This window comes from Tepidiphilus olei, assembly GCF_006980705.1.
GTDB classification, from domain to species: domain Bacteria; phylum Pseudomonadota; class Gammaproteobacteria; order Burkholderiales; family Rhodocyclaceae; genus Tepidiphilus; species Tepidiphilus olei.
Map to the genome: position 1 here is coordinate 1 of NZ_SBHO01000005.1, position 111699 is coordinate 111699.

The following is a 111699-nucleotide window of genomic DNA, read 5'->3' on the forward strand; positions in this document are numbered from 1 at the left end:
CGCGCCGGCACCACGCCTTCCCATCCCGAACAGGACCGTGAAACGGCGCCGCGCCGATGATACTGGAGCTCCGCCTCCGGGAACGTAGGTCAGCGTCAGACATCCCCTACCCCGCACACCAAAACCCCCTGCCAAAACGGTAGGGGTTTTTGCGTCGACCCGGCGAGCACACAAAAAAACCCGCTGCAAGCGGGTTTTTTTGGTTCGTTGCTCTGGGGTCCGAAAAAGGAGCAGCCGCGCGTTCCCTTTATTCCCTGTCCGTTTCTGCGCTCTTGCTATGGTGAGTGCTTTCGGGGTTTGCGCTAAACACCGGGCAAATCGAAGCGTGCGCTAGAGGATGGATTCCCCGTTTCATCCCAGGTAATTTCCTCGACCTCTGTGTGCCCGTCGCGGTGCTGCAATACGAAGGTGCTGCATCGGGTACCGTATCCCGGCGCCTGCACGAAGATGGCGGACAAAGCTCGTTCCCAGTCGGCAGGGATACCGGTATCGGGCAGAAGATCATCTGGGGCGTGCGAACGGTCAGTGAGGAGCGTGATCAGCCCTTCCTGCGTCGGTCGGGGAAAAATCGCTTTCTCCAGCAGGGTTCGGGCGCGTTCTGCTTTGGGCCAGGGGGTGTTGAGCAAAGCGTTCGAGAGGACGTGCAGGCCGGGAGAAATCGGCCCGATACGACCGGTACGCGATTCCAGGATCGCTGCTTCGTCACGGTCGATCACGATCAGGTTGAACGGTGGGTAATCGTTCTTATGCTCCGCGATACGTTCGAGCACGTCCACGGGGGGGTCGTCGGCCATTGCCGCGGCCACGACGAGCTGCCCGCGGCTGGGAGCTCCGGCCCGGTGTTGCGTCGGGTCCCGGTAGTTGGTCAGCGCAGCCAACCGGCCGGTACGGCTGAGCGCGAGCCAAGTTCCTCCACCCGTGAGGTCTCGACCGGCAAGGAGCGGTAGGTCCGGCCACCAGTGCATGGGTTCGGCCGGGCGATCGAAGTATTCGTCGCGGTTGGCGGCAAGGATGAGGGAATACTCCGGATGTACTTGCCAGGCGAAGGCGATGAGGCACATGGTTCAATCCAGTGAATAGGGGAGCGACAGGATTTCAGCCTGTGCGCCTTCGGGTGATCCGAGATGCACTTCACCCGATTCAGCCGCCTCGCGTTGGAGTACGGCGAGCAGCTCGAACCCCCCTTCGGGGCGGAGCGCCGAAAGCACGACGCGTCCAGCCCCTTGTCGCCCAAAGACTGGAGAAAAGCACTCGTCTCCCGCCTGCGGGGGCGAGCCTTCGGCAGCACCGAGTCGGTACATCCGCTTCTTGACGCGCCCGAGATAGTGTGTGCGCGTCACGATTTCTTGTCCGGGATAGCAGCCTTTGGTGAAGCTCACTGCGCCGAGGCGATCCAAGTTGATCCATTGTGGCAGAAATTCTTCCTGGTTGACGGGAAGCAACCACGGCAGGCCGTGGCGTATGAGTGCAAGGCGCCAGTGAACGGTGCCGCCGGGAGCGTGCCGTTCGGTGAGTCGGGTGGTGAAATGCTCCGGGGCTTCCTGTGCGGGGAGGAAATCGAGTACGAAGTCGGGCCCCAGATGGAGAAAACGGCGCTCACCGACCGTTTCGAGCACGGGCGGCAGGAATGGCGCCTGCGGAGTGCAGGAGGGGAGTCTGGCGATGGTGACCAACCCGTCTTCGTATGTGAAGTCGACTTTGCTGCGCAATCGGTAACGAAGGAGCGTGGTGCGCAATGGTTCGGCGAGCGATGCCTCGAGTATCAAAAAGAAGCGTTCCGCCGCGTCTCGCCATAGGAGCACGAGGGCTAGGGTTCGTCCTTTGGGGGTGAGCAGCGCTGCCCAGCGCGCTTCGCCGCCGATGGAGAGGGATTTTATGTCTTGGGTCAGGAGGTTGTGCAGTAGGCTGGCGGCATCTGGACCTTCTGCGCGCAGTACGGCCAGGTTGGGTAACGGCACGATGTACGGAGGTTGCGCCGCTGCATTCGGTGGGATCGACTCGTCCGCTTCGATTCGGTAACCCAGATCGATGAGGTGTGTGAAGAACGTGCTGGGGATGGGCATGGGGAACGGCGTGTATGTGGGTTTGTCGTGTGTACATTATAGGGCGCTCCGAATAACCTACTGCGCGGCCGTATGCCGGGGTGGCGTGGTGCTTGCTTGCTCACCTATCGAGGAGGTATGTCCGGCATCCTGCGTTCCGGGCACCTTGCCCTGCATTCGCTCGCTACGGTTTTTCGTGGTGCCCCTATAAAATCGTGATTGTTACTTTGTGCCGGGCGCACGGCGTGGCTTTGGAGTCGGGAACATGACTGTGGAAAAAGGTGGCAGAAGGCGTTGGCTCTGGGGTGGGCTCCTTGCCTTTGCCGTGCTTTTTGCCGTGGTGGCGGCGACTGCATGGTGGGTGTACGTGCGACCTTTGCCGCTGGCTGCCTCCTCGCTGGAAGTGGAGGTGCCGCGCGGCGCATCCGCTTTGGAGGCAGGGCGTCATCTGGCGCGCCAGGGAGTCGGTGTGGAGCCGTATGCCTTCTATCTTCTGGCGCGCTTTTCTGGGGGAGGGCCGATCATTGCGGGCTATTATCGAGTGGAGCATGGGCTGACGATGTCGGCCTTGCTCGACTTGCTGCGCCGAGGTGAGCGTATCCTGGAGACCATCACCATCGTCGAGGGCTGGACTTTGGCCCAGATGCGTAGTGCGATCGATCGTCATCCCTGGGTGGAAAAAACCTTGGTCGGCGTGGACGAGCAGACTTTACTTTCCGCGATTGGTGCGGAAGAAGCCTTGCCCGAAGGGCTCTTCTTCCCCGATACCTATGTGTTCGATCGCAAGACTACGGATTTGGTGCTCTACCGAATGGCATATCGTAAGATGCAAGAGGAGCTGTTGGCGGCGTGGCAGGCGCGTGATCCGGAGTTGCCGCTGGCTTCGCCCTATGAGCTGCTCATCCTGGCGTCCATCATCGAAAAAGAGACGGGGAGGTCGGACGAGCGGGGCAAGGTGGCTTCGGTCTTCGTCAACCGCTTGCGCCGCAACATGCCGCTGCAGACCGATCCGACCGTGATCTACGGTATGGGCGATTCATTCGAAGGGAAATTGTTGCGACGCCATCTGCGGGAGGATCATTCCTACAATACCTATACTCGCGGTGGTTTGCCTCCTTCGCCAATTTGTCTCCCGGGGCGAGAGTCACTGTGGGCGGCGGCAAGGCCGGAAAAGACCGATTTCTTTTATTTCGTGGCGCGCGGCGATGGGTCGAGCGAGTTTTCGCGTACGCTCGAAGAACACAACCGCGCGGTGGCCCGCTGGCGGAGAGGACGGAGCGCACCATGAGGGAATCCGTGGCGCGCGTACCTTTCATCACGTTTGAGGGAATCGACGGGGCGGGGAAGTCCACCCAGATCGAGGCCTTGTGCCTATTTTTGCAGCAGCGAGGTACGTCTTTCGAGCGCACGCGTGAGCCGGGTGGCACGCCGCTCGGTGAGCGTTTGCGCGAGGTGGTTCTGTCGGAATCGATGACCCCGGAGACCGAGCTCCTAGTAATGTTCGCTGCTCGTCACGAGCATCTCCATGCGCGGATTTTTCCGGCGCTCTCGGCTGGACGTTGGGTGGTCTGTGATCGCTTCGCCGACGCTTCTTATGCCTATCAGGTGGGGGGGCGAGGCGTAGACGCGGGGCGGTTTGCCCTCATCGAGCGCTGGGTGCTGGGGGGAGTACGCCCGGATCTGACTTTTCTCTTCGATCTCGACCCGGCCGTGGCAGCTAGGCGGCTCGCTCAGACCGGGGCGCGAGGTCGTGACCGTTTCGAACGGCTCGACGAGGCGTTTTTTGCCCGGGTGCGTGCTGCTTATCTCGAACGGGCGGGACGCGAGCCTCAACGTTTCGTCGTGCTCGATGCGACCGATTCGCCCGAGGTGTTGTCGCGACGAGTGATTGCGGAGGTGCAACATCGATGGCCGAGTTGATGCCTTGGCTCGAACCGTTCTACCGTCGTTTCGTGGCGGCGATGCGGGGCGGTCAAGCGCCTCAGGCGCTCATTCTCGGCGGACCGGCCGGGGTGGGCAAGCAGCGCCTAGCGGAAGTGCTTGGCGCTCGCTGGTTGTGTGAGCGGCAGCCCGAGTCGGGGGATGCGCCCTGTGGTCAGTGCCGCGCTTGTCGCCTGCTGCTGGCCGGCGGGCACCCACGGTCCTGGCGGCTCGTGCCTGCTGCTGAAGAGGGGAACGAAGGCAGGCAGATCACGATCGAACGGATCCGGGAGGTGCAAGAAGGTTTGAGCTTGGCCGAAACCGGGCGCCGGGTGGTGACGATCATGCCGGCGGAGGCAATGAACCGGTTCACCGCCAATGCCTTACTCAAGGTCTTGGAGGAGCCCCCGGCAGAGGTATTATTTTTATTGGTGACGGATGTCCCGCAAGCCTTGCTGCCGACGGTGCGGAGTCGCTGCCAGCTTTGGTGGATCGTGCCGCCATCGCGGGAGGTAGCGCTGCTCTGGCTCCAGACCCAAAAGGACGGAGATCAGGCCGTGAGTCTGCTCGATCTTGCCGGTGGGGCGCCACTGGCCGCCTTGCGTTGGGCACGCGCAGGCTGGGGAGAGTGGTTCGAACGGTTTCTCGGCGAGGTCGGGGGAGCGGCGCCGCAGGCACCTCTGGTCTGGGCGGCGGGGCTGGAGTCCTGGCTCAAGTCGAAGGAGACTCGGGACAGCGGCTTCGATCTGGATGCGTGGATGGATTGGTGGTTGCGCTGGTTGCACGATTTGGCTCGAATCGCGGCTGGCGCCAAGGCATGTTATTTTCCTCGCTCCGAGGCGCGGTTGCGCGCTCTCGCGCGACACGCTTCTTTGCGTGCATGGATCGCATTGGAAACCAGGGTCAGGGCGCGTGCGCAATGGGTGCGACATCCGCTCAACTTACGCCTCTATCTCGAGGAAGTTTTGACGGCTTACGCCGAAACGCTTGGAGCGAAACGATGATGCAGGAGAATGGACCGCGTACCGATGGACCGAATACCGAGGTCAGACCCACGGTCTTGTCGCTGAACGTGGCCAACGTCAGTGCCTTGTACGCGGCTTTCATGCCTTTTTTGCGGCGTGGTGGCGTGTTCGTGCCGACGACCAAGCACTACGATCTGGGAGACGAGGTATTTCTTTTGCTGCAATTGCCCGACGAGACCGAGCGTTTTTCGGTGTCTGGCTCGGTGGTGTGGATCACTCCCTCGGGGGTTCCCGGCAACCGGGTGCAAGGAATCGGCGTGCATTTCGCCGAATCGGAGTCCTCTGAGCAGTTGCGCGTGCGTATCGAGCGCAAGCTGGGTGCTTTGCTCGGCTCTGGCCGTACCACACATACTTTGTAAAGGGAAGCGATGTCCTTTCTGGTCGATTCGCATTGTCATCTCGATTTTCCTGGGCTGGCCGAACGTCTGCCGGAAGTGCTGGCGAACATGGATGCGCTCGGTGTGGGCTGGGCCTTGTGCATTGGTGTGACCCTGGAGGATTTTCCCAAGGTCTTGACGGTCGCGCGCAGCGACGATCGGCTGTGGGCGAGCGTCGGCGTGCATCCCGATCACGAAGGGGGTGAGGAGCCGACGCTGGAGCGACTCGTCGAGCTCGCGGCCGATTCCAAGGTCATCGGCATCGGGGAGACGGGGCTAGACTATTATCGGCTCACCGATCGTCCCGAGTGGCAGCGCGAGCGCTTTCGTACCCATCTGCGGGCGGCGCGTGCCTGCGGCAAGCCGGTCATCGTACACACACGCGCCGCGGCCGAAGATACCCTGATGATCCTGCGCGAGGAAGGGGTCGAGGCCGTCGGCGGAGTGATGCACTGCTTCACCGAATCGCTCGAGGTGGCACGCGCGGCGCTCGATTTGGGGATGTATATTTCCTTTTCCGGCATTCTCACTTTCAAGAACGCCGCGGCGCTGCGCGAAGTGGCCGCGTACGTTCCCGAGGATCGCATCCTCGTGGAGACCGATGCACCGTATCTCGCGCCGGTGCCGCATCGAGGCAAGACGAACGAGCCGGCTTACGTGCGTTTCGTGGCCGAGTGCCTCGCCCAGGTGCGCGGCGTGTCGTTCGAGCGCATCGCTGAGCGCACCACCGAGAATTTTTTCCGCCTCTTTTTCGGGACAAGGAACTCTGCCCAATGAGCGATACTTCGAGAAAATATTTCATGGCCATGACGAGCCCGAGGATGATGGTTCTGGCCTTTGTTTTGAGCTGGGGCATCACCGCGGCTCGGGCGTCCGACCTCGTCGAGGACACCGAGTTCGCCGTACAAAACGGCGACACGGCCACGATGCAGAAACTCCTCGCCAAAGGGATCGATCCGAACACCACCGATGCACAGGGGAATCCGCTCTTGAGCCTTGCTGCTGCCAATGGCGACGAAGCGATGGTGGAGCTGCTGCTGCGAGCGGGCGCTTCTCCCAATCGGCGCAACCTCCTCGGGGAGACGCCTGCGATGAGGGCAGCCCTCAAAGGAAACGCCAAAGTGTTGCAGCGTTTGATCGACGCCGGCGCCATCATCGACCACGCGGGCTGGACGCCTTTGCATTATGCGGCGCTCGGGGGGAATGTGGAGTGTGTCGAAGTTCTGCTGCGTGCCAAGGCCGACGTGAATGCCCCCGCGCCCAACGGGAGCACGGCCTTGATGTTGGCGGCACGCAATGGTCACGTGGACGTGGTCAAGCGTTTGCTCGCTGCTGGAGCGGACACCGAGAGACGCAACGAGGATGGGCGCACGGCAGTGATCTGGGCGCTCGAGAAACGGCAGACCGAAGCGGCCGAGCTCATCGAGAATGCTCGACGTGCCAAGGGCTTGCCGCCAACCAAGGTGCAGCTCGTGATCGAGTGAAGGGGTTCTCGAGGCTGGGAGGGGGCGATGGAGGCAAGACGATGGTTGGTGCGGGCGCAGTCCCGCGAACGGGTGTGGCGTGAATGGCGGCACGAGTTGCACGCACATCCGGAGCTGGCTTACGAGGAACGGCGTACCGCTGCTTTCGTCGCCGAACGTTTGCGCTCCTTCGGGCTCGATCCGGTCGAAGGTTTGGCGGAGACGGGGGTGGTCGCGGTGCTCGAGGGGCGAAGGGGCGAGGGGCCGATGATCGCACTGCGTGCCGACATGGATGCACTGCCCATCCCCGAGGCCAATACCTTTGCGCATGCTTCGCGCGAGCCGGGCAAAATGCATGCATGCGGCCATGACGGTCATACGGCCATGCTCCTTGCCGCTGCGGAATTGCTCGCTGCTGATCCGGCGTTTGCAGGGACCGTGGTTTTCGTTTTCCAGCCCGCAGAAGAGGGGGGAGGAGGGGCGAAGCGCATGGTCGAAGAGGGATTCTTCGAGCGCTATCCCGTGCGCGAGATCTATGGCATGCACAACTGGCCAGGATTGCCGGTGGGTCAATTCGCAGTGCACTCCGGTCCGGTGATGGCCGGTACCGAGCGTTTTCGCATCGTCTTGCGCGGACGCGGAACGCATGCAGCCATGCCGCATTTGGGTGATGACGTCATCGCCGCAGGGGCGGCGCTCGTGCAGTCCTTGCAGACGGTGGTGAGCCGTCGGGTGGATCCGCTGCAGGCGGCGGTGTTGTCGGTGACGCAATTCCATGCCGGGCATGCCTTCAACGTGATCCCCGCGGAGGCGGAGCTCGCCGGGACCGTGCGCGCCTTCTCTCCGGAGCTTTTCTCCCGCATCCGCGAGGCGATCGAGCGCATCGGGCAGGGGGTGGCATCGGCTTACGGCCTTTCTTTGGACGTCGAGTGGGACGAAGGTTATCCACCCACGATCAATACTGCTTCTGCGGCGGCCCGCTGCGCCGAGGCCGCAGTGGCGCTCGTCGGGGCGCAGAACGTGTGCCGTGAAGCGCCGCCGTCGATGGGCGCGGAGGATTTCGCTTTCTTTTTGCAACACCGCCCCGGGGCCTATGTCTGGATCGGCAACGGTCCGGGCGAGGGAGGGTGCCTCTTGCATAGTCCTCATTACGACTTCAACGACGAACTCTTGTCTTTGGGAGCGGCCTATTGGGCCACGCTCGTCACCCATGTGCTCTCGGCATGAGTAGGCGAGTCACACTACACCTGCTGCGGCGGGATCTGCGTACGCCGGCGTTTGCCGCTATCATTGCGGCGCTGGCTCTCGCCGTGGCTGCCGTGGGCAGCGTTCTGTGGCTCAACGATCGCCTGGGACGTGCGTTGCTGCAGGAAGCGGGAGCTTGGCTCGGCGCCGATGCCATGATCACCGCCAATCGCCCCTTGCGAGCCGAGCTTCTTGCTTGGCTCGAGGAATATCCTGAGATCGAGCAGGCCCAGAGCGTGGCCATGGCATCGATCCTGCGCGTGGGCGAGCGCTGGCAATTGTCTTCTCTGCGGGCCATTCCTCCTCGTTATCCCCTGCGTGGGCAGTTCGTGCTGAGGCGTAGCGCCGAGGGGGGACGGGAAGAAACTTTACAAGGGGGTCCGGCACCAGGAGAGGTGTGGGTCGATGAGTCGCTCGCCGGGCTACTCGGCGTCGGTCCCGGCGACGAGGTCCGGGTGGGGCGCCTCTCCTTGCGCGTCTCTGCCATCGTGCGCCTCAATCCGGAACATGGGGGAAATTTTCTCGATCTGTTGCCCGAATCCTGGATCAGCCTCGCCGACTTGCCGGCTAGTGGTCTCCTCGGGCCTGGCGTGCGGGCTCAGTGGCGTGTTCATTTGAGTGGCCCCGAGTCGGTGCTACGTCGCGTGGCACGAGAGGCAACGGCGCGTTTGACCAAGGGTGAGGAGTTCGTCTCGCTCGAAGACGCTCAGCCGGCAGTGAAGACTTTACTCGAGCAGACGCAGCGTTTCCTACGTCTGGCGGTGTTGGCGGCGACGGCTCTCGCCGCCGTCGCCGTGGGACTGGCAACTCGCCGCTTCGTGCGCGATCGGCTCGATACCGCCGCCTTGCTGCGTTGTTTGGGGGCGAGCCGTTACCGGGTGGCGGCGATCGTGCTCGGAGAGTTCGCCGCAGCGATCGTGCTCGCTCTCCTGCTCGGGGCAGTGCTGGGATTACTCGCGCAGCAGGGGTTCGCTTCGCTCGCTGCACGGGTGATGGAGACTTCCAGTCTTCCCGCGCTGCGGTGGTGGGCTGCGTGGCCGGCGGCTCTGCTCGCCCTCCTGCTCGCCTTCGGATTTGCCGTGCCTCAGCTCGTGGCGCTCGCGCAGGTGACACCGCTAGCCGTACTGCGGCGCAACCTGGGGGGCTGGCGTGGTGGAGTGCTCGCTACGGCCGCGTGTGGGGCGTTCGCACTTTTTGCGCTCACGGTCTTGCTCGCGGGTGAGGTGCGATTGGCTGTCGGTGTCTTTGGTGGATTGATTCTGGGCTTCGTCCTGCTGCTGGGCGTGGGATCGGCCGGGTTTGCGGCCTTCAGACGTTTTTCTGAGGGGGCGGTGGTTCCGCTGCGGCTCGCCTGGCGAGCGCTCGGCAACCAGAAAGGGCTTGCCGCCCTGCAGGCCAGTGCGCTTGCTTTGGGCTTGGCAGCGTTGTGGCTGTTGGCCATCGTGCGTGGCGACCTGTTGGAATCCTGGCGTTTCAGAATTCCTCCGGATGCCTCCAATCGTTTTCTCCTCAACGTGCAGGCCGATCAGGTGGAAGGGGTGCGTGCCTCGTTTGTCGAGGCGGGGTTCGACGAGCCGCGTTTCTGGCCCATGGTGGGGGGCGCCCGCTTGGTTGCGATCGATGCAGTGCCGGTGAGCGACGAGTCTTTCACGGACGCGCGCGCGCAGCGGTTGATGCGGCGAGAATTCAACTTGAGCCATGGGCTGACCTTGCCCGAAGACAACCGCGTGGTGGCCGGGCGCTGGCACGGTGAGCCCGGCGCGCCGGAGAACGCGCTTTCGGTCGAGGAGAGTCTGGCTCAGACCTTCGGCCTGCAGTTGGGGAGCCGCTTGCGTTTCGTCATCGACCTGCAGGAGGTCGAGGGCGTCGTAACCAGCATCCGGCGACTGCGTTGGGAGTCGATGAACGTCAATTTCTTCATCATTACCCATCCGTCTCTGCTTGAATCATTCCCTGCCTCTTGGCTGACGAGCTACCGCTTGCCGCCAGGCCGGGAAGCGTTCGAGCGGACTTTGCTCGAGCGTTTTCCCAACGTCACCGTGATCGATGTCGGTCGCATCCGCGAGCAGTTCGAACGCATGAGCGACCAGGTGGCTGCGCTGTTGCAGGCGGTATTTTCTTTCACCTTGGGGACGGGCGCGCTGGTGTTGGCGGTAGGCTGGATGCTGGGACAGGAGGAGCGGCTCCAGCGTGTGGCCATCCTGCGGGCGTTGGGGGCGCGGCGCCGACAGATCCTCGCCACGCTCGCGCTCGAGTTCGCCACGCTCGGTGCTGTGGGGGCGCTGGTTTCGGTCGTTTTGAGCGCGGGGGTAGGTCTGTGGCTCGCGGCTTCGGTCTTCCGCCTGGAAGTGGCGCTCAGCTGGGGGGTGCTCGCCGCAGCGGGGGGGCTTGCCGTACTTGGGGTGGTCGCCGTAGGAATGGCCACCGTGCAGCCACTGCTGCGTCGCCCGCCCCTCGAGGCTCTGCGCGCGAGCGTCGTATAATCGCGGCTATCGTTCGATCTCGAGGTGGCCGTGGAGTACTTGTCGACGCGTGGGCAGGCGCCCGTACTGAAGTTTTCCGAAATTTTGCTGGAAGGGCTCGCCGCCGACGGCGGGCTCTACGTGCCGGCGCAGTATCCCCACATTGCTTCCGCGGAGCTCGCGCGCCTGTCGCGCCTGCCTTATGGGGAACTCGCCTGGGAGCTGCTGCGTCGTTACATCGACGATATCGCCGAGGACGAGCTCGCCCGGTTGGTGGTGCGCACCTACACCGCAACGCGCTACCCCTTCGCCCGTCATCCGGCGCGCGCCGCGCGCATCACGCCGCTCACCTGGTTGGAAGAGAGGCGTTTCGGGATCCTCGAGCTCTCCAATGGCCCCACGCTCGCCTTCAAGGACATGGCCCTGCAGCTGCTGGGCGAGCTTTTCGAGCATGTGCTCGAGCGCCGCGATGAGCGCTTGAACATCCTTGGCGCTACCTCGGGCGATACCGGCTCGGCCGCCGAATACGCCATGCGTGGGCGCGAGCGCGTGCAGGTCTTCATGCTCTCGCCGGCCGGGCGCATGAGCCCGTTCCAGCGCGCGCAGATGTATTCGCTGCAGGAACCGAACATCCACAACCTCGCCGTCGAGGGGACCTTCGACGATGCCCAGGACATCGTCAAGGCGGTGAGCCAGGATGCCGAGTTCAAGCGCCGTCACCGCATCGGCGCGGTCAATTCGATCAACTGGGCGCGCATCGCCGCGCAGGTGGTCTATTACTTCGCCGGTTACTTCCAGGCGGTCGATCGCGTGGGCGAGCCGGTGGCTTTCGCTGTGCCCAGCGGCAACTTCGGCAACATCCTCGCCGGGCACATTGCCCGCCAGATGGGGCTACCCATCGGGCGCCTGATTTTGGCCACCAACGAGAACGACGTGCTCGACGAGTTCTTCCGCACCGGCGTCTATCGCCCGCGCGCATCGAGCGAGACGTTTGCCACGTCCAGCCCGTCGATGGACATCTCCAAGGCCTCGAACTTCGAGCGCTTCGTTTTCGATCTGGTTGGGCGCGATCCAGAGGCGCTGCGCCGGCTGTGGCGGGCTCTGGAGACCCAGGGGCACTTCGATCTCGAGGGCACGCCGTATTGGGCGCGCTTGCCGGAATTCGGCTTCGTCTCCGGGCGCAGCACGCACGCCGACCGGATCGCGACCATCCGCGACGTCTGGACGCGCCACCGGGTGCTCATCGATCCGCACACGGCCGATGCGGTGACGGTGGCGCGGCGTGCCGGTATCGAGGACATGCCAGTGGTCGTGCTCGAGACGGCACAGGCGGCGAAGTTTGCCGAGACGCTGCGCGAGGCGGTGGGATTCGAGCCGCCGCGCCCGGCCGAGCTCGCCGATCTGGAGCAGCGGCCGCAGCGCGTGACGCGCTTGCCGGCCGATGTGCAACAGGTGAAGGACTATATCGCGGCGCATGCCTGAGGACGCGTGATTCGATCTGCCGCGCTTGGCGATCGTGGAGGGGCTTGGGCTGACAGCCCTCCTTGAGGGTTCAGGTCCGCACTCAGGCTTCGAGCAGGCGCAGCGACAGATCCACGGCCCGCACGTCCTTGGTGAGCTTGCCCACCGAGATGCGGTCGACGCCCGTCTCGGCGATCGCCCGCACCCGGTCGAGGTCGACGCCGCCGGAGACTTCGAGTTCGGCGCGACCGGCGTTGATCCACACGGCCTCCTTCATCTGCTCGAGCGTCATGTTGTCGAGCAGGATCATCTGCGCCCCGGCTTCCAGCGCCTCGGCGAGTTCGTCGAGCGTCTCCACCTCCACCTGGATGAAGGCATGCGCCGCCCCCAGCGCCTGGGCCCGCGCGAGTGCCTGGCGGATGCCGCCGGCGGCGATGATGTGGTTCTCCTTGATGAGGATGCCGTCGTAGAGCCCCAGCCGGTGGTTAGTGCCGCCGCCCACGTGCACGGCGTATTTCTGCGCCAGACGCAAGCTCGGCACCGTCTTGCGCGTGTCGACGATGCGGGCCCGCGTGCCTTCGACCGCGCGTACGTAGGCGCGCGTGGTGGTGGCCGTACCGGAGAGCAGTTGCAGGAAGTTGAGCGCCGTACGCTCGGCGGTGAGCAGCGCCCGGGCGTTCGCCTCCACTTCACACAGTGTTTGGTCGGGCGCGACTTCCGCTCCTTCGGCAGCGTGCCAAGTGACCCTCGCCGAAGGGTCGAGTACACGCAGCGTCGCCTCGAACCAGGGTTGGCCGCATAGGACTGCCGCTTCCCGGCTGATGACGCGGGCGCGCACACGCGTTTCGGCTTCGATCAGGCGAGCGGTGAGATCGCCCGTACCGACGTCCTCGGCGAGCGCCTGGGCGACGTTGCGCTGGACTTCGATGCGCAGGGCTTCGGTGAAGAGCATGATGACGACCTCGTAGGGTGGCGTGGACTGGGGCTATGGTAGCATCGCTGACCATGAAAGCCGAAACCGGATTCCTGGAGGTCGACGGGGAAGTCGTGGAGGTGCGGCGCAAGCCCATCCGCCACTGGCATCTTCGCGTCGTGCCGCCCGACGGACGTTTGCGCGTGTCCATCCCCTTGCATGCCGACGGGGAGGCGGTATCGGCCTGGATACGGGGAAAATCGGCTTGGGTGCAAAAACAGCGATCGCACTTGCGCCGAGCGTCGGCAGACCGGGCTTGGCTCTTCGGCGTGCCCTATCCCCTGAGGATCGTTTCGGGCGGATCCGATGATGCGTCGGTTCTTTTCAGCGAACGGGAGGGTTTCCTGGTGCGGGGCGTCGGGAACCGGGAGAGCGCATGGAAGCTTTTGCGTGCCTGGCAAGGGGAACGGCTCGCAAGGTTTCTGGAATCGTTGGTGCCTCAGTGGCAAGAGCGGATGCAGGCTCCTTCCATTCGGTGGCGCATCCGTCCCTGTAAAACCATCTGGGGAAGTTGTACTCGGGCCACGAGGCGTTTGACGTTCAACCTCTATCTGGCCGAGCGCTCGTCCGAGCTCATCGAATACGTGGTCGTCCATGAGCTCGCCCATCTGTTCCATGCGCACCACGGCCCGGCGTTCTGGACCCTGGTGGCGCGCTACCTGCCGGATTGGCAACAGCGGCGTAGCGCGCTCAGACGGCCCCTGGGCTGAATCTTCGGCCGGTCAGCCTCGACCCTGCTGATCCACGATGGGTACGAGCAAAATCTCCACACGGCGGTTCTTGGCCCGACCCTCGGGGGTGCGGTTGTCGGCGATGGGTCGGGTAGCGCCGAATCCCACGGTCTGGATGCGATTGGTCGGCACGCCGCGCTGGATGAGGTAGCTCGCCACTGCCTGGGCGCGGTTCTCCGACAGCGTCTGGTTGAAGGCCGCCGAGCCGGTGGAGTCGGTGTGCCCTTCGATGCGCACGATGGTGTTCGGATACTGCTGCAGGCTCTGGGCGAGCTGGTCGAGCACGCCCATGAACTGCGGCTGCAGGGTGGCGCTACCCGTTTGGAACGTGATGGCCTCGGGGGCTTGCAGGCGGATCGTATCGCCCTGACGCTGGATTTCGACGCCAGTGCTGGCCATTTGGCGGCGCAGCTCCGCTTCCTGCTGGTCCATTTGTCGGCCGATGAGGCCGCCTACGGTGGCGCCCACCGCGGCGCCGATGAGCGTGCCACCGGTTTTGGCATTGTCGCTGGCAACGGCCCTGCCGACTACGCCGCCTGCTACGGCGCCGATGGTGGCGCCGGTGGCGGTCTTCGCATGCTCGCCGCGGTAGGGGTTCTCGGCACAAGCCGTGAGCAGCACCGTGGCGCCGAGCAGGAGGAGGGGAAATCTCGTCTCGTTCATGGCAGTTCGTTCCATCATGATTTTTTGCCATTTTACATCATGGGATCTCGACGGCGGTTCGGGGTAACGAAGGCTTTCGCCGTTTCGGTGGGTAGAGATTGCAGAAACGTAACTCCTCGCCGTAGGGGAAGAAATCCTCCACCAACCCGGCGCGGATGCGTCGTTGTACTTCCTGCCAGAATTGGGGCGTGAGCAGGTCACGGTGGTATTTGAGGAAGGCTTTGCGGATGCGCGGATCGCCCAGGAGGAAGGTGGCGAACTCTTCGGGAAAGACGTCGAGCGGCCCGGCGCTGTACCAGGCTTCGCTCGAGAACTCCATCTCGGGATGAGGCGCCGGCGGGATGGCGCGGAAATTGACGTCGGTCATGTACTCGATCTCGTCGTAGTCGTAGAACACGACGCGACCATAGCGGGTGATGCCGAAGTTCTTCCATAGCATGTCGCCGGGGAAGATGTTGGCGATGGCCATCTCGCGGATTGCATTGCCGTATTCGCGCACCGCATGTTCGAGCGTCTCCTCGTCGGCATTTTCTAGATGCAGATTGAGCGGTGTCATGCGCCGTTCGATGTAGAGATGTTTGATCACGATCTGGTCGCCCTCGATCTCGAAGGAGGAGGAGGCCACCGTACGCAGCTCTTCGAGCAGCTCCGGCGAGAAACGGGCCAACGGCAGGGCCACCTGGGAGAATTCCAGGGTGTCGGCCATGCGACCGACCCGATCGACGCGTTTGACCATGAGATATTTCTGCCGCACCGTCTCGCGGTCGATGTTCTTGCTGCTGCCGAAGACGTCCTTGATGATCTTGAAGACGTAAGGGAAAGAGGGTAGGGTGAAGACGAGCATCACCATCCCCTTGATGCCGGGGGCGATGATGAAGTGGTCGTTCGAGTGGCGCAGATGGGCGATGAGATCGCGGAAGAACATCGTCTTACCCTGCTTGCCCAGCCCCAGCATGGTGTAGAGCTCGGAGCGCGGTTTGTTGGGCATGATGGAACGCAGGAAATTGACATAGCCCGAAGGCACTTCCATGTCGACGAGGAAGTAGGCGCGCGACAGCGAAAAGAGCACCGAGATGCGCCAGGCTTCGAGCAGGATGGCGTCGACCACCAGCATGCCCGATTTGCCGTGGCGCACGGCCACCGCGAAGGGGTATTCCTGGTGCCCATTGATCGCCTTGCCGATGACGTAGGCGGTCTTGTTGCGGTAGAAGGCGGAGTAGAGCACCTGGATTTGCGCGTTGACTTCCGGTGCCGGCCAGCGTCCGCCCAGATGGCGTTTGACGGTGCGCAGGATATGGACGACGTCGCGGTCCAGATGCTCGAAAGGCCGTTGCCAGTCGAAATCTTCGAGGATGCGCCGGATGGTGCGTCGCAGCCCCTCTTCCTTGGGATAGTAACTGGTATAGACGGGCGGGTAGGATTCGATGTATTCAGTGGAGATCGCCGGGCGGGCGAAAATGTATTGATTGTTGAAGTAGCTGCGATGCAGGATTTTCGTCGTCACCGAATTGAAGAAGGTCTCGGCGAGTTCCGGTTGCTTGTGTTCGAGCAAATGGCCGATGTAGTGCAGCTTCACTTGCTGCCAGATCGCATCGTCGAGGTTGGCGATGTCGAACGCGCGGCGCAGGCGCTCGACGGTCTCCTCGACGCGCCGGTCGTAGAATTCCACGCGCTCTCGTACCGCTTCGAGCAACTTGGACCAGTCTCCGGCTTCGAACAGTTCTTTTGCTCGTCCCGAGGTGGCGCGGAAGATTCGATAATGACGATCAAACCCCTCGATCATCATCTGGGCCATGGTCTCGGCGATACGTTCGGGCGGTAGAGGGTACTGCATCGCGTCTACTCCTCGTCTTGGAAGGACGACAACGGGATGTCTCGAAAAATCGCCGCGAGCCTTCATGGGGCAGGGCAGCGTGAATGCGTGGGATGCGATCCCGGTCGAATCGACGCACGGGCACCCGGCCATCACACCCTGCCATGCAGCTGCGCGGGTCGTTGTTCGAAGTGTTCGATGATACCTTGCGGCTGAGGGAGCTGGGGCGGCGTTCTTTCGGATCGTGGAATTTTATTGGATAATACGAAACGGTGGCGCCCTGGGGCGCTGGAAGATGCGGGGCGGAGGCTGCGGGTGAGCTGCGGCCGTCGCATGCCCGCGATGATGACATCAGGGAGAATGACCGTGAGCGAGTCCAAGATCGAGGTACCTGCGGGTGGCCAGAAAATCGTATTGGGGCAGCCCATCCCCGACAATCCCATCGTGCCTTACATCGAAGGCGATGGCATCGGGATCGACATTACGCCGGTGATGATGAAGGTCATCGACGCGGCCGTCGAAAAGGCTTACGGCGGCAAGCGCAAGATCCACTGGATGGAAGTCTACGCCGGCGAGAAAGCCACGCGCGTCTATGGGCCCGACCAGTGGTTGCCGGAAGAAACGCTCGCGGCGCTCAAGGAATTCGCCGTTTCCATCAAGGGGCCGATGACCACGCCAGTGGGCGGCGGCATCCGCTCGCTCAACGTGGCGCTGCGCCAGGAGATGGATCTCTATCAATGCATCCGTCCGGTGCGCTACTTCAACGGCGTGCCTTCGCCGGTCAAGCGTCCCGAGCTCGTCGACATGGTGATCTTCCGTGAGAATACGGAGGACATCTACGCCGGCATCGAATGGCCGGCCCAGTCCGACGGTGCGCGCAAGGTGATCGACTTCCTGCAGAACGAAATGGGCGTGAAGAAAATCCGTTTCCCCGAAACCTCGGGAATCGGGATCAAGCCCGTGTCGATCGAGGGCACCACACGCCTGGTGCGTGCGGCGATCCAGTACGCCATCGACAACGACCGCAAGTCGGTGACCCTCGTGCACAAGGGCAACATCATGAAGTTCACCGAAGGGCTCTTCCGTGACGTGGGCTACCGCGTGGCTCAGGAGCAGTTCGGCGCCCAGCCGATCGACGGCGGCCCATGGTGCAAGTTCACCAACCCGAAAACGGGGCGCGAGATCGTGGTCAAGGACGCGATCGCCGATGCCTTCCTGCAGCAGATCCTGCTGCGTCCGGCCGAATACGACGTGATCGCCACGCTCAATCTCAACGGCGACTACATTTCGGACGCGCTGGCGGCGCAGGTGGGCGGCATCGGCATCGCCCCGGGGGCGAACGTCGGCGACCTGTACGCCGTGTTCGAAGCCACGCACGGCACGGCGCCGAAGTACGCCGGCCTCGACAAGGTGAACCCCGGCTCGCTCATCCTCTCGGCCGAAATGATGCTGCGCTTCTTCGACTGGAAAGAAGCGGCGGATCTGGTCATCAAGGCGATGGAGCGTACCATCCAAGACAAGATCGTTACGTACGACTTCGCCCGGCTCATGGAAGGAGCCACCGAAGTGAGCTGTTCCGGCTTCGGCGAGGCGATGATCGCCCGCATGTGATCCTGGCTTCGTGTGCAGCACAGAAGAAAACCCGCCGCAAGGCGGGTTTTTTTCTGTAAGTTCTATGTAAGCGGATATTTATACGATTGATGGTGTCGGGGTGGCATTGATGCCCGGGCTCGACACTCTTTTGCTACCGAAGAGGATGAAGGAGATGGAAAATGAATAAATCGCCGCAAGCTTACTGGTCGGCGACCCTGCGATTGATCTCGATCGTCCTGGTCGTCTGGTTCATCGTGTCTTACCTCGCGGGAATCATCCTGGCGCCCGCGCTCAACTCGATCCATCTCGGCGGCTATCCGCTCGGGTTCTGGTTCGCCCATCAAGGATCGATGTACGTCTTCGTCGCATTGATCTTCTACTACGCCTACGCGATGGACAAGATCGATCGCGAATTCGACGTGCACGAAGAATAAGGAGCGACGATCATGTCCGTGCAAGCTTGGATTTACTTGATGGTGGGACTGTCGTTCTCGCTGTACATCGGCATTGCGATCTGGAGCCGGGCGGGATCGACGGCCGAGTACTATGTCGCCGGAGGCCAGGTCAATCCCGTGATGAACGGCATGGCCACTGCCGCCGACTGGATGAGCGCCGCTTCGTTCATCTCCATGGCCGGCATCATTTCGACCATGGGCTATGGTGGAGCCTTGTTCCTCATGGGCTGGACCGGGGGCTACGTGTTGCTGGCGATGCTGCTCGCTCCCTACCTGCGCAAGTTCGGCAAATTCACGGTGCCGCAGTTCATTGGCGACCGGTTTTATTCGAAGAGCGCAGCGGTGGTGGCGGTGATCTGCCTGTTGGTGGCCTCGATCACCTATATCATCGGCCAGATGACCGGCGTCGGCGTGGCTTTTTCGCGCTTCCTCAACGTATCGAACGAAGTCGGTATCTACGTCGGGATGGCGATCGTCTTCATGTACGCCGTGTTCGGCGGCATGAAAGGGATCACCTACACCCAGGTGGCCCAGTATGTCGTGCTGATCATCGCCTACACGGTTCCGGCGATCTTCATCTCGCTGATGCTCACCGGCAATCCGATCCCGCAGCTCGGCCTTGGCTCCAAGCTCGCTGGCAGTGATCTGTATCTGCTCGAGCGGCTCGACCAGATCGTCACCGACCTGGGCTTTGGCAAGTACACCACGTCGGTGCCGGGCAGCTATCTCAACATGTTCATGTACACCCTGTCGTTGATGATCGGGACGGCGGGTTTGCCGCACGTGATCATGCGATTCTTCACGGTGCCGAAAGTGCGTGACGCGCGCATGTCTGCGGGTTGGGCGCTGGTGTTCATCGCCATTCTCTACACTACTGCTCCGGCGGTGGCGGCGATGGCGCGCTACAACCTCTTGGCCACCGTCTACCCGGCCGCGCTGGAGAACAAGCCGCTAGTGGCTCCGGATCAGGGCATTCGCTACGACGAGCGCCCAGACTGGTTCAAGCGCTGGGAGCAGACGGGTCTGCTGAAATTCTCGGACAAGAACGGGGACGGGCGTATCCAGCACTACAACGACAAGAACGCCGCGCTTCAGGCGAAAGCCGAGCAGGTGGGCTGGAAAGGCAACGAGCTGGACGTCAATGCCGACATCATCGTCATGGCCAACCCGGAGATCGCCATGCTGCCTGGCTGGGTGATTGGTCTGGTGGCGGCAGGGGCGCTCGCAGCGGCCCTCTCGACGGCGGCGGGCTTGCTACTGGCGATCTCTTCGGCGATCTCGCACGATCTGGTCAAGGGGGTGTTCAAACCGGATCTCGACGAGAAAGGTGAACTGCTCGCCGGACGGATCGCGATGGTGGTGGCCATCCTCGTGGCGGGGTATCTCGGGCTCAATCCTCCAGGCTTTGCGGCCGGGACCGTGGCCCTTGCCTTCGGGATTGCGGCATCCTCGCTCTTCCCCGCGATCATGATGGGTATTTTCTCCAAGAAGATGAACAAGGAAGGGGCGATCGCCGGCATGCTCGTCGGTCTGTTCGTCACCCTCTTCTACGTGTTCGCGCACAAAGGCATCTTCTTCATCAAGGGGACCGAATACCTCGGGTTGATCGGTGGGGCGAACAGCTTCTTCGGGATTACGCCGGAAGCCTTTGGTTCGGTCGGAGCCATCGTGAACTTCATCGTCGCTTTCATCGTCGATAAATTCACCAAAGAGCCTCCGGCGCATATCCAGGAGCTGGTCGAGAACGTCCGCGTCCCTCGCGGGTCCCAAGTGATCAAGGGCGCCCACTGAGTACGAGCGGGTCTTGACCCCAAAATCCGCCGGCCCAATCGAGGGCCGGCGGTCTTGCTTGAAGGAGGATCCCATGGCGGACGTCCACGTCGTCGTGAGTTTGGTGCTGAATTGGATATTGTTTTTGTCGCTGTTTCCGCTTTCTTTCATTTGGTTGAGGCGGGCGTTTCGTATCCTGTTTCTCAAGGATTTTTCCGAAGTCGCCTTACGGCGAGGTGAGCCTCCGCCCAATCCGGAGAAGTATGCGCCTTATACGGCCGTGATCAACCTCGTGGCCGGAGGCATTCTGGTTTATGTCATCTTCGGGGTCATCGCCGTGGGCATGCCTTTCGGCACCTGGACCGCGATCGCGGGTACCACCCTCTGGATGAAACTCTTCTTCGATTTTGCCTTGGCGCGACAGGCGCACTGGCAGGTCAAACCGCGTAAGGGTGGGCAGGAGCGCAACCCCTCACAGACGGTATAGTCTCTGCACGCTTTTGGTATCAGCCGTCATTCCGTTCGCCCCAGTGGCGAACTTGCCGTTCCCATCGGTTGGTGAGTAGTGCATAGACGGTGGCGATCGCGGTGAACAGTATCAAGGATACCGTCGAGAGCAGGAGAAAGCCGAGCGGGACCCCGCCGATGAGAAGCGTGTTGAGCTCCTCGGCATACCACACTACGCCGAGATTGAAGGCGAACCACAGGGCGAGTAGCGCCAGCGTGAGCCGACGGGTACGCTGCCAGTACCATCGAGCCGCATTTTGGCGGTCGTCGTGCTCGGATGCGTTCATTGGGCTTGCAGCCGCACACTACGACGGACGTGATACACGGTGGCCAAGGGCGCGATCAGGCCAATGGCGATCACGGCCGTGAGCAGCATTCCCAGTTGGGAATAATCGGCCGGCACGAGGATGGTGCCGTCGGGGGCGCGTACTTCCCGCGTGACCACGAAAAGGGTGTTGAGATACTTCGTTCCGAGTTCGGACGCCGAGAGCGCCAGATTGGTGAACGAGGCCATCACGGCGAAGAAGGTCGCCTTGAGATGCTGGGGGGCCGAGTGCGCGATCCAGGCGAGCATGGGAACCATCGATACCTGCCCCAAGGGAGATTCCACGGCGGTGTTGACGATGGCGATGAAACGGGCATCGACCACGCCGTTCGTCATCTGGCTCGTCCATTCGTGCAGGCCGTGGTACATCCCCAGATAGGGCAAGGAAAGCAGGGCGCCGATCACCGAAAGGATCACCACGATGTCGAGAATGGAGTGCTCGGCCATGAAGCGGCGGAAAATGAACAGTCCAGCCAGGGTGAGCACCGAACCGATCAAGGAGAGCTTGGCGAGGAAGGACTGATCGAAGCCGAGCTCGTCGATCATCCACCAGGTGAGTCCGGGGCCGGCGGTGGGCGTAGCGCGAAAGACGAAGATTACGAGCGCAGTGCCGGCGAGCGTTCGCCGTGCGTTGGGGCTGAGTTCGCCCATGAGGCGGCGCATGAGGAAGAGGATCACGGCCAACGAGCCGACGAAAATCACTTCCTGATTGCCGGGAAAATCGAGTAACCCCATCGAGAGGGTGAATACGACGAAGATGAGGCTGCCCCACAAGAGCGGCCAGTTGGGTGCAGGGGCTTCCGTACCGAACTCCGGCCATAAGACCGGATCAAGCCCGAGTCGTGCATGACGACGCCGCTCGAGCCGGCGCAGCAGTGAAGCCAGCATGACGCCGGAAACGGACACGAGGGGGATCAGGAGCGCCAACTCATAGATACGTGCATACAGGGGGGCTTTTTCCTCGATCGACAGGGCTTCACTGCCGGAGAAGACGAGGACGTTGGCAATCGACACCAACACGCCGCCACCGAGGATGGCGATGCGCCCCAGCGTCTGCAGCGTGGTGTGCATGAGCTTGATTTGCGCCTCGGGTAACGGTTCGCCGTTCTCGTCGCGCGTGGGGACGGCTTCGACCGTCATGGCGTCGGCCACCACGTCTTGCAGGACGTAGCCGAGCGGGGCGAGCAACACCGAGAGAACGTACCAGTAGGAGACGGGCCACAGCGCTGCCATCGCATCGCGTTGGCTCGTGAGGCCAATCATGATGAGCATGCTTGCGGCGATCAGGGCGGCACCCAACCAGACGAAGAACGCCTTGCGGTGCCAGAAGAGATCGACGAGGTGTCCCAGGGGCATCTTCAGCGCCCACGGAATACCCGCCCAAAAACCGAGCGCGGCAAGGAAAGCCGCGGAGAGGTCGAGGTATTCCTTGACGAAAAACGTACCGGCAATGCCGGTGAGCCCCGAGATGCCCGCCGCGAGGTAGACCATCAGCGGCGGGAGAAAACTCCAGCGCCATTCGCGGGCGAGCTCGATGACGTCGTCTTGCCACCAGCGGCGCAGGGCTAGGAGCAAGCGCAAGGGCAGCACGGGACGGGTCGTCATGCCGAATCATCCTTTGGCGCAAGGAAGCGCGCCGCCCCGCGGGCAGCGGGGCGGTCCAAGTCCGTACGATCCTTCCCGGGGAAGAAACACACCGTGGGAAGGATCAGGGCAGCTCTTCGTAGAGGGGCAGCGTGAGGAATTCCGGGAATTCCTCGGTGAGCGCCATCTTCTCGAAGATCTTCGCCGCCTTGTCGTAGTTGGCGGTGTCTTCCCCTTGTGCCGTGACTTCCGCCTTGACTTTGGCGAGCTCTTCGGGGATGAGCGAGCGCACCAGATCCACCGTGACCTTGCGCCCGTCTTCCAGCACGCCTTTGGGGCTGTAGATCCACTGCCAGACCTGGGCGCGGGCGATCTCGGCGGTGGCGGCGTCTTCCATCAGGTTGTGGATCGCCACGGCGCCGTTGCCGCCCAGCCAGGAGCCAAGATAATGGATGGCCACGTTGATGTTGTTGCGCAGCCCCCCCTCGGTGATGGGTTTCTCCGGCTGGAAATTGAGGAAGTCGCGCGCGGTGAAGGTCTCGTCGCGCTGCTTGTCCCACTGGTTGGGATGATCGCCCAGCACCGCCTTGAATTCTTCCATGGCCACGTCGACCAGGCCGGGGTGGGCCACCCAGCCGCCGTCGAATCCGTCGTTGGCATCGCGCCGCTTGTCGTGGCGCACGCCGGCCAGCGCCCGCTCGTTCGCTTCCGGATCGTTCTTGATCGGGATGAGCGCGCTCATGCCGCCGATGGCCGGCGCGCCGCGTTTGTGGCAAGCCTTGACGAGCGCGAGCGCATAGGAGCGCATGAAGGGGACTTCCATGGTGATGCGGGCGCGGTCGGCCAGGCAGAAGTCCTTGTCCTTGCGGAACTTCTTGATGCAGGAAAAGATGTAATCCCAGCGCCCGGCGTTGAGCCCGGCGGAGTGGTCGCGCAGCTCATAGAGGATCTCTTCCATCTCGAACGTGGCGAGGATCGTCTCGATGAGCACCGTGGCCTTGATGGTGCCGCGCGGCAGACCCAGTTCGTCCTGGGCGAAGCAGAAGACGTCGTTCCACAGGCGCGCTTCCAGGTGACTTTCGAGCTTGGGCAGATAGTAGAAGGGGCCTTGGCCGCGCGCGAGCTGCTCCTTGGCATTGTGGTAGAAGGCGAGGCCGAAGTCGAAGAGCGAGCCGGAGAGGCGCTGTCCGTCGACGGTGACGTGTTTTTCATCGAGATGCCAGCCGCGCGGACGGATCTGCAGCACGGCGATCTTGTCGGCGAGCTTGTATTCCTTGCCGTTTTCGGCCACGAAGTCGATTTTGCGGCGGATGGCGTCGTAGACGTTGATCTGCCCCTGCACCTGATTGAACCAGTTGGGGCTGTTGGAATCCTCGAAGTCGGTCATGTAGCTGTCCGCCCCCGAGTTGAAGGCGTTGATGACCATCTTGCGGTCGGCGGCCGGGCCGGTGATTTCGACACGACGGCATTCGAGCGCCTTGGGCAGCGGCGCGATTTTCCACTCGCCCTCGCGCACGGCGCGCGTCTCGGGCAGGAAGTCGGGTTTCTCGCCGGCGTCGATACGTGCCTGGCGTTCATTGCGCGCGCGCAGCAGCTCCTGGCGGCGGGGTTCGAAACGGCGGTGGAGCTTGGCGACGAACTCGAGCGCCTCGGGCGTGAGGATCTCGTCGAAACGGGGATGGAGCGGTGCGTGCAGTTGCACGCCTTGGGGCAAGGCGATGGTCATGGGGTTTCCCTCTCTTCTCGATCAAAAAAGGAAATAATAAAGCGTGAGTGCCGTTCCTACCAAGAGGATGAAGCGGCGCAGCCAGATCGCCGGCAGCCGGCGGGCGATGCGCCCTGCGAGATAGCCGCCCGCGGCGGCGGCCAGGAGCACCACCAGCGTGTGCGGCCAGCTCACGGCGCCGCCCAGGGTGAAAGTGAGGGCGGCCACGCTGTAGATCACCGCCGAGAGCCAGTTCTTCAGCGCGTTGATCTCGTTGATGTCCTCGATGCCCTGCATGGCGATGGCGGCGATCATCACGATGCCCATGCCGGCGCCGAAGAATCCGCCATAGACCGACACGAGGAGCTGGAAGATCGTCCCGCCCCAGCCCAACGTTTGCCGCGGGCCAGCGCGGCGACGCGCCTCCAGCCAGCGGTTGATGCGCGGCGCGAGCGCGAAGAGGAGCGTGGCCGTGAGCAGCAGCCAGGGGACGAGGCGAGCGAAGAGGGCATTGCTCGTCACCAGCAGCAAGCCACCGCCCAGCGCACCGCCGAGAAACGCGGCCAAGGTCAGACGCGGTAGGTGCTGGCGGTAGCGGGCGAGCTCGCGGCGATAGGCCCAGGCGCTCGCCAGGCTCGCCGGCCACAAGGCCACCGAGTTGCTTGCGTTGGCGGTGACCGGTGGCAGGCCGATCGCGAGCAGCGCGGGAAAGGAGAGGAAGGTGCCGCCGCCAGCGATCGCGTTCATCGCACCGGCGCCGAACCCGCCCAGCGCGAGCAGGATCCAGTGGCTTGCCGTCATCGTCCCCTCCTTGGTGTTTCGTTCCCGGAATCGGGATTTTAGCCGGACGCGGTCGTCGAGGGCTCTTTTTGCGGAGGGCAGGAAGGGGGCGAGGCCGGGTTCCAGTCACGGGGAAACCGTTCTAACCACGGACGTAATTGGAGGTCTTCCCTGATGATGTGATCGATCAGCCAGGATCGCAGCAGATCGAGGAGCGCACGGCGGGTGTTGTCATCGAGCGCATCGAGCGTGGTTCGCTCGACCGGCTGGGCGAGGATGCGGGCGGTGATGTCGGTCAGCTGCCGCTCGAGTTTCTCGTGCGAGCGGCGATGTTCGTCGAGGTCGGGGTAACCCGCTGCCTGCTGGATCAACTCTTCGCGCGTAAAGTGCTCTTCGGTGTAGCGGGCGAGTTCGTCGAGCGCGATGGTGAGCCGGGCGAGCGAGGCGCGCTTGAGGATCAGCGACTGGATGCGGTCGACGAGTTCGATCAGCCAGCGGTGGTCCCGATCGATGGCATCATTGTGCACCGATAGTTCGTCGCGCCACTGGAGATGAAAGCTGGAGAAGGGGAAGGAATGGTCGGACATCGTTTTCCAGGATCGGAAGGAAAGCGTTGCGATGCGAACAAAATTTCAGCGATCCGTTCCGTGTTGCGCCGTTGCCGGCGTCCAGTCGGAGGGGAATCGTTCGATCCAGGGTTTGTATCGTAAATCTTGTTGAATGATATGGGTGATGAGCCATTCGCGAAACAGATCCAGAATGCGTTGCCGCAGTTCGGGTGCGAGCGCATGTACCGTGTTGCCGCCATGAGCCAGGGAGAGAATCTCGGTGGTGATCGTATGCAACTGATGGGTGAGGTCTCGATGCTGCATCGCGTGAGACCGGGCTTCGGGGTAACCGATGGCCTGTTGGATCGCTTCTTCGCGGCGAAAATGCGTGGCGGTATAGTCGGCGAGTTCGTCCAGTGCCTGGGTGAGTTCGCCGACCGAACTGTCGTGCGCCAGCATGCCTTGTACCCGGTTGATGAGCCCGATGAGACGGCGATGGTCGCGATCGATGGCATCATTCTTCACCGAAAGCGCCTCGCGCCATTGGAGCTGGAAAGCGGAGTCGGATGGCGTATTCATGGCATCGATTGCGTCGAGCAGATGCAGGGATTATATTGTCGAAATCCCTCTCATGAGGACCAAATGATGCCGATTCGATCAAATCATCCCGATAGTTGCCCTCTATGCCTTGGGAGTGAGGAAGAGGTGCTGTGGCGCGATGGCCGCTGTCGCGTCATCGACGTCCGCCATGCCGATTATCCGGGCTATCTGCGCGTGATCTGGAACGAGCACGTCGCCGAGATGACGGATCTCGACCCGGACGATTGCATGCACCTGTGGCGGGTGGTGCTTGGCACGGAACGCGTGCTGCGCCGCCTCATGAGCCCGGACAAGATCAATCTCGTCAGCCTGGGCAACATGGTGCCGCACCTGCACTGGCACGTGATTCCCCGCTACCGCGACGACACCCACTTCCCCGACGCCATCTGGGCTCCACCGCGCCGCCGCGGCCCTTCGCCGCATGCCGTGGTGCATCCCTCGGCGACGCTTGCCGCTGCCCTGCGGGTGGAGCTGGGTGGCAGCGGGGCGACGGCATTCGCTTGAATGTGCGGTAAAATCGCCCTCGCCGGCGCGCAAGGTGCCGGCGGCCGGAGGCGTGGCCGAGCGGTTGAAGGCAGCGGTCTTGAAAACCGCCAGGGGTTTGCGCCCCTCGTGAGTTCGAATCTCACCGCCTCCGCCAAATTTCCTTTGTTTTCAATGAATCGTTAGAGGGCAAGCGTTTTCCACGGCTTGCCCAATTGGGTCGACAATGGCGTCTGCTTGCGCCGGTACCTGCCTCGAGCGTGCCACGCCAGAAATGGATGCCACGGAAAGCAGATACTCGAAAAGTACTGCGTCCTTATGCGGGAGACATGCAAAAGCTTGGGGTTGGGTGAAGGGCACAGAAAAAGATGACTGCTTGATTTTCAGCAGATAGTGCGATTCATCGGGACGCAAAAAACGCCTGAACGGTGTCTGTGGTGCCAGGGAGGGGATTCGAACCCCCAAGCCTCACGGCGGCGGATTTTAAGTCCGCTGTGTTTACCGATTTCACCACCCTGGCGCACGTGCCGCCGATTGTACTGGGAAAATGAAGGGCGGTGTAGAATCGCCCCACATGCTCCAAGTGATTATGCCATGATCGATGAACGGGAAATCGAGGCGCTACGCCGCCGTCTGGAACGCATACGCATACGGACGGATTCCGCTTGGTTGGCCGAAGAGGGCAGGCCTTTGCTGGCCTCGATCGATGAGCTGCTTCAGCATTCGGTGGCCTTGACTTTTCCTCTGCCCGCCAGCGACGTGCTCGCTCTGCATCGGTTCATGACGACGGCGGTGGATCGTCTCGAAGAGTGGCTTCCCGATGCCAGGCGCAACGAGTTGGCGGGCAAATTCTTTGCCGGGTTCGCGTTGCGTCTCTATCTGTTGTCGACCATGACCCGGATCGTCTTGCCACCGGGATTCTGGCGCCTCCTCACGCAGCTGGGCCATGCTTATGCGGACAAGGAGCCCGTACGCGGAGAGCTGGCGTGGTTATTCGCGCTGGCCGCGGCCGATCCTCGATTCATGGACGGAAAAGAGCTTTTATGGGCGCTACGTTGGATTCAGAGCGCATCGCCCGTCATTGCCCTGTACGGCTCGGGCCAGAGTCAGGAAGATGGTTTCGTGATGTCTTTGTCGCTCGACGAGCCGCCGGAACCGAGAGCGTGGTTCTTTGGGCGTGAGAACGCTCCTCGGGCCACCTTGTTTTTTTCGCTCGAAGAGCTCGCCAAACGGGCAGAAGAGGAGATCCACCTGCTCGAAGGGGGGGGGTGGGCAACGCGTCGGCATCAGGAGGGTGGCTTGAGTGCGGACGGACGGGCGGCCTTGTTGCGTGAATTGCTCGATCGTTGGCGTTACGGCTGGCAGCGTCGCCTGCCGCGCAAGCCTTTCGATGCCATGGCCGAGTTACTCGTCGGCTGGGAGGCTGTGTTGTCCCATCGTCTCGGCTTGCCAGCTACCATCCATCCGGTTCGCGTCACCGATGTGAGCATCAGCGGCTATGAGTTGCGCTGGACGGACAATGAGGGACCGATTTTTTTTCCGGGACAGATCGTCGCGATCCGTGTAGTGGGGGATGTGCGCTGGGTGCTGGCGTTGGTACGCTGGTTGAGGCAGCATCCCAACGGTTTGCAGATGGGTATCCAGGCGTTGGGATTCGATCCCGAACCGGTCGCGCTGGGGCAGGAGAAACCCTTGCCGGCGGGTACTTCGGCGCAAATGGCTTTGTCGGTGCGCAAAGCGCCTCCCTTGCGTCTGCAATCGGCGCTCGTCTGTACGAAGGGGACCGTTTGCGGTCCGAAATTGGTCGAGGCCAGCGAGTCGGCCGTGGGGAAGTGGCTGTTGCGGCAGGTGCATTTCATCCGGTTCGAGGCGCAGACACGCGACGTCGAAGTGTTTCAGTTCGAGGTCGATCCCTTCATGGAGGATTGATTTCCTGCTTCGTCGGTCTGCGCGGAGGCCGAATCGGGTTCGAGTGTATCGGGCCGCAAGCGTGAGGACGAGAGCGCACCGAGTGTGGCGGCCAAGGCTGCCCCGAGAAGGATGATCGTCCAGAGCAGATAAATCCAGACGAGAAAGATCGGCAAGGCGGCGAACGCGCCATAGACCAGGTCGTATGTGGCGAAACGGGCGATGAATATGGCAAATCCTCGTTGGAGGAACAGAAAGGCTCCTGTGGTGATGAACGCAGCGAGGAGTGCATCGCGAGATCGTACCGGGCGATGCGGGACGAGTTGATAGAGCGCCCAAAAAAAGCCCCAGATCAGGAAGAAGGAGACGAGGGGCGTGGCCAGCCCGACGTGCCCCGTGAGCTTGAGCGATTCCTTGGCCAGCTGTGTGGTCAGGTAGACGCCAATGCCGAATAGCAGGGGCCCCGCGGTCAGGACGAACCAGTAGGTGACCAGGCGTGCGCCGAGGGTACGTGCGCGACGTACGCGCCAGATGCGGTTGAAGGCCGATTCGATGGTCGACAAGAGTATCAGTGCCGTGACGATGAGCATCACGGTGCCGATCATCGAGAGTTTGGTCGAATTGGCGATGAATTCGCGGCTGTAGAGTGTGACGAGACGCGAGACGGCTTCGGGCAAAAGGTTGGCGCTGAGAAACTCCTCTAGCGATTCGCCGACTTTCTCGAAGGCCGGAAAATTGTGAAAGACGAGCACGGTGATCGTCAGGAGAGGGACCAGCGCGAGCAACGTGGTATACGTCAGGGCTGCGGCTACCATGAGGCAGTCGGCACGGTACACGGTGTGCAGGAAGCGCCGAGCAAAGAGGCGTAGCCATCGAATCGGGTACATCGTGCGGGAAATGAACATGAGGGCCTTCTGCTCGAGCGACGAAGCGCCATGGTCTTATCAATGGGGATTGTATGGGAAAACGTGACGAGTGGGCGCTGGCGGCTTTCGTACTGGCGCTCGTACTGGCGCTTTGGTGCGTGCTGTGGGAGGGTTGGTTTGCCCCTCTGCGTCCCGGAGGGTCTTGGCTCACCTTGAAAGCTTTACCGATCGCTGCTGCGCTGCCCGGATTGTGGCGCGGCCGCCGCTACACGGCGCAGTGGGCTAGCCTCGTGAGCGTTTTCTATGTCGCCGAAGGGGTGATGCGCTGGAGTGATGGCGGGGGAGCGGGTTTTTTCGCCAAGATAGAGGCGCTCCTTGCATTCGCCCTCTTCGTGGCATTGCTCGCTTTCGCCCGGCGCTCGGGGCAGCGCGGGAAGGCATAGGCTGCCTCGAAACGACATCACGGCCGTTTGCGCGGGACATGGCGAACGGGGTGCGGGAGGCGGCCCCCGTCATGCAGATGGCCGAGCGCACACGGGCTCCCAACGCCGTTTCGCGGTCGGGCAACTTTTCTGGGCTGTGAACGGCGGCTACCGAAGGTGGCAGCCGCCTGGCCTCACAGCTGTGGGTTGATGCGTACGGCGTCGTGCTGCAACTTGTTGAGGGCGTTGATGTAGGCCTTGATCGAGGCGACGATGATGTCGGTGTCGGCTCCCAAGCCATTGACGATGCGTCCGCCTTTGCTCAGTCGCACCGTGACTTCACCCTGGGCGTCGGTTCCTTGGGTGATGGCATTCACTGAATAGAGCACCAGCTCGGCGCCGCTATGTACCAAGGATTCGATTGCCTTGAAGGCGGCATCCACTGGTCCCGAGCCGTCGGCTTCGGTGGAATATTCTTTGCCGTCGATCGCGAGCGTGAGTTTGGCGTGTGGGGGTTCCCCCGTCTCGGAATGGATCATGGTCGAGACGAGCCGGATGCGTTCCTGTTCGCTGGGGGCGGGTTCTTCGGCCATGAGGGCGAAGAGGTCTTCGTCGAAGATCTCGTGTTTCTTGTCGGCGAGCTCTTTGAAGCGGGCAAAGGCTTGGTTGAGCTGCTCTTCCGAGCCGATCTCGATGCCGAGCTCTTCGAGCCGGGCGCGGAAGGCACGGCGGCCGGAGTGTTTGCCGAGCACGATCTTGTTGGCCGTCCAGCCCACGTCTTCGGCGCGCATGATCTCGTAGGTCTCGCGGTGCTTGAGCACGCCGTCCTGGTGGATGCCCGATTCGTGGGCAAAGGCGTTCGCGCCGACGATGGCCTTGTTCGGTTGCACCGGGAAGCCCGTGATGGTGGACACGAGCTTGGAGGTGGGTACGATCTGCGTGGCGTCGATGCGCGTGTCGCAGGGGAAGACATCGTGGCGGGTGCGCACCGCCATCACGATTTCTTCGAGGGATGCGTTGCCGGCCCGTTCGCCAAGGCCGTTGATCGTGCATTCCACCTGGCGTGCGCCTCCTTCGAGCACGGCGGCGAGCGAGTTGGCTACCGCCAAGCCGAGGTCATTGTGGCAGTGTACCGACCAGATTGCCTTGTCGGAGTTGGGGACGCGTTCGCGGAGTGTCTTGATGAGATTGGCGTATTCTTCGGGAACGGCGTAGCCGACGGTATCGGGGATGTTCACGGTGGTGGCGCCCGCATCGATGACCGCTTCCAGGATGCGGCAGAGGAAGTCTATTTCAGAGCGGCTGCCGTCTTCGGTGGAAAACTCGACATCGTCGCAATAGCGGCGCGCCAGGCGTACGGAGCGCACGGCTTGCTCGAGCACTTCATCCGGCCGCATGCCGAGTTTTTTTTCCATGTGTAAAGGGCTGGTGGCAATGAAGGTGTGGATGCGCTGGCGCTTGGCCGGACGAATGGCCTCGGCGGCACGTTCGATGTCGGCGTCGTTGGCGCGGGCAAGAGCACAGACGGTGGATTCCTTGATCGTCTCGGCCACGGCCCGTACTGCGTCGAAGTCGCCGGGAGAGGCTGCAGGGAAACCGGCCTCGATCACGTCGACCCGCATGCGCTCGAGCTGGCGCGCAATGCGCAGTTTTTCTTCCTTGGTCATGGAGGCGCCGGGACTTTGCTCGCCGTCGCGCATGGTGGTGTCGAAAATGATCAAATGCTCTTTCATCGTTTTGCTCCTGAAAAAACGACACGGGATCGCCGCCACAACGAGCGGATCGCGGCAGACGGAAGGGATGACAGGAGGGGAAGGGGGAGTGTATTTAGCGCGCGAGGCGCAGCAGCGGACCCAGCAGTAGGCCAGCCGTGAGAAGGAATGAGCGAGGCAAGACGCTGTGCGTATTCATGTGAAAAAATTTACACGGAAATCCGTATCGAAGCAAGCTTTTTTGCCATTGAAAAAAACTATGATTGCTGCGATGTTCGGGTACTGGGGCGATAGGTGCCCCGTACGTGGTCGTGGAGCGAAGCCGACGAGGCGCAGGATGAGCGCGCCGCGCAATGCCGGCGCAGTGGCCACCCGGAAAGTCATTCGATGGGTTCATCGGGTTTGCGTTTGTGGCGCCAGCGCCAGAGGGCGAGCACGTAGCCGGAAAGCGCATAGCCGAGAAAGAGAAGGAAGAGGAGCCCCGGATAGATCGACACGAGGGCGAAGGCGAGCACCACGCTCGCGGCGGCCACGAAGGGAAAGGATCGACGCAGATCGATGCTCTTGCCGCTCCAGTAGAGAATGTTGGTGACCATGGTGATGCCGGCAAAGGCGGTGAGGATGGCGGCGAGCCAGCGTAGCTCGGTTCCGCTCCATTCCAGGTCGTGGGCCACCCAGACGAATCCGGCCACCAGCGCGGCGGCGGCCGGGCTGGGCAACCCCTGAAAGTAGCGTTTGTCGAACGCTCCGATGTTGGTGTTGAATCGAGCCAGGCGTAGTGCGGCGCCAGCGCAGTAGAGGAAAGCGACGATCCAGCCGATCTTGCCCAGGGAGTGCAGTGCCCAAGTGTAGCTCAGCACGGCGGGGGCGACGCCGAAGGAGACCATGTCGGAGAGGGAATCGTATTGGGCGCCGAATTCGCTCTGGGTGTGGGTGAGGCGCGCGATGCGCCCATCGAGTCCATCGAGCACGATGGCGGCGAAGATCGCGACCGCTGCGGTTTGAAACCGTCCGTCGAGTGCTTGCACCACGGCGAAAAAACCTGCAAAGAGTGCCGCCGTGGTGAAGAGGTTGGGAAGGAGGTAGATGCCGCGGCGCTTGGGCGGCGTGGCACATTCGTGTTCTTCGGTCATGGGGTGGCCTCGTGTTCTGCCGCAGGGAATTCGGCGAGAATCGTGCTCGTTGCCTTGACCTTCTCACCGAAGACGACCCGTGGGCGGCTCTCCGGTGGTAAGTAGAGGTCGACGCGCGAGCCGAAGCGAATGAATCCGTAACGCTGGCCGCGCGCGAGTCGATCACCCGGTTCGACGTAGCACAGGATACGGCGCGCCACCAGACCGGCGACCTGGACGCAGGTGAGTTCGTGTCCGGTGTCGCTGCGCAGGTGCAGGGCGTTGCGTTCGTTTTCACTGGATGCTTTGTCGAGCGCCGCATTGAGGAACTTGCCGGGGTGATACCAGCGGGCGACGACGGTGCCGTCGATCGGGCTGCGGTTCGAATGCACGTTGAACACGTTCATGAAGACGCTGATTTTGAGCGCGTCGCAGTCGCGCCAGGGGTCACGTGCCGGCTCGATGGCTACGATGCGCCCGTCGGCCGGGGAAAGTACGGCCAGGGGCTCGGCGGGGACGGGGCGGGGCGGATCGCGGAAAAACTGGATCACGAAGAGCGCCAATAGCCACAGGGGCCATGCCCAGCAAAAGCCTCCGGTGAACTGTACGATCAGGGCAAGGAAGATGGCGGCGGCGATGAAAGGCCAGCCTTCACGGGCGATGAGGGGATGAGGGTAGTTGGAGGATGTCATCGTAGGGTCTCTCGTTTGGCTGATGTTATTCTACCGGATGGGCGCTCTGGCTTGGTGGATACTGCATTACCGATCGGGATCGGCGATAATCTCGCGTCGGGGTGTCGGCATCCCCGATGTGTGAGCCGATTCGATCAGGGAGAATGTCATCATGCTGGGTCTACGGGCATCAGGGAAGTGGCGCTGGTGGTGGGGGGTCGTACCGTTGATGGTGGTCGTGCCCGCTCTGGGGCAGGAAGACACCGCTGCGTCCGACGTCCCGGCCACGGTTCGAGCGCAGGCCGGCGTCCATGAGTCCCTGGTCGAAGGGGTGGAGCGCGTGGGTGAGCCGGAGTCGGTTCGCCCGCAGTCGGGGCCCGAAGAGAAAACCGAGGTCAAGCCCAAGGAGCTTTCCGTCGAACCCAAACCCGTTCGCTCTGCTCGCCCCTCTTCGCCTCGCTGGGATTACTCCGGGGAGAGGGGGCCGGAACGGTGGGCGAAGCTGTCGCGGCAATATTTCTGGTGTGGGTTGGGAAAGAATCAATCGCCCATCGACATCCGACTCGAAGAGGTGCTCACCACCGACCTGCGGGCGATCGAATTTCATTACCTTGCGCTCGACACCTGGCTGCGGGTGGAGAACTCCCTCGTTACGGCAAGGCCCCTGGTGCCCAAGGCCACGATACAAGTCGAGCAGCGCCGCTTTACGCTCGAGACCGTGCAGTTCCATACGCCCAGCGAACATACCGATGGAGGCAATCATTATCCGTTGGAAGCACAGCTGATCCATCGGGACAAGGAGGGGAATCCGGCCGTGGTGGCCATTTGGTTCCGCCCTGGACAGGCCCATCCCTTGCTCGACGAGATTCTCGCGGCGGCGAAGCAAAAAAATGGTTCCAAACGGCCGATCGATTGGAGCAAGATTCTGCCGCCTTCGGCCGACTACTATCGGTATAACGGTTCGCTCACGACGCCTCCCTGCAGTGAAGGGGTGCGTTGGTACGTGATGTCGGAAGCGGTCGAGGCGAGTGAGGATCAGCTACGGTCCTTCCGCGCCCTTACGGGCAAAAACAACCGCCCGGTTCAACCCCTGAACGCCCGTCGCGTGCTCGAGTAGAAAGAAGGCCTCCTGGCTGGCGCCGGGAAAGCGTTTCAGGGCGCCTCGAATGACCTGCCGCGCGGCCATCTGGCGGCGTTCTCCGGTGCCCGGGTGCCCGCTGCCTACCGTTCGCAGCGAGTCTTGCACTTGGCACTCCGGGTACCGACCCTGCAGCCGCTCGCGACGGTTTTTCGAGGCAGCCGTTACATGCCGACGTAGATCGGTCCTTCGCCACCTTGCGGCGGCACCCAGTCGATGTTCTGCGTCGGGTCTTTGATGTCGCAAGTCTTGCAGTGCACGCAGTTCTGTGCGTTGATCTGCAGGCGTGGCGTGCCGTCCTCACGCACGATCTCATAGACTCCGGCCGGGCAGTAGCGCTGCTCGGGGGCATCGTAGATCTTGAGATTGACGTCGATCGCCACTTTGGGATCGCGCAGCACGAGGTGGCAGGGTTGGTCTTCGTCGTGGTTGGTGTTGGAGAGGAAGACCGAGGAGAGCCGATCGAAGGTGAGTACGCCGTCGGGCTTGGGATAGGCGATGGGCGTGCATTCGGCGGCGGGCTTGAGCATGGCGTGATCGGGCGTGTCGCGGTGCAGCGTCCAGGGCGCCTTGCCGCGGAAGACCATCTGGTCGATGCCAAAGAGCAGCGACCCGGCCCATAGGCCCTTCTTCATGAGCGGTTTGAAGTTGCGGGCGCGGTAGAGCTCTTCGTGCAGCCAGCTGCGCTCGAATGCTTCGGGGTACTCGGTGAGCTCATCGTGGGCCCGGCCGGCAGCGAGCGCAGTGAAGGCGGCCTCCGCCGCCAGCATGCCGGATTTGATCGCCGCGTGGATTCCCTTGATGCGCGAGGCGTTGAGATAGCCCGCGTCGTCGCCGATGAGCGCGCCGCCGGGGAAGACCGTCTTGGGCAGCGCCTGCAGGCCCCCGGCCACGAGGGCGCGCGCGCCGTAGGCGACGCGTTTGCCGCCTTCGAGCATGGAGCGGATGGCGGGGTGGGTTTTGAGCCGCTGAAATTCTTCGAAGGGCGAGAGATAGGGATTGCGGTAGTCGAGGCCGACGACGAAACCGATCGCCACCAGGGGGCCGTCGTCGAGGTGGTAGCAGAAGGAGCCGCCGTAGGTGTCGGGATCGAGCGGCCAGCCGGCGGTGTGCATCACCAGACCCGGTTCGTGCTTGGCCGGGTCGATTTCCCACAGCTCTTTGATGCCGATGCCGTAGGCTTGTGGATCGCGCCCTTCGCGCAGCTTGAAGCGCTGCTCGAGCCGTTTGCCCAGATGCCCGCGGCAGCCTTCGGCAAAGAGCGTGTAGCGCGCGCGCAGCTCCATGCCCGGTTGGTAGTTGGGCCCCGGGGTGCCGTCTTTTTGCAGGCCCATATCGCCGGTGATCACACCGAGTACGCGACCGGCATCGTCGTAGAGCACGTCGGCGGCGGCAAAGCCGGGATAGACGTCGATGCCCATGGCTTCGGCCTGCTCGCCCAGCCACTTGACGAGGAATCCGGCGCGGATGATGTAGTTGCCATGGTTCTGGAAGCATTGTGGCAGCAGGGCGTTGGGGACTTTCATCGCCCCGCTTTCCTTGAGGAAGAGGAAGCGATCTTCGCGTACCGCGGTTTTTACCGGCGCGCCGCGTTCCTTCCAGTCGGGGATGAGCTCGGTGAGCGAACGCGGATCGAGCACGGCGCCCGACATCGTGTGCGCGCCCAATTCGGAGCCTTTCTCGATCACGCACACCGAGAAATCCTGCCCTTTCTCGGCGCAGAGCTGCTTGAGACGGATCGCTGCCGCGAGCCCCGCCGGGCCGCCACCGACGATCACCACGTCGAATTCCATCGCTTCTCGTTCCATCCGCTCGTCTCCTGGCGCTACCGAAGTACAATGAATCCAAAGTCGTCCATACCATACTTTAGCGTATGTTGGCAGAAAACGGGCGTTTGATCAATTGAGCGAGGGAAGAGAGGAGCCAGAATGACACAGCGACCGAGCGAGGCGATCCACGTGGCGACGAGCATCATTCCGGTGCGATGGGCCGACCTCGACGTGATGAACCACGTCAACAATACGGTGTATTTTCGTTATTTCGAACAAGCGCGCATCGATTGGGTGACCGCCTTGGGATTGCCGCTTGCGTTCGATGCGCCTGCGGGAATGGTCATCGTGCATGCGGATTGCACGTTTCTCCGTCCTGTGACCTATCCCGCCGTTTGCGAGGTACGTGTTTTCATTGGAAAACCCGGCCGTTCGAGCATCATGCACTGGTACGAGCTGCGTTGCAGCGGCGATGAGGCACTCCATGCCACGGGTTCGGCGAAGCTGGTTTGGATAGATAAAGCCTCAGGGCGCTCGATTCCCTTGCCCGAGGCCGTGCGACGCGCGTGTTCAAGCTGATCGATATAAAGAAGAGGGAGGCGACATGGAAGAGACGAACCCCATCTGGGTACCTTCGGCCGAACGGGTGGCGAGCGCCACGATCACGGCGTTTACCCGCCACGTCGAAGCGCGCTGGAACCGGAGTTTTCCCGACTACGCGGCCTTGCATCGCTGGAGCATCGAGCATCCCGAGGAATTCTGGGTCTCGGTGTGGGAAGAGTGTGGCGTGATCGGCGAGCGCGGCGAGGTGGTGCTCGTCGATGGTCACAAGATGCCTGGGGCGCGCTGGTTCCCACAAGCGCGGCTCAATTTCGCCGAAAATCTGTTGCGCCGACGCGATACGCGCGAGGCGATGGTCTTCTGGGGTGAAGACCGGGTCAAGCAGCGCTGGAGTTGGGAAGAGCTGTACCTCGAAGTGGCGCGTGTGGCCCGGGCGTTGGCCGAAGCGGGGGTGACGCGCGGCGATCGGGTCGCGGCCTACATGCCCAACATGCCGCACACGATCATCGCCATGCTCGCCACGGCGAGTCTGGGGGCGATCTTCACCTCCGCTTCCCCCGATTTCGGCGTGCAAGGGGTGCTCGATCGCTTCGGCCAGACCGAGCCGAAGGTGCTCTTCACCGTCGATGGCTACTGGTACAACGGCAAGGCGGTCGATATCCGCGGCAAGGTGGCCGAGGTGGTACCTGGTCTACCTTCGGTGCGCCGGGTGGTGGTCACGCCCTACCTCGAGGCGCTGCCCGATCTCTCGATGATCGACCGCGCGCAGAGCTGGGCCGAGTTCACCGCGCCGCACCGTGAGGCGACCGAGATCGACTTCGTGCGCCTGCCGTTCGATCATCCGCTCTACATCCTGTATTCCTCCGGCACCACGGGGCTGCCCAAGTGCATCGTGCATTGTGCCGGCGGGGTGCTGCTGCAGCACCTCAAAGAGCACAAGCTGCACGGCGACGTCAAACCCGACGACCGGCTCTTCTACTTCACCACCTGCGGCTGGATGATGTGGAACTGGCTTGCTTCGGGGCTGGCCTCGGAGGCGACGCTGCTGCTCTACGACGGTTCGCCCTTCGTCAAGGACGGCGCCATCCTCTTCGACTACGCCGACGCCGAGCGCATGACGCATTTCGGCACATCGGCCAAATTCCTCGACGCGGCGGCGAAAAAGGGGCTCGCGCCGATCGAGACGCACCGGCTCGACACGGTGCGCGCGATGTTCAGCACCGGCAGCCCCCTCATGCCCGAGGGCTTCGATTACGTCTATACCCGCATCAAGCGCGACCTGTGCCTGTCGTCGATCTCCGGCGGTACTGACATCGTCTCCTGTTTCGTGCTGGGCAACCCGACGCTGCCCGTGTGGCGCGGCGAGATCCAGTGCAAGGGGCTGGGGATGGCGGTGCAGGTGTTCGACGAGAACGGCAATCCCGTCGTCGGGCAGAAGGGCGAGCTCGTGTGCACCCGTCCTTTCCCCGTGATGCCTCTGGGATTCTGGAACGACCCGGACGGCAGCAAGTACCGCGCCGCCTACTTCGAGCGCTTCCCCGGCGTGTGGTGCCACGGTGATTACTGCGAGGAAACGATCCACGGCGGATTCATCATCTACGGTCGCTCGGACGCCACGCTCAACCCCGGCGGGGTGCGCATCGGCACGGCCGAGATCTACCGTCAGGTGGAGAAACTGCCCGAGGTGGAGGAATCCATCGTCATCGGTCAGGATTGGCAGGGCGACGTGCGCGTCGTGCTCTTCGTGCGCCTGCGCGAAGGCTTGGTGCTCGACGAGGTCTTGCAGGAAAAAATCCGCCGCGTGATCCGCGACAACACCACCCCGCGCCACGTTCCGGCCAAGATCGTGCAGGTACCGGACATTCCGCGCACCAAGAGCGGCAAGATCGTCGAACTCGCGGTGCGCCAGGTGGTGCACGGCCAGCCGGTGAAAAACGTCGAGGCGCTCGCCAATCCGGAGGCGCTCGAATACTTCCGCGATCGTGCCGAGTTGAAGGAGTGACAAAGGAGAACCCCATGAAAATGTGCACGGCAGAGGCGACGTTGCTCGTCGTAGATATTCAAACGGGGCTTTTGCCGGCCATCGCCGACGGGCAGCGGGTGTGTGAGGCCGCCGCCTGGCTGTTGCGGCTCGCCGGTATGCTCGACGTGCCGGTGGTCGTGAGCGAGCATTTTCCCGACAAGATCGGCGAAACGGCGCCGGAGTTGCTCGAACTGCTGCCTCCTTCGACCGAGCGGGTACGCAAGACCGCTTTCTCGGCAGTGCGCGACGGCGTGCTCGCGCATACCGCGGTGGGGCGTTCCGGTCAGGTGGTCGTGGCCGGTACCGAGACCCACGTGTGCGTCTTGCAGACGGTGCTCGATCTGCTCGAAACGGGAAAGCAGGTTTTCGTGGTGGCCGAGGCGGTCGGCTCGCGCCGCGCCGAGGATCGTCTGCTCGCGCTCGAGCGGATGCGTCAGGCCGGGGCGGTGGTGGTCTGTCGCGAGATGGTGGCCTTCGAATGGCTCGAGCGCGGTGGCACGGACGTCTTCCGCGACGTGCTGCGTACCCTGATCCGTTGAAGAGCGGAGCGTTCGCGAAGCGGCCGGGATCGGCTATCATTCGCTTTTCCAGCCAATCCACGTTCCCATGACCAAGTACGTGTTCGTGACCGGCGGCGTGGTCTCCTCGCTCGGCAAGGGGATCGCCGCCGCCTCGCTCGGGGCCATCCTCGAATCGCGCGGCATCCGCATCACCCACATCAAGCTCGATCCTTACATCAACGTCGATCCGGGCACCATGAGCCCGTTCCAACACGGTGAAGTCTTCGTCACCGAAGACGGCGCCGAGACCGACCTCGACCTCGGCCACTACGAGCGTTTCACCCGCGCCAAGATGAGCCGGCGCAACAACTTCACCACCGGCCAGATCTACGAATCCGTCATCCGCAAGGAGCGCCGCGGCGAATACCTCGGCAAGACCGTGCAGGTGATCCCGCACATCACCGACGAGATCAAGCGCTTCATCGAGCGCGGCGCCGAAGGGGCGGACGTGGCCATCGTCGAGGTGGGTGGCACGGTGGGCGACATCGAGTCGCTGCCCTTCCTCGAAGCCATCCGCCAGATGGGCATCGAGCTGGGGCCGCAGGGCGTGTGCTACATCCACCTCACGCTCCTGCCCTACATCGCCGCCGCGGGCGAACTCAAGACCAAGCCCACGCAGCACTCGGTGAAGGAGCTGCGCGAGATCGGCATCCAGCCCGACATCCTGCTCTGCCGCGCCGACCGGGCCATTCCCGAAGAAGAACGGCGCAAGATCGCGCTCTTCTGCAACGTGCGCCCGCAGGCGGTGATCGAGTCGCGCGATGCCGACACCATCTACCGCATCCCCCTGCTGCTGCACGAGCAGATGCTCGACGAGATCGTCTGCCACAAGCTCGACCTCCTCGCCCGCCCGGCGGATCTCTCCGTGTGGCAGCGCATCGTCGATGCCTGGGAACACCCGCGCGCCGAGGTCGACATCGCCTTCGTCGGCAAGTACGTCGATCTCACCGAATCGTACAAGTCGCTGGTCGAAGCGCTCACCCACGCCGGGCTGCACACCCGCTGCCGGGTGAACATCCACTACATCGATTCCGAAGCACTGGAAGACGAAGGCTGCGCGGTGCTCGCAGACATGGACGCCATCCTCGTGCCCGGCGGCTTCGGGCGGCGCGGCACCGAGGGCAAGATCCTCGCCATCCAATACGCGCGCGAGCATCGCATCCCCTACCTGGGCATCTGCCTCGGCATGCAGCTCGCGGTGGTCGAATTCGCTCGCCACGTCGCCGGGCTCGAAGGGGCGCACTCCACCGAGTTCGACCCCGAAACGCCGTATCCCGTGGTCGGCCTCATCACCGAATGGCAGGATCGCAGCGGCAAGATCGAGCGGCGCACCGAGGAATCCGACCTGGGCGGGACCATGCGTTTGGGCGGCCAGGTCTGTCTCCTCGCCGAAGACACGCTCGCCCGTCGCATCTACGGCGCGCCGCAGGTCGTCGAGCGCCACCGCCACCGCTACGAGGTGAACAACCGCCTGCTGCCGCTGCTGCAGGAGAAAGGGCTCGTGGTCTCGGGCCGCGCGCCCGGTACCGATCTGTGCGAGATGATCGAGCTGCCGCAGGACGTGCACCCCTGGTTCGTCGGCTGCCAGTTTCACCCCGAATTTACGTCCAATCCGCGTGAAGGGCATCCCCTCTTCATCGCCTATGTCCAGGCGGCGCTGGACGCGCGTCGGCGCTCCGGACGCCCGGCGGCAATCGCATCGTTCAAGGAGGCTGCAGTATGAACCTGTGCGGATTCGAGGTTGGGCTCGATCGGCCGTTCTTCCTCATCGCCGGCCCCTGTGTGATCGAATCGCGTACCCTCGCGCTCGAATCGGCGCAGGCGCTCAAAGAGATCACCGCCGCGCTCGGCGTGCCCTTCATCTACAAGTCGAGCTACGACAAGGCCAACCGCACCTCCAGCAAATCCTTCCGCGGCTTGGGCATGGCCAAGGGGCTGGAGATCCTCGCCGAGGTGCGCGAGCGCGTGGGCGTGCCGGTGCTCACCGACGTGCATAACGAAGCCGAAGTGGCGCCGGTGGCCGAAGTGGTCGACGTGCTGCAAACGCCGGCCTTCCTCTGTCGCCAGACCGACTTCATCCAGGCCGTGGCCGCGAGCGGCAAGCCGGTCAACATCAAGAAGGGGCAATTCCTCGCCCCCGAAGACATGGCGAACGTGGTGGCCAAGGCCAAGGAAGCCAACGGCGGAGCCGACACCATTCTCGTGTGCGAGCGCGGCGTGAGCTTCGGCTACCACAACCTCGTCGTCGACATGCGGGGGCTCGCCATCATGCGGTCCACCGGCTGCCCGGTGGTGTTCGATGCCACCCATTCGGTGCAACTTCCTGGTGGGCGAGGGCAAGCTTCGGGTGGTCAGCGCGAATTCGTGCCCGTGCTCGCCCGGGCGGCGGTGGCCGCGGGCATCGCCGGGCTTTTCATGGAATCGCACCCCGATCCCGATCAGGCCCTCTCCGATGGCCCGAACGCCTGGCCCATTCCGCGCATGGCCGAACTGCTCGAAACGCTCGTTGTGCTCGACCGAGTGGTGAAACAAAGAGGATTCATCGAACAGGAGATGATGTGATGGAGGCGAAAGCCTATGTGATCGTCGTCGCCCGTCGTGCCGACCATGATGCGCTGGCGCGCTACCGGGAACTCTCTGCCCCGGCGGTGGCCGAGCACGGCGGACGTTACCTCGCTCGTGGTGGTCGCTTCACCGTGCTCGAAGGGCAGTGGCAGCCGCAGCGCGTGGTCATCGTCGAATTCCCCTCGTTCGCGGCGGCGCAGGCGTTTTATGACTCGGAATCCTACCGCGCGGCCCGGGCGGCGCGCGAAGGATTGGCCGAGTTCGACATGTTGGTGGTCGAAGGACTGCCGTCAGCGTGAACGATTTTCCCTTTCGTTTTTGGAGCATGAAATGAGTGCGATCGTCGATATCGTCGCGCGGGAGATTCTCGATTCCCGCGGCAATCCCACCGTCGAAGCGGACGTGTTGCTCGAATCCGGCGTGATGGGACGCGCCGCCGTCCCTTCCGGCGCTTCCACCGGCTCGCGCGAGGCCATCGAACTGCGCGACGGCGACTCCGCCCGCTACCTCGGTAAGGGCGTGCTGCGCGCCGTGGAGAACGTCAACACCGAGATCTGCGAAGCGCTCCTGGGGCTCGATGCCGAGGAGCAGACCTTCATCGACCAGACCCTCATCGAGCTCGACGGCACCGAGAACAAATCCCGCCTCGGGGCGAACGCGATGCTCGCCGTGTCGATGGCGGTGGCCAAGGCCGCGGCCGAGGAGGCGGGGCTGCCGCTCTACCGTTACTTCGGCGGCTCCGGGCCCAAGCAGATGCCGGTGCCGATGATGAACGTCATCAACGGCGGGGCGCACGCCAACAACAGCCTCGACATCCAGGAATGCATGATCATGCCGGTGGGCATGGGCACGTTCCGTGAAGCGCTTCGCTGTGGCGCCGAGGTATTTCAGCACCTGAAAAAGCTCGTCGACCGCAAGGGGCATCCCACCACCGTGGGTGACGAGGGTGGTTTCGCGCCGAACGTGAAGAACACCGAAGAGGCGCTCTCGCTCATCCTGGAAGCCGTCTCCGCCGCGGGCTACGAACCGGGGCGCGACGTGCTGCTCGCGCTCGACTGCGCCAGCTCCGAGTTCTACAAAAACGGCGAATACGTGCTCGCCGGCGAAGGGCTCACCCTCTCGTCCGAAGGCTTCGCCGACTATCTCGCGGCGCTGGTCGACAAATTCCCCATCGTCTCGATCGAAGACGGCATGGCCGAGGGCGACTGGACGGGTTGGAAGATCCTCACCGAGCGCCTGGGCAAGAAAGTGCAGCTCGTGGGCGACGACCTCTTCGTCACCAACACGCAGTTGCTCGAACGCGGCATCCGCGAGGGCGTGGCCAATTCCATCCTCATCAAGATCAATCAGATCGGTACCCTCACCGAGACCTTCGCCGCCGTGGAGATGGCCAAGCGCGCCGGTTATACCGCCGTGATCTCGCATCGCTCGGGCGAGACGGAGGATTCGACCATCGCCGACATCGCCGTGGGGCTTTCCACCGGCCAGATCAAGACCGGGTCGCTGTCGCGCTCCGACCGTCTGGCAAAGTACAACCAGCTGCTGCGCATCGAGGAAGATCTCGGCGACACCGCTCGCTATCCGGGGTTGGCGGCCTTCTACAACCTGCGTACTTTGTAATCTGGGGAGAGGCGTGAGTCTGTGGGTGCGGCTGATCCTCGTCGTGCTGCTCGTGCTCGTGCAGTATCAACTGTGGCTCGGCCACGACGGTCTGCTGCATCGGCAACAGCTCAACGCCCGCCTTCATGAGACCATCCAGAACAACGAAGCGCTCGCCGCGAGAAATGCCGCCGCCGCGGCCGAAATCGAAGAGCTCAGGCGCGGCGGCGAAGCGCTCGAGGCGGTGGCGCGGGGCGCGCTCAACTATTTGCGTCCGGACGAAGTGCTCCTGACCTTGCCCTCCGCCCAGACGAACGCTCCTTCTCCGTGAAGCCGAGTCAGTCGATTCGTCGCAATGCGGTTCGATAGTATCTTGCGGCAACGCAGTAGTGCGCTGCGTTGGCCTGTAATCCTGCCACTTCTTCGTCGGTCAGGGTACGGATCACTCGCCCCGGCGAGCCGACTACCAGGCTGCGCTCGGGGATCACCTTGCCTTCAGGAATGAGCGCGTTCGCACCGATGATGCACTGTGCGCCGATCACCGCCCGGTTGAGGATCACCGCGTTGATGCCGATGAGGCAGCCATCCCCCACGGTGCAGCCGTGCAGCATGGCCATGTGTCCAATATTCACCCCGGCACCGATGGTGAGCGGCACGCCCTCGTCGTCGTGTAGGATCACCCCGTCCTGAACGTTGGTGCCGTCGCCGATCACGATCGGCTCGTTGTCACCGCGCAGCACGGCGTTGAACCAGATCGAGACTTCGCGCCCCAGCCGCACGTCGCCGATCACCTCGGCGCTGTCGGCCACCCAACAATCGGGACCGAGCTGTGGGCGCTTGTCGCCCAAGGCATAGAGTGCCATGGTTTCCTTTCCTTCGTCGTTGATCGAATGGACTGCGCGTAAGGATATCATGCTCGTCTGTGCGCTGCAGCAAGACCGTCATCCGCGGCGCAGCCCTGTAGGGTTTGCCGTGCGCTTGTATTTTTCGCCGGCTCGGGTATAATGGCAAACTCGTCGGGGCGTAGCGCAGCCTGGTAGCGCACTTGCATGGGGTGCAAGGGGTCGCGAGTTCAAATCCCGCCGCCCCGACCAATACAACTGCTGACTCGGATGGACGAGTTCATTACTTGGAACCCGGAGTAGGTTCTGTCACGCTTTCGGGCCTGCATTCGTCGGTGCTCCCACCTTCCGCTTGCGCGGTATTCTCTCTCATTTGTGTCAATCTCTGCTCGAGCAACGTGTTTACGGGTTCGGCGGCGGTCTTCGGCGGGTTGTTTAGCTGCATCTCAATTGCTGCAGTGTACGAGTGATCATGAAGCATGAGAGGCATCCCGTTTTGTGGGGATGCTTTTGATGTCTATGTCATTAGCCTTAAGGAAATCTTCTCGCCGGTTAAACGCATTTAGGAACAGTGGTGTGCCCGAAAAGGAGAGGGGGCTCACCGGTCCGATCGTCATGAAACTGTATTGACGACTTGCGACATCGAAGGCCGAATGAGGATCTCGGAATAATTGGTAGAGATTCAACGCAGTTCCGGATGAGCCGACAAGCTGTCTTAGCGCCTGAAATTCTTGGCCGAGTCCGAGACCAAAACCGAAAAAAAAGATTCGGAACTGTTGCAAGATTTCCTGGTGCAAGCTGGATAGCGTCTGACTGATGAACATCCAGCCGAGGCCATACTTTCGCGTAGTGCGGGCAGCATCAATGAGAACCGATCGCACGCCATGGGCAGCATCATCTTCTCGTGGCAGCTCACGTGGAGCAAGGCGGTGAGCCTCGTCTATGATTACGAGTGTATTGAGGTTTTTGCCATCCTGATAAAATCGCTCAGCCGTTTGAGAAAGACCATCCAGCAGTCGTTTTATGACGAGAGACTGGATTAGATCGTTCCAGAATAAGCCCACATTTTGCTCTTTTGAAAGGTCGATGACAAGGACTGGTCGGTTATTGGTGTCTGTTGCCAGAAGCCAAGATAACGCTTTGTCGATGCTTTTCGCTTGTGGTCTATCCTCACGGAACAACTCGGCAACTGGCCCCCATTGTTCTCTAAAAAACTCGTCGGCATCGGCCTCGATCATAGCTTCATTGAACCGAGTGCGACTCGTCTCGGATCGGTAAAAGACTTTTTGCGTTTTTTCATCCATCAGAATGGACCAAGCTTTATCGAAGGAAGCTCGTTCATGTAGATCGGCCAATTTGATTTTGGCTTTTTGGATTTTCTCGGCCAGGATTGAGCAGGCTGCTTTACGGTTTTCGCCTTTCGGCATCGTGAGTCGTTCAAAAAATTTGGACTCATATAAGATTTCTTCAAATAACTCCCAACGATCTAAAACTAGATTGCGGATGGTCAGAACTACTGGTTTTTTGCCAAACTTTCTTAGCACATCGCCAACAGGTAAAGCAAATTCACCGCTGGTCCCACCGGGCTTCATGTCTTTGGAAAACTCGCCCTGAGGATCGATGACCAAGAGCGCCATTTGCGGATACCGCGCATAGGCTGTCAGAATCATTTTGGCCAGCACCGACTTGCCCGAGCCCGTCTTGCCGAAAATACCCATGTGGTAAGCCTCGCCCGCGCCATCCGGGCCGCGGTCGAAATGCTTGAACCATAACGGCAGCTTTGGCGTGGAGCCGTAGACATGGCCCAGATAGAAGATCTGCTCCCGATAAGGACGCAGGAGTTCCGCAAGTACCTCGTCTGTGACGATATGAATGGGCGTGCCGGTGGACGGTACGGTACCGAGAATGCTCGGTTCGTAGCCACGGGTGCTGCTGTCCTTGAAAACCGCCGATAACACCATTTGCCCAAGATGGGTGTCTTGTCGCTCGCTCACGGCGTCGACGCGACCTCGCTGGCGAATGAGGCTGCGCATCGTCGGATCCTCGTGCCAGATGTTGCGCAGTTGCACCTCGGTGATCTGTCCAAGGGCGAAATGCGGTGTGGCATCCTGGTTGAAATGAAAGAGGGCAAGTTCCCCTACCAGCTTGCGGTTCACCGCTGAGCCAAGAACATCGAGCGTCAGTTGGGTCGTCGACGATGGCGAGCCGACAACGCCGAGGCGTTCAGTCTTGCTCACGATTTGCTCGAGTTTTCCTTCCATAGGTTATTTTCTCCCGGAATCTGATCGATAACCATGCATAGCGAAAAATACCTCCCCGATATCGCCCTTGAACTCTTCGGCAATGCGCTGTGTCGTTACTTGACGGAAGGCGGGGAGGGCTTTGGCCAACGCTTTTACAGTGCGATCGGCGAGATAGTTCGGGTAGGGTTCGAGCATGGCGGGCGTCGCACATTGCATTTCCAAACCTTGCACGACGATGCCTAGTCGGTGGGGATTGTTGGCGATGCTCGCCGCGACTTCTACGCGCAGCGCCGGTAACCAGCTCTGCGGTTTGTAATAGAAGACGTGCACGCGATCGAGCGCCGCAACGATTTCCTTGCCCAATGTATCGATTCGATTGCGAACACCACTCCCAATCCTAGACGTATTGAAGTGCCATGCTTGGCTGGGGGTTTCGAGCTGCACAGGCTTCGTCAATTCTCCGGGATTTAGCACCAATGTCAGCAGCCCTCGGTCGTCCTGGTTGTCAGGCCACCCCAGGCGGCGACCAATCTCGCGTCGAGTGGAGTACTTCGGCAACGAAACAATCTGCTTGTCGTTGCGAGTGAGCGTCAGCAGATCGTGGTAGGCGGAGAAGAAATTTTCGATATTGCCGAGAAACTCTCCAGCCGTTTTCAGTTCGGGGGCATCTGGTGCGGCATTGAGTGCCTGATTGAAGTAGATCACCGGAAGCGTCAGAGTGCCATCGAGCAATATCAAGTCATGCGGTGCCGCGAGCGCCAGCTCGAGCTCCCGGCCCAGCATGAGTGCGCGCAGGATGGTGCTTGTTCCCTCGTGATGGGGCTCAGCTTCGATGAATGCTGTATGACGCGGGTAGGCCCAGTGACGGGTCTCGGACGGTGGTGTCAAACCTTCGACAGCAACTGCAGCAGCGGCAACCAGATCGGTCGTCAGCAGGCGCTCGATGGCATAAGAACCATCCGTTGCGCAGGTGGTGGGATAGGGCGGCGAGCCCAGATCGGATTTGCGCAGCAGTAAGCCAGAATCTTCGAGGCTTTTTCGAAAATTTGCGCGCTGTTCTTTGGTACGACTAAAGGATGCGAGAAGCCTCCCAGCCACTTCGGAGGTAGCAGCAAGCACCTCATCCACCAATGCTGCGGGCAATTCGGCAAAAGGGCCGGTATCGCTCATGACTTACTCCATAAACGCCAAGATTCGCGCTCAAAATCTTGGAATCGCTTGTCACGCTGCGCCCGAGGCAACGCCCAACGTTTTTTCCAGTACGCCGCAAGATGGGAGAACGGAAGATCGAAAGCTTGTAAATCATCATCCTCCCCGCACAGAAAGGCTGTGGTATTCTCAGCCAATGGTACGACAAAGACTTCCCGCGCGATACCGTGATAAATAAAGCTACGAGGTAACCCTAAAAGGTCGAGTGCCTTTAGAATGACCTCGCGCCGGTTGCGAAAGCCCCTTCCCCATTGTGCATGTTTGGCAGAAGCCGAACTGTTCTCAGCAACGAGTTGGCGCAGATCGTGATACACGCCATTCATGAATGGGAAATCCCCTGACCCGCGGGTAAAACCGACGCCATGGTAGATGGTACGGCCTTCAACCGCAAGTCGGTTGTAAATGGAAGAGCGACCGAGCGCCGATGTCGTCGTAATCAACGCCAGCGGCCCTGTCTGCCGGCCACTGATCAAGGTTGTCTTTCCCGCATAGCGGCGTTCGAATGCCACTCGCACTTCGTTGGATGCAGCGGCGAGTGCCACCAGTTTGCCTCCGAGCAGATCCGCGTAAGGTGGTATTGCACCGACGACGAAGGCATCCATGACATTAGCAAGCCGAGATCTGCGCTGTTCCTTGTCCCAACCCACCCAAGCATCGCGCGCACGAAGGGCAAATACGGGATCGGCCAGACCCAGAATCCCCATTAGTCGGTCATGTCCATCGTCCCAGACAAGAAATCTCAGGCGGCGCCCATAGCCTGCCGAAACCGGGATGCTCCAATGTAGCCTCGCATAGCGAAACAGCAATTCATCCCTGCTTTTTGCTTTTACCTCGATCAGTCTAGGCGATATGACATTAGGATCGATCTCCGAACCGTTGGCGATGGAGCAAAGCAGGTTGCGCTCATATTTTTTGAGGCCGTTCATGGCTTTATCGATCAGATGATCGCAGGCTTTCTTGTGCGCGGCTCGTAGAGCATCCTTTTGCGCATTAAGCATATTCAATCGGCCGCTTTCAATGGAGAATCCTTGATCACTCAGTTGCACTAGCAGACGATTTTTGAGATCCTCTCTGACACAGGTGGTTGGCTTATCCGTCACTGAGTTACCTCCTTTGCCCTGTGTAAGCATCATGGTTGTATGGTTATAAGGTTTTGCAACGATGCCTAAATTTACTTCGCTTTTAGCGAAATATTATAGGAAATCCCATCGACCTCTGTTTTCGGGCACATCTCGGCCGTGGGCAGGCCGTCTTCACGTCGACCGTCAACGCCGCGACGTTGGAGGCTAGACGCCCGCAAGAAAGCGTTTAGACAAAGAGGGTAAGGGTGCAATGCGCTCGCTCAGATGAGCATCGAGCCAAGCAAGGCGCTTCTTTTGGCAGTAGTCAGCAGGCTCTGCTGACGGACGTGAGATTGCCTTCCCTCTCGTCCCAGGCTAAACTGTATCCCGTTGGCTTGGGAGGTTTCCTTCATGATCGGCCAGTTCATCGAACGGCGCCGCGAGCGCCGCATCCCTCTGCCCGGCGGCATTCCTGCCCGGGTGCTCTCCCCTCGGGGTGAAGTGCACGACGCCGTCTGCTTCGACCTCTCGGTGGGTGGCATGGCGCTACGCACCAACTACGTCCCCTCCGCCGAGGAAATCCTTGCCGTTCAGCTCGAGCAGCCCGGCGGGGTGCACGGCATGCCGGGGCGTCCGCTGCGCGTGCGCCTGGAGGTGCGCCGCTGCCTCGGGCTCGAAGGCGGTACCTGGCGCTGCGAGCTGGGCGGGCGGATCGTGGAGGTGCTCTCGTGATTCAGCCGCGGCGCACCGCGAGCCAGGCCGCGAACCCGGCGAAGAGCGCGAACCACAGCGCCGACCAGTTGGCGATGGTAAGCCCCAGGAAAGTCCAATCGATGGCCGTGCATTGCCCCTCGCCGGCGAACACCTTGGGCAGCCATTCGGCGAGCGGCAGCGTCTCCACCAGGTAATCCAGCCCGGGACCGCAGGCGAAAGGGTCGGCGGGCGGGTGCCGCTGCAGCCAGCTCTGCCACAGCGCCGTGCCCAGCCCGCCCAGGGCGCACAGCAGCATTGCACCGGCGCAGGCCCGGGCCGCGAGCTTGCGGGTGCCGAGCATCGTACCCAGGAGCGCGCAGAGCCCTACCCCGAAGAAGGCGATGCGCTGCAGGATGCACAGCGGGCAGGGCTCAAGGCCGAGGCCGTGCTGCAGGTAGAGGCCGAAGGTAAGCAGCGCCGCCACGGCGAGGGTGGCGGCGAGGAAGATCGCGCGCACTGGCAGGGATGGGGTCATGCTCGACTCGTCGAATGCGGCCGTGCCATTGTACCCCGTACCGCCCCTCGAGCCTGGTTCCGTAAAGCGCACTCCATCGTCCGGGTTCAGCGCCAGCAGCCGGCCGGGCCCTTGGTGCCGGCGCTATCCAAGGTGAGGGGGGTACAGCCGGTGTCGCGCGTCTGCGCTCCTTTGGCCGTGGCCTTCAGTTTATAGCTCGTATCGGACAGTGTCCCGTCAAATTCAAAGGTATAGAAGCTGCTCAACTCGGTCGTACACGAGAGCGTCGGCAGCGCCGCATTCTTGTACGTCATCTTGGTGGTGTAGTAGCGCTCCATCCATTGGGCCAATTCCATCAGACACCCCTGCGCCGCCGTGCGGCGTGTCTGCAGCACGTGGCGCTGGTAGCTGGGGTAGGCGATTCCGGCCAAGATGGCGACGATGGCGACCACGATCATCAGCTCGATCAGGGTGAAACCGCGGCTGCGGCGTGGCGTGCGAGGCATGGCTTACTCCCGGATCAGTTCGCGCCAGTTGATGCGGCGGGGGGTGATGTTGTCCAATTTGACCTGAGTCTGAGCGGTGTCGCCGCTGGATCCTGCCACGATCAGCATGGCACCTGCGGGGCCAGCCACGATCTGCGCCTGGCCAGGCATGCCGATCCCGAAATCGATGGAGCCCACGGGAATTTTCACACCATCGACGTCCAATGTGGCGTATTGGAGGAAAAAGGGGAGGGCCGTTCCCGTGAAGGGATCGATTGCGTTGACGTAGCCCGTACCGCCGGGCGTGCAGGGGTCGTCGCTCGGGATGACGCTGCTGGCAATAAGGACAGAACCGTAGAACTGAGACGAGGTGATCATGCGCTCGCCAGGGTCGAGGTCGACGTACCAGCCTTTCTTGCCGTTCATATCGCCGTTGGTAGCGAGTTCGAAAGCCCGAACTGGGTCGCCCGTTTTGGGGTCCGTTCCCCGTGCGACGATCTTGCGCTCCTTGAGCTGACTGCGGGTCACGGTGTGCTGATCGTCGTCGATGATGCCGTACCAGCTCTGGGTCGAGGTGTCGGACCGGTCATCCAGGGTGAGGAACCGCCCGGTGCCGAAGAAGACCCAGCGGCTGCCGTCGGCGGGATTGAGGCCGATCGAGGGGCGTGCGGTGATGGGCTGGGCCTTGCCGTTGGCGTCGGTCGCCTTGAAAAATGGCTGGGGCGTGTTTCCCTGTTTGAATGCGACGTCCCATTGGTTCACGTTCTTGGCCGAGAGATCGAATTTCCACAGATTACCCTGCAAGTCGCCGGCGTAGACGTAGTCGATGGTGCCGTCAGCGCCATCATCCCATCCACGAGGGGCTGCCAGCCCATTGGGTTGGGTTGCCGACCCGACCCTCGTATCGATCGCTTTGATCAGCGCCCCCGTCTCGAGGTCGACGATGAAGAGAGCCGCCGTCTGATTGGTGCTGTTGTAGCCATTGCCGAAAATCACGGCTTTCCTGCCATCGTTGAGCTTGGTGATGATGAGCTCACCCGTGACCAAGCCGAGCAGGTCCGCAGCGGTGCCGCCGGTGAACTCCCATTTCACATCGGCGGCGGAAAAGGACTTCGGTTTGGTGACGTCGAGCCCAAAAAGCGCTTTGCCGCCCAGGCCGAGGCTGGCTACGAGCAGGTTCTTGCCCGGGGTGGTCCGGTAATCCGAAACGGCGATCTGCCCATCGACGAAATAGCGGTGCGTGTACGCCGGATTGGCGAGGGTGGCGAGCGTCGGTGTGATCACGGCGTTGGGCACGTAAGCGAAGCGCTCCTCACCGGTGGTGGCGTCGAAGGCGTGCAGCATGCCGTCGTTGGCGCCGACGAAAACGGTCTGCGCACGTTCGGCTCCGTCTTTGTAGTTGTCGACGTATACGGGGCTGGAGTGGATGATGTCGCCGAGCAGGCTCTTGCGGTTGCGCAACGTCCCGCCGTTTTGTACCTCTTTGCTCCGCTCGCCGCGGAGGTAGTCGACGATGTCTTGGGAGCCGAGGGCCGTCTTTTGCGTTGGGGTGAGAGCGTTCCAATCGAAGGCAATGCCGCCGTTGTTGCCGTTCGAGGTGAAGATCTTGCGGGAACCGACGGCGGGAATGCTGGCCGTCCATGTCGGGGTATCGCCGATGTCCGCGGCGGTGACGGGGTAGGCGAGAAGCTCTCCGTACCAGTCGCCAGGGTAGTAACGGGCGACAAAGGTGAGGGAATCGGTGTGAATGCTGTAACTATTGACCGACAGGTTGCTCGCCGAACTCACCAGGGTGGAGATGGCTCCCAGCGCTTCCTTGAGCCCCTCGGCGAATTCGTCCGGATTCTGGGCGGCGAAGAACTTGCCGTGGCCATTGATGGCGGCGTGCCAGAGGTCGTCGATCTTTTTTTCGTTGGCACTGGTGGGGTCGGGCCAGGGTTCCGTGCCATTGCACAGCTTGGCCACGGTCTCTGGCGTGCGGGATAGCGTACCGCTCACGCCGAGAGAGAGGGTGAACGTGGTCATGTGTTGCCAGAAGGCGGGATCGGGAAAGGTGGGATCCAGAGAGTTGGCATTGCACGCATCCAGGTTGGACGAGGCGGCGGGAACATCGTTGGGAAGGTCGGTGCGCAGATCTTCTTTCCAGTATTTCATCGCCACGTCGGCCAGGGTATTGTCATAGTCGTCTTTGAAGGGGGCCTTGGCTTTGTAGGTATAAGTCTTCTTGCCGTCAGGCGATTCGATTTTCGATCCTGATTCATTGTCGGCGTTTCCTGCACCAGAGAACTTGTCCGTATTGTCCCAGTACCCATCGGTGGTGAGGATGGTGAAGGATTGGCGGCAGGAGAGTTGTTTCTGCTTGCCTTGAACCGTGACTTTGGGGCCCCAGGGGCCGCTGTCTTCCTCTTTTGTATAATATTGGCCAGCCCAATCGAGGGCGCTGCGCAGGGGGGTCCCCTGGGCGGGTATCTTCACGCCGATGACTTTGTCAAAGAAATTTGCTTTGGCCGAACCGGTGAATTTACCGTGGGGAATCGGCACGGTTGGGTTGTCGCTCGAGCTCTTGCACGTGTTGATGGTGCAGAACCCGACGCGGTAGTTTTCACCGAGCTCGGCGAAGGCCCGTGTCACCCCGGCCTGGGTCGCGAGGATGCGCGAGCGGTGGTAGCTGAACCAGTTGGCGAAGTTCTGTACTTCGTCGGCGACGGAGCGCCCCCAGGGTAGGGGATCGGGGGCGGGATGCTCATCCGGTACATCTTCGCACTCTGTTGTACATTGTCTGCGTCGGCAAACTGTCGTGCATTCTCTGCGCGTGGTTCCGACTCTCCATTGATACATGACATTGGAACGGTATTGATAGCGGATGTAGTTCGTCCGGTTGGTGACGTCGCCGCTGCCGACATAGACGTAGAATGTGATGGGGTAAGATAAAGTGGTTTTCGAACAGTCACTTCCCGTCATCTTCCCTGTTTTCAGGTTGATTTTGCAGTTATTTCTCCCCGCAGGGTCATAAGGAGCATTTGCAGGATCAATATCGGGATAGGAGCTGCCGTCAGCCTTACGCCAGGGCAGATATTTAATATCTTTATCATAAAACACTTTATTTAAAGTAGATGATCTAAATGTAACATTAGCATCTTTAGAATCATCTAAATTAACATAACCCTCATAGGTAGTACCATTATATGGAGAAGAAGGTTGAGGAAAAAGAAAACGTTGAGATGATGTTCTTATTTCGTCTGGCAATATTTCATATTGCATCGATCCCGAATCGTCGAGCAGAAACATGATGTTGGGGTCGACGCTCGTGCTCGTCTCCGGAGGGATGTTGGGAATGTCCAGCGCCGCTCGGGCAGGCAGGCATGCGGCGGCGAAGAAAACCAGCAGGGCGAGGCGAACGGGCAGACCGATGGATGCACTAAGGGTATGGGTCATCTGAGTCTCCGGGTTCAAGGGCGCTGGTTCAGGCTTTCGAGGATCACGGTGGCGCCGCCGTCGCGCTGAGCACGCGCAACCACACGGTAGCGCTTGATCATGCAATTGGGGATGGGCGGTATTTCTTGGTCGCACCCGAACCATCCGGGGAATTCGCCGAGATATTCGACGTAGCCTTCTACGGGCAGACGCTCGTTCGTTTGCGCCAGCCAGTCATGCCAGCCGGTGAAGGAGGGGTCTTTCCAGCGAGGGAGGCAGTCCGGATCGGGAGGAAAACAGAGGCCGTCGGTGCAGGAAGTCTGGTTGCAGTTGCCGTTCATTTCAGGGGGAGCGGCTCGCGTTGGTGGATCTTGAGGAATCAGGGATTCGCCATGACGCAATCCTTCCTCGGCCGACTGCAGGGCGATGGCGCGGTCGGTGATGCCGGCAGCCATGCGGGTTTCCTGGGTGACGAAGCGGGTTGCACCGAGGGCAAGGATCGTGGCCACCAGCAAGAGAATGAGCGTCACCACCAGTGCGGCGCCTTGCTGGTATCTGGGTAACCTAGGCAGGGGGATGAAGGCCATGCTCGATTCCTCAAGGAAGGCGGTTGCGTAGCGCCACGGTGAAACGGTGTGTGCGGCGGAGCCGTTCGCCGCCGGTGCCTACGGCGTCGATGGATTCGGTCGTGACTATGGCTCGTACGGCGCGCACCTGCGTCCAATTGCCCACGCTGGCGGTGGTCTGGTAGGTGTTTCCATTCTCGCTCAGGAAAGCGAAATCGAGCGCGACGATGTCGGGGACCATTTCTACGGCGTCGTCGTCATTGACTTTGCGGTAGAGGGAAGTGCCATTTCGCTTGTTGTTACCCAGATACCAAAGGATGTGCTCGAAACGCAGGAGGGTGCCGCCTTTGAAGGAGGTTTTGCACTGGTTGGGCTTGAGAGGAAAATCCAGACATTTGGTTTCGTTTCCGGGTTTGAGTTGTCCTTGTCCTTGTCCTCCTCCTGTTCCTGCTTGGTGGACGACCGTCAGGCTGTTTGCATTCACGTTGGTGGCTTGGAAGATCGCGGCTTGGGAGCCTTTGCAGACGAAAAGGATGTCGCCGGTCTTGAGTGGGCCGACATGGGAAATGTTCATGGTGGCGGAGGTTTCGGGATCGTGATCCGTGACCCGTACTTCTCCGGCGGAATTGGAGGCTCTGCTGATCGCCAGCACAGGGGTTCCGGCCGCGCAATTGCTGGGTTGGAAGGTGGGAACCGCGTTGCAGCTCCCGTAGGCACGCAGCGATTCCCCTTCCCGTGACCACGAGGTTGGCGCATCTTTGAGCACGTTGGCTACTACCGTGGTCGGACAGGCCGTGGCGCCGGCTTCGCGCACGTCGCGGGCCATCAGCTCGAAAGCGAAGCGCAGGTTCTCCTGCATGCGGGCGAGGTTCTCGGTGGCGCGGTACGTTTGCCGGTTGGTGAGGAAGAGATTGGTGACCGCGCCGATGACGACGAGGCCGAGGACGAGGGCGACCATGAGCTCGACGAGGGTCAGACCGAGCTGGCGGCGAGGAAAGGGAGTGCTCATAGCCGGCTCTCGAGGGTGAAAAGGGTGGCAGGTTCACCGTTGCGGCAGTTGTCGGCGTCGGTATTTTCTCCGCCGGCGCTGTCGGCCCAGCACACATGCACGCGATAGGTTAGGGTATTGGCCGCGATTTCGTCGATGCGGCCGCAAGCGGTGGGGTGGAGGTTGGTCTGCATCTCGACGATCCAGTGGTGCAGGTCGTTCTGCGCGATTTCGCTTCCGCTTGGTGGGTCGCACAACCAGTTTTGCTGGACGTAGGCTTTTGCCACGTCGAGCCGGTTAACGGAATCGGCGCTCAACACTGCTGCGCGCATCGCATCCAGAATGGAATTGGCATAAATGGCGGCGGCGGAGCGTTCGTAGCTGGAGTTGGCCGCGGCGAGCATGCGGGCCTGCAGGCCAGCCAGGCCCAGGAAGCCGATGGCGAAGATGAGGGCGGCGATCAGCACTTCGAGCAGGCTAAATCCGCGTTGTCGTGAGGGGCGAAAAACGGAAGACATGGCGTGGATCCTCAGGGCGACGGGCAGGTCGAAGGAACGCTGGTCCGAGGGGTGGTGAGGGCGATTCCTCTGGAGTCGAGGAGGATGAGGTCGCGTGCCCGGCGGTCGTCCGTGAGCGCGGTGCTGGTGGAGCACACGCGCAGGGTCGGGGTCGGGTCGTTAGGGAAAAAATCGCCGTTGAGTTGTTTGCTCATGCCGTCGGCGGTGAAGGAAACGTAAGAAGAGAGCGGCGCCTTGGCCACGACCACGATGCCAGTGGGCATGGGGCCGCCGCGAAAGAGGATGTCGTTGGCGCTCTCGGGGGCGGGCGCATTGCCGGGCTTTTGGTCGACGAAGGCCATCCAGCCGTCGCGCCAGGCGCCGGAGCACGCGGTGGCGGTGGGGGCGGCGGGGCAGACGGTGACGCGGACGTTGCGGCGCAGCGCTTCGGTGCGCGCCGTTTGCAGGGAGGCGATGAGTTCGTTGGTGGCGGAGGTGAGGCGGTTCGAGGCGATGAGGGAGGCGAAGCTGGGAATGCCGATGGCGAGCAGGATCGCGAGCACGGCGATGGTGACCATCAGTTCGACGAGGGTGAACCCCGAGTCGTCGTGGAATGGCTGGTGCATTCCCTGCTCCTTGCCGACATTGCGCCTTGGAAAGATGGAAGGCATGGCGTGGACCCTCAGGGCGACGGGCAGGTCGAAGGAACGCCGGTCGGGGGGTGTTTGAGAACGATTCTGCCGGCGCCGGTGAGGACGAGGTGGCGCGCCCGGCGGTCATCTCCCAAGGCAGTAGCAGTAGAGCAGACGCGCAGCGTTCCTGCTTGGAATGCTCTGCTCAGCAGTTTGCTTGTTCCGTCGGCGGTGAAAGAGACGTAAGACGAGACGGGGGTGTTGCCGACGATGGTGATATTGTGCGGCGCAGGACCGCCGCGAAAGAGGATGTCGTCGACGCGCTTGGGGGCGGGCGCATTTCCGGGCGTTGGGTCGACGAAGGCCATCCAGCCGTCACGCCAGGCGCCGGCGCACGCGGTGGCGCCGGAGGCGGCGGGGCAGACGGTGACGCGGGCGTTGCGGCGCAGCGCTTCGGTGCGCGCCGTTTGCAGGGAGGCGATGAGTTCGTTGGTGGCGGAGGTGAGGCGGTTCGAGGCGATGAGGGAGGCGAACGCCGGGATGCCGCTCGCGAGCAGGATTGCGAGCACGGCGATGGTGACCATGAGTTCGACGAGGGTGAACCCCGCTGCGTGGCGGGATGGCTGGCGCATTCCCTGTTCCTTGCCGACAGTGCGCCTTATTATGACGCTGTCCGAGCGGGAATGCAAGATGAAGCAATCCGATCCGACGAGGTGCGGGGAGGCTACAACACCTCCGCCGCATAATCGGCGAGCCGGGAGCGTTCGCCGCGCGACAGCAGCACGTGACCGCCGTGGGGCCAGCCTTTCATGCGCTCGACTACGTAGGTGAGCCCCGAGCTGCCTTCGGTGAGGTAGGGGGTGTCGATCTGGGCGAGGTTGCCCATGCACACCACCTTGCTGCCGGGGCCGGCGCGGGTGATGAGCGTGCGCATCTGCTTGGGCGTGAGGTTTTGCGCCTCGTCGAGCACGAGGAACTTGCGCACGAAGGTGCGTCCGCGCATGAAGTTGAGGCTCTTCACCTTGACTTTGCTGCGCACGAGATCCCCGGTGGTGGCGCGGCCCCAGTCGCCGCCTTCGTGGGTGCCGCCCAGGAGCACTTCGAGGTTGTCTTCCAGCGCGCCCATCCAGGGGGTCATCTTTTCTTCTTCGGTGCCGGGCAGGAATCCGATGTCTTCGCCGATGGGCACGGTGGTGCGGGTGAAGATGACTTCGGTGTAGCGCTTCTGCTCGAAGGTCTGGGCGAGCGCGGCGGCGAGCGTGAGGAGCGTCTTGCCGGTGCCGGCCTGCCCGAGGAGGGTGACGAAGTCGATCTCGGGGTCGAGCAGCAGGTCGAGGGCGAAGTTCTGCTCGCGGTTGCGCGCGGTGATGCCCCAGACGGCGTTTTTCTCGTGGCGGCGGTCGGTGAGGGTGCGCAGTACGGCGCGCTTGCCTTCCAGGGCGACGACGCGCGCTTCCAGCGGCTGGGGCCCTTCGAGGTAGACGAATTCGTTGAGCAGGAGCTTGGACACGATCGGCCCCTGGATGCGGTACCAGTCGTGGCCGGCGTCGCGCCAGGATTCGAGCCCTTTGGCGTGCGTCTCCCAGAAGTCGGGCGGCAGCGCCCGCACGCCGGGATAGACGAGGTCGGTGTCTTCGAGGATTTTGTCGTTGCGGTAGTCCTGGGCGGCGAGCCCCAGTGCGCGGGCCTTGATGCGCAGGTTGATGTCCTTGGAGACGAGGATCACCGGGCGCGGGGCGAAGCGCTGGGCGAGCGCCTTGACCACGGCGAGGATCTGGTTGTCGGCGCGCGACAGAGGCAGGCTGATGGGGAGTTCCGCTTCCAGTGCCTCGGTCTGGAGGTAGAGCCGGCCGGTGGCCTGCCCGCCGGAGGGGCCGGCGAGGTCGAACCCTTCGGCGAGCGCGGCGTCCCGGCCGCTGACGATGGCTTCCAGCTCGCGGCTCGCCTGGCGGGCGTTGCGTGCGACTTCCGAGAGCCCCTTCTTGTGCGTGTCGAGCTCTTCGAGCGCGATCATGGGAAGGAAGAGGTCGTGTTCCTCGAAGCGAAAGAGCGCCGTCGGGTCGTGCATGAGCACGTTGGTGTCGATGACGTAGAGCTTGCGCTCGGCGGCGGTCGGGCGGTGTCGGGGCATCGGCGATCCTTTCGGCGGCGATCAGGCCAGGGTTTTTCGTAGGGCGGCGAGTACTTCCTGGGCGTGGCCGTCGACCTTGACGCCGCGCCATAGGTGGAGGATGCGCCCGTCGGGGCCGATGAGGAAGGTGGAGCGTTCGATGCCGCGCACGGGTTTGCCGTACATGGTCTTGTTTTTGATGACGTCGTAGGCGGTGCAGGCGAGCTCCTCGGTATCCGAGACGAGTTCGAAGGGGAGCTGGTATTTGGCCTTGAAGTTCTCGTGGGATTTGACGCTGTCGCGCGACACGCCCAGGATCACGGCACCGAGCGCGGCGAACTCGGGGTAGAGGTCGCGAAAGGCGATGGCTTCGTTGGTGCAGCCGGGGGTGTTGTCCTTGGGGTAGAAGTAGAGGACGACGGGGCGGCCGCGCAGGGCCGAGAGGGTGATTTCCTGGCCGCCGGTGGCGGGCAGCGTGAAGTCGGGCGCAAGGGTTCCGGGTTCGAGCATGATCGTCTCCTGCCGTATCAGGTGAGGATGAGGCCGGCGACGACGCGGCGGCCTTCGCTGGCGGTGACATTATAGGTGCGGCAGGTGGCCGAGAGTGTCATGAATTCGAAACCGATGCCCGCGGCGGCGAGGTGGCGCAGCAGTGGCACGGGCGGGCGGCGCAGCGTGGCGCCGGTGGAAATCAGCACGAGCTCGGGCTGGGAGGAGAAAAGGGCATCGATCGCCGTTTCGTCGAGCGCGTCGAACCCGCCGGCGAACCAGGGGGCGACGGCCTCGGGGGTGAGGATGATGTTGGTTTCGTGGCGCTGGCGGTCGATCTCGACCCAGCCGGGGCCGTGGGCGGTGACGAGCCGGATGTCTTGGGGGTGTTCGAGGCGCAATTCCATGCGTTTTTCCCGGGGAAGTTGCCGCAATGCGGTAATTTTTGGCTAAGATTACCGTTTCGCGCCCGACCGGGCAAGGCGGGCGCTTTCGTGCGAGGACGCAACCATGGGAATGCGCAGCGGGAACGTGGTGCCGGTACGGCAGGGGCAGACGGAGCAAGAGACGCCGGAGGCGGTGGTCGAGGCCACGCTACCTTCTCTGCGCCCCATCCTGAAATCGTCGAAGCTCGACGACGTCTGCTACGACATCCGGGGGCCGGTGCTGGCGCGTGCCAAGCAGATGGAGGAAGACGGTCACAAGATCATCAAGCTCAACATCGGCAACCTCGCGCCCTTCGGCTTCGAACCGCCCGAGGAGATCGTGGTGGACGTGATCCGCAACCTGCGCGAGGCGGGGGGCTATTCCGATTCGAAGGGGCTTTTCTCGGCGCGCAAGGCGGTGGTGCACTATACGCAGCAGAAAGGGATCGCCGGGGTCGACGTGGAGGACGTGATCCTGGGCAACGGCGTCTCCGAGCTCATCGTGATGAGTCTGCAGGCGCTGCTCGAACAGGGCGACGAGGTGTTGGTGCCGGCGCCGGATTATCCGTTGTGGACGGCGGCGGTGAGCCTCTCCGGCGGCAAGCCGCGGCATTACCTGTGCGACGAGGCGTCCGACTGGCTGCCGGATCTGGCCGACATCCGCAAGAAAGTCTCGCCACACACCAAGGCGATCGTGGTCATCAACCCCAACAACCCCACCGGCGCGCTCTATCCGCGCGAGATCCTGGAGGGCATCGTGCAGATCGCGCGCGAGCATCAGCTGATCGTGTTCGCCGACGAGATCTACGACAAGATGCTCTACGACGGCAACACGCACACTTCGATCGCCGCGCTCGCCGACGACGTGCTCTTCATCACGATGAATGGCCTTTCGAAGAACTACCGCGCGTGCGGCTATCGCGCCGGGTGGATGGTGATCTCGGGCGAGAAGCGGCACGCGGCCGACTACATCGAGGGGCTCAACATGCTCGCCTCGATGCGCCTGTGCTCGAACGTGCCGGGGCAGATGGCGATCCAGACGGCCCTGGGAGGGTATCAGAGCATCCAGGATCTGGTGGCGCCGCAGGGGCGGCTCACGCGCCAGCGCGATGCGGCGCATGCGCTCTTGAGCCGCATTCCGGGTGTATCGGTGATGAAGGCGAAGGCGACGCTCTACATGTTCCCGCGGCTGGATCCGAAGGTGTATCCGATCGCCGACGATCAGGAGTTTATCCTCCAGCTGCTGGAGGAGGAAAAAGTGCTGCTGGTGCAGGGCACGGGGTTCAACTGGCCGCAGCCGGATCATTTCCGCATGGTGTTCCTGCCGCACGTCGATGATCTGCACGAGTCGATCGGGCGCATCGAGCGGTTTTTGGAGCGCTACCGGCGACGGCATCAGGTGGTGATGGGTTCAGCGAAAAAGGATCGATGACAAATGACGATGAAGGCGATGCAGGTAGGGCTGTTGGGAATCGGGACCGTCGGTGGCGGAACGTGGCGCGTGTTGCAACGCAATGCCGAAGAGATCACGCGCCGTGCCGGTCGGCCGATCCGCATCACGCGGGTGGCCGATCGCGACGTGGAACGTGCCCGGGCGCTCACCGCCGGGGCGGCGGAGGTGACGGACGACGCCTTCGCCGTGGTGCGCGCGCCGGACATCGACATCGTGGTCGAACTCATCGGCGGCTATACCATCGCCAAGGACCTGGTGCTTGCCGCGATCGAGGCAGGCAAGCACGTGGTCACCGCCAACAAGGCGCTGCTCGCCGTGCACGGCAACGAGATCTTCGCCCGGGCTCAGGAGAAAGGCGTGATGGTGGCGTTCGAGGCGGCGGTGGCGGGCGGCATCCCCATCATCAAGGCGCTGCGCGAGGGGCTCACGGCCAACCGCATCGAATGGGTGGCCGGCATCATCAACGGCACGACCAATTACATCCTCACGCAGATGCGTGAGCGCGGCGTGACGTTTGCCCAGGCGCTCACCGAGGCGCAGCAGCTCGGCTATGCCGAGGCCGATCCCACGTTCGACGTGGAAGGGATCGACGCGGCGCACAAGGTCACGCTCATGGCCTCGATCGCCTTCGGCGTGCCGATCCAGTTCGAGCGCGCCTACATGGAGGGGATCACCCGGATCGAGCCGCGCGACGTGGCCTATGCCGAGGAACTCGGTTATCGCCTGAAACTGCTGGGGATCGCCAAGCGCCGCGACGGCGGGTTCGAGCTGAGGGTGCATCCCACGCTGGTGCCGGCCGATCATCTGCTCGCCAACGTCCATGGCGCCATGAACGCGGTTCTGGTCAAGGGCGACGCGGTGGGGCAGACGATGTTCTACGGCAAAGGGGCGGGGGCGGAGCCCACGGCGAGCGCGGTGATCGCCGACCTGGTCGACGTCACGCGCCTGCACACGGTCGATTCGGGGAATCGGGTTCCTCACCTGGCTTTTCAGCCGGACCAGGTGCACGAAGTGGCGGCGCTGCCGATCGCGGAATGCCGTACCGCCTCTTATCTGCGGCTCGCGGTGACCGATCGCCCGGGTGTGCTCGCCGAGATCACGCGCGTGCTCGCCGCCGAGGATATCTCCATCGCGGCCATGATCCAGAAAGCGCCGGAGGGTGGCCGGGCGGAGATCGTGATGACCACGCACGAGGCGAGCGAAGCGGCGATGAACCGGGCGATCGCGGCGATCGAGGCGCTGTCGGCGGTGCAGGGAGCCGTTACGCGGCTGCGCATCGAACCGCTCGCGGACTGACGGCGCGCGATGGACGAATTCGCAGGGGAAATGCGGCGGGCGCATCATCGCTTGCCGGCGCAGTCTTTACGCCGGGTAACGGATCCGGCCGCGATCGCGGCGGTGCTGGCCGAGCCGGGCGAAGTGGTGCCCGTGGGACTGGGGCAGGAGCGGGCCGAGGAGGCGCTGCGCTTTGCTCTGGCGATGAATCACGTGGGCGGCTATCACGTGTTTCTCTTCGGCCTGCCGGGCACGGGGCGGCACGCGATCGCCTTGCACCACATCGGGGAGGCGGCTCGCCGCTTGCCGGCGCCGGAAGATCTCGCCTATCGTTACGATTTCTCCGATCCGCAACGGCCGCGCCTGCTGAAACTTCCCGCGGGCACGGCGCGTAGGCTCGCCGACGACTTGCAGAATTTCACGCGCCAGCTCGAGCCGGCGGTAAATGCGGCCTTCGAGGCGAAAGCCCATCAGGAGCGGATCGATGCGCTGGAATCGGCGCACAAGGAGCGCGAGAGCCGGGCGATCGAAGCGATCGTGCAGGCGTGCGCCGAGGATCGGCTCAAGCTGCTGCAAACCGGCGATGGCTGGGCATTCGTCCCGGTGGACGAGGCGGGCGAGCCGCTCGCGCCCGAGCACTACGAGGCTCTCTCGGCCAAGGAGAAGGCGCGCATCGAGCAGGCGGTGGAGCGCTGGCGCCAGCGTTTGCTCGAGGTGCTCGACGAATTCCCCGCCTGGCGCGAGGCGCTCTATGCATCGATCCGGCGGGCGGAACGTGAAGCACTCGAGCCGGTGGTACGACACTTGCTCACCCCGTTGCGGGAGAAGTACGCCGGTTTGTCCGCGGTGATCGGCCTGCTCGACGAAATCGAGCGCGACATCCTCGATGGTGAGCGCGAGTGGCTGGAGGACGACGAAGAGGGCGGGCGCAATGCCGCATTCTCTCCACTTATCCGTTACCAGATCCACGTGCTGGTGGCGCACGAGGCCGGTGAGGGCGCCCCGGTGGTGTTCGAAGACAACCCGAGCTACGCCAACCTCGTGGGTTGGGTCGAGACGCTGCAGCAGCTCGGTGAGCGCATCACGCATTTCCAGCTGATCCGTGCCGGGGCGCTCGTGCGCGCGCGGGGCGGTTTTCTTCTGCTCGATGCCGAGCGGCTGCTGGCCCAGCCGGCGGCGTGGGACGCCTTGAAGCGCGCTCTGCAGCGGCGCGAGGTGCGCATCGAACCGCCTCCGGAGGCGGCCGGTTGGGGCAGCGTACGCATGCTGGAGCCCGAGCCGATCGATTGTCCGCTCAAAGTGGTGCTCATCGGCTCGGCCGACACTTTTCATATCTTGTTCGATCTGGACGACGATTTCCAGGATCTCTTCAAGATTCCGGCCGAAGCGGCCGACGACGTGCCGCGCACGCCCGAAACCGAGGCGGATCTGGCGCGATTGTTGGTGCATCTGGCGCGCGAGAATGCCTTGCGCCCGCCGTCGGCCGCAGCGCTCGCGGCAGTGCTCGATCAGGCCGCCCGCGAGGCAGAGCATGCCCATCGACTCACCTTGCGCACGCGGACTCTGGTGGATCTGCTGCGGGAGGCGGACGCCCTGTCGCACGCCGACGCAGCGCAGGAGATCGGGGTGGAAGCCGTGCGCGCGGCGGTGGCGGCGCGTGAGCGGCGCCTTGCCCGTCACGCCGAGGAGACGATCGAGGCGATGCTCGAGGGGGAGCTCCTCATTTCCACCGAGGGCGCGCGGGCCGGGCAGATCAATGGCCTGGTGGTGGTCGACGTCGCGCATCAAAGCTACGGCTATCCGGTGCGCATCACCGCCACCGTGCGCCTGGGTGGCGAGGGCGAGGTCGTCGACATCGAACGCGAGACCGAGCTCGGCGGCGCCATTCATTCCAAGGGGGTGATGATCCTCGCCTCGTTCCTTGCCGGGCGTTTTGGCCGCCATCAGCCGCTGTCGCTGTCGGCGAGCCTGGTGATGGAGCAATCCTATGCGTTCGTCGAGGGCGATTCGGCCTCGCTCGCCGAGCTGTGTGCACTGCTGTCGGCCATCTCCGGGCTGCCGCTCGCGCAGGGAATGGCGGTGACCGGTTCGGTCAATCAGTTCGGCGAAGTACAGGTGATCGGCGGGGTGAACGAGAAGATCGAGGGGTTCTTCACCCTGTGTGCGCGCCGGGGGCTGACCGGCGAGCAAGGGGTGATCATCCCGCGGGGCAACGTGCGCCACCTGATGCTGCGCGAGGAAGTGGTCGAAGCCGTACGGGCAGGGAAATTCGCAATCTGGGCGGTAGATACGGTAGACGAGGCGATAGCCTTGCTCACCGGTATGCCCGCCGGTGCGCCCGATGGGCGTATTCCCACCGGCCGGCCACGCACGGTCAACGAGGCCGTGGCGGCGCAGCTGCGCCGCATGGTCGAAATCCACTCCGCCGCCGGTGAGGGCGCGCCGCTGCGCCGGCGTTGGCGGCGGCGGGAGAAGGAGGGCGGGGATTAGGAAGTGGCCGAGCGCAAACGCTCGACCACGGCGGCGAGTTCAGCCACGAAGTCGTGGGCGGCGCGACGATCGGCGATCACAGGGCGATTCCTTCGCGGCGGGCGACGTGATGGATCGGGAGTTCTTTCAGGTTCGGCGCGGCGAGCACGACGTCTACCTTGCGGCCGTCGAGCAGGCGGCTTATCCGACCTGCGATGCGGGCGGCGAGTAGGGCCGGTTCGGCAACCGGTTCCACGACTTCGACGAGCAGGTCGACATCGCCGCCGCGGGCTGAGTCATCGAGCCGGGAGCCGAAGAGCCGCACGGTGGCCTGAGCTCCGGCGAGTTCGGTCACGAGGGAGCGGATGCGTTCGATTTGGGCAGGGGTGAGTCTCATGCAGGGGATGATAACAGGGGCTCTCGGCGAGCGGCAAGATCAAGCCTGTGGCATCAGGAGAACATGATGAACGGTGGGGGTGTGCTGGCGCAAGCGGCGGCGATCGCCCTGGGTGCGGCCTTGGGGGCTTTGCTGCGCTGGCAGCTGGGCGTGCGGCTCAATGCCTGGTTTCCCGAACTGCCGCCGGGGACGCTCGCGGCGAACCTGATCGGCGGGTTCGTGATCGGGGCGGCGATCGCGGTGTTCTCGACCTGGCCGGAAATTCCTTTGGGATGGCGTCTTTTCGTCACCACGGGGTTGTGTGGCGGCCTGACCACCTTCTCTACGTTCAGCGCCGAAGTCTTCGCCTTGATGCAACACGGACGATTCGCGCTTGCACTCGTCGCCATGGTGTTGCACCTGGGCGGATCGCTCCTGGCAACGGCAGGGGGGTTTGCCGCCGTGAAGTTGCTGCGCGCGGTAACGTAAAAAATCTAAAGTATGCAGCCGCGGCGCGATTGCCGCCGGCAGGTTTTCGCGGTAAAATGTAAATATAAAGAACGGGATGGCGAAGCGTGCCCATCCCGTTTTTTTCGGCAGGCCGCTCAGGCGCCGCTGAATCCACTGCAAGGAGCCGTCGTGTCTTTCAATCCCGCGATCCTCGTCCTCGCCGACGGAACGGTGTTCCACGGCGAGGGTATCGGTGCGACCGGTCACACCGTCGGCGAGGTGGTGTTCAACACCTCGATGACGGGCTATCAGGAAATCCTCACCGATCCGAGTTATTCCCGGCAGATCGTCACGCTCACCTATCCCCACATCGGCAATGTCGGTGTCAACGACGAGGACGTCGAGTCCGAGCGTGTGATGGCGGCCGGACTGGTGGTGCGTGACGTGCCGCTCTTGGCGAGCAACTTCCGCATGCGCTGCGCTTTGCCCGAGTATCTGCGCGCACAAGGGGTGGTGGCGATCGCCGGCATCGACACGCGCAAGCTCACGCGCATCCTGCGCGATCGCGGTGCGCAGGCGGGCGTCCTCGTCACGGCCCCGGCGGGCAAGACGCCCGACGTGGCCGAGGCGCTCGCTCTGGCGCGCGCATTTCCCGGGCTTGCCGGCATGGATCTGGCCAAAGAAGTGAGCCGGCGCGACGTCGCCGCCTGGCACGAGGGCGAATGGGCGCTGGGGCGGGGCTACGTACCGGCAGGCGAGGGGCCACGGCACGTGGTGGTCTATGATTATGGCGTGAAGCACAACATCCTTCGCATGATCGCCGCGCGCGGCTGCCGCGTCACGGTGGTGCCGGCGCAGACACCCTTCGAGCAGACGCTCGCGCTCGCGCCCGACGGCATCCTGCTTGCCAACGGGCCGGGCGATCCGGCGGCCTGCGACTATGCGATCGCCACGGCGCGTGAGGCGATCGCGCGACGCATCCCCACCTTCGGCATCTGCCTGGGGCATCAGATCCTGGGGCTTGCCTCGGGGGCGAAGACGGTGAAGATGAAGTTCGGCCATCATGGGGCAAACCATCCGGTCAAGGATCTCGACACCGGGCGCGTGTATATCACCAGCCAGAATCACGGCTTTGCCGTGGATGCCGACACGCTGCCAGCCAATTGCCGCGTCACGCACGTGTCGCTCTTCGACGGCAGCCTGCAGGGGATCGAGCGCACCGACGCGCCGGCCTTCGGTTTCCAGGGGCACCCCGAAGCGAGCCCGGGGCCGCACGACGTCGGCTATCTGTTCGACCGTTTCGTCGCGCTGATCGACGCGCACCGCAACCAACGTCCATGAGCTTTCCGCCGCCGGTGCCGTCCGTCACGAGCGGGCGGGGCCGGCGGCCACCCACCGACGACAGGGAACGACATGCCCAAGCGTACCGACATCCACAGCATCCTCATCATTGGCGCCGGCCCGATCATCATCGGTCAGGCGTGCGAATTCGACTATTCCGGCGTGCAGGCATGCAAGGCGCTGCGCGAGGAAGGCTACCGCGTGATCCTGGTCAATTCCAACCCGGCCACGATCATGACCGACCCGGAGACGGCCGACGTCACCTACATCGAGCCGATCACCGCCGCCGTGCTCGAGCGTATCATCGACAAGGAGCGGCCCGATGCGCTGCTGCCCACCATGGGCGGGCAGACGGCGCTCAACTGTGCCCTCGAGCTCGCTCGTAGCGGAGTGCTCGAGCGCTACGGCGTGGAGCTCATCGGCGCGCGCGAGGAGGCGATCGACAAGGCCGAGGATCGGCAGAAATTCAAGGAGGCGATGACGCGCATCGGGCTCGATTCGGCGCGTTCGGGCATCGCCCACACGCTCGAAGAGGCGATGGCCGTGCAGGCGCAGATCGGGTTCCCGGTCATCATCCGGCCTTCCTTCACGCTTGGGGGAACGGGTGGGGGCATCGCCTACAACATGGAAGAGTTCGTCGAGATCTGCAAGCGGGGCTTGGACGCGAGCCCCATCAGCGAGCTCCTCATCGAAGAGTCGCTCATCGGCTGGAAAGAATTCGAGATGGAGGTCGTGCGCGATCGCGCCGACAATTGCATCATCGTCTGTTCCATCGAGAACCTCGATCCGATGGGCGTGCACACGGGCGATTCGATCACCGTGGCGCCGGCGCAGACGCTCACCGACAAGGAGTACCAGCGCATGCGCGATGCCTCCATCGCCGTGCTGCGCGAGATCGGGGTCGATACGGGGGGTTCCAACGTCCAGTTCGCCATCAATCCCGAAGACGGTCGCATGATCGTGATCGAGATGAACCCGCGCGTGTCGCGCTCCTCGGCGCTCGCCTCCAAGGCCACGGGCTTTCCCATCGCCAAGGTGGCAGCCAAGCTCGCCGTGGGGTACACGCTCGACGAGCTCAAGAACGAGATCACCGGCGGGGCGACGCCGGCTTCCTTCGAGCCGACGATCGACTACGTGGTCACCAAGGTGCCGCGGTTCGCTTTCGAGAAATTCCCCCAAGCCGACGATCGCCTCACCACGCAGATGAAATCCGTGGGCGAGGTGATGGCGATCGGCCGCACCTTCCAGGAATCCTTCCAGAAAGCCTTGCGCGGGCTGGAAGTGGGCGCCTATGGGCTCGACGAGGTCGACACCGACCGCGCCCGGCTCGAGCACGAACTGGCCAACCCTGGCCCCCAGCGCATTTGGTACGTGGCTCAGGCGTTCCGCGAAGGCTACACCCAGGCCGACGTGCATCGCCTGTCGCACATCGATCCGTGGTTCCTTGCCCAGATCGAGGATCTCGTGCGCACGGAACAGTCGCTCGTGGGGCGCTCGCTCGAGGCGATCGACGCCGCCCAGATGCGCGCGCTCAAGCGCAAGGGGTTCTCCGACCGGCGGCTCGCCAAGCTGCTGCAACGCGACGAGACCGCCGTGCGCCTGCACCGGCATGCCTTGGGTGTGCGTCCGGTCTATAAGCGGGTCGATACCTGTGCGGCCGAGTTCGCCACCCAGACGGCCTACCTCTATTCCACCTACGAGGAAGAATGCGAGGCGGCGCCCACCACCCGGCGCAAGATCATGATCCTCGGCGGGGGACCCAACCGCATCGGTCAAGGGATCGAGTTCGACTACTGCTGCGTGCATGCGGCGCTCGCCTTGCGCGAGGACGGCTTCGAGACCATCATGGTCAACTGCAACCCCGAGACCGTCTCCACCGACTATGACACCTCCGACCGGCTCTATTTCGAGCCGATCACGCTGGAAGACATCCTCGAGATCGTCCATGTCGAGCGCCCCGAAGGGGTGATCGTGCAGTTCGGCGGACAGACGCCGCTCAAACGCGCCAGGGCGCTGGAAGCGAACGGCGTGCCCATCATCGGCACCTCGCCCGACGCGATCGACGCCGCCGAAGACCGCGAACGCTTCCAGCAGCTGCTCGTGCAACTGGGCCTGCGCCAGCCGCCCAACCGCACGGCGCGCACGCCCGAGGAGGCGCTGCGGCTCGCCGCCGAGATCGGCTATCCGCTGGTGGTGCGCCCCAGTTACGTGCTCGGCGGACGCGCCATGGAGATCGTGCACGAGCAGAAGGACCTCGAGCGCTACATGCGCGAGGCGGTGAAAGTGTCGAACGACTCGCCCGTGCTGCTCGACCGGTTCTTGAACGACGCCACCGAGGTCGACGTCGATGCGCTCGCCGACGGCAAGGACGTGGTGATCGGCGGCATCATGGAGCACATCGAGATGGCCGGCGTGCATTCGGGCGATTCGGCCTGTTCGCTGCCGCCCTACACGCTTGCTCCTGCCGTGCTCGACGAGATGCGTCGCCAGACGGTGGCCATGGCTCGGGCGCTCGGCGTGGTGGGCCTGATGAACGTGCAGTTCGCCATCCAGGGCTCGGGTGAAGAGGCCGTCGTCTATGTGCTGGAGGTCAATCCGCGCGCCTCGCGCACGGTGCCTTTCGTCTCCAAGGCCTGCGGCGTGCCGCTCGCCAAGGTGGCGGCGCGCTGCATGGTGGGGCGCCCGCTCGCCGAGCAGGGCGTCACGCGCGAGATCGTGCCGTCTTACTATTCGGTGAAAGAGGTGGTTTTCCCCTTCGTGAAATTCCCCGGCGTCGATCCCATCCTGGGGCCCGAGATGAAATCGACCGGCGAAGTCATGGGCATCGGTCAGACCTTCGCCGAAGCCTTTTACAAGGCGCAATTGGCCGCGGGGGTGCGCTTGCCCACCAAGGGACGCGCGTTCATCAGCGTCAAGCCCAAGGATCGGCCCGCAGCGGTGGAGATCGCCCGTAAGCTGCACGCGCTCGGTTTCGATCTGGTAGCCACGCGCGGTACGGCCGGCGTGATCGCCCAGGCCGGTATTCCCGTGCGCGTGGTGAACAAAGTCACCGAAGGGCGGCCGCACATCGTCGACATGATCAAAAACGGCGAGATCGATTTCGTTATCAACACCGTCGAGGAGAAACGCCAGGCCGTGCTCGATTCGCGCTCGATTCGTACCAGTGCCCTCGCAGCCAAGATCACGGCCTTCTTCACGACGATCGAGGGAGCCGAGGCCGCTTGTTTGGGAATCGAACAGGCTGGTCGCTATGACGTGTATTCCTTGCAATCCCTGCACGCCCAGTTGCGGGAGGAGGCGAGATGAAATATCCCATGACGGTTGAAGGCGCGGAAAAGCTGCGCCAGGAATTGCATCGTCTCAAGACCGTGGAGCGGCAGGCGGTGATCGCAGCGATCGCCGAAGCGCGCGCCCACGGCGATCTTTCCGAGAACGCCGAATACGACGCCGCGCGCGAGCGTCAGGCCTTCATCGAAGGGCGTATCCAGGAGCTGGAGGCCAAACTGGCGAATGCGCAGATCATCGACCCGAAAACCCTGGATGCCGACGGGCGGGTCGTGTTCGGTGCCACCGTCGAGCTCGAGGATATGGAAAGCGGTGAGAAAGCGTGCTATCAGATCGTGGGCGACGAGGAAGCCGACGTGAAGGCGGGGAAAATCTCGGTGAGCTCACCGATCGCCCGCGCCCTCATCGGCAAGTACGTGGGCGACGTGGTGCAGGTACAAACTCCCGGAGGGCTGCGCGAGTTCGAGATCCTGGGCGTGCGCTACGTTTGAGCGGCGGGGGATGAATCGTCGCCAGCGAGCCGATCGCGAGGTGGCCGTGCGCACGGCAGCTTCTTTCATGGACTTCGCGGCTTGCGGCCCTGCTTTTTGGCGGGGCGTCGAGCTGCCTTGGCGGTTGCGCGTTGCTCGATGAGCGCACGTAGCCGGGCCGCCCGAGCAAATGCCTTGGCCGACTTGGCGTGTGCCCCTGGCGCAGAGGATTTTTCCGCCACTTCCTGGGGTGGAGTCTCGGGTCGGGGGCGCCATAGCACCAACAGGTTACCGATGTGCTGCACGGGCGCACAGTCGAGCCGCTCGCAGATTTCGGTCATGAGTGCTTCGCGCGCCTCGCGCTCGGAGCCGGCCACCCGCACCTTGATGAGCTCGTGCGCCGTCAGCGCCCGGTCGATCTCCGCGAGTACCGCCTCGGTGAGCCCCTTGCTTGCAATGATGACGACGGGGTTGAGATGATGGGCTTGGGCGCGGAGGGCCCGGCGGGTATGGCTGTCGATCTGGCGCATGGGATGGTAGTGTTTGCTGTAAAACAAGATTTTAGCGCAAGGATCATGGGAAAGAACAAAAGCCATCGGGATTGGATCCATCGCCATTTGACCGATCCTTACGTCCAGGAGGCCACCCGCGCCGGCTACCGCTCGCGCGCGGCCTTCAAGTTGATCGAGATCGACGATCGGGACCGGCTGCTGCGGCGCGGTCAGTGCGTGCTGGATCTGGGTTCGGCGCCGGGGGCTTGGTCGCAAGTGGCGCGCGAACGGGTGGGTGAGACGGGACAGGTCTTTGCCCTCGATCTTTTGCCGATGGCACCTATTCCTGGCGTGGAATTCGTGCAGGGAGATTTCACCGAGGAGGCGACGGAACGGGCGCTGGAGGCGCTCTTGGCCGACACCAAGCTCGACGTGGTCTTGAGCGACATGGCCCCCAACCTTTCGGGCATCGCCTCGGTCGATCAGGCGCGTGCGATGCACCTGGCCGAGTTGGCGCTCGATTTCGCCGTGCGCCACCTGCGTCCCGAAGGGGTTTTTCTCATCAAGGTGTTCCAAGGGGAAGGATTCGAGGAGTTCCGCCGGGCGATGGGTGCGGCGTTTGGCAGCGTGGCGGTGCGCAAACCCAAAGCTTCGCGCGACCGCAGTGCGGAGGTGTATCTGCTCGGGCGGGGATTGCGCCGCACTTGAGTGTGATCCCCCGGATAGGCGAGCATCCGGGCACCGCGCAACGCCGCCATGCAGCCGCGCAGCAGGTTATTCGAGGTGTCCAAAGAAAAAAGGCCGGTTACCCGGCCTCAAGATTGTCTGCGCGCGGCCGTCTGATGCGGCCGCGGACTCCTCCCTCTCTCGTGATCAGTGGAACTGCTCTTCCTCTGTCGAACCGGTAAGGGCCGTGACGCTCGATTGGCCGCCTTGGATCACCGTGGTCACGTCGTCGAAATAGCCCGTGCCGACTTCGGCTTGGTGCGCCACGAAGGTGTAGCCCCGTTCGCGGGCGGCGAATTCGGGCTCCTGCACCTTCTCGACGTAGGCCGACATGCCCCGGCGCACGTAGTCATGAGCCAGGTCGAACATGTTGTACCACATGGAGTGGATACCGGCGAGCGTGATGAACTGGTACTTGTAGCCCATGGCGCCGAGCTCGCGCTGGAACTTGGCGATGGTGGCGTCGTCGAGGTTCTTCTTCCAGTTGAAGGACGGCGAGCAGTTGTAGGCGAGCAGCTTGCCTGGGAACTTGGCGTGCACCGCCTCGGCGAATTTGCGCGCGAATTCGAGATCCGGCGTACCGGTTTCGCACCAGACGAGGTCGGCATAGGGCGCATAGGCGATCGCCCGGGCGATGGCCTGTTCGAGCCCTTTGCGGGTGCGATAAAATCCTTCGGCGGTGCGCTCGCCGGTGAGGAACGGCTTGTCGTACTCGTCGTGATCGGACGTGAGCAGATCGGCCGCCTCGGCGTCGGTGCGGGCGATCACCAAGGTGGGCACGCCGCAGACGTCGGCGGCGAGTCGCGCGGCGACCAGTTTCTGGATCGCTTCGGAAGTCGGTACCAGCACCTTGCCGCCCATGTGGCCGCACTTCTTCACCGAGGCGAGCTGGTCTTCGAAGTGCACGCCCGAGGCGCCGGCGCGGATCATGGCCTTCATGAGTTCGAAGGCATTGAGTACGCCCCCGAAACCGGCTTCGGCATCGGCGACGATGGGCGCGAAATAGTCGATCCAGCCCGGATCGCCGGGGTTGAGCCCCTTGCTCCACTGGATCTCGTCGGCGCGCTTGAAGGCATTGTTGATGCGCTCGACCACCACCGGAACGGAGTTGACCGGATAGAGGGATTGGTCGGGGAACATGGCGCGGTATTCGTTGTTGTCCGCGGCCACTTGCCAGCCGGAGAGGTAGATGGCCTTGACGCCGGCTTTCACTTGCTGCATCGCCTGACCGCCGGTGAGCGCGCCGAGGCAGTTGATGTAAGGCTCTTCGTGCAGCAGCTTCCACAGCTTTTCGGCGCCGCGACGGGCGAGGGTGTATTCCGGATTGACCGAGCCGCGCAGCCGCACCACGTCTTCGGCACTATAGGGACGGGTGACGGCTTTCCAGCGGGGGTTTTCGGCCCAGTCTTTTTTCAGGGCGGCGATCTGTTGTTGACGATCCATGACGGTTCCTTCCTTGAGAGAGGAGAAAAAGCCCATGAGCAAAGCTCATGGACTGCATGGTACGTCAGCTTGGGCGCGACGTCAACAGTCTTATATAAGACATAAGATAAAGCGAGTGGCTTGCTGCACTGTGATAAACTCGTGCTGCCTCCCGGTCCTCTGGGCGAAATGGACCGTCCTGCCAACGCCTCCGTCAGCGTCATCCTGGTAAAAGTCGAGATCTGATTCCAAAAAGCGGCCCAATCGCTCCCTTCAGCGCCAAGGAGATTTGAGCGCTACACTAACGCGGCGTGTAGCGTAACCCCACGAAGGCGCTCAAACCGGGGGTGTTGTAACCGCGCACGCTTTCGTAATTCTTGTCGAAGAGGTTGTCGATGCGCGCCTCCAGCTTCAAGTCCGGCGCGAAACGATGGCTCGCCACGAGGTTGAACAAGCTGTAGGCGCCGAGCTCACCTCCTCCTGCGTAAGGGGATTCGGGCCGACGCCCCATCCCTTGCCATTCCACCCCGAAATCAAAGGCCCCCTCCGTACGCCACAATGCCGCCGTGGCACTGTGGCGAGCACGCCGCGTCAAGCGGGTATCGTTGACTTCGTCCACGGCCAGCAACCAGTCGTAGCTCGTGCGCCACTGCCAGCCCGCCGTCGCCCCTTCATAGGCGAGCGTGGCACCTTCGAAGCGCGCTTTGCCAACGTTGACGTAGCGCCCGCTCCACGAGCCCGTGGCTACCCAGTCGATCAGATTCCTCACCTCATTACGAAAATACGTGAGGCTGGCAGAATGTCCTCCTCGTTCCCACGCGAGCGCGACTTCGCGGTTACGAGCCTTTTCCGGCTGCAAGCTGGCATTGCCCGAATAGACGTCGAAGAGTTCATAGAGCGATGGCGCTTTGAAGGCCGTCCCTAGGCTCGCGTGCGCACGCCATTCATGGGTGATTTGATAGCCGTATGCCACGGCATAGGAGTTCTCGCCCCCAAAAGTCGAATGCTCGTCGCGCCGCCCGCTCAGATGCCAGCGGTGCGGACCGTGGTTGCCGTTCCACCCGGCCACGGCCGAGTTGATGGCGATCGATTCATCACTGGGCATCCCGCCCAAGAGGGGCGATTTTTGCTCGAAGCGCTCGATCGCGAGCATTGTCCGCCCCAAAGGCAGGCGAACATCGTTCTGCCAGACGTATTGATCGTTCTCGGTTCGCATCCGGCTGGACCAAGAGGAAACGTATTTACGCCAATCCAGGGAGTGGCCGATGCGTAGCGTACTCGTCCAACGTTCAGTAAATGAGTTTCGAGTATAAACTTGCCACTGTTGCGTGCGAAAATCTTCGTACGCATCGATTTCACTGGTGGGCGGGTTCTCGTCATAATGTACCCGCCCGTCGTTTTGTCGCAGCACGAAGCCCATCTCGTGGCCGGCGAGCGGCGTGAGCACGAGCGAGGTGGTGCCGCCGCGGTTGCGGTAGGCGTCGTCGTCGGCGTCGCGCCCGGAAGCGTTTTTCATGGCGGAGAAGCCACCGCTATAGCTTTGCTGGAAATCCGCCCGCCAGCGGACGAGTTCGTTGCCCGCGGACAGACCGACACTGCCCTGCGCCGTGTCGTACGAACCGTAACCGGCAAACGCCTCGGCCGACAGGCCGGGGGCACCGCGCCGGGTGAAGATCTGGATCACGCCGCCGATGGCATCCGCTCCATACATCGTCGCGGCGGGCCCGCGCAGGATCTCGATGCGTTCGACGTCGGCCAGCGAGAGGAAACGCAACGCAGAACCGTTGGAATCGGTCGAATTGATCGGGATGCCATCGACCAGAACCTTGGTCTGATTGGGACGAGCCCCACGGACGTATACACTGGCAGCATTGCCAGGTCCCCCGTTGCGTGTCATCTGGATGCCGGGTTGACGGGCGAGCAGATCGATGATGGTCTCGCTCCCTGCGCGCTCGATCTCGTCGCGCTCGATCACGGTCACGTCGGCAAGGATCTCGGAGACCCGCGTCTGCTGACGCGTGGCCGTGACCACGACCGGCTCCAGTGCTTCCTGGGCCCCGACTCCGAAAGAAAAAGACGACAACAGCAGGCTAGGCGGCAACACGGCCACCAAAGATTTGATGAAGCGATTCACATGATTCCCCTCGGCCGGCCACCCCGCCAGCCCGAATGGAAAGCCCACCGCAGGCGAGCACCTCGCCTGCGCCCTGCGTTCCTGGCCGGTCTCCGGGCTCGCGAGATTTGACGCGCCGCCTTCCCGGGCATCAAGCCCAGTGGCATTTCGGCGCGCCCGCACTCGCCTACCGTTGCGGGGGCAGCAGCGGCTTTGCCGGACAAACACATCCGGCGCACCGCTTTCCCGTTTCACCGCGCCGGGAGAACCCCGGCCGCGGCACCAGAAACGTGAGGGGTGATTCTACCTCAAGTCGCCCCGACCTCCCCCTCGGCCATGCGATCGAGGATCTCGCGCACTTCGGCCGAACGGGCCTGGCGGCGGGTCGCCTCCAGCACGGGGGCAAATGCAGCGCGATACGGTTCGGCCCAACGCCGCCAACGCTCCAGCGCCCGGGCAAGGCGCGATCCGACGATGGGGTTGGTCGCATCGAGCCGCAGCACCGCTTCCTGCCAAAAGACCCATGCCGGCTCGCCGGCCGCGCAGGCTTCGGCGAGGTTGTTGGCGAAGAAGTTGAGCACCAAGGCGTAGACCTTGTTCGGGTTGGTCCAGCGAAACGCCCGGTGCTCGGTCAAACGCTGCACGCGCGCGAGCACTGTCCCCGGAGCACCGTGCCAGGACCAGCGCATCGCCTGGCGGGCGAACCACTTGTCGAGCACCAGATCGTCTTCGGCATAGCGCGACTCGAAGGCGGAGAGCAAGGTCTCGCCCAGCGCCTCATCGGGGTGCGCGAGCGCCGCATCGAGCGCCGCCAGCCGCTCGGTGAGATTGTCAGCGGCGGCAAACGTGCGCGAGCAGCGTTCATCCTCACCCAGCAGCGCCTTCATGCGCCAGGCAAACGCGGCGAGCGCACGCCGGCCTGCTTCCAGGGGATCGTAGCGATAGGGGCGTGTAGCCCCGGAATCCCGCCAGCGCGGCCACAGCTCCCGTCCAGCCCGGGCAAGGTCGATCGAGGCCCGCACCAGCGCAGTACGCAGGCGCACCGGATCGGCCGGCGTCATCGTCTCCAGCAGCCAGCGCTCACCGGGCAATGCGGCGGCCTTGATGCGGAACATCGCATCGAGCGATTCATCGGCAAGCAGCTGTTTCCAGGCCGTGACGAAAGTCTCGTCGAGCGTTTCGGTTTCGCCCTGGGTCAGCCGCAGCACCTGGCGCTGCGCCCAGCTCTGCGCCGCATCCCAGCGGTTGAAGGCGTCCGAATCGTAGGCCATGCGATGGCGCAGTGCCTCGTCCGGCTCCTCGAACACCAGGCGCACCGGCGCCGAGAACCCCCGCAGCAGCGAAGGCACCGGCTTCGGCCCCGGCGGCAGACCGATGAATTCGAGCGTGAGCGCCTCGTCGGTCAGGGTGAAGAGGCGGGTCGTCGCGCCCACGGCGGTGTCGCGCGGCGCGATCGGCCGCATCCCTCCGGCTGGCGGCGCTTCGGGTGCGGGTACGGCGTCGCGCTCGTCGGCGAGCACGAGCGGCAGGTCGCGGCCGTCGGCACCGAGCAGCCCCAGGCGGACGGGCAGGATCACCGGCCCTTTCTCCGGCTGTCCGGGCGTGGGTGGGGTGAATTGCCGCAGACGCAGCGTGTAGTGCCCCGTTTCGCCGTCCCAGTCTTCCTCGACCACCAGCCGCGGGGTCCCTGCCTGTTCGTACCAGCGCAAAAACGGCGCCAGGTCGACGCCGTTCGCCTCGGCCATCGCTGCGACGAAGTCCTCGCAGGTCACCGCTTGGCCATCGTAGCGCTCGAAGTAACGATCCATCCCGGCGCGAAAGCCTTTTTCCCCCAACAAGGTGTGCAGCAGCCGGATCACTTCGGCGCCCTTTTCATACACGGTGGCAGTGTAGAAATTGTCGATGGCGCGGTAGGACTGGGGGCGGATGGGATGGGCCATCGGCCCCTCGTCTTCGGGGAACTGCGCCGTGCGCAACGTCTGCACATCCTCAATGCGTTTCACCACCCGGGCCGAATCCGCTCGCTCGGACCCCACGGCCTGAGCCAGCTGGTCGGCGCTGAACTCCTGCTCGCGGAACACCGTGAGCCCTTCCTTCAAAGTGAGCTGGAACCAGTCGCGGCAGGTGATGCGGTTCCCCGTCCAGTTGTGGAAATACTCGTGCCCTACCACGGCTTGCACCGCGGCATAGTCCGCATCGGTGGCCGTCTCGGGGCTCGCCAGCACGTATTTCGTGTTGAAGATGTTGAGCCCCTTGTTCTCCATCGCCCCCATGTTGAAATCCGACACCGCCACGATCATGTAGCGGTCGAGATCGAGCACGCGTCCGAAACGCCGCTCGTCCCAACGCAGCGCCGCCTCGAGCGATGCCAGCGCCCAATCCGCCCGTGGCAGGTGTTCGTCCTTGACCCACACCTGCAGCAAGGCGCGACGCTCATCGGCCAGCCCCACTTCCCGCTCGAGAGCTTGCAAATCGGCCGCCACCAGCGCGAAGAGATAGCACGGCTTGGGGAAGGGATCGACCCATACCGCCCGATGCCGCCCTCCGGGTAAACGCACCGTCTCCTGCAGATTGCCGTTGCTGAGCAGCACCGGATAGCGCGCCTCGTCTGCCTCCAGCGTCACGTGAAAGCGCGCCATCACGTCGGGACGATCGGGAAACGGCGTGATGCGACGAAACCCCTGCGCCTCGCACTGCGTGAACAGCCCCGTGCCCGAGCGGTACAGCCCCGAGAGCGCCGTGTTGCGCGCCGGATGAATACGCACCACCGTTTCCACCCACGCCTCGGGCCCGCGCGCGCCATAGAGGCGTAGGCCAGAATCGTCATACACGAACCCGCGTCCCCCCGGCCCGGACTGCGGCGAAAGCGGCTCGCCGTCGAGCGTCACCGAAACGAGCTCGATCTCCTCGGCATCGAGTACGATCGGCTCCTCTTCGCTCATCCCCTCCCCGCGCACGCAGTGCAGCCGCGCCCGCACCTCGGTCGTCTCCTCGTCGAGCGTAAAGGAGAGCCGCACCTCGCGTACCGACCACTGCGGCGGCCGATAGTCCTCGCGTCGGATCAGATGTTCCGTCATGGTTCGTTCCTCATCGTTTCGGCGGCAGCAGCACGAGTCGCGTGCCGGCCAATCGGTCATGCAAGAATTGTCCCTCGGCATCGACCAAGGCCCACAGTACCCCAAGCCCCGTCAGCCACGAAGGCCAGCAGAGCACATAGCGCCACGAGCACTGCCGCAGACGCGGCGGCGCACCCTCAGGGGTCACCAGGCGCAAGCGCCAGGTCTGCATCGCCAGCGTCGCCCCCAGGCGCCACCAGCAGCCCACGAAATAGGCACCCAACAGCACGAAAAGGTGGAGAAAAAGCCAACCGCCGGCGGCGATCTTTCCCCAGAGCGTCCCGACCAGGATCCACGGCAGCATGAATCCGACCCCCACGATGCCTCCCAACAACAGCAGCTCGTAGAGGGCGGAAGCCAGCCGCCGTGGCAGCGGCGCGAACACCGCCACGGTCTTGCATCCCTCGTTTTCCATGTTTCGCTCCGAATTGGTCAATACAGATGCCGTAAGGCATGGAAGACGCGCTGTTCACCACCACGTTTACGGCCGTCTCGGCGGCGACGAACTGGAACATGCCAAAGATGTGATAACGGTCAGGTTCCGGATCATGGCCTCGACGGGCGTGACATGCCCCAGGGCTTTCTAGGGAGAGTGGGGATTGTACAGCCAGACGTCGCGCCGAATCGTCGCTTTGGGCCCTTCGAAGCTATCGAACCGGTGAGTCGGTACATCTCTGCCGTGTCCGCAGAGGACACGCTCGTCAGAAGCGCTCTGCCGTGTGAGAACTGGCTTGCGCCATCCTTCGCACCGACCCGTTTTATACCAAAAGAATTATAAGTTCGGGCGAAAAATCCTTGAACGGATTCTCCAGCACCACGCTTCGTCGTTCGAACCCTCCCCTCGGGTACCTGCCATTGCCTCGGGGTGGCCATGTCGTGGCCATTGACAGTAGATTGAAATTTGTTTATAGAACCAAAAATGAAATCAAAGCGTGTCGTCACGCGAGGAGGAGGTGATGCAATTCCAATCTTATGCTTACGGCAAAAATCATTATCACTGTGACGACGTGCTTCCCGCGGTATTGCGTCTTTTTTGGGCACAGGTGGGTGAGCGCGAAGAGCGCCTGACCCGTTGGGGCGAGCTCGTCGGCGGGGAAGCTTATCGCGTCGGGGCGCACGTTGATCAGGAAGCGCCGCCGGTCTTGGTGATGCACGATCTGGACGGCAACCGAGTCGATCGCGTGCGCTTGTCGCCAGCCCAGGAAGCGCTCATGCCGCGCCTGGCCCCCATGATGGCTCCACCCTACGAGGGCGGCAGCTGGCTCGAACACTACGCTTTGGGGTATCTGTTGGCCGACCCTGGGCTGTACTGCATTTTGACCATCACCCAGCAGGTGGTCTATGCCATCCACAAATATGCGCCCGAACACGCGCACTGGCAAAGGGAGTTGCTCGCCGGTCGCGCTTGGGGGGCAACGTGGATGACCGAAATCCAAGGGGGTAGCGACCTGGGGGCCAACCGCACGGTGGCGCGACGTCGCGACGACGGGCTGTGGTCTTTGAGTGGAGGGGACAAGTATTTCGCGAGCGGCGCGGGCTTGACCGACGTGGCGATCGCCACCGCCCGTCCCGAAGGGGCCCCGGCTGGCCCCAAGGGCTTGGCCCTCTTTCTCGTGCCGCGGTTGCGGCGCGATGGTTCGCTCAATTATCATGTGCGCCGCCTCAAGCACAAGAGTGCGACCCGGGCCGTCCCTTCGGGCGAGGTCGAGCTCGAGGACAGCGAAGCCTACTTGATCGGTGAGGCCGATAAGGGCATCTACTACACTTTGGAGAATCTCACCGCCTCGAGGCTGGCGAACGCGGTCGCGGCGATGGGAATCGCACAGAAAGCGCGCCTTGAAGCCTTGTGGCGGGTGCGCCGGCGCAGTGCCTTCGGTGCTCCGCTACGGGAGCAGCCGCTGATTCGCCGCGATCTCGTCGATTTGGCGGTTCGTCAGGCGGGGGGCACGGTCTTGGCCTTTTGTGCGGTCCAGGCGTTCGACGAGAGTTGGCACGAGACACCCCCCTATTCCTCACGTTACCACTATGCCAGGTTTCTGTCGCACCTGGCCAAGAATCGGACCGCCGAACATGCCGCCGAGAGCACGCGTTTGGCCATGGAGCTTTTCGGTGGACTCGGTTTTCTCGAGGAATACGCCGTGGCGCGCTGGCACCGCGAAGCCCTCATCACCCCGATCTGGGAGGGGCCGAGCAACATCCAGGCGCTCGATCTGCTCGAAGCCATCGGCAAGAAACAGGCGCACGAGCCCTTTGTCGAGCGTTTTTCCGCGCTGCTCGAACGTTCCGGTACGCCACAGGCCAAGCGAGCGCGGGCACTCATCGAGACCGAGCTCGCCGCCCTGACTCGCCGCTCGGCACGCCAGGCACAATGGTACGGCAAGCAATTGCTCACGCGCCTAGCCGATGCCGCCACCGTGGCATTGCTTGATCGCTTGGCGGAAGCGGCCGGAGAGCGCTTTGCGAAACTCTCGGCGCTTTATGCCTGCCGCTTCATCGAGGGTGAGGAATATCCCGACTGGGCGTTGGATGAACCTGGTTTGGGCATGCCAGCCGAAATCGAGGAGGAGGAGGAAGATCATGCGTGAATTCGTCGTACATCAGCTGCTCGCGCACGCCGTTGCCGAGCACCCCGAAGTCGAGGTGGTCAGTCCCCCACGGCGCTATTGCTACGAAACGCTACAAAGCCGGGCGGTGGCGCTCGCCAATGGTTTGGCGCGCCTGGGGATCGGTCGCGGCAGCGTCATCGGCGTGATGGATGTCAACAGTCATCGATACCTCGAACTCCATTATGCGGCTTCCATGTTGGGGGCAGTGCTGCATACCATCAATTTTCGTTTGGCTGTAGAAGACATCCTCTATACCATCCACCATGCCGAGGATGAATGGTTGTTCGTCTGGGAAGGGTTTCGCGAACAAGTCGAACCCTTGCGCCCTCACTTTCCCCGTTGGGTGTGGTTGACCGATGGCGACGCCTCGCCCGAATCGGGTGTACCGACACTGGAAGCGCTCATCGCGGAGGGGGGCTCTGGATGGCCGCCGCAAGCCGACTCGATCAGCGAGACCGATACCCTCTCCATTTTTTATACGACCGGCACGACCGGCCGACCCAAGGGGTTGCGCTACCGGCATCGCGATATGCTCCTCGCCTCCTTCCAAATCTTGCACCATCTAGGGTTGCACGAGGGAGGCGCGCGACCATCTAGCCGCGACGTCTTCATGCCGCTCATCCCCTTTTTTCACATCCATGGCTGGGGTACTCCTTTCTTCGTCCCTTATCTCGGAGCAAAGCTCGTCCTGCCGGGGCGGGCTGGGCCCAAGGAACAGCTGGCACTGATCCAGCAAGAAGGTGTGACGTGGCTCAACATGGTGCCCACTCAGCTCGACATGTTGCTCGAGGCAGCGCGTGAAGAGGGTCTGCAGAGGCTCCCGCTCAAAGTTCTGACCGGGGGCAGTACGCTGCCGGCGGGGCTGGCACAGCGGGCTCGCGTTGCGGGCATTCGCTACAGCCTCATCTATGGTGGCTCGGACCAGCTGGCCACTGCCATCTCCGTGGTCCCCGAAGGGCTCGATCCAGAGAGCGAAGAGGCCGCAGAAGTACTGCGTACCGGCACCCGTCCTTTGCCATTGGTGGAGGTCGAGGTGCGGGGAGACGATGGGTGTCCTGTACCCTGCGATGGTAAGACCATCGGGGAAATTTACGTTCGTAGTCCTTGGTTGCCGCAAGGCTATTACAAGGACGAAGCGGCGAGCCAACGCGCTTATCAGGATGGATGGTTTCGTTCCGGAGATCTGGCGGTGCGTCTTCCCAACCGTCTGCTCTATGTGGTCGATCGCGATAAGGATGCCATCAAGAGCGGCGGCGAGTGGATTCCGAGCGCCGTCCTCGAGGCGATCTTGTCGCGTCACCCGCAGGTGGGGGCGGTGGCCGTGCTCGCCCAACCCGACGAACGTTGGGGCGAGCGGCCGGTGGCGGTGATCGCAACGCGCGGTCCTTTGGACGAACAAGCCGTGCGGGCTTATCTCGAAGAGCGGGTACAGGCTGGAGAAATCGCTCGCTTCTGGTTACCTGACCGCTATGTATTCGTCGACAGCATCCCTTTGACGAGCGCGGGAAAACTGCACAAAGCGGCGCTGCGTAAACGGCTTGGTCTCGACCACGCTCGGTGATGTCATCGAACCTTCCCACAAAAAGGAGGAGCACAAATGAATGACCCACGGATGGCGGATGGACGCCCCTGGACCCAGCTCTACGCACCAGGCGATCCTACCGACCTCGTCGTCGAGCACAACGATGCTCTCTCGATGTTCAAGGCCGCAGTGGCGCGTGCCCCCGAGCGCGCTGCGATCTTGTATTTCGACGGCAAGCTCACTTTCGCCGAACTCGATGCCTTGAGCGATGCTTTGGCATCGGCCTTACTCGAGCATGGTGTACAGCGCGGTGATCGCGTAGCCCTATTCTTGCAGAACATTCCCCAGTTCATCATCGGCGAGCTCGCGGCCTGGAAGCTCGGAGCGATCGCCATGCCGATCAATCCGATGAATCGCGAGCGAGAGCTCTCGATCCTGCTCGAGGATGCGCAACCCAAGGTGATCATCGCACAAGAGTCGTATTACCACGACGTCGTTGGCAAGACGCTGGCCACGCACCCGGTGCCGCTGCGCATCAGCACTTCCGAACTCGATTTTCAGAATCGCAACGATCCCCGGGTTTTGGGGCAGAGCCACCGTCAACGCCCTGAGGGAACGTGGGATTTGCTCGAACTCGTCGAACGCCATCGTGGGCAACGGCCGCCAGTGGTGCAATATGCCCCCTCGGACGTCGCCATGCTCGTCTATACCTCGGGGACCACTGGGGTGCCCAAGGGCGCGATGAACACCCACGGCAACGTCACCTTTACGGCCCAGGTCTATCGCGATTGGATCGGGGTGCGCGAGGGCGCACCGATCCTAGCGATCGCCCCGCTCTTTCACATCACCGGGCTCATCGGCCATATCGCTTTGTCTTACCTCGTGGGCGGTCCCATAATCCTTGCTTACCGCTTCGAACCGGGAGTCATGCTCGATGCGATCGCCGAGTACAAACCCGAATTCACCGTGGCGGCGATCACGGCGCTGATCGCGATGATGAACCATCCCTCAGCCAAGCCAGAGAGCATGCAGAGTTTTCACGCGATCTATTCTGGTGGCGCACCGATCCCACCTACTGTGGTCGAAGAATTCGAACGCAAATTTGATCAGTACATCCGCAACGCCTATGGTCTCACGGAGACGACTTCGCCCGTGTCGGTTACGCCGCGGCATCTGCGTAGTCCCGTCGATCCGGTCTTCGGTGCCCTGTCCGTCGGTACGCCCACGTTCAATACACACGTGCGCATCGTCGACACCGAAAATGGTCAGGTTTTGCCGCCGGGCGAAGCCGGGGAGATCGTCGTCAGAGGGCCGCAGGTGGTGGCCGGTTACTGGAACAAACCCGAAGAGACGGCCAAGGCGATCCGCGAGGGGTGGTTCCATACCGGCGACATCGGCGTACTCAATGCCGAAGGCTGGCTCTTCCTCGTCGATCGCAAGAAAGACATGATCAACGCTGCTGGCTATAAAGTTTGGCCGCGCGAAGTCGAAGACGTGCTCTATACGCACCCCGCGGTGCGCGAGGCGGCAGTGGTGGGGGTGCCCGATCCTTATCGCGGCGAGACGGTCAAAGCCGTCATCAGTCTGAAGCCAGGAGCGAGTGTCACGCCCGAGGAGATCATCGAGTTCTGCAAGGAACGGATGGCCGCCTATAAGTACCCGCGCATCGTCGAGATCCTGCCCGAGTTGCCGAAAACACCGACGGGCAAGATTCTGCGTCGTGAATTGCGTGGTGGGCCGAACAAGGGCTGAAACGCGAGCGGGGCGCTCAAGGGGCGCCCCGCTTTTTAGCCGTGTGCCACCGCTGCTCAGATGATGCTTGCACCACCGTCTACCGCGAGATATTGGCCGGTGACGTGACGTGAGGCTTCGGAGGCGAGATAGACGACGGCCCCTTTGAGATCTTCGTTTCCACCGAGTCGACGCAGAGGCGTGAGTTCAAGCACCTGTCGTTCCAATTTTTCGAGCAAACCCTTGGACATCTTCGAGGGAAAGAAGCCCGGGCAGATCGCGTTGACGTTGATATTGTATTTTCCCCACTCCGCGGCGAGCGCGCGTGTGAAGTTGACGAGCGCTCCTTTACTTGTGTTATAAGCAATCGTCATCATTTGTGGCGGATTGCCCATGAGTCCTGCGATGGAGGCGATGTTGATGATCTTGCCGCTGCGCCGCGGGATCATGCACAGTTTGCCAACGCGCTGGGTGAGAAAGAAAGTACCATCGACGTTGAGCCGCATCACTTTGTTCCAGGCTTCCGCCGGATAGTCTTCCGCCGGAGCTCCCCAGGTGGCCCCGGCATTGTTGACGAGGATGTCGATCGGGCCGAACCGAGCAATCACGCCGTCCACGAGCGCCGGCAGGGAGTCGAGCTCGGCGAGGTCATTGACGAACGTCTCGACCTCGACGCCCTGAGCGCGCAGATGCGCTGCGGCTTCTTCCAGTTCGGCTGCCTTACGCGCGGTGATTGCGACTTTGGCTCCCATTTCGCCGAGTGCTTCGGCCATCTGCAGACCAAGGCCACGCGAACCGCCGGTGATCAGGGCGACTTTACCTGTCAGATCGAACAATTGTTTCACACTCATGGAGAGCTCCTTGCTATGAGGGGCGGAAAGCGAGCGGATCGAATGGGTCGTGCTCACGTTCGACTGCCTCGGCTCGCGCTCGCACGAGCGCTTTCACTTTGGGATGGGGGAAGACGTAGAACCGACCTTCTTCTACCGCTTGCAGCGTGATTTCCGCAATTTGCGCCGCGGACAATCGACCCCGCTCGACCGCCTGCCGCATCTGCTCCTGCCGACGAAGGCGAAGTTCGCTCGGAGGTGCGGTGTCGGCGAGCTCGGCCGGACGGTTACGGGCGGCGTCAACGATGGCGGTGGGAAAGAACGCCGGGCAGAGGACGGTTACGCCGATCGATGCGCCGGCATCCTTGAGATCCAGGGCCAGGGTCTCGGAGAGCGAGACCACCGCGGCTTTCGTTGCGTTGTAGATGCCGCTGCCGGGCGGACTCATCCAACCGGCGGCCGAAGCGGTGTTGATCACATGCCCTTCGCCTTGGGCGATGAGCCGCGGCACGAAGGCCTTGATTCCCCAGGCAACGCCCAATAGATTCACGCCCAGCACCCAGCGCCAATCCGCCTCGGTGTATTCCCAAGCCGGTCCATTGACCGAGACCCCTGCGTTGTTGAAGACGAGGTGGGCAGCGCCGAACTGTTGCCAGACGAACTCGGCAAGCTCCTCGACTTCGGGCAGCTTGGCCACATCGACGCGCCGCGCGAGACAGCGGATCTGAGGCGCTTCCTCGCCGAGTCGGGCAAGCGTGCCTTGCATCCCGGCTTCGTCGACATCGGCGAGGACGACGTGCATGCCGCGGCGGGCACAACATGAGGCGAGCTCTCGCCCCAGGCCGCTACCACCTCCCGTGATCACCGCAACCTTGTCGCGCAGCGCTTTCATCGGTTGCTCCTCAAACGACTTCGAAGAGGCCGGCTGCTCCCATACCGGTGCCGACGCACATCGTCACCACGACGTATTTGGCTCCCCGCCGCTTACCTTCGATCAAGGCATGACCGGTGAGGCGCGCTCCACTCATGCCGTAGGGATGGCCAACGGCAATGGCCCCGCCATTGACGTTGAGTTTCTCGTCGGGGATGCCGAGGCGGTCGCGGCAGTAGATCACCTGCACCGCGAACGCTTCGTTGAGTTCCCACAGATCGATGTCGTCGACGGTGAGCCCATGGCGCTGTAGCAGCTTGGGAACGGCGAACACCGGGCCGATGCCCATCTCGTCGGGTTCGCAGCCGGCTACGGCGAAGCCGCGGTAGATGCCGAGCGGTTCGAGGTTACGCCGCTCGGCTTCCTGCGCGCTCATCAGGACACAGGCCGAGGCGCCATCGGAGAATTGGCTGGCGTTGCCGGCGGTGACAACTCCGCCTGGCATCGCGGGGCGGATCTTGCTCACCGCTTCGAGCGTGGTGTCGGGACGGATGCCTTCGTCTTTGGCGATCGTCACCTCTCGCGTGACCAAGGCCCCGGTTTCGCGATCGGCCACACCCATGAGGGTGGTCATGGGGACGATCTCGGCGTCGAACTTGCCAGCGGCCTGGGCGGCGGCGGCGCGCTGCTGGCTGCGCACGCCGTATTCATCCTGCGCCTCCTTGGGAATGTTGTAGCGCTTGGCCACGGTTTCGGCCGTCTGCAGCATCGACCAATAGACGGCGGGTTTGTGCTCGGCGAGCCACTCTTCCTTGAGGTAGGTCGTGTTGAGATTGCCTTGCACCGTAGAAATCGACTCGACCCCTCCAGCGACCATGACGGAAGCTTTGTCGACGAGGATGTGCTGCGCCGCCATGGCGATCGCTTGCAAACCAGACGAGCAGAAGCGATTGACGGTGACGCCAGCCACGCTCACGGGAAGCCCGGCGCGCAAAGCCGCCATGCGCGCCACGTCGTTGCCGGTGGAACCTTCGGGCAGGGCACAGCCCAGGATGACATCGTCGATCTCGGCGGGATCGACCTTGGCACGGGCAACTGCGTGCTCGATCGCATGGGCGGCGAGCGTCGCGCCATGGGTCATGTTGAAGGCTCCGCGCCAAGATTTGGCCAGCGGCGTGCGGGCGGTGGAAACGATCACGATTTCAGTCATGTAATTCTCCTAGCCGAACAAGGGGCTTTCATTCGCTCTCGTTGAATTTCTTGCCTTCCTCGGCAAGCCGGGCGAGCAACGGGGCAGGTTCCCAGAATTGGGGCTCGGGGTGGCCCTGCTCACGGATCTTCTCCATCGTGCGCACGACGTTGAGCAGTCCGCACAAGTCGGCGTAGAACATGGGGCCGCCGCGATAGACGGGGAAACCATAGCCGGTGAGGTAGATGAGGTCGATGTCGGAGGCGCGCAGCGCGATGCCTTCTTCGAGAATCTTTGCACCCTCATTGACCAGCGCCAACACGCAGCGATCGACGATCTCCTGGGCCGTGAACTTGCGCGGCGTGATACCCAGTTCCCGGCGCACCTCCTCGATGATCTTGTCGACTTCGGGGTCAGGGATCGGATCACGGCGACCGGGCTCGTAGCGATAGTATCCGGCGCCCGTTTTCTGTCCGAATCGGCCGAGCTCACAGATGCGGTCGGCGATCGGCAAGCGTTTCATCTCCGGATGCTCTTCATAGTGGCGCTTGCGGATGAACCAGCTCACGTCGTTGCCGGCGAGATCCGACATGCGGAATGGCCCCATGGCGAAACCGAATGCTTCGATGGCGCGATCCACTTGCTGCGGCGAGGCGCCTTCTTCCAGCATCAGCATGGCTTCACGCGAATAGCGGGCGATCATGCGGTTGCCGATGAACCCATCGCACACGCCGGCGACCACCGCAGTCTTCTTGATCGTCTTGGCTAGTTTCATCGCGGTGGCGAGCACGTCCTTGGCGGTCTGGGCGCCACGCACCACTTCGAGCAGACGCATGACGTGTGCCGGGCTGAAGAAATGCAGTCCGATCACGTCTTGGGGCCGTTTGGTGAAGCTGGCGATCTTGTTGAGGTCGAGGGTCGAGGTATTGCTCGCCAGGATGGCCCCGGGTTTGCAGACTTCATCGAGCTTGCGGAAGACCTGTTCTTTGACGTTGATGTCCTCGAACACCGCCTCGATGACGAGGTCGACGTCGCGCAGATCGTCGTACGACAAGGTCGGATGGAGCAGGGCCATGCGCTGTTCGACTTCCTCGGGTTTCATCTTGCCGCGTTTGGCCCGATCTTCATAGACGCGGCGCACGTTGCCGATGCCACGCTCGAGGGCTTGTTCGTTCATCTCGAGCAGCGTCACTGGGATACCGGCGTTGAGGAAATTGATGGTGATGCCGCTGCCCATGGTACCGCCGCCGATCACGCCGACTTTCTTGATTTCGCGCGTGGGGGTGTCGGCCGGTACATCCGGAATCTTGGAGGCCGCCCGCTCGGCGAAAAAGGCGTGGCGCAAGGCTTTCGATTCGTCGGTTTGGATGAGATGGAGGAAGCCGGCGCGTTCGACTTTCAAGCCCTCGTCGAAAGGCTTCATCACAGCCGCCTCGACCGCTTCGAGGCACTTGAGCGGTGCGGGGTAGGGTTTGGAAACAGCGGCCACGCTCTGGCGGGCGAAGAGGAAGTAGGCTTCCGGTTTGGGGTGGGCGACGGAGAGGTCGCGCACGCGGCGGATCGGGCGTTTTTCCTCGATCACGCGGCGGGCAAAGGCGAGCGCTTCTTCCAGCAGGTTCCCTTCGGCGTAGGCGTCGAACAGAGGGGAGCCCTTGAACTGCTTGGCCGGCAGCGTGACCCCGGAGACGATCATATTGAGTGCGGCCTCGGCGCCGATCAGGCGCGGCAGGCGCTGGGTACCACCAGCTCCGGGCAGCAGACCCAGTTTGACTTCGGGCAGGGCCACCTGAGTTTTGGGGTCGGCGACGCGGTAATGGCAAGCGAGCGCGAGCTCCAACCCTCCGCCCATGCACACCCCATCGATGGCGGCGATTACGGGTTTGTTCGTCGTATCGAGGTAGTTGATGACGGTATGCAGGCTAGGCTCGGCGAGCATCTTCGGCGTATTGAACTCGCGAATGTCGGCTCCGCCGGAGAAGACGCCGTCGGCGCCGATCAGGACGAGGGCCTTGACGGCTGAATCCTTTTCGGCCTGACGGATCCCATCGAGTAACCCCCGGCGCAATTCGTAACCCAGTCCGTTGACCGGGGGATTGTGCATCTTGATCACGGCGACGTCACCGTGGACTTCGTATTGAGCAGCGCTCATGGACAACTCCTTGGTAGCGTGGAAAACGGTAAGCACCCGGCTCAGGCCGCTGATACCTCCATCAAGGAGGAGAAGCGATCGAGGTGGAAATCCACATCGCCGAGCACGTGGTCGATCATGACTACGCGTTTGGCGTAGTGCGGCATCGAGTATTCCCAAGTCATTCCGATGCCGCCGTGGAGCTGGATCGCACTCTCGGCGACGAACCGCCCCGATTTGCCGATGAGCGCCTTGGCTGCGCTCAGGGCACGGTCGCGGTCGATCCCAGTGTCATCGACGTGGGCCGCGGCCAGCAAGGTGATGGAGCGGCTCTGCTCGAGCCGGATCACCATGTCGACCATACGGTGTTGTAGCGCCTGGAACTTCCCAATGGGTACGCCAAATTGCTGGCGAGTCTTGAGATATTCGAGGGTGAGCTCACAGATTACTTCCATTGCTCCGACGGCTTCGGCGCACAGGGCCACGAGGCCATAGCCGATGGCACGGTCGATGGCCTGGGCCGCTTGCTCGGGAGCGGCCAGGAGCTCCGCTGGGGCCGATTCGAGCTGAATCTCGGCGGCGCGCAGACCGTCGATGGTGGTATAGCCGCGCACTGTCACGCCAGGACTCCTGGGATCGACGAGGAAGAGGGCGATCCCTTCGGTGGCGACTCCTTCGCGGGTCATCGCCGAGACGATGAGTCGATCGGCATCCTGGCCGTGCAAGACGACGGCTTTGTGGCCACTGAGCACATGGCCGCCATCGCGAGCTTGGGCATGAGTGGAGAGAATGGCGCCGTTGTAGCGCTCGCCCGGTTCCCAGTGGGCGAAGGCGAGGAGCGTTTGCCCAGCGATCACTTCTTCGAGAAGGGAGCGAGCACGTTGGGAATCGACCGTGGCCAGCACGGTGCCGCCGAGCACGACGGTGGCAAGATAGGGTTCGAGCGTGAGCGCTCGCCCTAGCGCTTTGGCTACCAGCATGAGCTCGATTCCGCCGCCGCCGAAGCCGCCGACTTCGTCGGAGAACGGTACACCCAGGATGCCCAATTCGGCATAGCGATGCCACAGTTCGCGGCTAAAACCTTGCGGGGACTGCAGAAGTTTTTGCCGGGTCTCGAAAGGATATTGTTCGCGCAACAGACGGGAGAGCGTCTCTTGCAGCATGCGCTGTTCGTCTGACAGTTCGAAATTCATGGTCGATTCCCTCCTCACAATCCCAGGATCATCTTGGCGATGATGTTGCGCTGAATCTCGTTCGAGCCGCCATAGATCGAGACCTTGCGGTGGTTGAAATACTGCGCCGCCAGCGGGGGGGCGTACTCGGGGCCGACGTCGATCGGTTGGTCGGTGTCGAAATATTCGGGGAAGAAGGGAAGGGCGTAGGGGCCCACGGCGCGGCGCATCAGATCGGTGATCTCTTGTCGCAGCTCGGATCCCAGAATCTTGAGCATGGAGCTTTCGGGACCAGGGGCACCGCCTTTCTCGGCATCGGCCACGACCCGCAGGTTGGTCATCTCGAGGGCCATCAGTTCGACTTCGACCGCTGCAACGCGGGCGCGGAAAGAAGGGTCTTCGATGAGCGGTTTGCCGTTGTTCTTCTCGCGGGCGGCGATCGCCTTGAGCTGCCGTAGCCATTCCTTGGCCTGACCGACGCCGGCGATACCGGTACGCTCGAAACCGAGTAGGTACTTCGCACAGGTCCAGCCCTTGTTTTCTTCGCCGACGAGGTTCTCGAAGGGTACCTTGACGTTCTCGAGGAAGACTTCGTTGACTTCATGCTCACCGTCGAGCAGGAGCAAGGGGCGAACCGTGACGCCCGGGGACTTCATGTCGATGAGCAGAAAGGAGATGCCTTCTTGCGGTTTGGCCTTGGGATCGGTGCGCACGAGGCAGAACATCATATCGGCGTAGTGGGCATAGGTGGTCCAGGTCTTCTGCCCATTGACGATGTAGTGGTCTCCGTGACGCTCGGCCCGGGTCTTGAGCGAAGCGAGGTCCGAGCCGGCACCGGGTTCGGAGTAGCCTTGGCACCACCAGTCTTCGTTGCGCAGAATGCGGGGAAGATATTTTTCTTTCTGCGCCTTCGTGCCGAACTTGATGATCACTGGTCCGACCATCCCCACGCCGAAGGGGATGATCCAAGGAGCGCCGGCAGCGGCCGCTTCTTCTTCGTAGATGTGGCGCTGCACTGGGCCCCAGCCTGGACCACCGTATTCCTTCGGCCAGTGCTGTGCGAGCCAACCCCGCTCGGAGAGGATGTTCTGCCAGCACAAGAAATCCTCTTTTGTGAGACGCTTGCCGCTCTTGACTTTTGCCGCGAGTTCCGGGGGTAGCTTTTCGCGGATGAATTGCCGCACTTCTTCACGGAAGGCAAGCTCTTTCTCGTCGTAGTGGATGTCCATGGTCTTCCTTTTTTGTCTTCCTTGGATGAACAACGAGGGTACAGTAAAAAGCGGTTGGATCAATTTCGCAGGCAATGATCTAGCCCTTCCCATAAGCGGTCCCATTCGCCGGAGAGATCCCGCTCGAAGCGCAGTGGTGTGACCGAGATCTTGCCTTCGCGCAGGCAGGCGATGTCGGTGCGCGGGTCGTCGATGTGCTTCGCGCTGTATTCGAAACCGATCCAATGGTATGGTTGGTCTCGGGTGTCGATACGGGAATCGATTTTGACGCCGGAGATGACACCCCGCGCCGGCACGGTGAAGGAAACGCCGCGGATCGCGTCGGCGGGTAGATCGGGGAAATTCAAATTGAGACACACGTCCTGTGGCCAGCCGCGCTGGTAGAGCTCGAGCACGAGTGCTGGGGCGATGCGCAACACCGTTTCCCAGCGTACGCACTCGGGTTGGCGAAAGGCTAGGCTCAAGGCTATGGAGGGAACGCCGAAGAGCATGCCCGTCATCGCTGCTCCGACGGTCCCCGAATAGGCGATCGCTTCGCTCAGATTGGCGCCGCGATTGACACCCGAGAGAATGAGGCTGGGAGGCTGATCTTTGAGGAGGTGCCCCAGAGCGAAGAGCACGCAGTCGCTGGGGGTGCCGCGCACGTAGTGATGCCGTTCGTCGGACGAATAGACGCGCAGTGGCGTGTGCACGTTGATGCTGTGCGAGGTGCCGCTCTGATCGAATTCCGGGGCCACCACCCAGACGTCGTCGGAGAGCTCGTGCGCGATCTGTTCGAGTACTTTCAAGCCTTCGGCTCTTCCCCCGTCGTCGTTGGTGAGCAGCAGACGAGGAATGGGTTTGGCGCTCATCGAGCGCCTCCGCGCTGGGCAATCTGCCAGCCGATTTCGGCGAGGATACCGGCTCGGGCACCCACCTCGTGGGCATCAGCGCTACTGGCGTTGCCTTGGAGGGCGCGTGCATAGATTCCTTGTAGGATTGCGGCGAGGCGGAACAAGGAAAACGCCAGGAAGAAATCCCAGTCGGGAATGTCGGTGCGCCCGCTCTGGGCGCAATAAAAGGAAAGGAACTCCGCTTCATCGGGGATCCCGAGCGCGGCGATGTCCATGCCGACCAATCCTTTGAGCGCGGGGGTATCGGCCGGCAAGTGATACATCAAACAACAATAGGCGAGATCGGACAGGGGGTGCCCCAAGGTAGAGAGCTCCCAGTCGAGGATGGCGAGGATTTTCGGTTCACTGGGATGGTAGATCAGATTGCCCAAGCGATAATCCCCATGCACGATCGAAGTCTCGTCCTCTGAGGGCGCATGCTCCGGTAGCCAGCGCATCAGCTGCTCCATCGCCGGGATGTCGCTGGTTTTGGAGGCTTCGTACTGCTGGCTCCAGCGTTTGATCTGGCGCTCGACGTAGCGGTCGGGACGACCGAATCCTTCGAGTCCTACCGCTTTCCAGTCGACCGCATGCAGCTTGGCAAGCGTCTCGGCCATCTCGCGATAGATGGGGTGTCGTTGCTCGCGTGGAACGTCGGTGAGGGCGGGGTGAGGGAATATCCGCCCTTCGACGTAATCCATTACATAAAATGGGGTACCGATGACGCTGGGGTCTTCGCACAGATGCCTCGCCGGGGCGACGGGAACGCCCGTATCGCGCAGCGCGCTGATCACTTGATATTCTCGCTCGATCTGGTGCGCCGAGGGCAGGAGCTTTCCGGGTGGTTTTTTGCGCAGGACGTAGCGCTGGGTTCCTGCCGTGATGAGGAAGGTCGGATTCGATTGGCCGCCCTGGAATTGCTGGATCGCAAAAGAATCTTCGACACCTGCGAGACCGATCTGCTCCAGATAGCGACGCAAGCGCTCGACGTCGAATTGATGTGCCGGTAGGATATCAATGAGTTTGGTGGTCATGGTTTCTCAGCAGATTGTTTCCCCGCCATCGGCGACGAGGAGATGGCCGGTGACGAAGCTCGAAGCGTCCGAGGCGAGGAAGAGCGCCACCCCGGCGATGTCCTCGGGTTCTCCCAGCCGCCGAAGCGGCGCCTTCTGTTCGGCCTTTTCCCGCCACACCGGGTCCTCCCACAGCGCCCGGGCGAAGTCGGTCTTGATGAGCCCGGGGGCGATGGCATTGACCCGGATGTTCGACGGGCCCCATTCGACGGCGAGACAGCGCGCGAGCTCGGCCTCGGCTGCCTTGGATACGGCATAAGCACCGATCACGGCGTTTCCTTTGATGGCGGCGATGCTCGAGACCATGATCACGGAGCCGCCGCCGCGCTGGGCCATTCCTGGCAGCACCATGTTGCACAGCCACAGGATGCTCTGCACGTTGGTGCCCATGACCTTTTCCCAGGCTTCGTCGGAGATCTGCGCCAGCGGCCCATAGACCGGATTTGTGGCGGCGTTGCACACCAGGACGTCGATTCGGCCCCATTGCTCCAGGGTCCGATCGACGAGGTTTTGCAGCTGGGCCTTGTCGCTGACGTTGCAGGGAACGGCGATCGCTTCGTACCCCTGGGCGAGGAGCTCGCCGGCGACTCGCTCACAGGCTTCGGCTTTACGGCTCGAGATCACGACCTTGGCCCCGGCCTGGGCATAGAATCGGGCGATGGCCAGGCCGATGCCGCGCGTCGATCCGGTGACAAGGGCCACTTTGTCCTTGAGGGAGAACATGGACATGTCTCCTTCAGTGGGGGGTGCGGTAAGCGCGCAGTTCGAGCTTGGCGACGGTTTCGCGGTGTACTTCATCCGGTCCGTCGGCGAAGCGCAGCGATCGGGCATTGGCGTAAGCGGCGGCGAGGAAGGTGTCTTGGCTCACGCCGGCGGCACCGTGCACTTGGATGGCGCGATCGATCACGTTGCAGGCCATGTTCGGCGCCACGACCTTGATCATGGCGATTTCGCGACGTGCCTCTTTGTTGCCGACTGTATCCATCATGTGCGCGGCTTTGAGTACGAGCAGGCGTGCCTGTTCGATCTCGATGCGCGAGATCGCAATGTTTTGCCGCACGTAGTCGTTCTCGGCCAAGGGCTTGCCGAAAGCCACGCGCGAGAGGGCGCGCTGACACATGGTTTCCAGGGCGCGTTCGGCCTGGCCGATGAGCCGCATGCAGTGATGGATACGTCCCGGACCGAGACGGCCTTGGGCGATTTCGAAACCGCGCCCTTCACCGAGCAAGAGGTTGGAGACCGGCACGCGCACGTTGTCGTAATGGATCTCGGCGTGGCCGTGAGGGGCGTGATCGTAGCCGAAGACGGTGAGATTGCGCAGGATTTTGACACCGGGGGTGTCCAAGGGCACCAGGATCATCGACTGTTGCTGGTGCTTGGGCGCGTCCGGGTTGGTCTTGCCCATGACGATGGCGATCTTGCAGCGCTTGTCGTTGGCGCCGGAAGACCACCATTTGCGGCCGTTGATGACGTATTCGTCACCCTCGCGTCGAATTTCGCAGCGGATGTTGGTGGCATCGGACGAAGCGACGTCGGGTTCGGTCATCGAGAAGCAAGAACGGATTTCACCGGCAAGCAGCGGCTTGAGCCACTTCTCTTGTTGTTCTTTGGTGCCGTATTTGAGCAAAACCTCCATGTTGCCGGTATCGGGCGCTGAACAGTTGAAGACTTCTGGGGCGATGTGGGAACGCCCCATGATCTCGCACAGATGGGCGTACTCGTAATTGGTGAGGCCGGCGCCATATTCTTCGTCGGGGAGAAAGAGGTTCCACAAACCTTCGCTGCGAGCCTTACGCTTGAGTTCTTCGAGTATGGGGGGATTTTCCCATCGATCTTTGAGTTGGGCATGCTGCTCCTCGAACACCTTTTCATTGGGGTAGATATGCTCGTCCATGAATGTGAGGAGCTTGTCACGCAACACCTTGGCTTTGTCCCTGAGTTCGATCATGAGTGTTCTCTCAGTTGCCTTCGTTGAATAAAAAAACCTGACCGTGTTCTATTTTCGGTCCGTAGTCAATTTAATAGATCGCCACGTCGCTTGACGACGATTTGACCGTTTTCGACGACGGCAAAGCGTAGCTCTAGCAAGAAAGCCCCGTTTTCTTCTACGCCTTCCACCCCGTCCGTATTCAGTTCAGGGGGCAGGGCAGCGACCGCCTTGGGGATCGCTTCACGGATCTTGCGAGCGTCGTCGACGGAGCAGGACTGGTTCATCGCCTCAGCAAAAACGTAGGTGGCATAGCGATTGAGGCTGGCTTCGGTCGTCGGTGTTTTGCCGTATTTCTCTTCATAGGCGCGGATGAAAGCCTTTGCCGCAGGCGCATCGTTGAAAACGAGCGGCATGACGCCGACCGAGCCCTCGAGGGGCTGTAGGCCGCCCACGATTTTCGCCATTTCGTCCAGTTTCGCCTGGTCCATGACGATGAAGCCACCTTTGAACCCTTGCTCCCGCGCTTGCTGCGCAACCAAAGCAGTGGGTTCGGAGGGACCGCCGATGAAAAGCACGTCGGGTTTGGCCGCCAAGACTCGGCTCACTCCACTGTAGAAATCGGTGTCGCGGTTGTAGTCCATGGGGTTTTCCGCTACCACCGTGCCGCCTAGTTTCTTCCATCCTTCGGTGAACGCTTCGGTCCACATCTTGGCGTAGGTATGGTTGGCATTAGCGACCGCGACCTTGGTGCCGAAACGCTTCATCGCATATTTGGAAAAAGGTTCGATGTAATTCTTGAAATTGGGTGGAATGCGTACCGTAAGGGTGTTGCCACGCTCAGATACGTCCGGTACGCTGGTATAAGAAGCGATGAGGAACCCTTCTTTCTCATTGAATACCTGCATGGCAAACGTGCCGCCAGCGTGAGGTGTGAAGATAATGGGGGTTTTGTGTTCTTGAACGAGTCGCCTGGCGTTGATCCCCGTTTCACTGGGAGCGTACTTGTCATCGAGAGCGATTACTTGGAAATTGTATTTCTTGCCGCAGATCGAATAGCCGCCGCTGGCGTTGATTTCGTCGATGGCCATTTCGATGCCACTGAGGGCATTTTTTCCGTAGAGGGCGCCGCCGCCGCTCAAAGGCCCGGAGTACCCAAGTTTTACCGTCTGCGCCCAGGCAGTGTTGGCAATCGCTGCCGTGCACAAAGCGGCGATGAGGGTGGTTTTCAGGTATTTTTTTGTGCTCATGTCTCCTTCCTCCTCGGTTGTTGTTAATCAAACGCTTGTTTGCTCACTGTACCCAAGAATGGCCATTCGGTCAAGCCGTGTGCCTCAGATCCCGATATACGCCCGGCGTACCCGGTCGTCGGCGAGTAATTTCTGAGGGTCTCCTTGCAAGATGATGCGCCCTTGTTCGAGAATGTACGCTTTGTGCGCGATCTTGAGCGCGCCGTAGGCGTTTTGTTCGGCCAGCAGGACGGTGGTACCTGAGGCATTGATGCGTGCGATCACTTCGAACATTTGTTTGACGACGAGCGGCGCCAGGCCCAGCGAGGGTTCGTCGAGCAGCAAGAGGCGGGGGCGGGCCATCAGGGCGCGGCCGATGGCCACCATTTGTTGCTGTCCCCCGCTGAGCGAGCCGGCCTCGTCCTGCGCTTTGTCACGCAAGATGGGAAAGAGGGAGTAGACCTCTTCGAGGGCGCGTTGTACCCCAGCTTTGTCGCGGGCGTGTACGTATGCTCCGAGAAGGAGATTTTTCTCCACGCTGAGGGCGGGGAAGAGTTTGCGCCCTTCGGGGCAGTGCACGAGTCCCAAGCGTACGATCTCGGTCGGCTTGCTGCGGGTAATGTCTCGGCCATCGAAGATGATGGTTCCTGAGACGGGGCGCAACAAGCCGCTCAAGGTTTTGAAAAGCGTCGTCTTGCCGGCACCATTGGCGCCGAGCAGGACCGTGATCTCGCCGTGGGTGAGGGAGATATCGACTCGATCTATGGCAGTGAAATTGCCGTATCGAACCGTGACGGCATCAAGCTGCAGCATGCTCGCTCCCCAGATAGGCCTCGATCACTTTGGCGTTGGTGCTGATCTCTGCGGGCGTACCTTCGGCGATTTTTTCGCCATAGTCGAGGACGACGATCTTGTGCGCCAACTTCATGACCATGTCCATTTTGTGCTCGATCAGGCAGATGCCATAGCCAAGAGTGTTGAGTTGTTTGATCAGGATCGCCAGCCTCGAGGTTTCCTCGGGATTGAGGCCACCAGCAGGTTCATCGAGCAAGAGATAGCGCGGGGATGTGGCAAGCGCAAGGGCGATGGCCACGCGTTTCCGTTGTTCTTGGGTGATGTCGCTCACTAAGCGATGGGCTACGGCGGTCAGTTCAACGAGTTCGAGCGCTTCCAGGGCGCGCTGGCGGCATTGGGTTTCGGCATTTTGCATCCGCTTGGTGTTGAAAATGACGTCGAGTAGATTGAAACGTACGCGCAGGCGATGGCCGACGATCACGTTGTCCAGCACCGTGCCGTGCTCGAACAAGGTAGTGCTTTGGAAAGTGCGTGCGATGCCCAGGGCGGCGATGCGATGCGGTGGAGCGGCAGTTATATCGGCTCCATCGAGCGTGATTTGCCCGGAACTGGGTTTGAGCATGCCGCTGATCAAGTTGAAGAAGGTGGTTTTTCCCGCGCCGTTGGGGCCGATGACGGCGGTAATGTGACCTTGTTCGAACTCCATGGTGACATCGCGCACCGCCGTCAGGCCCCCGAAGTGTTTGGTAAGGTGGTGAGTGCGTAGCATGGATCACACCTTTGTCGTAGCAGTAGCGTTGCTCGATGGTTGCCGAGTGAGCCGTCTCATACGGCGTAGGTGGAGGTAACCCATCAGGCCGTGTGGAAAATAGATCACGAGAATGATGAGTATGGGCCCGAAGATGAGCATGCGGTATTCCTGGAGGAATTGTAGGCTCTGGACCAGCCACATGAGGAGCACACAGCCGACGATGGGGCCGAAGAGTAAGCCGATTCCGCCAACCAACATGAAAGTGATCATGTCGAAAGTAAATGCAATGTTGGCCAGGCTTGGGTCGACGAAGCGCACGATGCCGCTGTAGAGTCCTCCCGCCAAGCCACCGTAACAGGTCGACAGGGTAAAAGACAGGAGCTTGGCGCGCATGGTGTTTATCCCTATCGCTTGTGCCAGCGGCTCGCTGTTACGAATGGCGATGAAGGTTCGACCGAGCAAGGATAGGGTGATACGCCACATCACCAAAAGGCCGATGAGCAGCATGACGAGCGCGAGATAGTACTGGGGTAGGATTTGGTGGAAATCGATCAAACCGAATCCTTCTGGCGGTTCGATGCCGAAAATGCCATTGTGTCCTTCGGTGAGGCTGTCCCATTTTTCGAGGATCAGCAGGATGATGACCCCGAGCGACATGGTGAAGATGGCGAAATAGTGGTCTTTGAGGCGTAGGGCCACGGTGCCCAGCAGTGCGCCCAGCATGCCCGTAAACAAGACGGCGACCAGCAGTGCCGGCCAAAAAGGCCATCCTCCTTTGACCATGAGAAGGGCCACCGTGTAGGCGCCTATTGCCATGAAACTTCCATGAGCCAGGTTGAGCTGACCGGTATAGCCGGTGATGAGATTGAGGCCGAGGGTCGCCAAGGCCAGGATGAAAATATTGGTCATCAGGGCGACTTGGTACTGGTTGTTGGCCAGGAGTGGAAAAAAAAGACAGAGGAGGAAGAAAAGGCTCGCGCCACCTTTACCGAGTAGAGAAAATTTGTTCATCATCGCATCCCCTTGGTGAAGAGCCCTTCGGGGCGCAGTGCCAGAATGAGTACGAGGACCGCAAAAGCGATCAAATCTTTGTAGTCGGAGGAAACGTAGAAACCCGCGAGGGCCTCGGCCATGCCGATGATGAGTCCGCCTACGATGGCGCCACTGATACTGCCCATGCCACCCAGAATGATGATGACGAAGGCTTTCATGATGACGAGCTCGCCCATGGTGGGGTAGATGAGGTTGATGGGGGCAAAGAGTGCGGCCGCTACCGCCGCCAGGGCCCCGGCGATGGCGAAAGTGAGCAAGGAAATCTTGTTTGCGTCAATGCCCATGAGGAAGGCGCCTTCCCGATTCTGAGCCATCGCCAAGATGGCGGTACCGAGTAGAGTTTTTCGCAAGAACAGGTTGAGTGCGACCATGAGCACAAAAGCGGACACGATGATGAGTATGCGTTGCGTGGGCAAACTCAGCCCAGCTAAGGTAACCGAGCCCGTGTAGGGAGTGGGCATGCGGTGAAATTCCGCACCCCATATGGCGTGCGCCAGTGCCTCGAGGAAAAGAAGGATGCCAATGGCGGCGATCATGTGGTGCAATGGCAGCGCGTTCTCCAAAGCGCGAAAAACCAGCCGCTCACTGACCATGGCGATGACGGCGCTGACTGCGGCAGCGCAGAGTATCGCCGGCCAGTAAGGGACTCCCGCCTTGGTCATCAAGCTATAGGCAACGAAGCCTCCCATCATGTAGAAGGCACCATGTGCGAAGTTGGGGATGTGCATGATGCCGTAGACGAGAGTCAGGCCTAATGCCACGAGGCTATAGATGCTCCCCAGGGTCAAGCCATTGAGAATTTGCTGGATGAATAATATCACGCCATATCCTTTCTTCTCAAGAAGAGGCTTTCTGCCATTCTCGTTCCTGCAATAGTCGCCATTGGAGCTTGCCGGTGGGAGACTTGGGTAGAGTCTCCACGAATTCGATCTTCTCCGGTACCTTGTAGGCAGCCATACGTTCACGGCACCAGGCGATGATTTCTTCTTCGCTGGCTTTGGCGTCGGGGCGGAGTACGACCAACGCTTTTACGGTTTCGCCACGCCGTGGATGGGGTGCCGAGATGACGCACGCTTCTTGGATGGCGGGGTGGGCATACATCATCGACTCGACTTCGGTCGGCCAAACCTTGAAGCCCGCAGCATTGATCATGCGCTTGAGACGGTCGACGATGAAGAAATAACCCTGTTCGTCGTAATAGCCGATGTCGCCGGTGCGGAAGAAGCGTTTTCCTTCGAGCTCGATGAAGGCCGAGGCAGTTTCCTTGGGGCGATTCCAGTAGCCTTGGAAGACTTGAGGGCCATGGACGATGATTTCCCCGACTTCATTCGGGCCCAGTTCCGCACCGCTGTCGAGATCGATCACCCGCGCGTCGGTGTTCATGATGGGGATGCCAAGGCACTGGGATTTCGGGGCATCGGGCGGGTTCATGTGGGTCGGAGCCATCGTTTCGGTCAAGCCGTAGCCTTCGAGATAGGGTAGGCCGACGAGTTGTTGGAGTTTCTCCGCCACCGCTTTGGGCATGGCGGCGCCGCCGCCCGCGATGCGCACCAAGCTGCTGAGGTCGTAGCGATGGATTTCCGGATCGGCGAGCAAGTCGACCACCATCGTCGTGATGGCGGTCCAACTCGTTATCTTGTGGCGTTGGATAAGCTCGGCGGCGACGCGACGGTTCCACCGCGTCATCTGTACCACGGCGGCACCGTTGAAAATGACGGTATTCATCGTCCCCTGCATGCCCGTTACGTGAAAAAGCGGCAGGGTGCCGAGCGTGGAGGAGTCGGCGGGGGCAGGAATCCACGCGGCGTTGAAGACGGTGGTGGCCATTACCGAGCGGTGCGTATGGATGCACCCTTTGGGATGCCCCGTGGTGCCGCTGGAGTAAGGAATGACGGCAAAATCTTCGGGCGTCGCGGTATGTGGCGCTGGACAATGGCCCGCGGCGAGGGCTTCGTGCCAGGAGGTGACCCCTTTGACGCTCAACGGACGCCGTGGGGCGGCGACCTCTGCCGGCAGCTCGAGGTCGGTAGGGGTGCGCACGTAGTCGCCGTAAGCGGCGACGATCGCATGGGCGAGCTTGCCGCGCTCGAGCAGTGGGGCGAGGTTGTCGAAGAGCTCCTGCCCGCAGATCACGACCCGAGCTCCCGTGTCCTCGACGAGATACTCGAGTTCGGCGACTCGGTTCATGGGGTTGACGGGAACGACGATGGCGTCGGCGCGCAGAATGCCGTAATAAGCGATGATGAACTGCGGGCTGTTTTGCATGTAAAGCAGCACGCGGTCGCCCTTGTTTATCCCCAGGTGCTGGAGATAGCCAGCAAGCGCCTCGGCCGACTCATGCACCTCGCCGTAGGAGATGGGGGTGTCGTAGTAGAGAATCGCTGGTTTGCGCGGATAGCGCCGTGCCGAGATGACGAGGTTTTCGTAGAGACTGGTTTCGGGGATGGTAACGTGCTTGGGCACGCCCTTGGGCCAGACGGAATAATGCCGTTCGAACATGAGTCTCCTCCTTTGGGGTTTGAGCGCAAGGCGGTGCGCTCGCCCCTATCGTGTTTTTCACACATTCGTTTATTTTTATTACGCGTTTGTTTGTTTTTATCATGGATCGCAACACCCCGTCAAGGACGAGCGCTTGCCCCACCCGGTGGCGCTGCGTACGCGTCAGATCTCGATGTTGTCGAGGAGCCGCGTGCTACCCAGGCGCGCGGCGCCCAGCACGACGAGTTCCCGCTCGCCGGGCGCGGGGGGCTGCAAGTCGACGCGGCGGCGCACCGTGACGTAGTCCGGCTGCCAGCCGTGGGCAGCGAGCTCGGCCATTGCTTCCTCCTCCAGCCGGGCATGGTCGGTGGCTCCGGCGCGCACGGCCTGGGCGATACGCGTGAGGACGCGATAGAGGCGCGGCGCCTCGGCACGCTCGGCTTCTGAAAGATAGGTGTTGCGTGAGGAGAGTGCAAGACCATCAGGGGCGCGCACCGTCTCGCCGGCGACGATCGTCACCGGCAGGGCGAGCTGGCGCACCAGGTTGCGCAGCACCATGAGCTGCTGGTAATCCTTCTTGCCGAAGAGGGCGACTTCGGGCTGCACGATGCCGAAGAGCTTGGTGACCACGGTGGCTACACCGCGGAAATGCCCGGGGCGCACGGCGCCTTCGAGGATGTCGGTGTGCTCGGGCGGGGGCGTCACGGTGTAGGTCTGCGGTTCGGGATACATTTCCGCTTCGCTCGGAGCGAAGACGTGATGCACGCCCTCGGCGGCGAGCAGCTCCAGGTCGCGCGGCAGGGTGCGCGGATAGCGGTCGAAATCCTCGTTCGGGCCGAATTGCAGGCGGTTGACGAAGATGCTCACCACCACCGTGTCGGCGAGCGTCTTCGCCTGGCGCACCAGCGCGAGGTGCCCTTCGTGCAGGCAGCCCATGGTCGGTACCAGCGCCACGCGTCCCAGGGAGGGGCGCAGGGCACGGACTTTGGCCACGGTCGTGAGCGGCGAAATCGTGGTCATGACGAACCCTCAGTAGCAGTGTTCCGGGGCGGGAAACGCCCCTTCCTTCACTTCGCGCACGTAGGCGCGCACCGCCTCCTCGACCGAATCGCGGCCGGTGAGGAAGTTCTTGACGAAGCGCGCCTTGCGCCCGGGGTAGATCCCCAGCATGTCGTGCAGCACCAGCACCTGGCCGTGACATTCGGGCCCGGCGCCGATGCCGATGGTGGCCGTGCGCGACAGTTTGGCGCTGATCTCGGCACCCAGGGTGCGCGGGGCCATCTCGATGACGAGGAGCGCCGCTCCGGCTTCTTCCAGCGCCAGGGCGTCTTCGAGGAGGCGGCGCGCGTCTTCCTCGCTGCGCCCCTGCACGCGATAGCCGCCGAGCTGGTGCACGGCTTGCGGCGTGAGGCCGATGTGCCCGCACACCGGAATGCCGCGCTCGACGAGGAAACGCACCGTCTCGGCCATCACTTGCCCGCCTTCGAGCTTGACCATCTGCGCCCCGGCGGCCATGAGGGCGGCGGCGTTGCGTAGCGCCTGCTGCGGACTTTCCTGATAAGAGGCAAACGGCAGGTCGGTGACGACGAAAGCGCGCCGGGCACCGCGGGCCACGCATTCGGTGTGATAGATCATCTGCGCCATCGTCACCGGCAGGGTGCTCTTCTGCCCTTGCACGACGTTGCCCAGCGAATCGCCCACGAGCAGGACGTCGACGCCGGCACGCTCCAGGAGCGTGGCGAAACTCGCGTCGTAGCAAGTGAGCATGGCGATCTTCTCGCCGGCGGCACGCATCTCGGCGAGTCGAGTGAGGGTGACGGGCTTGTCATCCAGGGGTTGGGCGCTCATCGCCTCCTCCGTACAACGGGAACGCGGGCGATTGTGGCGCATTTCATCGCGACGCACAACCCGCGCCGCTCAGGCGTAGCCGAAATACTCGCGGTGGCTGCGCATTCCGCGCAGGCGCTCGAGCACAAGGGCGAAGTCGCCCGATTCGTGGATGGGGTCGAGCACTTCCGCATCCAGGATGAACAAGGGGGAGGTGCTGTAATCGTAGAAGAAACGGGCGTAGGCGGCGCAGACTTCGGTGAGGTAATCGAGCGTGATGCCGCGCTCGACCGTCCAGGCGCGACGCTCGACGCGTTCGGCCAGCGTCTCGGGGCGGGCCTGCAGGTAGATGACGAGATCGGGTTGCGGCAGATTCGCAGGCACGATCCGCTCATGGATGCGCCGATAGAGGGCGTGTTCGTCCGGTGCGAGGTTGAGCTCGGCGAAGAGGGGATCTTTCTGCAGCATGAAGTCGCTCACCACGCGCTGTCCGGCGGCGAGCATCTGGGCCACGGACGAGAGCGCCTCGATCCGCTGGAAGAGAAAGTCGAGCTGGAGCGGCAAGGCCCAGCGTTCGCGGTGTTGATAGAACCGACCGATGAAGGGATTGCGCTCGGGGGTTTCCAGCACCGCCTGCAGGGCGAGCGTTTCGGCAAGCTTCTGCGCCAGCCGCGTCTTGCCGCAGCCGATCGGGCCTTCGATGACGAGGTAACGGGCTTTGTCGAGCATGGTCAGGTCGTCCGGAAAGTGAAATAGACGGCGCCGAGCAGACAGCACGCGGCCCAGAGGTAGTCGAGCTTGAGCGGTTGCTTCATGTAGAAGATGGCAAACGGCACGAACACGGCGAGCGTGATCACTTCCTGCATCAGTTTCAGCTGCGGCAGGGCAAGGGCCTGGGCGCCGATGCGGTTGGCCGGAACCTGCAGCATGTACTCGAAAAAAGCGATGCCCCAGGAAACCAGGGCGGCGAACCACCACGGCCGGTCGGCCAGATGCTTGAGGTGGCCGTACCAGGCAAAAGTCATGAAGAGGTTGGAAGCGGAAAGCAGCAGCGCCGTTTGCAGCCAGAGAGGGAGGTGAGAGAGAGCGTTCATGCGGGATGGGGCAGGAGGCGTTCGACGTCCTGGTCGCTCAGCCGCTCACGCCAGGCCGACAGCGGCCCCAGGCCCGGGGCTTCCAGGAAGGGGTCGAGTTCGAGCAGCGGTTCGAGCACGAAGGCGCGCCGATGCAGCCGCGGATGGGGCAAGGTGAGGCGGGAGGATGCGAGTACGAGTTCGCCGTAGAGCAGCAGGTCGAGATCGAGCGCGCGCGGCGCCCAGCGGTAGGGGCGGACGCGGCCGAAGCGCCCTTCCAGCGCGAGGAGCTCGTCGAGCAAGGCATGCGGCGGCAGCGTCGTGGCCACGCGCGCCACGGCGTTGATGTAGTCCGGCTGCGGCTCGGGAACGCCTACCGGCGCGGTGCGGTAGAGCGAGGAGGCGGCGACGAGCTGCGTGTCGGGCAATCGTCCCAAGGCGGCGATCGCCGCGCGTACCGTGGCTTCGGCGTCACCGAGATTGGCCCCGAGCGCGACATGGGCGAGGACGGGGGTCATGGAGCGTCCGGCGTGGGGGTGATCTCGGTCATCTCGCGCACGGCCGATTGCGCTTTGCGCGGACGGCGGCGGCGCTTGCGTTTGGCCGGTGTCTCGCCGGTACTTCGCGCTTCACGCAGTAGCGCCGCCCGCTCGGCCTCATCGCCGTAGGCGAAGCGCTGCCACCAGCGCGGCAGTTCCTCGGGCACTTCGCCCGCCTTGGCGCGCAGCGAGAGAAAATCCCAGCCAGCGCGGTAGCGCGGCTGCTCGATGAGGCGATAGGGGGCTTTGCCGGCGCGCCGCTCGAAGCGCGGTTGCATCATCCACAGCTCGCGGATGTCGCCGGCGAGTTTGCGCGTGATCGCGAGCGACTCGGCCTGCGTCTCCAGCACGGTGTCCATCGCGGCTTCCATGGCAGGGAAGACCGGTTCGCCCTGAGCCTGGCGCCGGCGCCATTCTTCGAGCACCCGGGGCCATAGCAGGGCGGCGAAGCTGAAGGCGGGCGAGGCGCTCTTGCCTTCGCGGATGCGCCGGTCGCTGTCTTCCAGGGCGAGGCGCACGAAGCGCTCGCCGGAAGGGTGGTCGAAGACGAGGTCGAGCACTGGCAGCAGCCCGCCGTGCAATCCTTCCTCGCGCAGTCGTTCGAGGCAGGCGAGCGCATGGCCGGATGTAAGGATTTTTACCACTTCGTCGAAGAGCCGCGCGGGTGGGACGTTCTCCAAAAGAGGGGCGAGGCGTCGGATAGGGGCGCGGGCGGCCGGATCGATCAGGAGATCGAGCTTGGCGGCGAGCCGTACGGCGCGCAGCATGCGCACCGGGTCTTCGCGATAGCGTTGCTCGGGATCGCCGATCATGCGCAGGGTACGCGCCTCGATGTCGCCCACGCCATGGTGAAAGTCGTGCAGCACGCCCGCCACCGGATCGTAGTAGAGGGCATTGATGGTGAAGTCGCGCCGCTGGGCGTCCTCGGCGTGCGTGCCAAACACGTTGTCGTCGAGGAGCCTGCCGTGCGCATCCACGGGGGCGCGGTCGGGATCGACCAGGCCACGGAAGGTGGTGACTTCCACCGTTTCCCTGCCGTGATAGACGTGCACGATCTTGAAGCGGCGCCCGATGATGTGGGCGCGGCGAAAAAGGGCTCGTACCTGCTCAGGGTGGGCGTCGGTGGCGACGTCGAAGTCTTTGGGCGTGCGAGACAAGAGCAGGTCGCGCACCGCGCCGCCCACGACATAGGCTTGATGGCCATGACGATGTAGCGTCTCGCACACGAGGCGGGCGCCGGGGGAAATGTGCTCGGGAGTGATGCCATAGCGCGCGGCCGGTAAAACGGCCGGCGCCGAGGCACTCGGTTTGGTGACTTTGGCGATGACTTTTTTGATGAATTTGCGGATCATGGTCGTCTCGTGGCCGAGGATGGCTCGGCTTGGCGCAGCGACAGGATGCGCCAACCGTGGCGGAGTGCGTGCGAGCGCAGTCGTTCGTCCGGATCGACGGCGACGGGTTCGGCGATGCGTTCGAGCAAGGGGAGGTCGTTGTGCGAGTCGCTGTAGAAGGTAGTGCAGGAAAAATTCGTCCACCACAGCCCCAGCGATTCGAGCCAGGATTCGACGCGCTCGATCTTGCCCGCCTGGAAGGCCGGCGTGCCGCGGCAGCGGCCGGTAAACCGCCCGTCGCGCTGCTCGGGGATGGTGGCAATGAGGTGACAGACACCGAAAGCGCGCGCAATCGGCCCCGTGACGAAGGCGTTGGTGGCGGTGACGATCGCCACCACGTCGCCAGCGGCCAAGTGATCGCGTACCAGGGCTTTGGCCGCCGGCGTCATCATGGGTTCGATCACTTCGCGCATGAATTCGGCGTGCAGCGCCTCCAGCTCACGGCGTTCGTGGCGCGCGAGCGGGGCGAGTTGGAAATCGAGGAAGGCGTGGATGTCGAGCGTGCCGGCCTGATACTGGGCATAGAACTCGGCGTTCTTCGCTTCGTAGAGCTCGGCATCGACCAGACCTCGGCGGATCAGGAACTGTGCCCACTCGAAGTCCGAATCGCCGGCGAGCAGGGTGTTGTCGAGATCGAAGAGGGTGAGGTTCACTTTCATTCCTTTGCCATTGTACCGGGTTCGTCGCCTTGGGGTTGCCCGCCCAGTTCTGCGAGCACTTCGCGGGCGAGCGCCACGGTTACGGGGCGCTGCCGCTCGAGCGAGCGACGATCGAGCGCCGCGACGAAGGCGGCGAGCCGCCGTGGGTCGCGTTCGATGCGATGCAGCACGTAAGTCGCCACGTCGCGCTCGAGCTGCATGCCGCGCGCCTGGGCCCATTGTTGCAGGAAACCGAGCCGCTGGGCATCGTCGAGCGGCTCGACGTGGAACACGAGGCTCTGGCCGATGCGGGTGCGAAGATCCTCGCGCAACCCGAGATTGCGTGGTGGGGTGTCGCCAGTGACCACGAGGCGCTGCTCGAGTTCCCTCGCGCGATTGTAGGCGTTGAAGAGTGCATGTTGCAGGACGGAATCGGCGTGCTGTACGTCGTCGATGAGCAGGATCGCTCTGGGTGTCTCCGGCAGCGCTTCGCCGAGGAAGTGCTCGGCGGCGACATAATGCACCGGGCGGGCGTTGCGTTGGGCGAATTCGGCGGTGGCGATCAAAAGGTGCGTGCGACCACAGCCCGAGGCTCCCCAGAGGTAGAGGTGCGAGGGGGGCAGCGGGCCGCTGTCTCGCTCCAGTACCAGGGTTTGCAGCCTCGCCACCAGCTCCTCATTGCGGCCGATCACGGTACGTTCGAAAGTCGGCACCGTGCCGCCGAAGAAGTCGAGTACGAGCTGAGTGCTCACCCACCTCCTCCCGGGCGACCGCGGTAGAGGCTGCTGCGCTTCCATGCTGCGAGTAGATCGCGCAGGACGACGAGCAGCACTGCGCCGGTGGGCAGCGCGATGAGCATGCCGACGAAACCGAACCAGTGGGCGAAGGCCATCAGCACGAAGATCACCGCGAGTGGGTGAAGCCCGATGCGTTCGCCCACGAGATGAGGCGTGAGGACATAGGTTTCCAGGACTTGACCCAACGTAAAGACGAGAATGACGGGCACCACGAGCATGGGCTCCGGCCCCTGAATCAGGGTAGCCAATGCCGCCAGGACCACCCCCGTGCCGTAGCCCACGTAGGGGATGAAGGCGATCAACCCCGTGATGATTCCGATGGGGAGCGCGAAATTGAGCCCGGCTAGACTCAGGCCGATGCTGTAGTAGAGTGCGAGCGAGCCCATGACCGACAGCTGTCCGCGGAGGAATTCGGAGAGCACTCGGTCGATTCCGCGCATCTTTTTCGCTGCGGGCTGTTGGCAGTGTCGAGGCAGCAGGCGCAGCAGCGTGCGACGCAGGTGCGGCGCTTCCACCAGCAGATAGAACATCGCCAGGGGAATGAGGGCGAGGTTGATGAGCGTAGCCATGAGCACGGCGCCGCCGCTCCTGAGTTTGCCCAGCAGCAGCAACAGCCAATTTTGTGCGCTGTCCCAGTGCTCTTTGAGCCATTCACGCACGAACTCGGGGTCGATGCGATCGACGTCGACCCCGATGCGCTGCCCGACGTGCTGCAGGAACGAATCGAGACGCCCCAGCAAATCGGGTAACTGTTGGACGAAGATGGCGATCTGGCGCCAGAAGAGCGGTAGCACGAGCAAGACGACGGCTACGAGCAGGAAGCCGACGATGAGGATGGTGAGCCAGGCTGCCAGGGTGCGCGGCAGACCCAGTGCCTCGAGCCGGTCGGTGATGGGGCCGCAAATATAGGCGAGCACTGCGCCGATGATGAAGGGGGTCAGTACCGGCAGCAGCGAGTAGAGGAGGAACGCGAAGAGCGCCGCTAGCCCGCCCCACAGCCAAAATTCTGTGCGGATGGAGGGTGTGCCGTTCATGCGGTGTCGTACAATTTTGGATCGTTCGCCATGAGCGAGGACTCGGTCGGAACGGCCGCCTCGTGATAGTGATATATAGGGGTCAATTATCGCCGGGGAACCGGACGCTGAGCAAGAGGAGCCGACGTGACAGGATTGACTTATCGGGATGCTGGGGTAGACATCGATGCGGGAGATGCCTTGGTCGAGCGCATCAAACCCTTGGCGGCGCGCACCATGCGCCCGGAAGTGCTCGCCGGTATCGGCGGATTCGGGGCGCTCTTCGCGCTCGGTGGGCGCTATCGCGATCCCGTGCTCGTTTCCGGCACCGATGGGGTGGGTACCAAGCTCAAACTCGCCTTTGCCTGGGGGATGCACGACGGGGTGGGGCAGGACCTTGTGGCGATGAGCGTGAACGACATCCTCGTCCAAGGGGCCGAGCCGCTCTTTTTTCTCGATTATTTCGCCTGCGGCAAGCTCGACGTCGAGGTGGCGGCGCGGGTGGTGGCTGGCATCGCGCGCGGCTGTGAGCTCGCCGGCTGCGCGTTGATCGGCGGCGAGACGGCCGAGATGCCCGACATGTACCCCGAAGGGGAGTACGACCTGGCCGGATTCGCCGTCGGGGCGGTCGAGCGGGAGGCCATCCTCGACGGTTCGCGTATCGTTGCCGGCGACGTGCTCCTGGGATTGGCTTCCAGTGGTGCGCACTCGAACGGCTATTCTCTCATCCGCCGCGTGCTCGCGAAGGCAGGCTACGGCGCGGATGCGGCGCGCGATGCCGAACTCGTGCTCGACGGCAAGCCGCTGCGCGAGGCGGTGATGGCGCCTACCCGCATCTACGTGCGCAGTGTGCTCGAGTTGCTGCGCGAGCTGCCCGGTGCGCTCAAGGGACTCGCGCACATCACGGGCGGGGGGCTCAGGGAGAACGTGCCGCGCATCCTGGCCGAGCCGCTCGCCGCGCACATCGATCTCGGGAGTTGGCCTCGGCCGGCACTCTTTCGCTGGCTGCAGGAGCAGGGCGAGGTGGCCGAGGCGGAGATGACCCGTGTCTTCAACTGCGGCATCGGTATGGTGCTCGTGGTCGCACCCGAGCAGGCGGGGGCGGTAGAAGCCCTGCTGCGCGCGCAGGGTGAGACGGTTTATCGCATCGGCGAGGTGGTGCCGCGCGTGGGGGATGAGCCGCAGGCGCGCATCGTGGGCTCTCCGGCCTAACGCATTTCCGCCAGCGCTTCGGCCAAACGCCGTGGCGTTTCCGGGGCGAAGGGATCGAAGCGACGCAGCTCGGGCCAGTTCTCGCCGAACTGGCGCAGCCACGTGAGCTGGCGTTTGGCCAGTTGCCGCGTGGCGGCGATGCCGGCTTCGATCATCGCTTCGCGGTCCATCGTACCTTCGAGGTACTGCCACACCTGGCGATAGCCCACCGCGCGCATGGACGGGTGGGCAAGGGTGAGGTTTGGGCGTTGCCGTAGCTGCATCACTTCCTCGACGAACCCCGTCTGCAGCATTACATGGAAGCGCTCGGCGATGCGCTCGTGCAGCCGTGCCCGATCCGTGGGTACGAGCGCGAGCGGCAGCCAGCGGTAACCGTGGGCGGCCGGGGGGCGGCGGGCGTAGCGCGCGGCGAGCGGTTCACCCGTGAGAAGGACGATCTCGAGCGCGCGCTGGATGCGCTGCGCATCGGTGGGCGCGAGCCGGGCGGCGGCCTGCGGGTCGAGGCGGGCGAGCTCGGCGTGGAGCGCCGGCCAGCCTTCGCGTGCAGCGCGTGCGTCGATCTCGGCGCGCAGTCGAGGGTCGGCTGGCGGCAGGTCGGAAAGACCTTCGCGCAGCGCCTTGAAGTAGAGCATGGTGCCGCCCACCAGCAGCGGCAGCCGTCCGCGGGCAAGGATTTCCCCGATCGCCGCGAGCGCATCGGCGAGAAAGCGCGCCGCCCCATAGGCTTCTTCCGGCTCGACGAGGTCGAGCAGGTGGTGCGGTACGCGCGCCTGTTCCTGCGCCGTGGGCTTGGCGGTGCCGATGTCCATGCCGCGATAGACCAGGGCCGAGTCGACGCTGACGATATCGAGCGGAAAACGTTCGGCGAGCGCGAGCGCGAAGGCGGTCTTGCCGCTGGCCGTGGGGCCGAGCAACCAAGGGATGCAGGGGATGTCGTTCCGAGTCAGTGGGGTGTACATCTTCTTTCCATGGATGGCATAGAATCCGGCCGATTGTCTTCTCGTGCTCACTGGATTTTTGATGAAAATTTTCTCTGCGCTCTTCGACCGCGTGATGCGTTGGTCGCGCCATCCGCGGGCGCCATGGTACCTCGCGCTGCTGTCGTTCGCCGAATCCTCGTTTTTCCCCGTGCCGCCGGACGTGATGCTCGCGCCGATGGCTCTGGCT

General features: G+C 62.7%; 103 protein-coding genes, 3 tRNA genes, 1 rRNA gene and 1 riboswitch (1 of these 108 only partly in view). Of the genes, 43 read left to right on the top strand and 64 right to left on the bottom strand.

The features are described from left to right. Positions 1–101 (top strand): 5S ribosomal RNA (gene rrf, locus EPD80_RS06585); the annotation flags it as partial. A 201-nt stretch (positions 102–302) separates the two neighbouring features. Here the strand turns inward: rrf and EPD80_RS06590 are convergent. Both EPD80_RS06590 and ygfZ read right to left on the bottom strand, forming a co-directional pair. Further along, positions 303–1061 (bottom strand): NRDE family protein, encoded by a 759-nt coding sequence (locus tag EPD80_RS06590; RefSeq protein WP_142810482.1) that lies wholly within the window; start codon positions 1059–1061, stop codon positions 303–305. A gap of 3 nt (positions 1062–1064) precedes the next feature. Beyond that, entirely contained in the window at positions 1065–2063 is a 999-nt protein-coding gene (gene ygfZ / locus EPD80_RS06595) for a CAF17-like 4Fe-4S cluster assembly/insertion protein YgfZ (protein ID WP_142810484.1), read from the bottom strand. A 244-nt stretch (positions 2064–2307) separates the two neighbouring features. On the opposite strand from ygfZ, the gene mltG reads away from it, so the two are divergent. Genes mltG through thrC form a run of 9 tightly spaced genes read left to right on the top strand, consistent with a single transcriptional unit; the run spans position 2308 to position 12016 of the window. Continuing rightward, positions 2308–3330: an endolytic transglycosylase MltG gene (gene mltG, locus EPD80_RS06600; RefSeq protein ID WP_142810486.1), complete on the top strand. Its 1023-nt coding sequence runs from the start codon at positions 2308–2310 to the stop codon at positions 3328–3330. Beyond that, complete coding sequence (tmk, locus tag EPD80_RS06605) at positions 3327–3962, top strand: dTMP kinase (protein ID WP_142810488.1); 636 nt, start codon at positions 3327–3329, stop codon at positions 3960–3962. Before mltG ends, tmk begins: the two co-directional genes overlap by 4 nt. After that, positions 3950–4966: a DNA polymerase III subunit delta' gene (locus EPD80_RS06610; protein WP_142810490.1), complete on the top strand. Its 1017-nt coding sequence runs from the start codon at positions 3950–3952 to the stop codon at positions 4964–4966. The genes tmk and EPD80_RS06610 overlap by 13 nt, the downstream gene beginning before the upstream one ends. Further along, positions 4963–5346: a PilZ domain-containing protein gene (locus EPD80_RS06615; RefSeq protein WP_221928892.1), complete on the top strand. Its 384-nt coding sequence runs from the start codon at positions 4963–4965 to the stop codon at positions 5344–5346. The genes EPD80_RS06610 and EPD80_RS06615 overlap by 4 nt, the downstream gene beginning before the upstream one ends. A gap of 9 nt (positions 5347–5355) precedes the next feature. Further along, positions 5356–6141 carry a TatD family hydrolase gene (locus EPD80_RS06620; protein WP_142810492.1) on the top strand — a complete coding sequence of 262 codons (786 nt, stop codon included), beginning with the start codon at positions 5356–5358 and terminating at the stop codon, positions 6139–6141. A 44-nt stretch (positions 6142–6185) separates the two neighbouring features. After that, a complete protein-coding gene (locus tag EPD80_RS06625) occupies positions 6186–6848 on the top strand; it encodes an ankyrin repeat domain-containing protein (RefSeq protein WP_169116445.1) in 663 nt (220 codons plus the stop codon). 27 nt (positions 6849–6875) lie between these two features. Beyond that, positions 6876–8054 (top strand): M20 aminoacylase family protein, encoded by a 1179-nt coding sequence (locus EPD80_RS06630; protein WP_142810496.1) that lies wholly within the window; start codon positions 6876–6878, stop codon positions 8052–8054. Beyond that, positions 8051–10555 carry an ABC transporter permease gene (locus EPD80_RS06635; protein WP_142810498.1) on the top strand — a complete coding sequence of 835 codons (2505 nt, stop codon included), beginning with the start codon at positions 8051–8053 and terminating at the stop codon, positions 10553–10555. The genes EPD80_RS06630 and EPD80_RS06635 overlap by 4 nt, the downstream gene beginning before the upstream one ends. 30 nt (positions 10556–10585) lie before the next feature. Further along, positions 10586–12016, top strand: coding sequence for a threonine synthase (gene thrC, locus EPD80_RS06640; RefSeq protein ID WP_142810500.1), 1431 nt, complete (start codon positions 10586–10588; stop codon positions 12014–12016). Positions 12017–12098: 82 nt separating this feature from the next. On the opposite strand, the gene nadC is transcribed toward thrC, so the two are convergent. Next, positions 12099–12947, bottom strand: coding sequence for a carboxylating nicotinate-nucleotide diphosphorylase (gene nadC, locus EPD80_RS06645; protein WP_142810502.1), 849 nt, complete (start codon positions 12945–12947; stop codon positions 12099–12101). A gap of 53 nt (positions 12948–13000) precedes the next feature. On the opposite strand from nadC, the gene EPD80_RS06650 reads away from it, so the two are divergent. Continuing rightward, positions 13001–13678, top strand: coding sequence for a M48 family metallopeptidase (locus EPD80_RS06650; protein ID WP_185957732.1), 678 nt, complete (start codon positions 13001–13003; stop codon positions 13676–13678). A gap of 12 nt (positions 13679–13690) precedes the next feature. Here the strand turns inward: EPD80_RS06650 and EPD80_RS06655 are convergent, their stop codons facing one another. After that, positions 13691–14380 (bottom strand): OmpA family protein, encoded by a 690-nt coding sequence (locus tag EPD80_RS06655; RefSeq protein ID WP_221928893.1) that lies wholly within the window; start codon positions 14378–14380, stop codon positions 13691–13693. Positions 14381–14399: 19 nt separating this feature from the next. Further along, positions 14400–16196 carry a bifunctional isocitrate dehydrogenase kinase/phosphatase gene (gene aceK / locus EPD80_RS06660; RefSeq protein ID WP_142810506.1) on the bottom strand — a complete coding sequence of 599 codons (1797 nt, stop codon included), beginning with the start codon at positions 16194–16196 and terminating at the stop codon, positions 14400–14402. A gap of 345 nt (positions 16197–16541) precedes the next feature. Here aceK and icd point away from each other — a divergent pair, with 345 nt between their 5' ends. The 4 genes from icd (at position 16542) to EPD80_RS06680 (ending at position 20480) form a co-directional block, all read left to right on the top strand. Continuing rightward, complete coding sequence (gene icd / locus EPD80_RS06665; RefSeq protein ID WP_142810508.1) at positions 16542–17786, top strand: NADP-dependent isocitrate dehydrogenase; 1245 nt, start codon at positions 16542–16544, stop codon at positions 17784–17786. A 161-nt stretch (positions 17787–17947) separates the two neighbouring features. Beyond that, a complete protein-coding gene (locus EPD80_RS06670) occupies positions 17948–18202 on the top strand; it encodes a DUF4212 domain-containing protein (RefSeq protein WP_116543469.1) in 255 nt (84 codons plus the stop codon). A 12-nt stretch (positions 18203–18214) separates the two neighbouring features. Then, entirely contained in the window at positions 18215–20014 is a 1800-nt protein-coding gene (locus EPD80_RS06675) for a sodium:solute symporter family protein (protein WP_142810510.1), read from the top strand. A gap of 73 nt (positions 20015–20087) precedes the next feature. Then, the gene (locus tag EPD80_RS06680) at positions 20088–20480 is read left to right on the top strand and encodes a hypothetical protein (protein ID WP_142805195.1); all 393 of its coding nucleotides are present in this window, start codon (positions 20088–20090) and stop codon (positions 20478–20480) included. 19 nt (positions 20481–20499) lie between these two features. On the opposite strand, the gene EPD80_RS06685 is transcribed toward EPD80_RS06680, so the two are convergent. From EPD80_RS06685 to EPD80_RS06710, 6 genes are all read right to left on the bottom strand, one after another. Then, positions 20500–20787 carry a DUF4212 domain-containing protein gene (locus EPD80_RS06685; protein ID WP_142810512.1) on the bottom strand — a complete coding sequence of 96 codons (288 nt, stop codon included), beginning with the start codon at positions 20785–20787 and terminating at the stop codon, positions 20500–20502. Beyond that, positions 20784–22430, bottom strand: coding sequence for a hypothetical protein (locus EPD80_RS06690; protein WP_221928894.1), 1647 nt, complete (start codon positions 22428–22430; stop codon positions 20784–20786). The genes EPD80_RS06685 and EPD80_RS06690 overlap by 4 nt, the downstream gene beginning before the upstream one ends. Before the next feature lie 103 nt (positions 22431–22533). After that, positions 22534–24135: a malate synthase A gene (aceB, locus tag EPD80_RS06695; RefSeq protein ID WP_142810514.1), complete on the bottom strand. Its 1602-nt coding sequence runs from the start codon at positions 24133–24135 to the stop codon at positions 22534–22536. 21 nt (positions 24136–24156) lie between these two features. Next, positions 24157–24915, bottom strand: coding sequence for a sulfite exporter TauE/SafE family protein (locus EPD80_RS06700; RefSeq protein WP_142810516.1), 759 nt, complete (start codon positions 24913–24915; stop codon positions 24157–24159). Positions 24916–24953: 38 nt separating this feature from the next. Next, the gene (locus EPD80_RS06705; RefSeq protein WP_142810518.1) at positions 24954–25481 is read right to left on the bottom strand and encodes a bacteriohemerythrin; all 528 of its coding nucleotides are present in this window, start codon (positions 25479–25481) and stop codon (positions 24954–24956) included. A gap of 45 nt (positions 25482–25526) precedes the next feature. Then, positions 25527–26021 (bottom strand): bacteriohemerythrin, encoded by a 495-nt coding sequence (locus EPD80_RS06710; RefSeq protein ID WP_142810519.1) that lies wholly within the window; start codon positions 26019–26021, stop codon positions 25527–25529. A gap of 66 nt (positions 26022–26087) precedes the next feature. Between EPD80_RS06710 and EPD80_RS06715 the strand changes: the two genes are divergently transcribed. Next, positions 26088–26546 carry an HIT family protein gene (locus EPD80_RS06715; RefSeq protein WP_142810730.1) on the top strand — a complete coding sequence of 153 codons (459 nt, stop codon included), beginning with the start codon at positions 26088–26090 and terminating at the stop codon, positions 26544–26546. Positions 26547–26592: 46 nt separating this feature from the next. Next, a tRNA-Ser gene (locus tag EPD80_RS06720) sits at positions 26593–26682 on the top strand. Between the two features lie 278 nt (positions 26683–26960). Here EPD80_RS06720 and EPD80_RS06725 read toward each other — a convergent pair. Next, a tRNA-Leu gene (locus EPD80_RS06725) sits at positions 26961–27045 on the bottom strand. 74 nt (positions 27046–27119) lie between these two features. Here EPD80_RS06725 and EPD80_RS06730 point away from each other — a divergent pair. Further along, positions 27120–28454, top strand: coding sequence for a hypothetical protein (locus EPD80_RS06730; protein ID WP_142810521.1), 1335 nt, complete (start codon positions 27120–27122; stop codon positions 28452–28454). Here EPD80_RS06730 and EPD80_RS06735 read toward each other — a convergent pair. Continuing rightward, complete coding sequence (locus tag EPD80_RS06735; RefSeq protein ID WP_142810523.1) at positions 28421–29338, bottom strand: YihY family inner membrane protein; 918 nt, start codon at positions 29336–29338, stop codon at positions 28421–28423. The genes EPD80_RS06730 and EPD80_RS06735 overlap by 34 nt on opposite strands. A gap of 53 nt (positions 29339–29391) precedes the next feature. Here EPD80_RS06735 and EPD80_RS06740 point away from each other — a divergent pair, with 53 nt between their 5' ends. Then, on the top strand, positions 29392–29742 hold the full coding sequence (locus EPD80_RS06740; protein WP_142805205.1) for a DUF2069 domain-containing protein: 351 nt from the start codon (positions 29392–29394) through the stop codon (positions 29740–29742). Positions 29743–29915: 173 nt separating this feature from the next. Here the strand turns inward: EPD80_RS06740 and EPD80_RS06745 are convergent, their stop codons facing one another. The 3 genes from EPD80_RS06745 to EPD80_RS06755 form a co-directional block, all read right to left on the bottom strand. Beyond that, positions 29916–31454 carry a 2-isopropylmalate synthase gene (locus EPD80_RS06745; protein WP_142810525.1) on the bottom strand — a complete coding sequence of 513 codons (1539 nt, stop codon included), beginning with the start codon at positions 31452–31454 and terminating at the stop codon, positions 29916–29918. 359 nt (positions 31455–31813) lie between these two features. Beyond that, complete coding sequence (pssA, locus tag EPD80_RS06750) at positions 31814–32566, bottom strand: CDP-diacylglycerol--serine O-phosphatidyltransferase (protein ID WP_142810527.1); 753 nt, start codon at positions 32564–32566, stop codon at positions 31814–31816. Continuing rightward, on the bottom strand, positions 32563–33237 hold the full coding sequence (locus tag EPD80_RS06755) for a phosphatidylserine decarboxylase (RefSeq protein ID WP_142810529.1): 675 nt from the start codon (positions 33235–33237) through the stop codon (positions 32563–32565). The genes pssA and EPD80_RS06755 overlap by 4 nt, the downstream gene beginning before the upstream one ends. Before the next feature lie 151 nt (positions 33238–33388). Between EPD80_RS06755 and EPD80_RS06760 the strand changes: the two genes are divergently transcribed. Next, positions 33389–34333: a carbonic anhydrase gene (locus EPD80_RS06760; protein ID WP_142810531.1), complete on the top strand. Its 945-nt coding sequence runs from the start codon at positions 33389–33391 to the stop codon at positions 34331–34333. Positions 34334–34518: 185 nt separating this feature from the next. Here the strand turns inward: EPD80_RS06760 and EPD80_RS06765 are convergent, their stop codons facing one another. After that, positions 34519–36162 (bottom strand): electron transfer flavoprotein-ubiquinone oxidoreductase, encoded by a 1644-nt coding sequence (locus EPD80_RS06765; protein WP_142810533.1) that lies wholly within the window; start codon positions 36160–36162, stop codon positions 34519–34521. A gap of 120 nt (positions 36163–36282) precedes the next feature. Between EPD80_RS06765 and EPD80_RS06770 the strand changes: the two genes are divergently transcribed. The 8 genes from EPD80_RS06770 (at position 36283) to EPD80_RS06805 (ending at position 43762) form a co-directional block, all read left to right on the top strand. After that, on the top strand, positions 36283–36702 hold the full coding sequence (locus EPD80_RS06770) for an acyl-CoA thioesterase (protein WP_142810535.1): 420 nt from the start codon (positions 36283–36285) through the stop codon (positions 36700–36702). A gap of 25 nt (positions 36703–36727) precedes the next feature. Next, positions 36728–38686, top strand: coding sequence for an acetoacetate--CoA ligase (locus tag EPD80_RS06775; protein WP_142810537.1), 1959 nt, complete (start codon positions 36728–36730; stop codon positions 38684–38686). Positions 38687–38700: 14 nt separating this feature from the next. Then, positions 38701–39246: an isochorismatase family protein gene (locus EPD80_RS06780; protein ID WP_142810539.1), complete on the top strand. Its 546-nt coding sequence runs from the start codon at positions 38701–38703 to the stop codon at positions 39244–39246. 67 nt (positions 39247–39313) lie between these two features. After that, complete coding sequence (locus tag EPD80_RS06785; protein ID WP_142810541.1) at positions 39314–40990, top strand: CTP synthase; 1677 nt, start codon at positions 39314–39316, stop codon at positions 40988–40990. After that, positions 40987–41829 (top strand): 3-deoxy-8-phosphooctulonate synthase, encoded by an 843-nt coding sequence (gene kdsA / locus EPD80_RS06790; protein WP_142810543.1) that lies wholly within the window; start codon positions 40987–40989, stop codon positions 41827–41829. The genes EPD80_RS06785 and kdsA overlap by 4 nt, the downstream gene beginning before the upstream one ends. Then, positions 41829–42131, top strand: a complete 303-nt coding sequence (locus EPD80_RS06795) for a DUF1330 domain-containing protein (RefSeq protein ID WP_142805216.1) — start codon at positions 41829–41831, stop codon at positions 42129–42131. The genes kdsA and EPD80_RS06795 overlap by 1 nt, the downstream gene beginning before the upstream one ends. Positions 42132–42162: 31 nt before the next feature. After that, positions 42163–43452 carry a phosphopyruvate hydratase gene (gene eno / locus EPD80_RS06800; protein WP_142810545.1) on the top strand — a complete coding sequence of 430 codons (1290 nt, stop codon included), beginning with the start codon at positions 42163–42165 and terminating at the stop codon, positions 43450–43452. Positions 43453–43465: 13 nt separating this feature from the next. Beyond that, positions 43466–43762, top strand: a complete 297-nt coding sequence (locus tag EPD80_RS06805) for a septum formation initiator family protein (RefSeq protein ID WP_185957733.1) — start codon at positions 43466–43468, stop codon at positions 43760–43762. A gap of 7 nt (positions 43763–43769) precedes the next feature. Here the strand turns inward: EPD80_RS06805 and EPD80_RS06810 are convergent, their stop codons facing one another. Then, positions 43770–44294 carry a gamma carbonic anhydrase family protein gene (locus tag EPD80_RS06810; protein ID WP_142810549.1) on the bottom strand — a complete coding sequence of 175 codons (525 nt, stop codon included), beginning with the start codon at positions 44292–44294 and terminating at the stop codon, positions 43770–43772. Between the two features lie 154 nt (positions 44295–44448). On the opposite strand from EPD80_RS06810, the gene EPD80_RS06815 reads away from it, so the two are divergent. Next, positions 44449–44525 (top strand) — tRNA-Pro (locus EPD80_RS06815). A gap of 218 nt (positions 44526–44743) precedes the next feature. Here the strand turns inward: EPD80_RS06815 and EPD80_RS06820 are convergent. Genes EPD80_RS06820 through EPD80_RS06830 form a run of 3 tightly spaced genes read right to left on the bottom strand, consistent with a single transcriptional unit; the run spans position 44744 to position 48858 of the window. After that, positions 44744–46534 carry an ATP-binding protein gene (locus EPD80_RS06820; protein WP_142810551.1) on the bottom strand — a complete coding sequence of 597 codons (1791 nt, stop codon included), beginning with the start codon at positions 46532–46534 and terminating at the stop codon, positions 44744–44746. Positions 46535–46537: 3 nt separating this feature from the next. Then, complete coding sequence (locus tag EPD80_RS06825; RefSeq protein WP_142810553.1) at positions 46538–47686, bottom strand: DNA double-strand break repair nuclease NurA; 1149 nt, start codon at positions 47684–47686, stop codon at positions 46538–46540. Beyond that, complete coding sequence (locus tag EPD80_RS06830) at positions 47683–48858, bottom strand: Druantia anti-phage system protein DruA (RefSeq protein WP_221928897.1); 1176 nt, start codon at positions 48856–48858, stop codon at positions 47683–47685. Before EPD80_RS06830 ends, EPD80_RS06825 begins: the two co-directional genes overlap by 4 nt. A gap of 339 nt (positions 48859–49197) precedes the next feature. On the opposite strand from EPD80_RS06830, the gene EPD80_RS06835 reads away from it, so the two are divergent. After that, positions 49198–49518, top strand: coding sequence for a PilZ domain-containing protein (locus tag EPD80_RS06835; RefSeq protein ID WP_142810555.1), 321 nt, complete (start codon positions 49198–49200; stop codon positions 49516–49518). Between the two features lies 1 nt (position 49519). Here the strand turns inward: EPD80_RS06835 and EPD80_RS06840 are convergent, their stop codons facing one another. The 11 genes from EPD80_RS06840 to EPD80_RS06890 all read right to left on the bottom strand — a co-directional run bounded on the left by EPD80_RS06840 (position 49520) and on the right by EPD80_RS06890 (position 59581). Continuing rightward, the gene (locus EPD80_RS06840; RefSeq protein WP_142810557.1) at positions 49520–50014 is read right to left on the bottom strand and encodes a disulfide bond formation protein B; all 495 of its coding nucleotides are present in this window, start codon (positions 50012–50014) and stop codon (positions 49520–49522) included. An 86-nt stretch (positions 50015–50100) separates the two neighbouring features. Beyond that, positions 50101–50499 (bottom strand): type IV pilin protein, encoded by a 399-nt coding sequence (locus tag EPD80_RS06845; RefSeq protein ID WP_142810559.1) that lies wholly within the window; start codon positions 50497–50499, stop codon positions 50101–50103. A 3-nt stretch (positions 50500–50502) separates the two neighbouring features. Further along, positions 50503–53913 (bottom strand): pilus assembly protein, encoded by a 3411-nt coding sequence (locus tag EPD80_RS06850; RefSeq protein ID WP_185957734.1) that lies wholly within the window; start codon positions 53911–53913, stop codon positions 50503–50505. Positions 53914–53927: 14 nt separating this feature from the next. Further along, on the bottom strand, positions 53928–54479 hold the full coding sequence (locus EPD80_RS06855; protein WP_142810563.1) for a pilus assembly PilX family protein: 552 nt from the start codon (positions 54477–54479) through the stop codon (positions 53928–53930). Between the two features lie 10 nt (positions 54480–54489). After that, entirely contained in the window at positions 54490–55467 is a 978-nt protein-coding gene (locus tag EPD80_RS06860) for a prepilin-type N-terminal cleavage/methylation domain-containing protein (protein ID WP_142810565.1), read from the bottom strand. After that, complete coding sequence (gene pilV, locus EPD80_RS06865; protein WP_142810568.1) at positions 55464–55964, bottom strand: type IV pilus modification protein PilV; 501 nt, start codon at positions 55962–55964, stop codon at positions 55464–55466. Before pilV ends, EPD80_RS06860 begins: the two co-directional genes overlap by 4 nt. Positions 55965–55975: 11 nt before the next feature. Beyond that, a complete protein-coding gene (locus EPD80_RS06870; protein WP_185957738.1) occupies positions 55976–56569 on the bottom strand; it encodes a GspH/FimT family pseudopilin in 594 nt (197 codons plus the stop codon). A gap of 56 nt (positions 56570–56625) precedes the next feature. Next, positions 56626–57207, bottom strand: coding sequence for a GspH/FimT family pseudopilin (locus tag EPD80_RS06875; RefSeq protein ID WP_142810572.1), 582 nt, complete (start codon positions 57205–57207; stop codon positions 56626–56628). Positions 57208–57299: 92 nt separating this feature from the next. Beyond that, a complete protein-coding gene (locus EPD80_RS06880) occupies positions 57300–58706 on the bottom strand; it encodes a PhoH family protein (protein ID WP_142810574.1) in 1407 nt (468 codons plus the stop codon). Between the two features lie 21 nt (positions 58707–58727). Continuing rightward, positions 58728–59195 carry a peroxiredoxin gene (locus tag EPD80_RS06885; RefSeq protein WP_142810576.1) on the bottom strand — a complete coding sequence of 156 codons (468 nt, stop codon included), beginning with the start codon at positions 59193–59195 and terminating at the stop codon, positions 58728–58730. A 17-nt stretch (positions 59196–59212) separates the two neighbouring features. Continuing rightward, the gene (locus EPD80_RS06890; protein ID WP_142803442.1) at positions 59213–59581 is read right to left on the bottom strand and encodes an Mth938-like domain-containing protein; all 369 of its coding nucleotides are present in this window, start codon (positions 59579–59581) and stop codon (positions 59213–59215) included. Between the two features lie 196 nt (positions 59582–59777). Here EPD80_RS06890 and EPD80_RS06895 point away from each other — a divergent pair, with 196 nt between their 5' ends. Genes EPD80_RS06895 through EPD80_RS06905 form a run of 3 tightly spaced genes read left to right on the top strand, consistent with a single transcriptional unit; the run spans position 59778 to position 64817 of the window. Beyond that, positions 59778–61031 (top strand): pyridoxal phosphate-dependent aminotransferase, encoded by a 1254-nt coding sequence (locus tag EPD80_RS06895; RefSeq protein ID WP_185955351.1) that lies wholly within the window; start codon positions 59778–59780, stop codon positions 61029–61031. Positions 61032–61040: 9 nt separating this feature from the next. Next, positions 61041–62348, top strand: a complete 1308-nt coding sequence (locus EPD80_RS06900) for a homoserine dehydrogenase (protein WP_142810734.1) — start codon at positions 61041–61043, stop codon at positions 62346–62348. A 9-nt stretch (positions 62349–62357) separates the two neighbouring features. Continuing rightward, positions 62358–64817 (top strand): Lon protease family protein, encoded by a 2460-nt coding sequence (locus tag EPD80_RS06905; protein WP_142810578.1) that lies wholly within the window; start codon positions 62358–62360, stop codon positions 64815–64817. Between the two features lie 76 nt (positions 64818–64893). On the opposite strand, the gene EPD80_RS06910 is transcribed toward EPD80_RS06905, so the two are convergent. Beyond that, a complete protein-coding gene (locus EPD80_RS06910; protein WP_142810580.1) occupies positions 64894–65193 on the bottom strand; it encodes a nucleotidyltransferase domain-containing protein in 300 nt (99 codons plus the stop codon). Between the two features lie 63 nt (positions 65194–65256). Between EPD80_RS06910 and crcB the strand changes: the two genes are divergently transcribed. The 4 genes from crcB to greA all read left to right on the top strand — a co-directional run bounded on the left by crcB (position 65257) and on the right by greA (position 70739). Beyond that, a complete protein-coding gene (gene crcB / locus EPD80_RS06915) occupies positions 65257–65661 on the top strand; it encodes a fluoride efflux transporter CrcB (protein WP_260677379.1) in 405 nt (134 codons plus the stop codon). Between the two features lie 150 nt (positions 65662–65811). After that, positions 65812–66963 carry a glutamine-hydrolyzing carbamoyl-phosphate synthase small subunit gene (carA, locus tag EPD80_RS06920; protein ID WP_260677380.1) on the top strand — a complete coding sequence of 384 codons (1152 nt, stop codon included), beginning with the start codon at positions 65812–65814 and terminating at the stop codon, positions 66961–66963. A gap of 72 nt (positions 66964–67035) precedes the next feature. After that, the gene (gene carB, locus EPD80_RS06925) at positions 67036–70269 is read left to right on the top strand and encodes a carbamoyl-phosphate synthase large subunit (protein WP_142810584.1); all 3234 of its coding nucleotides are present in this window, start codon (positions 67036–67038) and stop codon (positions 70267–70269) included. Continuing rightward, entirely contained in the window at positions 70266–70739 is a 474-nt protein-coding gene (gene greA / locus EPD80_RS06930; protein WP_142810586.1) for a transcription elongation factor GreA, read from the top strand. The genes carB and greA overlap by 4 nt, the downstream gene beginning before the upstream one ends. 65 nt (positions 70740–70804) lie before the next feature. On the opposite strand, the gene yhbY is transcribed toward greA, so the two are convergent. Further along, positions 70805–71275: a ribosome assembly RNA-binding protein YhbY gene (gene yhbY, locus EPD80_RS06935; RefSeq protein ID WP_221928899.1), complete on the bottom strand. Its 471-nt coding sequence runs from the start codon at positions 71273–71275 to the stop codon at positions 70805–70807. An 18-nt stretch (positions 71276–71293) separates the two neighbouring features. Here yhbY and EPD80_RS06940 point away from each other — a divergent pair, with 18 nt between their 5' ends. After that, positions 71294–71917 carry an RlmE family RNA methyltransferase gene (locus tag EPD80_RS06940; protein ID WP_142810590.1) on the top strand — a complete coding sequence of 208 codons (624 nt, stop codon included), beginning with the start codon at positions 71294–71296 and terminating at the stop codon, positions 71915–71917. 165 nt (positions 71918–72082) lie between these two features. On the opposite strand, the gene aceA is transcribed toward EPD80_RS06940, so the two are convergent. The 4 genes from aceA to EPD80_RS06960 all read right to left on the bottom strand — a co-directional run bounded on the left by aceA (position 72083) and on the right by EPD80_RS06960 (position 79001). Continuing rightward, the gene (gene aceA, locus EPD80_RS06945; protein WP_185957735.1) at positions 72083–73378 is read right to left on the bottom strand and encodes an isocitrate lyase; all 1296 of its coding nucleotides are present in this window, start codon (positions 73376–73378) and stop codon (positions 72083–72085) included. A 280-nt stretch (positions 73379–73658) separates the two neighbouring features. Beyond that, on the bottom strand, positions 73659–75491 hold the full coding sequence (locus tag EPD80_RS06950; RefSeq protein WP_185957736.1) for a TonB-dependent receptor domain-containing protein: 1833 nt from the start codon (positions 75489–75491) through the stop codon (positions 73659–73661). Between the two features lie 66 nt (positions 75492–75557). After that, a riboswitch (cobalamin riboswitch) is annotated at positions 75558–75772 on the bottom strand. 6 nt (positions 75773–75778) lie between these two features. Beyond that, the gene (pepN, locus tag EPD80_RS06955) at positions 75779–78547 is read right to left on the bottom strand and encodes an aminopeptidase N (RefSeq protein ID WP_142810596.1); all 2769 of its coding nucleotides are present in this window, start codon (positions 78545–78547) and stop codon (positions 75779–75781) included. Between the two features lie 10 nt (positions 78548–78557). After that, entirely contained in the window at positions 78558–79001 is a 444-nt protein-coding gene (locus EPD80_RS06960) for an RDD family protein (RefSeq protein WP_142810598.1), read from the bottom strand. Between the two features lie 541 nt (positions 79002–79542). On the opposite strand from EPD80_RS06960, the gene EPD80_RS06965 reads away from it, so the two are divergent. The 3 genes from EPD80_RS06965 to EPD80_RS06975 are packed head-to-tail and all read left to right on the top strand — an operon-like array spanning position 79543 to position 84466. After that, positions 79543–81171, top strand: a complete 1629-nt coding sequence (locus EPD80_RS06965) for an acyl-CoA dehydrogenase family protein (protein WP_142810600.1) — start codon at positions 79543–79545, stop codon at positions 81169–81171. Beyond that, entirely contained in the window at positions 81164–82753 is a 1590-nt protein-coding gene (locus EPD80_RS06970; protein ID WP_142810602.1) for an AMP-binding protein, read from the top strand. Before EPD80_RS06965 ends, EPD80_RS06970 begins: the two co-directional genes overlap by 8 nt. A gap of 36 nt (positions 82754–82789) precedes the next feature. Beyond that, positions 82790–84466 (top strand): class I adenylate-forming enzyme family protein, encoded by a 1677-nt coding sequence (locus EPD80_RS06975; RefSeq protein ID WP_221928900.1) that lies wholly within the window; start codon positions 82790–82792, stop codon positions 84464–84466. A 56-nt stretch (positions 84467–84522) separates the two neighbouring features. On the opposite strand, the gene EPD80_RS06980 is transcribed toward EPD80_RS06975, so the two are convergent. The 25 genes from EPD80_RS06980 to EPD80_RS07100 all read right to left on the bottom strand — a co-directional run bounded on the left by EPD80_RS06980 (position 84523) and on the right by EPD80_RS07100 (position 109341). After that, a complete protein-coding gene (locus EPD80_RS06980) occupies positions 84523–85296 on the bottom strand; it encodes an SDR family oxidoreductase (protein WP_142810604.1) in 774 nt (257 codons plus the stop codon). Between the two features lie 13 nt (positions 85297–85309). Continuing rightward, on the bottom strand, positions 85310–86167 hold the full coding sequence (locus EPD80_RS06985; RefSeq protein ID WP_142810606.1) for an SDR family NAD(P)-dependent oxidoreductase: 858 nt from the start codon (positions 86165–86167) through the stop codon (positions 85310–85312). A 10-nt stretch (positions 86168–86177) separates the two neighbouring features. After that, the gene (locus EPD80_RS06990; RefSeq protein ID WP_142810608.1) at positions 86178–87356 is read right to left on the bottom strand and encodes an acetyl-CoA C-acyltransferase; all 1179 of its coding nucleotides are present in this window, start codon (positions 87354–87356) and stop codon (positions 86178–86180) included. Between the two features lie 28 nt (positions 87357–87384). After that, entirely contained in the window at positions 87385–89484 is a 2100-nt protein-coding gene (locus tag EPD80_RS06995) for a 3-hydroxyacyl-CoA dehydrogenase NAD-binding domain-containing protein (protein WP_142810610.1), read from the bottom strand. 41 nt (positions 89485–89525) lie between these two features. Beyond that, on the bottom strand, positions 89526–90656 hold the full coding sequence (locus tag EPD80_RS07000) for an acyl-CoA dehydrogenase family protein (protein ID WP_142810612.1): 1131 nt from the start codon (positions 90654–90656) through the stop codon (positions 89526–89528). Positions 90657–90670: 14 nt separating this feature from the next. Beyond that, entirely contained in the window at positions 90671–91864 is a 1194-nt protein-coding gene (locus EPD80_RS07005; RefSeq protein WP_142810614.1) for an acyl-CoA dehydrogenase family protein, read from the bottom strand. Positions 91865–91923: 59 nt separating this feature from the next. Then, the gene (gene surE / locus EPD80_RS07010) at positions 91924–92715 is read right to left on the bottom strand and encodes a 5'/3'-nucleotidase SurE (protein WP_142810616.1); all 792 of its coding nucleotides are present in this window, start codon (positions 92713–92715) and stop codon (positions 91924–91926) included. Further along, on the bottom strand, positions 92712–93770 hold the full coding sequence (locus EPD80_RS07015) for a phosphotransferase (RefSeq protein WP_142810618.1): 1059 nt from the start codon (positions 93768–93770) through the stop codon (positions 92712–92714). The genes surE and EPD80_RS07015 overlap by 4 nt, the downstream gene beginning before the upstream one ends. A 6-nt stretch (positions 93771–93776) precedes the next feature. Beyond that, on the bottom strand, positions 93777–94532 hold the full coding sequence (locus EPD80_RS07020; RefSeq protein WP_390613072.1) for an SDR family NAD(P)-dependent oxidoreductase: 756 nt from the start codon (positions 94530–94532) through the stop codon (positions 93777–93779). Between the two features lie 13 nt (positions 94533–94545). Then, positions 94546–95757, bottom strand: a complete 1212-nt coding sequence (locus EPD80_RS07025; RefSeq protein ID WP_142810622.1) for an acyl-CoA dehydrogenase — start codon at positions 95755–95757, stop codon at positions 94546–94548. Positions 95758–95822: 65 nt separating this feature from the next. Then, positions 95823–96986: an ABC transporter substrate-binding protein gene (locus EPD80_RS07030; protein WP_142810624.1), complete on the bottom strand. Its 1164-nt coding sequence runs from the start codon at positions 96984–96986 to the stop codon at positions 95823–95825. 84 nt (positions 96987–97070) lie between these two features. Next, complete coding sequence (locus tag EPD80_RS07035; protein WP_142810626.1) at positions 97071–97778, bottom strand: ABC transporter ATP-binding protein; 708 nt, start codon at positions 97776–97778, stop codon at positions 97071–97073. After that, positions 97765–98529 carry an ABC transporter ATP-binding protein gene (locus EPD80_RS07040; RefSeq protein WP_142810628.1) on the bottom strand — a complete coding sequence of 255 codons (765 nt, stop codon included), beginning with the start codon at positions 98527–98529 and terminating at the stop codon, positions 97765–97767. Before EPD80_RS07040 ends, EPD80_RS07035 begins: the two co-directional genes overlap by 14 nt. 3 nt (positions 98530–98532) lie before the next feature. Beyond that, a complete protein-coding gene (locus EPD80_RS07045; RefSeq protein WP_221928901.1) occupies positions 98533–99525 on the bottom strand; it encodes a branched-chain amino acid ABC transporter permease in 993 nt (330 codons plus the stop codon). After that, a complete protein-coding gene (locus tag EPD80_RS07050) occupies positions 99522–100385 on the bottom strand; it encodes a branched-chain amino acid ABC transporter permease (RefSeq protein ID WP_142810630.1) in 864 nt (287 codons plus the stop codon). The genes EPD80_RS07045 and EPD80_RS07050 overlap by 4 nt, the downstream gene beginning before the upstream one ends. 16 nt (positions 100386–100401) lie before the next feature. Next, positions 100402–102063 (bottom strand): long-chain fatty acid--CoA ligase, encoded by a 1662-nt coding sequence (locus EPD80_RS07055; protein ID WP_142810632.1) that lies wholly within the window; start codon positions 102061–102063, stop codon positions 100402–100404. Between the two features lie 162 nt (positions 102064–102225). Beyond that, positions 102226–103062 carry a pantoate--beta-alanine ligase gene (gene panC, locus EPD80_RS07060; protein ID WP_142810634.1) on the bottom strand — a complete coding sequence of 279 codons (837 nt, stop codon included), beginning with the start codon at positions 103060–103062 and terminating at the stop codon, positions 102226–102228. Positions 103063–103071: 9 nt separating this feature from the next. After that, entirely contained in the window at positions 103072–103890 is an 819-nt protein-coding gene (panB, locus tag EPD80_RS07065; protein WP_142810636.1) for a 3-methyl-2-oxobutanoate hydroxymethyltransferase, read from the bottom strand. A gap of 69 nt (positions 103891–103959) precedes the next feature. Next, positions 103960–104598, bottom strand: a complete 639-nt coding sequence (locus tag EPD80_RS07070) for a deoxynucleoside kinase (RefSeq protein ID WP_142810638.1) — start codon at positions 104596–104598, stop codon at positions 103960–103962. Positions 104599–104600: 2 nt separating this feature from the next. Beyond that, entirely contained in the window at positions 104601–104963 is a 363-nt protein-coding gene (locus EPD80_RS07075; RefSeq protein ID WP_142810640.1) for a DMT family protein, read from the bottom strand. Then, the gene (gene folK, locus EPD80_RS07080) at positions 104960–105460 is read right to left on the bottom strand and encodes a 2-amino-4-hydroxy-6-hydroxymethyldihydropteridine diphosphokinase (protein WP_142810642.1); all 501 of its coding nucleotides are present in this window, start codon (positions 105458–105460) and stop codon (positions 104960–104962) included. Before folK ends, EPD80_RS07075 begins: the two co-directional genes overlap by 4 nt. Beyond that, positions 105457–106833 carry a polynucleotide adenylyltransferase PcnB gene (gene pcnB / locus EPD80_RS07085; protein WP_142810644.1) on the bottom strand — a complete coding sequence of 459 codons (1377 nt, stop codon included), beginning with the start codon at positions 106831–106833 and terminating at the stop codon, positions 105457–105459. Before pcnB ends, folK begins: the two co-directional genes overlap by 4 nt. After that, entirely contained in the window at positions 106830–107525 is a 696-nt protein-coding gene (locus tag EPD80_RS07090) for a histidinol-phosphatase (RefSeq protein ID WP_142810646.1), read from the bottom strand. Before EPD80_RS07090 ends, pcnB begins: the two co-directional genes overlap by 4 nt. Positions 107526–107527: 2 nt before the next feature. Further along, the gene (locus tag EPD80_RS07095) at positions 107528–108262 is read right to left on the bottom strand and encodes an HdaA/DnaA family protein (protein ID WP_185957737.1); all 735 of its coding nucleotides are present in this window, start codon (positions 108260–108262) and stop codon (positions 107528–107530) included. After that, positions 108259–109341, bottom strand: a complete 1083-nt coding sequence (locus EPD80_RS07100; RefSeq protein WP_142810649.1) for an AI-2E family transporter — start codon at positions 109339–109341, stop codon at positions 108259–108261. Before EPD80_RS07100 ends, EPD80_RS07095 begins: the two co-directional genes overlap by 4 nt. A 126-nt stretch (positions 109342–109467) precedes the next feature. Here EPD80_RS07100 and purM point away from each other — a divergent pair, with 126 nt between their 5' ends. After that, on the top strand, positions 109468–110532 hold the full coding sequence (gene purM / locus EPD80_RS07105) for a phosphoribosylformylglycinamidine cyclo-ligase (RefSeq protein ID WP_142810651.1): 1065 nt from the start codon (positions 109468–109470) through the stop codon (positions 110530–110532). On the opposite strand, the gene miaA is transcribed toward purM, so the two are convergent. Then, positions 110529–111491 carry a tRNA (adenosine(37)-N6)-dimethylallyltransferase MiaA gene (miaA, locus tag EPD80_RS07110; protein ID WP_142810652.1) on the bottom strand — a complete coding sequence of 321 codons (963 nt, stop codon included), beginning with the start codon at positions 111489–111491 and terminating at the stop codon, positions 110529–110531. The two genes, purM and miaA, sit on opposite strands and share 4 nt — an antisense overlap. A 61-nt stretch (positions 111492–111552) precedes the next feature. Here miaA and EPD80_RS07115 point away from each other — a divergent pair, with 61 nt between their 5' ends. Then, positions 111553–111699: the beginning of a YqaA family protein gene (locus tag EPD80_RS07115; RefSeq protein WP_142805253.1), read on the top strand. The gene runs 441 nt beyond the window's last position; only the first 147 of its 588 coding nucleotides appear in the window; the start codon lies at positions 111553–111555; its stop codon lies off the right edge, out of view.

What these genes read in the sequence shown, in the direction of transcription:
- EPD80_RS06850 (WP_185957734.1), bottom strand. Translation starts at nt 53,913, where the DNA reads ATGACCCATACCCTTAGTGCATCCATCGGTCTGCCCGTTCGCCTCGCC.
- EPD80_RS07040 (WP_142810628.1), bottom strand. Translation starts at nt 98,529, where the DNA reads ATGCTACGCACTCACCACCTTACCAAACACTTCGGGGGCCTGACGGCG.
- EPD80_RS07000 (WP_142810612.1), bottom strand. Translation starts at nt 90,656, where the DNA reads ATGAATTTCGAACTGTCAGACGAACAGCGCATGCTGCAAGAGACGCTC.
- EPD80_RS06780 (WP_142810539.1), top strand. Translation starts at nt 38,701, where the DNA reads ATGAAAATGTGCACGGCAGAGGCGACGTTGCTCGTCGTAGATATTCAA.
- EPD80_RS06635 (WP_142810498.1), top strand. Translation starts at nt 8,051, where the DNA reads ATGAGTAGGCGAGTCACACTACACCTGCTGCGGCGGGATCTGCGTACG.
- EPD80_RS06745 (WP_142810525.1), bottom strand. Translation starts at nt 31,454, where the DNA reads ATGAAAGAGCATTTGATCATTTTCGACACCACCATGCGCGACGGCGAG.
- kdsA (WP_142810543.1), top strand. Translation starts at nt 40,987, where the DNA reads ATGAACCTGTGCGGATTCGAGGTTGGGCTCGATCGGCCGTTCTTCCTC.
- EPD80_RS06845 (WP_142810559.1), bottom strand. Translation starts at nt 50,499, where the DNA reads ATGCCTCGCACGCCACGCCGCAGCCGCGGTTTCACCCTGATCGAGCTG.
- EPD80_RS06620 (WP_142810492.1), top strand. Translation starts at nt 5,356, where the DNA reads ATGTCCTTTCTGGTCGATTCGCATTGTCATCTCGATTTTCCTGGGCTG.
- EPD80_RS06650 (WP_185957732.1), top strand. Translation starts at nt 13,001, where the DNA reads ATGAAAGCCGAAACCGGATTCCTGGAGGTCGACGGGGAAGTCGTGGAG.
- EPD80_RS06680 (WP_142805195.1), top strand. Translation starts at nt 20,088, where the DNA reads ATGGCGGACGTCCACGTCGTCGTGAGTTTGGTGCTGAATTGGATATTG.
- EPD80_RS06980 (WP_142810604.1), bottom strand. Translation starts at nt 85,296, where the DNA reads ATGAGTGTGAAACAATTGTTCGATCTGACAGGTAAAGTCGCCCTGATC.
- EPD80_RS06700 (WP_142810516.1), bottom strand. Translation starts at nt 24,915, where the DNA reads ATGACGGCAAGCCACTGGATCCTGCTCGCGCTGGGCGGGTTCGGCGCC.
- tmk (WP_142810488.1), top strand. Translation starts at nt 3,327, where the DNA reads ATGAGGGAATCCGTGGCGCGCGTACCTTTCATCACGTTTGAGGGAATC.
- aceB (WP_142810514.1), bottom strand. Translation starts at nt 24,135, where the DNA reads ATGACCATCGCCTTGCCCCAAGGCGTGCAACTGCACGCACCGCTCCAT.
- surE (WP_142810616.1), bottom strand. Translation starts at nt 92,715, where the DNA reads ATGAGCGCCAAACCCATTCCTCGTCTGCTGCTCACCAACGACGACGGG.
- EPD80_RS06655 (WP_221928893.1), bottom strand. Translation starts at nt 14,380, where the DNA reads ATGATGGAACGAACTGCCATGAACGAGACGAGATTTCCCCTCCTCCTG.
- EPD80_RS06825 (WP_142810553.1), bottom strand. Translation starts at nt 47,686, where the DNA reads ATGAGCGATACCGGCCCTTTTGCCGAATTGCCCGCAGCATTGGTGGAT.
- EPD80_RS07030 (WP_142810624.1), bottom strand. Translation starts at nt 96,986, where the DNA reads ATGAGCACAAAAAAATACCTGAAAACCACCCTCATCGCCGCTTTGTGC.
- EPD80_RS06880 (WP_142810574.1), bottom strand. Translation starts at nt 58,706, where the DNA reads ATGCCCCGACACCGCCCGACCGCCGCCGAGCGCAAGCTCTACGTCATC.
- EPD80_RS06810 (WP_142810549.1), bottom strand. Translation starts at nt 44,294, where the DNA reads ATGGCACTCTATGCCTTGGGCGACAAGCGCCCACAGCTCGGTCCCGAT.
- EPD80_RS06840 (WP_142810557.1), bottom strand. Translation starts at nt 50,014, where the DNA reads ATGACCCCATCCCTGCCAGTGCGCGCGATCTTCCTCGCCGCCACCCTC.
- EPD80_RS07035 (WP_142810626.1), bottom strand. Translation starts at nt 97,778, where the DNA reads ATGCTGCAGCTTGATGCCGTCACGGTTCGATACGGCAATTTCACTGCC.
- mltG (WP_142810486.1), top strand. Translation starts at nt 2,308, where the DNA reads ATGACTGTGGAAAAAGGTGGCAGAAGGCGTTGGCTCTGGGGTGGGCTC.
- EPD80_RS07045 (WP_221928901.1), bottom strand. Translation starts at nt 99,525, where the DNA reads ATGATGAACAAATTTTCTCTACTCGGTAAAGGTGGCGCGAGCCTTTTC.
- EPD80_RS06715 (WP_142810730.1), top strand. Translation starts at nt 26,088, where the DNA reads ATGCCGATTCGATCAAATCATCCCGATAGTTGCCCTCTATGCCTTGGG.
- EPD80_RS06900 (WP_142810734.1), top strand. Translation starts at nt 61,041, where the DNA reads ATGAAGGCGATGCAGGTAGGGCTGTTGGGAATCGGGACCGTCGGTGGC.
- EPD80_RS06765 (WP_142810533.1), bottom strand. Translation starts at nt 36,162, where the DNA reads ATGGAACGAGAAGCGATGGAATTCGACGTGGTGATCGTCGGTGGCGGC.
- EPD80_RS06775 (WP_142810537.1), top strand. Translation starts at nt 36,728, where the DNA reads ATGGAAGAGACGAACCCCATCTGGGTACCTTCGGCCGAACGGGTGGCG.
- EPD80_RS06990 (WP_142810608.1), bottom strand. Translation starts at nt 87,356, where the DNA reads ATGACTGAAATCGTGATCGTTTCCACCGCCCGCACGCCGCTGGCCAAA.
- aceA (WP_185957735.1), bottom strand. Translation starts at nt 73,378, where the DNA reads ATGGATCGTCAACAACAGATCGCCGCCCTGAAAAAAGACTGGGCCGAA.
- EPD80_RS06875 (WP_142810572.1), bottom strand. Translation starts at nt 57,207, where the DNA reads ATGCGCCAGCCATCCCGCCACGCAGCGGGGTTCACCCTCGTCGAACTC.
- EPD80_RS06690 (WP_221928894.1), bottom strand. Translation starts at nt 22,430, where the DNA reads ATGACGACCCGTCCCGTGCTGCCCTTGCGCTTGCTCCTAGCCCTGCGC.
- EPD80_RS06835 (WP_142810555.1), top strand. Translation starts at nt 49,198, where the DNA reads ATGATCGGCCAGTTCATCGAACGGCGCCGCGAGCGCCGCATCCCTCTG.
- panC (WP_142810634.1), bottom strand. Translation starts at nt 103,062, where the DNA reads ATGACCACGATTTCGCCGCTCACGACCGTGGCCAAAGTCCGTGCCCTG.
- pilV (WP_142810568.1), bottom strand. Translation starts at nt 55,964, where the DNA reads ATGTCTTCCGTTTTTCGCCCCTCACGACAACGCGGATTTAGCCTGCTC.
- EPD80_RS07075 (WP_142810640.1), bottom strand. Translation starts at nt 104,963, where the DNA reads ATGAACGCTCTCTCTCACCTCCCTCTCTGGCTGCAAACGGCGCTGCTG.
- EPD80_RS06820 (WP_142810551.1), bottom strand. Translation starts at nt 46,534, where the DNA reads ATGGAAGGAAAACTCGAGCAAATCGTGAGCAAGACTGAACGCCTCGGC.
- EPD80_RS07025 (WP_142810622.1), bottom strand. Translation starts at nt 95,757, where the DNA reads ATGATCGAACTCAGGGACAAAGCCAAGGTGTTGCGTGACAAGCTCCTC.
- EPD80_RS07100 (WP_142810649.1), bottom strand. Translation starts at nt 109,341, where the DNA reads ATGAACGGCACACCCTCCATCCGCACAGAATTTTGGCTGTGGGGCGGG.
- EPD80_RS06630 (WP_142810496.1), top strand. Translation starts at nt 6,876, where the DNA reads ATGGAGGCAAGACGATGGTTGGTGCGGGCGCAGTCCCGCGAACGGGTG.
- EPD80_RS06860 (WP_142810565.1), bottom strand. Translation starts at nt 55,467, where the DNA reads ATGAGCACTCCCTTTCCTCGCCGCCAGCTCGGTCTGACCCTCGTCGAG.
- EPD80_RS06670 (WP_116543469.1), top strand. Translation starts at nt 17,948, where the DNA reads ATGAATAAATCGCCGCAAGCTTACTGGTCGGCGACCCTGCGATTGATC.
- EPD80_RS06705 (WP_142810518.1), bottom strand. Translation starts at nt 25,481, where the DNA reads ATGTCCGACCATTCCTTCCCCTTCTCCAGCTTTCATCTCCAGTGGCGC.
- EPD80_RS06685 (WP_142810512.1), bottom strand. Translation starts at nt 20,787, where the DNA reads ATGAACGCATCCGAGCACGACGACCGCCAAAATGCGGCTCGATGGTAC.
- EPD80_RS07015 (WP_142810618.1), bottom strand. Translation starts at nt 93,770, where the DNA reads ATGACCACCAAACTCATTGATATCCTACCGGCACATCAATTCGACGTC.
- pcnB (WP_142810644.1), bottom strand. Translation starts at nt 106,833, where the DNA reads ATGATCCGCAAATTCATCAAAAAAGTCATCGCCAAAGTCACCAAACCG.
- EPD80_RS06985 (WP_142810606.1), bottom strand. Translation starts at nt 86,167, where the DNA reads ATGAAAGCGCTGCGCGACAAGGTTGCGGTGATCACGGGAGGTGGTAGC.
- EPD80_RS06870 (WP_185957738.1), bottom strand. Translation starts at nt 56,569, where the DNA reads ATGCACCAGCCATTCCACGACGACTCGGGGTTCACCCTCGTCGAACTG.
- miaA (WP_142810652.1), bottom strand. Translation starts at nt 111,491, where the DNA reads ATGTACACCCCACTGACTCGGAACGACATCCCCTGCATCCCTTGGTTG.
- EPD80_RS06590 (WP_142810482.1), bottom strand. Translation starts at nt 1,061, where the DNA reads ATGTGCCTCATCGCCTTCGCCTGGCAAGTACATCCGGAGTATTCCCTC.
- EPD80_RS06960 (WP_142810598.1), bottom strand. Translation starts at nt 79,001, where the DNA reads ATGGAAAACGAGGGATGCAAGACCGTGGCGGTGTTCGCGCCGCTGCCA.
- greA (WP_142810586.1), top strand. Translation starts at nt 70,266, where the DNA reads ATGAAATATCCCATGACGGTTGAAGGCGCGGAAAAGCTGCGCCAGGAA.
- eno (WP_142810545.1), top strand. Translation starts at nt 42,163, where the DNA reads ATGAGTGCGATCGTCGATATCGTCGCGCGGGAGATTCTCGATTCCCGC.
- ygfZ (WP_142810484.1), bottom strand. Translation starts at nt 2,063, where the DNA reads ATGCCCATCCCCAGCACGTTCTTCACACACCTCATCGATCTGGGTTAC.
- pepN (WP_142810596.1), bottom strand. Translation starts at nt 78,547, where the DNA reads ATGACGGAACATCTGATCCGACGCGAGGACTATCGGCCGCCGCAGTGG.
- EPD80_RS06965 (WP_142810600.1), top strand. Translation starts at nt 79,543, where the DNA reads ATGCAATTCCAATCTTATGCTTACGGCAAAAATCATTATCACTGTGAC.
- folK (WP_142810642.1), bottom strand. Translation starts at nt 105,460, where the DNA reads ATGACCCCCGTCCTCGCCCATGTCGCGCTCGGGGCCAATCTCGGTGAC.
- EPD80_RS06940 (WP_142810590.1), top strand. Translation starts at nt 71,294, where the DNA reads ATGGGAAAGAACAAAAGCCATCGGGATTGGATCCATCGCCATTTGACC.
- EPD80_RS06675 (WP_142810510.1), top strand. Translation starts at nt 18,215, where the DNA reads ATGTCCGTGCAAGCTTGGATTTACTTGATGGTGGGACTGTCGTTCTCG.
- carB (WP_142810584.1), top strand. Translation starts at nt 67,036, where the DNA reads ATGCCCAAGCGTACCGACATCCACAGCATCCTCATCATTGGCGCCGGC.
- nadC (WP_142810502.1), bottom strand. Translation starts at nt 12,947, where the DNA reads ATGCTCTTCACCGAAGCCCTGCGCATCGAAGTCCAGCGCAACGTCGCC.
- crcB (WP_260677379.1), top strand. Translation starts at nt 65,257, where the DNA reads ATGATGAACGGTGGGGGTGTGCTGGCGCAAGCGGCGGCGATCGCCCTG.
- EPD80_RS06795 (WP_142805216.1), top strand. Translation starts at nt 41,829, where the DNA reads ATGGAGGCGAAAGCCTATGTGATCGTCGTCGCCCGTCGTGCCGACCAT.
- EPD80_RS06735 (WP_142810523.1), bottom strand. Translation starts at nt 29,338, where the DNA reads ATGTTCATTTCCCGCACGATGTACCCGATTCGATGGCTACGCCTCTTT.
- EPD80_RS06770 (WP_142810535.1), top strand. Translation starts at nt 36,283, where the DNA reads ATGACACAGCGACCGAGCGAGGCGATCCACGTGGCGACGAGCATCATT.
- EPD80_RS06610 (WP_142810490.1), top strand. Translation starts at nt 3,950, where the DNA reads ATGGCCGAGTTGATGCCTTGGCTCGAACCGTTCTACCGTCGTTTCGTG.
- aceK (WP_142810506.1), bottom strand. Translation starts at nt 16,196, where the DNA reads ATGCAGTACCCTCTACCGCCCGAACGTATCGCCGAGACCATGGCCCAG.
- EPD80_RS06755 (WP_142810529.1), bottom strand. Translation starts at nt 33,237, where the DNA reads ATGACATCCTCCAACTACCCTCATCCCCTCATCGCCCGTGAAGGCTGG.
- EPD80_RS06730 (WP_142810521.1), top strand. Translation starts at nt 27,120, where the DNA reads ATGATCGATGAACGGGAAATCGAGGCGCTACGCCGCCGTCTGGAACGC.
- EPD80_RS06890 (WP_142803442.1), bottom strand. Translation starts at nt 59,581, where the DNA reads ATGGAATTGCGCCTCGAACACCCCCAAGACATCCGGCTCGTCACCGCC.
- EPD80_RS06830 (WP_221928897.1), bottom strand. Translation starts at nt 48,858, where the DNA reads ATGATGCTTACACAGGGCAAAGGAGGTAACTCAGTGACGGATAAGCCA.
- EPD80_RS06615 (WP_221928892.1), top strand. Translation starts at nt 4,963, where the DNA reads ATGATGCAGGAGAATGGACCGCGTACCGATGGACCGAATACCGAGGTC.
- EPD80_RS06905 (WP_142810578.1), top strand. Translation starts at nt 62,358, where the DNA reads ATGGACGAATTCGCAGGGGAAATGCGGCGGGCGCATCATCGCTTGCCG.
- EPD80_RS07005 (WP_142810614.1), bottom strand. Translation starts at nt 91,864, where the DNA reads ATGGACATCCACTACGACGAGAAAGAGCTTGCCTTCCGTGAAGAAGTG.
- EPD80_RS06760 (WP_142810531.1), top strand. Translation starts at nt 33,389, where the DNA reads ATGCTGGGTCTACGGGCATCAGGGAAGTGGCGCTGGTGGTGGGGGGTC.
- pssA (WP_142810527.1), bottom strand. Translation starts at nt 32,566, where the DNA reads ATGACCGAAGAACACGAATGTGCCACGCCGCCCAAGCGCCGCGGCATC.
- EPD80_RS06885 (WP_142810576.1), bottom strand. Translation starts at nt 59,195, where the DNA reads ATGCTCGAACCCGGAACCCTTGCGCCCGACTTCACGCTGCCCGCCACC.
- EPD80_RS07055 (WP_142810632.1), bottom strand. Translation starts at nt 102,063, where the DNA reads ATGTTCGAACGGCATTATTCCGTCTGGCCCAAGGGCGTGCCCAAGCAC.
- EPD80_RS06855 (WP_142810563.1), bottom strand. Translation starts at nt 54,479, where the DNA reads ATGGCCTTCATCCCCCTGCCTAGGTTACCCAGATACCAGCAAGGCGCC.
- EPD80_RS06710 (WP_142810519.1), bottom strand. Translation starts at nt 26,021, where the DNA reads ATGAATACGCCATCCGACTCCGCTTTCCAGCTCCAATGGCGCGAGGCG.
- EPD80_RS06975 (WP_221928900.1), top strand. Translation starts at nt 82,790, where the DNA reads ATGAATGACCCACGGATGGCGGATGGACGCCCCTGGACCCAGCTCTAC.
- panB (WP_142810636.1), bottom strand. Translation starts at nt 103,890, where the DNA reads ATGAGCGCCCAACCCCTGGATGACAAGCCCGTCACCCTCACTCGACTC.
- EPD80_RS07020 (WP_390613072.1), bottom strand. Translation starts at nt 94,532, where the DNA reads ATGTTCTCCCTCAAGGACAAAGTGGCCCTTGTCACCGGATCGACGCGC.
- EPD80_RS06995 (WP_142810610.1), bottom strand. Translation starts at nt 89,484, where the DNA reads ATGAGCGCTGCTCAATACGAAGTCCACGGTGACGTCGCCGTGATCAAG.
- EPD80_RS06740 (WP_142805205.1), top strand. Translation starts at nt 29,392, where the DNA reads ATGGGAAAACGTGACGAGTGGGCGCTGGCGGCTTTCGTACTGGCGCTC.
- EPD80_RS06785 (WP_142810541.1), top strand. Translation starts at nt 39,314, where the DNA reads ATGACCAAGTACGTGTTCGTGACCGGCGGCGTGGTCTCCTCGCTCGGC.
- EPD80_RS06910 (WP_142810580.1), bottom strand. Translation starts at nt 65,193, where the DNA reads ATGAGACTCACCCCTGCCCAAATCGAACGCATCCGCTCCCTCGTGACC.
- EPD80_RS07070 (WP_142810638.1), bottom strand. Translation starts at nt 104,598, where the DNA reads ATGCTCGACAAAGCCCGTTACCTCGTCATCGAAGGCCCGATCGGCTGC.
- EPD80_RS06970 (WP_142810602.1), top strand. Translation starts at nt 81,164, where the DNA reads ATGCGTGAATTCGTCGTACATCAGCTGCTCGCGCACGCCGTTGCCGAG.
- EPD80_RS06625 (WP_169116445.1), top strand. Translation starts at nt 6,186, where the DNA reads ATGATGGTTCTGGCCTTTGTTTTGAGCTGGGGCATCACCGCGGCTCGG.